123 protein-coding genes, 1 tRNA gene, 2 pseudogenes and 1 riboswitch (1 of these 127 cut by a window edge) are annotated in these 109,834 nt (G+C 60.1%); of the genes and pseudogenes, 71 read left to right on the top strand and 55 right to left on the bottom strand.

Annotated features, from left to right (window positions below; all coding sequences use genetic code 11):
- Both ALII_RS0112580 and ALII_RS0112575 read right to left on the bottom strand, forming a co-directional pair.
- Positions 1–518, bottom strand: the 5' portion of a protein-coding gene (locus tag ALII_RS0112580; protein WP_024587661.1) for a methionine ABC transporter permease. 148 nt of this gene lie to the left of the window's left edge; only the first 518 of its 666 coding nucleotides appear in the window; the start codon lies at positions 516–518; its stop codon lies beyond the left edge, outside the window.
- A complete protein-coding gene (locus tag ALII_RS0112575; protein WP_161632263.1) occupies positions 508–1,596 on the bottom strand; it encodes a methionine ABC transporter ATP-binding protein in 1,089 nt (362 codons plus the stop codon). Before ALII_RS0112575 ends, ALII_RS0112580 begins: the two co-directional genes overlap by 11 nt.
- A 469-nt stretch (positions 1,597–2,065) precedes the next feature.
- Here ALII_RS0112575 and ALII_RS0112570 point away from each other — a divergent pair, with 469 nt between their 5' ends.
- Complete coding sequence (locus tag ALII_RS0112570) at positions 2,066–2,542, top strand: copper chaperone PCu(A)C (RefSeq protein WP_029660487.1); 477 nt, start codon at positions 2,066–2,068, stop codon at positions 2,540–2,542.
- Between the two features lie 130 nt (positions 2,543–2,672).
- Positions 2,673–4,064, top strand: coding sequence for an AMP-binding protein (locus ALII_RS0112565; RefSeq protein WP_024587658.1), 1,392 nt, complete (start codon positions 2,673–2,675; stop codon positions 4,062–4,064).
- 40 nt (positions 4,065–4,104) lie between these two features.
- Here ALII_RS0112565 and ALII_RS0112560 read toward each other — a convergent pair whose 3' ends face one another.
- The 3 genes from ALII_RS0112560 to ALII_RS0112550 form a co-directional block, all read right to left on the bottom strand.
- Positions 4,105–4,614 carry a Dps family protein gene (locus tag ALII_RS0112560; protein ID WP_024587657.1) on the bottom strand — a complete coding sequence of 170 codons (510 nt, stop codon included), beginning with the start codon at positions 4,612–4,614 and terminating at the stop codon, positions 4,105–4,107.
- Positions 4,615–4,695: 81 nt separating this feature from the next.
- Positions 4,696–6,153 (bottom strand): TrkH family potassium uptake protein, encoded by a 1,458-nt coding sequence (locus tag ALII_RS0112555; protein WP_024587656.1) that lies wholly within the window; start codon positions 6,151–6,153, stop codon positions 4,696–4,698.
- Between the two features lie 83 nt (positions 6,154–6,236).
- The gene (locus ALII_RS0112550) at positions 6,237–6,929 is read right to left on the bottom strand and encodes a D-lyxose/D-mannose family sugar isomerase (RefSeq protein ID WP_024587655.1); all 693 of its coding nucleotides are present in this window, start codon (positions 6,927–6,929) and stop codon (positions 6,237–6,239) included.
- Positions 6,930–6,965: 36 nt separating this feature from the next.
- On the opposite strand from ALII_RS0112550, the gene ALII_RS0112545 reads away from it, so the two are divergent.
- Positions 6,966–7,580 (top strand): nucleoside/nucleotide kinase family protein, encoded by a 615-nt coding sequence (locus ALII_RS0112545; protein ID WP_024587654.1) that lies wholly within the window; start codon positions 6,966–6,968, stop codon positions 7,578–7,580.
- Here the strand turns inward: ALII_RS0112545 and ALII_RS0112540 are convergent.
- The 4 genes from ALII_RS0112540 to ALII_RS0112525 all read right to left on the bottom strand — a co-directional run bounded on the left by ALII_RS0112540 (position 7,577) and on the right by ALII_RS0112525 (position 11,717).
- Entirely contained in the window at positions 7,577–8,527 is a 951-nt protein-coding gene (locus tag ALII_RS0112540; protein ID WP_024587653.1) for a carbohydrate kinase, read from the bottom strand. The two genes, ALII_RS0112545 and ALII_RS0112540, sit on opposite strands and share 4 nt — an antisense overlap.
- 4 nt (positions 8,528–8,531) lie before the next feature.
- Positions 8,532–9,314: an ATP-binding cassette domain-containing protein gene (locus tag ALII_RS0112535; RefSeq protein WP_024587652.1), complete on the bottom strand. Its 783-nt coding sequence runs from the start codon at positions 9,312–9,314 to the stop codon at positions 8,532–8,534.
- A complete protein-coding gene (locus tag ALII_RS0112530; protein WP_024587651.1) occupies positions 9,311–10,393 on the bottom strand; it encodes an ABC transporter permease in 1,083 nt (360 codons plus the stop codon). The genes ALII_RS0112535 and ALII_RS0112530 overlap by 4 nt, the downstream gene beginning before the upstream one ends.
- A gap of 295 nt (positions 10,394–10,688) precedes the next feature.
- Positions 10,689–11,717, bottom strand: coding sequence for a sugar ABC transporter substrate-binding protein (locus ALII_RS0112525; RefSeq protein WP_024587650.1), 1,029 nt, complete (start codon positions 11,715–11,717; stop codon positions 10,689–10,691).
- A 190-nt stretch (positions 11,718–11,907) separates the two neighbouring features.
- On the opposite strand from ALII_RS0112525, the gene ALII_RS0112520 reads away from it, so the two are divergent.
- Positions 11,908–13,122, top strand: a complete 1,215-nt coding sequence (locus ALII_RS0112520) for an ROK family transcriptional regulator (protein WP_024587649.1) — start codon at positions 11,908–11,910, stop codon at positions 13,120–13,122.
- A gap of 39 nt (positions 13,123–13,161) precedes the next feature.
- Here ALII_RS0112520 and ALII_RS0112515 read toward each other — a convergent pair whose 3' ends face one another.
- The 3 genes from ALII_RS0112515 to ALII_RS0112505 are packed head-to-tail and all read right to left on the bottom strand — an operon-like array spanning position 13,162 to position 15,591.
- The gene (locus ALII_RS0112515; RefSeq protein WP_024587648.1) at positions 13,162–14,553 is read right to left on the bottom strand and encodes a TRAP transporter large permease subunit; all 1,392 of its coding nucleotides are present in this window, start codon (positions 14,551–14,553) and stop codon (positions 13,162–13,164) included.
- Positions 14,553–15,110, bottom strand: coding sequence for a TRAP transporter small permease subunit (locus tag ALII_RS0112510; protein ID WP_024587647.1), 558 nt, complete (start codon positions 15,108–15,110; stop codon positions 14,553–14,555). Before ALII_RS0112510 ends, ALII_RS0112515 begins: the two co-directional genes overlap by 1 nt.
- A 52-nt stretch (positions 15,111–15,162) precedes the next feature.
- Entirely contained in the window at positions 15,163–15,591 is a 429-nt protein-coding gene (locus ALII_RS0112505) for a hypothetical protein (protein ID WP_024587646.1), read from the bottom strand.
- Positions 15,592–15,787: 196 nt separating this feature from the next.
- Between ALII_RS0112505 and ALII_RS0112500 the strand changes: the two genes are divergently transcribed.
- Positions 15,788–16,774, top strand: a complete 987-nt coding sequence (locus tag ALII_RS0112500) for a calcium/sodium antiporter (RefSeq protein ID WP_024587645.1) — start codon at positions 15,788–15,790, stop codon at positions 16,772–16,774.
- Here the strand turns inward: ALII_RS0112500 and ALII_RS0112495 are convergent.
- Positions 16,771–17,070 carry a hypothetical protein gene (locus ALII_RS0112495; RefSeq protein ID WP_024587644.1) on the bottom strand — a complete coding sequence of 100 codons (300 nt, stop codon included), beginning with the start codon at positions 17,068–17,070 and terminating at the stop codon, positions 16,771–16,773. The two genes, ALII_RS0112500 and ALII_RS0112495, sit on opposite strands and share 4 nt — an antisense overlap.
- 6 nt (positions 17,071–17,076) lie before the next feature.
- Positions 17,077–17,619: a DUF2076 domain-containing protein gene (locus ALII_RS0112490; RefSeq protein WP_024587643.1), complete on the bottom strand. Its 543-nt coding sequence runs from the start codon at positions 17,617–17,619 to the stop codon at positions 17,077–17,079.
- A 146-nt stretch (positions 17,620–17,765) separates the two neighbouring features.
- On the opposite strand from ALII_RS0112490, the gene pyrC reads away from it, so the two are divergent.
- The 4 genes from pyrC to ALII_RS0112470 all read left to right on the top strand — a co-directional run bounded on the left by pyrC (position 17,766) and on the right by ALII_RS0112470 (position 21,310).
- Positions 17,766–18,803, top strand: a complete 1,038-nt coding sequence (gene pyrC, locus ALII_RS0112485; RefSeq protein ID WP_024587642.1) for a dihydroorotase — start codon at positions 17,766–17,768, stop codon at positions 18,801–18,803.
- Positions 18,800–18,994 (top strand): hypothetical protein, encoded by a 195-nt coding sequence (locus ALII_RS0112480; protein ID WP_029660484.1) that lies wholly within the window; start codon positions 18,800–18,802, stop codon positions 18,992–18,994. The genes pyrC and ALII_RS0112480 overlap by 4 nt, the downstream gene beginning before the upstream one ends.
- Positions 18,995–19,058: 64 nt before the next feature.
- Complete coding sequence (locus ALII_RS0112475) at positions 19,059–20,630, top strand: AMP-binding protein (protein ID WP_024587641.1); 1,572 nt, start codon at positions 19,059–19,061, stop codon at positions 20,628–20,630.
- Complete coding sequence (locus ALII_RS0112470) at positions 20,630–21,310, top strand: glutathione S-transferase family protein (protein WP_024587640.1); 681 nt, start codon at positions 20,630–20,632, stop codon at positions 21,308–21,310. Before ALII_RS0112475 ends, ALII_RS0112470 begins: the two co-directional genes overlap by 1 nt.
- A 6-nt stretch (positions 21,311–21,316) precedes the next feature.
- Here the strand turns inward: ALII_RS0112470 and yghU are convergent, their stop codons facing one another.
- The gene (gene yghU / locus ALII_RS0112465; protein WP_024587639.1) at positions 21,317–22,186 is read right to left on the bottom strand and encodes a glutathione-dependent disulfide-bond oxidoreductase; all 870 of its coding nucleotides are present in this window, start codon (positions 22,184–22,186) and stop codon (positions 21,317–21,319) included.
- Between the two features lie 504 nt (positions 22,187–22,690).
- Here yghU and ALII_RS0112460 point away from each other — a divergent pair.
- From ALII_RS0112460 to ALII_RS0112405, 11 genes are all read left to right on the top strand, one after another.
- Complete coding sequence (locus tag ALII_RS0112460) at positions 22,691–23,629, top strand: hypothetical protein (protein WP_024587638.1); 939 nt, start codon at positions 22,691–22,693, stop codon at positions 23,627–23,629.
- Between the two features lie 451 nt (positions 23,630–24,080).
- Complete coding sequence (locus ALII_RS0112450; protein ID WP_029660481.1) at positions 24,081–25,265, top strand: phage portal protein; 1,185 nt, start codon at positions 24,081–24,083, stop codon at positions 25,263–25,265.
- A complete protein-coding gene (locus ALII_RS0112445; protein WP_024587636.1) occupies positions 25,258–25,593 on the top strand; it encodes a gene transfer agent family protein in 336 nt (111 codons plus the stop codon). The genes ALII_RS0112450 and ALII_RS0112445 overlap by 8 nt, the downstream gene beginning before the upstream one ends.
- Complete coding sequence (locus tag ALII_RS0112440; protein ID WP_081718983.1) at positions 25,590–26,192, top strand: HK97 family phage prohead protease; 603 nt, start codon at positions 25,590–25,592, stop codon at positions 26,190–26,192. The genes ALII_RS0112445 and ALII_RS0112440 overlap by 4 nt, the downstream gene beginning before the upstream one ends.
- A 2-nt stretch (positions 26,193–26,194) precedes the next feature.
- A complete protein-coding gene (locus tag ALII_RS0112435; protein WP_024587634.1) occupies positions 26,195–27,376 on the top strand; it encodes a phage major capsid protein in 1,182 nt (393 codons plus the stop codon).
- A gap of 64 nt (positions 27,377–27,440) precedes the next feature.
- Positions 27,441–27,923: a hypothetical protein gene (locus ALII_RS0112430; RefSeq protein WP_024587633.1), complete on the top strand. Its 483-nt coding sequence runs from the start codon at positions 27,441–27,443 to the stop codon at positions 27,921–27,923.
- An 11-nt stretch (positions 27,924–27,934) separates the two neighbouring features.
- Positions 27,935–28,489, top strand: coding sequence for a hypothetical protein (locus ALII_RS0112425; protein WP_024587632.1), 555 nt, complete (start codon positions 27,935–27,937; stop codon positions 28,487–28,489).
- Positions 28,486–28,710: a helix-turn-helix transcriptional regulator gene (locus ALII_RS0112420; protein WP_024587631.1), complete on the top strand. Its 225-nt coding sequence runs from the start codon at positions 28,486–28,488 to the stop codon at positions 28,708–28,710. Before ALII_RS0112425 ends, ALII_RS0112420 begins: the two co-directional genes overlap by 4 nt.
- Positions 28,667–29,050, top strand: a complete 384-nt coding sequence (locus tag ALII_RS22020; RefSeq protein ID WP_348265983.1) for an HNH endonuclease signature motif containing protein — start codon at positions 28,667–28,669, stop codon at positions 29,048–29,050. The genes ALII_RS0112420 and ALII_RS22020 overlap by 44 nt, the downstream gene beginning before the upstream one ends.
- On the top strand, positions 29,047–29,502 hold the full coding sequence (locus ALII_RS0112410; RefSeq protein WP_024587629.1) for a hypothetical protein: 456 nt from the start codon (positions 29,047–29,049) through the stop codon (positions 29,500–29,502). The genes ALII_RS22020 and ALII_RS0112410 overlap by 4 nt, the downstream gene beginning before the upstream one ends.
- A gap of 2 nt (positions 29,503–29,504) precedes the next feature.
- A complete protein-coding gene (locus tag ALII_RS0112405) occupies positions 29,505–30,143 on the top strand; it encodes a hypothetical protein (protein WP_035449819.1) in 639 nt (212 codons plus the stop codon).
- 8 nt (positions 30,144–30,151) lie between these two features.
- Here ALII_RS0112405 and ALII_RS0112400 read toward each other — a convergent pair whose 3' ends face one another.
- Positions 30,152–30,652, bottom strand: a complete 501-nt coding sequence (locus ALII_RS0112400) for a hypothetical protein (RefSeq protein WP_024587627.1) — start codon at positions 30,650–30,652, stop codon at positions 30,152–30,154.
- A 146-nt stretch (positions 30,653–30,798) separates the two neighbouring features.
- Between ALII_RS0112400 and ALII_RS0112395 the strand changes: the two genes are divergently transcribed.
- From ALII_RS0112395 to ALII_RS0112370, 6 genes are read left to right on the top strand one after another with little or no spacing between them, the layout of a single operon-like run.
- Positions 30,799–31,089: a head-tail connector protein gene (locus ALII_RS0112395; RefSeq protein ID WP_024587626.1), complete on the top strand. Its 291-nt coding sequence runs from the start codon at positions 30,799–30,801 to the stop codon at positions 31,087–31,089.
- Positions 31,089–31,496, top strand: a complete 408-nt coding sequence (locus ALII_RS0112390; protein ID WP_024587625.1) for an HK97-gp10 family putative phage morphogenesis protein — start codon at positions 31,089–31,091, stop codon at positions 31,494–31,496. The genes ALII_RS0112395 and ALII_RS0112390 overlap by 1 nt, the downstream gene beginning before the upstream one ends.
- Positions 31,493–31,903 (top strand): DUF3168 domain-containing protein, encoded by a 411-nt coding sequence (locus tag ALII_RS0112385; RefSeq protein ID WP_024587624.1) that lies wholly within the window; start codon positions 31,493–31,495, stop codon positions 31,901–31,903. Before ALII_RS0112390 ends, ALII_RS0112385 begins: the two co-directional genes overlap by 4 nt.
- Positions 31,900–32,220 carry a phage head closure protein gene (locus ALII_RS0112380; protein WP_348265982.1) on the top strand — a complete coding sequence of 107 codons (321 nt, stop codon included), beginning with the start codon at positions 31,900–31,902 and terminating at the stop codon, positions 32,218–32,220. Before ALII_RS0112385 ends, ALII_RS0112380 begins: the two co-directional genes overlap by 4 nt.
- Positions 32,221–32,223: 3 nt before the next feature.
- Positions 32,224–33,897, top strand: coding sequence for a terminase TerL endonuclease subunit (locus tag ALII_RS0112375; protein WP_024587622.1), 1,674 nt, complete (start codon positions 32,224–32,226; stop codon positions 33,895–33,897).
- A gap of 41 nt (positions 33,898–33,938) precedes the next feature.
- Complete coding sequence (locus ALII_RS0112370; RefSeq protein WP_152529629.1) at positions 33,939–36,539, top strand: hypothetical protein; 2,601 nt, start codon at positions 33,939–33,941, stop codon at positions 36,537–36,539.
- Between the two features lie 13 nt (positions 36,540–36,552).
- On the opposite strand, the gene ALII_RS0112365 is transcribed toward ALII_RS0112370, so the two are convergent.
- The gene (locus tag ALII_RS0112365) at positions 36,553–37,158 is read right to left on the bottom strand and encodes a hypothetical protein (protein WP_152529628.1); all 606 of its coding nucleotides are present in this window, start codon (positions 37,156–37,158) and stop codon (positions 36,553–36,555) included.
- A gap of 15 nt (positions 37,159–37,173) precedes the next feature.
- Positions 37,174–37,455, bottom strand: coding sequence for an Arc family DNA-binding protein (locus ALII_RS0112360; RefSeq protein ID WP_280113766.1), 282 nt, complete (start codon positions 37,453–37,455; stop codon positions 37,174–37,176).
- Between the two features lie 85 nt (positions 37,456–37,540).
- On the opposite strand from ALII_RS0112360, the gene ALII_RS21280 reads away from it, so the two are divergent.
- The 5 genes from ALII_RS21280 to ALII_RS22440 all read left to right on the top strand — a co-directional run bounded on the left by ALII_RS21280 (position 37,541) and on the right by ALII_RS22440 (position 42,981).
- Positions 37,541–37,705: an Arc family DNA-binding protein gene (locus ALII_RS21280; RefSeq protein WP_161632261.1), complete on the top strand. Its 165-nt coding sequence runs from the start codon at positions 37,541–37,543 to the stop codon at positions 37,703–37,705.
- On the top strand, positions 37,705–37,920 hold the full coding sequence (locus tag ALII_RS22455; protein ID WP_152529627.1) for a hypothetical protein: 216 nt from the start codon (positions 37,705–37,707) through the stop codon (positions 37,918–37,920). Before ALII_RS21280 ends, ALII_RS22455 begins: the two co-directional genes overlap by 1 nt.
- Positions 37,921–37,938: 18 nt before the next feature.
- Positions 37,939–39,600, top strand: coding sequence for a recombinase family protein (locus ALII_RS0112345; protein ID WP_029660477.1), 1,662 nt, complete (start codon positions 37,939–37,941; stop codon positions 39,598–39,600).
- 1,202 nt (positions 39,601–40,802) lie between these two features.
- On the top strand, positions 40,803–41,150 hold the full coding sequence (locus ALII_RS22445; RefSeq protein ID WP_152529624.1) for a hypothetical protein: 348 nt from the start codon (positions 40,803–40,805) through the stop codon (positions 41,148–41,150).
- A gap of 181 nt (positions 41,151–41,331) precedes the next feature.
- Entirely contained in the window at positions 41,332–42,981 is a 1,650-nt protein-coding gene (locus ALII_RS22440) for a hypothetical protein (protein ID WP_152529623.1), read from the top strand.
- Between the two features lie 25 nt (positions 42,982–43,006).
- On the opposite strand, the gene ALII_RS0112315 is transcribed toward ALII_RS22440, so the two are convergent.
- From ALII_RS0112315 to ALII_RS0112300, 4 genes are all read right to left on the bottom strand, one after another.
- Positions 43,007–44,650 (bottom strand): hypothetical protein, encoded by a 1,644-nt coding sequence (locus tag ALII_RS0112315; RefSeq protein WP_024587614.1) that lies wholly within the window; start codon positions 44,648–44,650, stop codon positions 43,007–43,009.
- Between the two features lie 242 nt (positions 44,651–44,892).
- Positions 44,893–46,788 (bottom strand): hypothetical protein, encoded by a 1,896-nt coding sequence (locus tag ALII_RS0112310; protein WP_152529622.1) that lies wholly within the window; start codon positions 46,786–46,788, stop codon positions 44,893–44,895.
- Positions 46,789–46,826: 38 nt separating this feature from the next.
- Entirely contained in the window at positions 46,827–47,222 is a 396-nt protein-coding gene (locus tag ALII_RS22435; RefSeq protein ID WP_152529621.1) for a hypothetical protein, read from the bottom strand.
- Positions 47,210–47,548 (bottom strand): hypothetical protein, encoded by a 339-nt coding sequence (locus ALII_RS0112300; protein ID WP_029660476.1) that lies wholly within the window; start codon positions 47,546–47,548, stop codon positions 47,210–47,212. The genes ALII_RS22435 and ALII_RS0112300 overlap by 13 nt, the downstream gene beginning before the upstream one ends.
- A gap of 457 nt (positions 47,549–48,005) precedes the next feature.
- Between ALII_RS0112300 and ALII_RS0112295 the strand changes: the two genes are divergently transcribed.
- The gene (locus ALII_RS0112295; protein WP_024587610.1) at positions 48,006–48,575 is read left to right on the top strand and encodes a site-specific integrase; all 570 of its coding nucleotides are present in this window, start codon (positions 48,006–48,008) and stop codon (positions 48,573–48,575) included.
- A 3-nt stretch (positions 48,576–48,578) separates the two neighbouring features.
- Here the strand turns inward: ALII_RS0112295 and ALII_RS0112290 are convergent, their stop codons facing one another.
- Complete coding sequence (locus ALII_RS0112290) at positions 48,579–49,601, bottom strand: restriction endonuclease (RefSeq protein WP_024587609.1); 1,023 nt, start codon at positions 49,599–49,601, stop codon at positions 48,579–48,581.
- Positions 49,602–50,061: 460 nt separating this feature from the next.
- Between ALII_RS0112290 and ALII_RS0112280 the strand changes: the two genes are divergently transcribed.
- From ALII_RS0112280 to ALII_RS0112265, 4 genes are all read left to right on the top strand, one after another.
- Positions 50,062–50,712: a hypothetical protein gene (locus tag ALII_RS0112280; protein ID WP_024587608.1), complete on the top strand. Its 651-nt coding sequence runs from the start codon at positions 50,062–50,064 to the stop codon at positions 50,710–50,712.
- A 140-nt stretch (positions 50,713–50,852) separates the two neighbouring features.
- Positions 50,853–52,559 carry a hypothetical protein gene (locus ALII_RS0112275; RefSeq protein WP_024587607.1) on the top strand — a complete coding sequence of 569 codons (1,707 nt, stop codon included), beginning with the start codon at positions 50,853–50,855 and terminating at the stop codon, positions 52,557–52,559.
- A 69-nt stretch (positions 52,560–52,628) separates the two neighbouring features.
- Complete coding sequence (locus ALII_RS0112270; protein WP_024587606.1) at positions 52,629–53,885, top strand: hypothetical protein; 1,257 nt, start codon at positions 52,629–52,631, stop codon at positions 53,883–53,885.
- Positions 53,886–53,918: 33 nt separating this feature from the next.
- Complete coding sequence (locus tag ALII_RS0112265) at positions 53,919–54,857, top strand: hypothetical protein (protein ID WP_024587605.1); 939 nt, start codon at positions 53,919–53,921, stop codon at positions 54,855–54,857.
- On the opposite strand, the gene ALII_RS0112260 is transcribed toward ALII_RS0112265, so the two are convergent.
- A complete protein-coding gene (locus ALII_RS0112260; protein WP_152529620.1) occupies positions 54,858–55,145 on the bottom strand; it encodes a DUF6626 family protein in 288 nt (95 codons plus the stop codon).
- Positions 55,146–55,226: 81 nt separating this feature from the next.
- Between ALII_RS0112260 and ALII_RS21665 the strand changes: the two genes are divergently transcribed.
- Together ALII_RS21665 and ALII_RS0112240 are read left to right on the top strand one after the other, a co-directional pair.
- Complete coding sequence (locus ALII_RS21665; protein ID WP_152529619.1) at positions 55,227–56,483, top strand: hypothetical protein; 1,257 nt, start codon at positions 55,227–55,229, stop codon at positions 56,481–56,483.
- A gap of 66 nt (positions 56,484–56,549) precedes the next feature.
- Entirely contained in the window at positions 56,550–57,281 is a 732-nt protein-coding gene (locus tag ALII_RS0112240) for a glutathione S-transferase family protein (protein ID WP_024587600.1), read from the top strand.
- Here the strand turns inward: ALII_RS0112240 and ALII_RS0112235 are convergent.
- From ALII_RS0112235 to ALII_RS0112225, 3 genes are all read right to left on the bottom strand, one after another.
- Positions 57,259–58,197, bottom strand: coding sequence for a hypothetical protein (locus tag ALII_RS0112235; RefSeq protein ID WP_152529618.1), 939 nt, complete (start codon positions 58,195–58,197; stop codon positions 57,259–57,261). The two genes, ALII_RS0112240 and ALII_RS0112235, sit on opposite strands and share 23 nt — an antisense overlap.
- Positions 58,198–58,290: 93 nt before the next feature.
- Positions 58,291–58,575, bottom strand: coding sequence for a hypothetical protein (locus ALII_RS0112230; protein ID WP_024587598.1), 285 nt, complete (start codon positions 58,573–58,575; stop codon positions 58,291–58,293).
- The gene (locus tag ALII_RS0112225) at positions 58,572–59,021 is read right to left on the bottom strand and encodes a DUF6641 family protein (RefSeq protein WP_024587597.1); all 450 of its coding nucleotides are present in this window, start codon (positions 59,019–59,021) and stop codon (positions 58,572–58,574) included. The genes ALII_RS0112230 and ALII_RS0112225 overlap by 4 nt, the downstream gene beginning before the upstream one ends.
- Before the next feature lie 185 nt (positions 59,022–59,206).
- Here ALII_RS0112225 and ALII_RS0112220 point away from each other — a divergent pair, with 185 nt between their 5' ends.
- From ALII_RS0112220 to ALII_RS0112205, 4 genes are all read left to right on the top strand, one after another.
- A complete protein-coding gene (locus ALII_RS0112220) occupies positions 59,207–59,662 on the top strand; it encodes a hypothetical protein (protein WP_024587596.1) in 456 nt (151 codons plus the stop codon).
- A 120-nt stretch (positions 59,663–59,782) separates the two neighbouring features.
- Positions 59,783–60,721, top strand: a complete 939-nt coding sequence (locus ALII_RS0112215) for a DUF3445 domain-containing protein (protein ID WP_024587595.1) — start codon at positions 59,783–59,785, stop codon at positions 60,719–60,721.
- A gap of 243 nt (positions 60,722–60,964) precedes the next feature.
- Complete coding sequence (locus tag ALII_RS0112210) at positions 60,965–61,429, top strand: SgcJ/EcaC family oxidoreductase (RefSeq protein ID WP_024587594.1); 465 nt, start codon at positions 60,965–60,967, stop codon at positions 61,427–61,429.
- Between the two features lie 344 nt (positions 61,430–61,773).
- Positions 61,774–63,036 (top strand): NAD(P)/FAD-dependent oxidoreductase, encoded by a 1,263-nt coding sequence (locus tag ALII_RS0112205; protein ID WP_024587593.1) that lies wholly within the window; start codon positions 61,774–61,776, stop codon positions 63,034–63,036.
- Between the two features lie 458 nt (positions 63,037–63,494).
- Here the strand turns inward: ALII_RS0112205 and ALII_RS21270 are convergent, their stop codons facing one another.
- Positions 63,495–65,219, bottom strand: a complete 1,725-nt coding sequence (locus ALII_RS21270; protein WP_035449861.1) for a flagellin — start codon at positions 65,217–65,219, stop codon at positions 63,495–63,497.
- 208 nt (positions 65,220–65,427) lie between these two features.
- On the opposite strand from ALII_RS21270, the pseudogene ALII_RS0112195 reads away from it, so the two are divergent.
- Positions 65,428–65,616: pseudogene (locus tag ALII_RS0112195) on the top strand (transposase); the annotation flags it as partial.
- A 67-nt stretch (positions 65,617–65,683) separates the two neighbouring features.
- Here ALII_RS0112195 and ALII_RS0112190 read toward each other — a convergent pair.
- Both ALII_RS0112190 and ALII_RS22430 read right to left on the bottom strand, forming a co-directional pair.
- On the bottom strand, positions 65,684–66,967 hold the full coding sequence (locus tag ALII_RS0112190) for a site-specific integrase (RefSeq protein ID WP_024587590.1): 1,284 nt from the start codon (positions 66,965–66,967) through the stop codon (positions 65,684–65,686).
- A gap of 203 nt (positions 66,968–67,170) precedes the next feature.
- A tRNA-Met gene (locus ALII_RS22430) sits at positions 67,171–67,272 on the bottom strand.
- 167 nt (positions 67,273–67,439) lie between these two features.
- Between ALII_RS22430 and ALII_RS0112185 the strand changes: the two genes are divergently transcribed.
- Together ALII_RS0112185 and ALII_RS22785 are read left to right on the top strand one after the other, a co-directional pair.
- Positions 67,440–69,017, top strand: a complete 1,578-nt coding sequence (locus ALII_RS0112185) for a hypothetical protein (RefSeq protein WP_024587589.1) — start codon at positions 67,440–67,442, stop codon at positions 69,015–69,017.
- A 332-nt stretch (positions 69,018–69,349) separates the two neighbouring features.
- Positions 69,350–70,291: a hypothetical protein gene (locus tag ALII_RS22785; protein WP_152529617.1), complete on the top strand. Its 942-nt coding sequence runs from the start codon at positions 69,350–69,352 to the stop codon at positions 70,289–70,291.
- Between the two features lie 41 nt (positions 70,292–70,332).
- Here ALII_RS22785 and ALII_RS0112165 read toward each other — a convergent pair whose 3' ends face one another.
- The 6 genes from ALII_RS0112165 to ALII_RS0112135 all read right to left on the bottom strand — a co-directional run bounded on the left by ALII_RS0112165 (position 70,333) and on the right by ALII_RS0112135 (position 76,342).
- Positions 70,333–70,530: an antitoxin VbhA family protein gene (locus tag ALII_RS0112165; protein WP_024587585.1), complete on the bottom strand. Its 198-nt coding sequence runs from the start codon at positions 70,528–70,530 to the stop codon at positions 70,333–70,335.
- A gap of 12 nt (positions 70,531–70,542) precedes the next feature.
- Positions 70,543–70,947, bottom strand: a complete 405-nt coding sequence (locus ALII_RS0112160) for a hypothetical protein (RefSeq protein WP_152529616.1) — start codon at positions 70,945–70,947, stop codon at positions 70,543–70,545.
- Between the two features lie 9 nt (positions 70,948–70,956).
- Positions 70,957–71,346, bottom strand: a complete 390-nt coding sequence (locus ALII_RS0112155) for a hypothetical protein (RefSeq protein WP_024587583.1) — start codon at positions 71,344–71,346, stop codon at positions 70,957–70,959.
- 250 nt (positions 71,347–71,596) lie between these two features.
- Positions 71,597–73,681, bottom strand: a complete 2,085-nt coding sequence (locus ALII_RS21260; protein WP_024587581.1) for an AAA family ATPase — start codon at positions 73,679–73,681, stop codon at positions 71,597–71,599.
- 71 nt (positions 73,682–73,752) lie between these two features.
- Positions 73,753–74,313, bottom strand: coding sequence for a metallophosphoesterase (locus ALII_RS0112140; RefSeq protein WP_024587580.1), 561 nt, complete (start codon positions 74,311–74,313; stop codon positions 73,753–73,755).
- 187 nt (positions 74,314–74,500) lie between these two features.
- Positions 74,501–76,342, bottom strand: coding sequence for a replication initiation protein (locus ALII_RS0112135; RefSeq protein WP_024587579.1), 1,842 nt, complete (start codon positions 76,340–76,342; stop codon positions 74,501–74,503).
- Between the two features lie 646 nt (positions 76,343–76,988).
- On the opposite strand from ALII_RS0112135, the gene ALII_RS0112130 reads away from it, so the two are divergent.
- The 4 genes from ALII_RS0112130 to ALII_RS22710 all read left to right on the top strand — a co-directional run bounded on the left by ALII_RS0112130 (position 76,989) and on the right by ALII_RS22710 (position 78,678).
- Positions 76,989–77,375 carry a hypothetical protein gene (locus ALII_RS0112130; protein ID WP_024587578.1) on the top strand — a complete coding sequence of 129 codons (387 nt, stop codon included), beginning with the start codon at positions 76,989–76,991 and terminating at the stop codon, positions 77,373–77,375.
- Between the two features lie 120 nt (positions 77,376–77,495).
- Positions 77,496–77,813 carry a hypothetical protein gene (locus ALII_RS22420; RefSeq protein WP_152529615.1) on the top strand — a complete coding sequence of 106 codons (318 nt, stop codon included), beginning with the start codon at positions 77,496–77,498 and terminating at the stop codon, positions 77,811–77,813.
- A gap of 105 nt (positions 77,814–77,918) precedes the next feature.
- Positions 77,919–78,386, top strand: coding sequence for a hypothetical protein (locus tag ALII_RS0112125; RefSeq protein WP_024587577.1), 468 nt, complete (start codon positions 77,919–77,921; stop codon positions 78,384–78,386).
- A 139-nt stretch (positions 78,387–78,525) separates the two neighbouring features.
- Positions 78,526–78,678, top strand: coding sequence for a hypothetical protein (locus tag ALII_RS22710; protein WP_161632260.1), 153 nt, complete (start codon positions 78,526–78,528; stop codon positions 78,676–78,678).
- Here ALII_RS22710 and ALII_RS0112115 read toward each other — a convergent pair.
- Entirely contained in the window at positions 78,675–79,151 is a 477-nt protein-coding gene (locus ALII_RS0112115; protein WP_024587576.1) for a hypothetical protein, read from the bottom strand. The genes ALII_RS22710 and ALII_RS0112115 overlap by 4 nt on opposite strands.
- A 68-nt stretch (positions 79,152–79,219) precedes the next feature.
- Between ALII_RS0112115 and ALII_RS0112110 the strand changes: the two genes are divergently transcribed.
- Positions 79,220–79,567: a hypothetical protein gene (locus tag ALII_RS0112110; RefSeq protein WP_152529614.1), complete on the top strand. Its 348-nt coding sequence runs from the start codon at positions 79,220–79,222 to the stop codon at positions 79,565–79,567.
- Here the strand turns inward: ALII_RS0112110 and ALII_RS21255 are convergent.
- The 3 genes from ALII_RS21255 to ALII_RS0112095 all read right to left on the bottom strand — a co-directional run bounded on the left by ALII_RS21255 (position 79,564) and on the right by ALII_RS0112095 (position 81,631).
- Positions 79,564–79,998, bottom strand: coding sequence for a hypothetical protein (locus ALII_RS21255; protein WP_152529613.1), 435 nt, complete (start codon positions 79,996–79,998; stop codon positions 79,564–79,566). The genes ALII_RS0112110 and ALII_RS21255 overlap by 4 nt on opposite strands.
- A 120-nt stretch (positions 79,999–80,118) precedes the next feature.
- Positions 80,119–80,625, bottom strand: a complete 507-nt coding sequence (locus ALII_RS0112100) for a hypothetical protein (RefSeq protein WP_024587573.1) — start codon at positions 80,623–80,625, stop codon at positions 80,119–80,121.
- 1 nt (position 80,626) lies between these two features.
- A complete protein-coding gene (locus tag ALII_RS0112095; protein ID WP_024587572.1) occupies positions 80,627–81,631 on the bottom strand; it encodes a hypothetical protein in 1,005 nt (334 codons plus the stop codon).
- A 367-nt stretch (positions 81,632–81,998) separates the two neighbouring features.
- Between ALII_RS0112095 and ALII_RS0112085 the strand changes: the two genes are divergently transcribed.
- The 3 genes from ALII_RS0112085 to ALII_RS22415 all read left to right on the top strand — a co-directional run bounded on the left by ALII_RS0112085 (position 81,999) and on the right by ALII_RS22415 (position 83,295).
- The gene (locus tag ALII_RS0112085) at positions 81,999–82,430 is read left to right on the top strand and encodes a hypothetical protein (protein WP_024587571.1); all 432 of its coding nucleotides are present in this window, start codon (positions 81,999–82,001) and stop codon (positions 82,428–82,430) included.
- A gap of 3 nt (positions 82,431–82,433) precedes the next feature.
- The gene (locus ALII_RS0112080) at positions 82,434–82,940 is read left to right on the top strand and encodes a hypothetical protein (RefSeq protein WP_024587570.1); all 507 of its coding nucleotides are present in this window, start codon (positions 82,434–82,436) and stop codon (positions 82,938–82,940) included.
- 76 nt (positions 82,941–83,016) lie between these two features.
- The gene (locus tag ALII_RS22415) at positions 83,017–83,295 is read left to right on the top strand and encodes a hypothetical protein (protein WP_152529612.1); all 279 of its coding nucleotides are present in this window, start codon (positions 83,017–83,019) and stop codon (positions 83,293–83,295) included.
- A 3-nt stretch (positions 83,296–83,298) separates the two neighbouring features.
- Here the strand turns inward: ALII_RS22415 and ALII_RS0112075 are convergent, their stop codons facing one another.
- Complete coding sequence (locus ALII_RS0112075) at positions 83,299–84,015, bottom strand: SOS response-associated peptidase (protein ID WP_029660469.1); 717 nt, start codon at positions 84,013–84,015, stop codon at positions 83,299–83,301.
- Positions 84,016–84,030: 15 nt separating this feature from the next.
- Positions 84,031–84,228, bottom strand: coding sequence for a hypothetical protein (locus tag ALII_RS0112070; RefSeq protein WP_051375858.1), 198 nt, complete (start codon positions 84,226–84,228; stop codon positions 84,031–84,033).
- Between the two features lie 51 nt (positions 84,229–84,279).
- On the opposite strand from ALII_RS0112070, the gene ALII_RS0112065 reads away from it, so the two are divergent.
- From ALII_RS0112065 to ALII_RS0112055, 3 genes are all read left to right on the top strand, one after another.
- Entirely contained in the window at positions 84,280–84,729 is a 450-nt protein-coding gene (locus tag ALII_RS0112065) for a S24 family peptidase (RefSeq protein ID WP_024587568.1), read from the top strand.
- A gap of 3 nt (positions 84,730–84,732) precedes the next feature.
- Positions 84,733–86,007 (top strand): Y-family DNA polymerase, encoded by a 1,275-nt coding sequence (locus tag ALII_RS0112060; protein ID WP_024587567.1) that lies wholly within the window; start codon positions 84,733–84,735, stop codon positions 86,005–86,007.
- Positions 86,008–86,161: 154 nt separating this feature from the next.
- Positions 86,162–87,628 carry a PAS domain-containing protein gene (locus ALII_RS0112055; RefSeq protein WP_024587566.1) on the top strand — a complete coding sequence of 489 codons (1,467 nt, stop codon included), beginning with the start codon at positions 86,162–86,164 and terminating at the stop codon, positions 87,626–87,628.
- Between the two features lie 65 nt (positions 87,629–87,693).
- Here ALII_RS0112055 and ALII_RS0112050 read toward each other — a convergent pair whose 3' ends face one another.
- The gene (locus ALII_RS0112050) at positions 87,694–88,164 is read right to left on the bottom strand and encodes a fasciclin domain-containing protein (protein WP_024587565.1); all 471 of its coding nucleotides are present in this window, start codon (positions 88,162–88,164) and stop codon (positions 87,694–87,696) included.
- A gap of 339 nt (positions 88,165–88,503) precedes the next feature.
- Between ALII_RS0112050 and ALII_RS22015 the strand changes: the two genes are divergently transcribed.
- Both ALII_RS22015 and ALII_RS0112040 read left to right on the top strand, forming a co-directional pair.
- A complete protein-coding gene (locus ALII_RS22015) occupies positions 88,504–88,716 on the top strand; it encodes a DUF2945 domain-containing protein (RefSeq protein ID WP_081718980.1) in 213 nt (70 codons plus the stop codon).
- The gene (locus ALII_RS0112040; protein WP_024587564.1) at positions 88,713–89,252 is read left to right on the top strand and encodes a DUF488 domain-containing protein; all 540 of its coding nucleotides are present in this window, start codon (positions 88,713–88,715) and stop codon (positions 89,250–89,252) included. The genes ALII_RS22015 and ALII_RS0112040 overlap by 4 nt, the downstream gene beginning before the upstream one ends.
- Here ALII_RS0112040 and ALII_RS22010 read toward each other — a convergent pair.
- Genes ALII_RS22010 through ALII_RS22410 form a run of 3 tightly spaced genes read right to left on the bottom strand, consistent with a single transcriptional unit; the run spans position 89,231 to position 91,019 of the window.
- Entirely contained in the window at positions 89,231–90,019 is a 789-nt protein-coding gene (locus ALII_RS22010; protein WP_348265981.1) for a 5-formyltetrahydrofolate cyclo-ligase, read from the bottom strand. The genes ALII_RS0112040 and ALII_RS22010 overlap by 22 nt on opposite strands.
- Entirely contained in the window at positions 90,016–90,501 is a 486-nt protein-coding gene (locus ALII_RS0112030) for a DUF4149 domain-containing protein (RefSeq protein WP_024587562.1), read from the bottom strand. Before ALII_RS0112030 ends, ALII_RS22010 begins: the two co-directional genes overlap by 4 nt.
- Positions 90,498–91,019, bottom strand: coding sequence for a hypothetical protein (locus ALII_RS22410; protein WP_152529611.1), 522 nt, complete (start codon positions 91,017–91,019; stop codon positions 90,498–90,500). Before ALII_RS22410 ends, ALII_RS0112030 begins: the two co-directional genes overlap by 4 nt.
- Before the next feature lie 330 nt (positions 91,020–91,349).
- Between ALII_RS22410 and rnk the strand changes: the two genes are divergently transcribed.
- The 4 genes from rnk to ALII_RS23295 all read left to right on the top strand — a co-directional run bounded on the left by rnk (position 91,350) and on the right by ALII_RS23295 (position 93,644).
- Positions 91,350–91,799: a nucleoside diphosphate kinase regulator gene (gene rnk / locus ALII_RS0112020; protein ID WP_024587560.1), complete on the top strand. Its 450-nt coding sequence runs from the start codon at positions 91,350–91,352 to the stop codon at positions 91,797–91,799.
- A gap of 141 nt (positions 91,800–91,940) precedes the next feature.
- Entirely contained in the window at positions 91,941–92,480 is a 540-nt protein-coding gene (locus tag ALII_RS0112015) for a hypothetical protein (protein WP_029660466.1), read from the top strand.
- Positions 92,481–92,506: 26 nt separating this feature from the next.
- Positions 92,507–93,253, top strand: a complete 747-nt coding sequence (locus tag ALII_RS0112010; protein WP_024587558.1) for a sulfite exporter TauE/SafE family protein — start codon at positions 92,507–92,509, stop codon at positions 93,251–93,253.
- A gap of 106 nt (positions 93,254–93,359) precedes the next feature.
- Entirely contained in the window at positions 93,360–93,644 is a 285-nt protein-coding gene (locus ALII_RS23295) for a DUF1127 domain-containing protein (protein WP_024587557.1), read from the top strand.
- Positions 93,645–93,822: 178 nt separating this feature from the next.
- On the opposite strand, the gene ALII_RS23235 is transcribed toward ALII_RS23295, so the two are convergent.
- Positions 93,823–93,945 carry a hypothetical protein gene (locus ALII_RS23235; RefSeq protein WP_280113765.1) on the bottom strand — a complete coding sequence of 41 codons (123 nt, stop codon included), beginning with the start codon at positions 93,943–93,945 and terminating at the stop codon, positions 93,823–93,825.
- A gap of 427 nt (positions 93,946–94,372) precedes the next feature.
- On the opposite strand from ALII_RS23235, the gene ALII_RS0111995 reads away from it, so the two are divergent.
- The 5 genes from ALII_RS0111995 (at position 94,373) to ALII_RS0111975 (ending at position 99,085) form a co-directional block, all read left to right on the top strand.
- Positions 94,373–95,137 carry a hypothetical protein gene (locus ALII_RS0111995; protein ID WP_152529609.1) on the top strand — a complete coding sequence of 255 codons (765 nt, stop codon included), beginning with the start codon at positions 94,373–94,375 and terminating at the stop codon, positions 95,135–95,137.
- 181 nt (positions 95,138–95,318) lie between these two features.
- Complete coding sequence (locus ALII_RS0111990; protein ID WP_024587555.1) at positions 95,319–95,849, top strand: PTS sugar transporter subunit IIA; 531 nt, start codon at positions 95,319–95,321, stop codon at positions 95,847–95,849.
- Positions 95,846–96,706, top strand: a complete 861-nt coding sequence (locus tag ALII_RS0111985) for a hypothetical protein (protein ID WP_024587554.1) — start codon at positions 95,846–95,848, stop codon at positions 96,704–96,706. Before ALII_RS0111990 ends, ALII_RS0111985 begins: the two co-directional genes overlap by 4 nt.
- Positions 96,703–97,800, top strand: a complete 1,098-nt coding sequence (nspC, locus tag ALII_RS0111980) for a carboxynorspermidine decarboxylase (protein WP_024587553.1) — start codon at positions 96,703–96,705, stop codon at positions 97,798–97,800. Before ALII_RS0111985 ends, nspC begins: the two co-directional genes overlap by 4 nt.
- Before the next feature lie 43 nt (positions 97,801–97,843).
- Positions 97,844–99,085 carry a saccharopine dehydrogenase family protein gene (locus ALII_RS0111975; RefSeq protein ID WP_024587552.1) on the top strand — a complete coding sequence of 414 codons (1,242 nt, stop codon included), beginning with the start codon at positions 97,844–97,846 and terminating at the stop codon, positions 99,083–99,085.
- A 67-nt stretch (positions 99,086–99,152) separates the two neighbouring features.
- On the opposite strand, the gene ALII_RS21660 is transcribed toward ALII_RS0111975, so the two are convergent.
- The 5 genes from ALII_RS21660 to ALII_RS0111950 all read right to left on the bottom strand — a co-directional run bounded on the left by ALII_RS21660 (position 99,153) and on the right by ALII_RS0111950 (position 104,451).
- The gene (locus tag ALII_RS21660) at positions 99,153–99,839 is read right to left on the bottom strand and encodes a uroporphyrinogen-III synthase (protein ID WP_161632259.1); all 687 of its coding nucleotides are present in this window, start codon (positions 99,837–99,839) and stop codon (positions 99,153–99,155) included.
- Between the two features lie 73 nt (positions 99,840–99,912).
- A complete protein-coding gene (locus tag ALII_RS0111965; RefSeq protein ID WP_024587550.1) occupies positions 99,913–101,178 on the bottom strand; it encodes a Glu/Leu/Phe/Val dehydrogenase in 1,266 nt (421 codons plus the stop codon).
- Positions 101,178–102,347 carry an alanine racemase gene (gene alr, locus ALII_RS0111960; RefSeq protein WP_024587549.1) on the bottom strand — a complete coding sequence of 390 codons (1,170 nt, stop codon included), beginning with the start codon at positions 102,345–102,347 and terminating at the stop codon, positions 101,178–101,180. The genes ALII_RS0111965 and alr overlap by 1 nt, the downstream gene beginning before the upstream one ends.
- Positions 102,344–103,597, bottom strand: a complete 1,254-nt coding sequence (locus tag ALII_RS0111955; RefSeq protein ID WP_024587548.1) for a D-amino acid dehydrogenase — start codon at positions 103,595–103,597, stop codon at positions 102,344–102,346. Before ALII_RS0111955 ends, alr begins: the two co-directional genes overlap by 4 nt.
- Before the next feature lie 377 nt (positions 103,598–103,974).
- Entirely contained in the window at positions 103,975–104,451 is a 477-nt protein-coding gene (locus ALII_RS0111950) for an Rrf2 family transcriptional regulator (protein ID WP_024587547.1), read from the bottom strand.
- A gap of 91 nt (positions 104,452–104,542) precedes the next feature.
- Between ALII_RS0111950 and ALII_RS0111945 the strand changes: the two genes are divergently transcribed.
- From ALII_RS0111945 to ALII_RS0111935, 3 genes are all read left to right on the top strand, one after another.
- Positions 104,543–104,971 (top strand): group III truncated hemoglobin, encoded by a 429-nt coding sequence (locus tag ALII_RS0111945; protein WP_024587546.1) that lies wholly within the window; start codon positions 104,543–104,545, stop codon positions 104,969–104,971.
- Positions 104,972–105,042: 71 nt separating this feature from the next.
- Positions 105,043–106,482 carry a DUF305 domain-containing protein gene (locus ALII_RS0111940; RefSeq protein WP_244437430.1) on the top strand — a complete coding sequence of 480 codons (1,440 nt, stop codon included), beginning with the start codon at positions 105,043–105,045 and terminating at the stop codon, positions 106,480–106,482.
- A 141-nt stretch (positions 106,483–106,623) separates the two neighbouring features.
- Positions 106,624–107,055 (top strand): DUF983 domain-containing protein, encoded by a 432-nt coding sequence (locus ALII_RS0111935; RefSeq protein WP_244437429.1) that lies wholly within the window; start codon positions 106,624–106,626, stop codon positions 107,053–107,055.
- A 144-nt stretch (positions 107,056–107,199) separates the two neighbouring features.
- On the opposite strand, the gene ALII_RS0111930 is transcribed toward ALII_RS0111935, so the two are convergent.
- From ALII_RS0111930 to ALII_RS0111920, 3 genes are all read right to left on the bottom strand, one after another.
- Positions 107,200–107,499, bottom strand: a complete 300-nt coding sequence (locus ALII_RS0111930) for a hypothetical protein (protein ID WP_024587543.1) — start codon at positions 107,497–107,499, stop codon at positions 107,200–107,202.
- Between the two features lie 79 nt (positions 107,500–107,578).
- Entirely contained in the window at positions 107,579–108,202 is a 624-nt protein-coding gene (locus ALII_RS0111925) for a trimeric intracellular cation channel family protein (protein WP_024587542.1), read from the bottom strand.
- Positions 108,203–108,213: 11 nt separating this feature from the next.
- The gene (locus ALII_RS0111920) at positions 108,214–108,927 is read right to left on the bottom strand and encodes a L,D-transpeptidase (RefSeq protein ID WP_244437428.1); all 714 of its coding nucleotides are present in this window, start codon (positions 108,925–108,927) and stop codon (positions 108,214–108,216) included.
- Between the two features lie 308 nt (positions 108,928–109,235).
- Positions 109,236–109,323, bottom strand: a riboswitch (glycine riboswitch).
- A 326-nt stretch (positions 109,324–109,649) separates the two neighbouring features.
- Between ALII_RS0111920 and ALII_RS22005 the strand changes: the two are divergent.
- A pseudogene (locus ALII_RS22005) lies at positions 109,650–109,814 on the top strand (ACP phosphodiesterase); the annotation flags it as partial.
- Positions 109,815–109,834 lie beyond the last annotated feature (20 nt).

The following is a 109,834-nucleotide window of genomic DNA, read 5'->3' as shown; positions in this document are numbered from 1 at the left end:
CCGAGGCCCCCGCCGCCGACCGCGCCGACCATGGCCGAATAGCCGATCAGGCTGACGACGGTCAGCGTCAGCGCCAGCGTGATGCCGGGGCGGGCTTCGGCGAGCAGCACCTTCCAGACGATCTGGAAAGGTGATGCGCCCATGGCGCGTGCGGTCTCGATCAGGCCGGGATCAACCTCGCGGATCGCCGATTCCACCAACCGCGCGACGAAGGGGATCGTCGCCAGCGTCAGCGGCACGATGGCCGCCGTGGTGCCGATCGACGTGCCCGCGACGAGCCGGGTGAAGGGGATGATCGCGACGACGAGGATGATGAAGGGCGTCGAGCGCGTGGCATTGACGATCGCGCCGAGGACGCGGTTCGTCATCGGCGCGTGGAAGAGTTCGCCGCGTCCCGAGGTGGCGAGGAACACGCCGAGCGGGATGCCGATCAGCGACCCGATGAGGGCGGCGACCGAGACCATGTGCAGCGTCTGTCCGGTGGCGCGGACGATGAGCCAGGCGATATCAGGCGACATGGCCGAGCACCTCCGTGGTGAGTCCGAGCCCGGCGAGGAAGGCGCGGGTCTCGGCGATCTTGGCGTCGTCGCCCTTGAACGAGACGATCAGCGTGCCAAAGGGCCGGCCGGCGATCTCGTCGACCGCGCCGCCGAGGATGTTGACCTCGAGGCCGAGTTCCTTCGACAGGCGCGAGAGCACCGGGTCGGTGGCGTGGGTGCCGGTGAAGACGATGCGCAGCACCGCCTCGCTGCCGGGTGACGGCTCGGGCCTGATCCGTGAGGCGACAAATTCCGGCAGCGTCATGCCGGGAATGCCGGCGAGCAGCGCCTTGGTCGTCTCGTGTTCAGGGCGGGTGAAGACGTCGAAGGTCGTGCCGCTCTCGACGATCCGGCCCTGTTCGATTACCGCGACATGGTCGGCGATCGACTTCACCACTTCCATCTCGTGGGTGATGAGGATGATCGTCAGGCCGAGTTCCTGGTTGATGCGGCGCAGGAGCGCCAGCACGGAGAGCGTCGTTTCCGGATCGAGCGCCGAGGTCGCCTCGTCCGACAGCAGCAGCTTCGGCTGCATGGCGATCGCGCGGGCGATGCCGACGCGCTGCTTCTGGCCGCCGGAGAGTTCGGAGGGGTAGCGGTTGCGCTTGTCGGCAAGGCCGACGAGGTCGAGCAGCGGCGTCACGCGCGCCTCGATCTCCCTGGCGGCGACGCCGGCGATCTCCAGCGGCAGCGCGACGTTGTCGTAGACGGTGCGCGAGGAGAGGAGATTGAAGTGCTGGAAGATCATGCCGATCTGCCGGCGCGTCTCGCGTAAAGCCTTTTCGCCGAGCGGCGCGATGTCCGTCCCGTCGACGAGCACCTTGCCGGAGGAGGGCTTTTCGAGGCCGTTGACGAGGCGGATCAGCGTCGACTTGCCGGCGCCGGAACGGCCGATGATCGCGGTGATCGAACCGCGAGGGGCGGCGAGGTCGATGTCGTCGAGCGCGATGACCTCGCCCGAGGCGCGGCCGGCCGGGAAGCTCTTGGAGACGGATTCGAAGCGGACGATAGCATCCTGCGATGCGGCCTCGCCGGCCTTCAAATTGCGGGGCGCCATGTTCATGCCGGCCATCCTGCCGGTCGCGGGGAGTTCATCGTTGCTGCCTTTCCGAGCCGCCAGCTTCCTCCCAAAAGCCGCAGTCGTCGTCTCATTGCTGGTCTTCATGGCGCGGTGACTACGCCTTCATTCCGGCCGCGACAATGCGCAAATTCGGGACGCAGTGTAGAGAATTTGCATTCCAAGTTTGGCGGGTTGGCGGGAAAAGGATTTCGGGGGTTGGGCGAAGGCGACCCCCACCCCATACCCCTCCCCACAAGGAGGAGGGGACGTGAGCGCCGCGTTCCTTTTTCAACCAAGCTCCAGGCGGAAGAGAATGTGCGACGTCGGCGACCCCCTCCTCCTTGTGGGGAGGGGTAAGGGGTGGGGGTAGCCTCGCGCTGCCCTATCCACCCGCGCGTTTTGCCACACAGGAAATCCGCTTCCCCCAATGTTACAACCACCGCCAGCACATTCAGGAGAGATGCGCATGAAGTTCATCCGATACATCGCCCTTGCCGGCGCCCTCTTGGCCGCGCCTGCCTTCGCGCACGACTTCGCCGCCGGCGACCTGACAATCGACCACCCGTGGTCGCGGGCGACGCCTAAGGGCGCGCGGGTGGCGGCCGGCTACGCCTCCATCACCAACAACGGCTCCGAGGCTGACCGGCTGATCGAAGTGCGCAGCGACTTCGCCGCTTCGGCCGAAATCCACGAGATGGCCGTCGATGGCAATGGCGTGATGACGATGCGCCCGCTCGCCGACGGCATCGAGATTCCGGCCGGCGAAGAGGTGAAACTCGAGCCCGGCTCCTTCCACATCATGTTCATGGGCCCCGAAAAGCAGCTCGTCGAGGGCGAGAATTTCGCCGGCACGCTGGTCTTCGAAAAGGCAGGCGAAGTCGAGGTGGAATTCGCCGTCGAAGGCATGGGCGGGCCGGGCGGGCATGCGGGCCACAACCATTGATGGCAAGACGTCGACGCGCTCTACCCGAGTCCGTTAACCATTGCTTAAGGCTGCGATTGCGCGATGAGGCGAACAGGCACAGTGATGCGTTCGGGTGGAGAAGAATGCGTCGCACTGAAAGCCCGGAACCATGCGGATCGTCGACATCGCGCGCAGCGCCTATACGAGCACGCCCGCACCGATCAGGCGCAGGCTGGCGCCGCTCGTTGCGCTCGTCCCGCGCAGCCTGAAATACGGGCCGGCCTTCGAGCGCTGGCGGCGGGATATCAAGCGATCCGAAGTCGAGCCGGCTTTCGCGGTGGACCGGGCGCAATCGCAGTTGCAGGCGCTTCTTACCAAGGCGTCGGCAGGTAGCGCCTTCTGGCGCAATCTTCTCGGCGCCGCCGCCTTCGCGACCTTCGAGCTCGAGGCGCTGGCGAGCGTGCCGATCACGACCAAGCAGATGATGCGCGAGGCGGGCGACGCCGCGCGCGTCGATGCGTTGCCGGCGCTTATTCAGGCGACCACCAGCGGCTCCAATGCCGAGGCGCCCTTCGAGTTCCTGATCGACGCTGACCGGAGCGTGCGCGAATTTGCCTTCGTCACCACGGCGTGGGGCCGCGCGGGCTACCGGCCGGGCGATGCGCGTGCCGTCCTGCGGGGCTTTCGCCTCGACGACGCGAACGCGTCCCATCAATGGGACCCGGCGCTTGGTGAACTGCGCCTCGCCGTCTTCCCGCTCGGGCCCGCTGAAGCAGCCGCGATGGCGGACGAGATCGAGCGGCGCCGGGTGTCCTACATCCACGGCTATCCATCCGCGATCGAGCTTTTCGCACGCCATCTCAACAATGCCGGGCGTCGGCTGGCCCATCCGGTCCGCGGTATCTTCCCGATTTCGGAGCCGGTCTTCGCCCACCAGCGCGATCTCTTCGCCAAGGTCTTTCAGCAGGCGGAAGTCGTCCCCTTCTACGGGATGAGCGAGAAGGTCGCCTTTGCCGTCGAACGACGGGGCGAGCCCGGTGTCTATACGTTCGAGCCGCTCTACGGGCTCGCCGAACTGGTCGACGATGCCGGGCAACCTGTCGCGACACCGGGGGCGGAAGGACGATTGCTCGGCACAGGCTTCATCTCCACCGGCATGCCCTTCATCCGCTACGATACCGGCGACCGGGCGCGGCTGGTCGAGGCGGCGACGCGCGAAAACGGTTGGCGGCTGACGGTTCGCGACATCGCCCCGCGCCGCAAGCCGGATTTTCTGATTGCCGGCGATGGCGGCAAGATCGTCGCCACCGACCTCGTGCCGGAAGATGTGACGCTTCTGCGCGGGCTTGCCGAATGGCAGTTCGCGCAGGGCTCGCCGGGTGTTGCGACGCTCCGCTTTGTGCCGGCGGCGAATGGCGGCGCGAGCAATGCGGAACGGCTGGCGAACGCGCTCGAAAGGCGAACGGACGGACGCCTGCGCTTCAATATCGAGCAGGTCGCCTCGATCACGTCCGGCGCGCACGGCAAGCGTGCCTTCATCATCCAGAACATCGCAGGCTGAAAGCGGGCGGACGATCGCTCGCCCGCCAGCTTGACCGCTGCTACTCGGTGACGACCGCGCGCAGCATCCAGACGACCTTCTCGTGATTGGTCATGCGGCCGACGAGCATGTCGTGCGAGACGAAGTCCTCAGCCTCCTCGGCCTGTTCGGCGGCGTCGCGCATCTTGCGGATGGCGGCCTCGTGGCCGTCGATCAGGTCGGCGACCATGTCGTGGGCGGTCTTCGATTCCGCCCCGAGTTCGACGACGATGTCGGCGCCCTTATTGCCGGAGACCGGCGCGCGGTAGCCCAGTGCGCGAATGCGCTCGGCAAGCTCGTCCGTCGCCTTGAACAGGTCGTTGTACTGCTCCTCCGTCATCACGTGGATAGAATGGAAGAGGGGACCGACGACGTTCCAGTGATAGATGTGCGTCTTGACGAGCAGCGCGTAGGTGTCGGCGAGGATGGCCGACAGGCTCTCGGCCACCGCCTTGCGGCTCTTGGCGTCGATGCCGGTGTTGACCTCAACGTCACGGGGCTTGGTGTCGAGAACCTTGGCGCTTTTGGCCATGAGAATGCTCCTGTTCTGGCTGGGCGGTTGGCCGTTCGGCCGTTCGCTCCATGAACATTCTCTAATGTGAAATGTTCCCGATTACCGACGCCAGAAGGCGGGCGACATCAGGACCAGAACGGCGAGGATTTCGAGCCGGCCGAGCAGCATGGCGGCGATCAGCACCCATTTTGCCGCATCGGACAGCGGCACGAAATTGCCGGCCGGGCCGATGATGTCGCCGAGGCCGGGACCGACATTGGTCAACGCGGTCAAGGTGCCCGTCACGGCGCTGACGAGGTCGAGGCCCGTCAGGGTCAAGAGCAGCGTGCCGACGCACAGAAGGACGAGGAAGACGGCGACGAAGAGCGTCGTCGCGCGCTGCATGTCGCCGTCGATCACGCGCTTGCCGTAGCGGATCGACTGGACCGAATTCGGGTAGATCAGCTTGTTCAGGCCGCGCGCGAGAAGCTGGTAGAGGATGTAGAAGCGGTAGGCCTTGATGCCGCCCGAGGTCGAGCCCGAACAGCCGCCCATGAAGGTCGCGACGAAGGCGCAGCCGACGGCGAACGGGCCCCAGGCCGAATAGTCGCCGCTGGCAAATCCCGTCGTGGTGATGATCGAGATGAAGTTGAAGGCCGAATGGGTCAGCGCCGTGCCGAAGCCGACTTCGGAGGTCACCCGCAGATAGATCGCGACGGCGAGTATGAAGCCCGCGCAATAAGTTGCGAAGACGCGGATCTGCGGGTCGCCCAGCGGATCGACGCGGCCACGCACCGCCAGCAGGATCAGGATCGAGAAGGGCAGGGCGCCGACGAACATGAAGATCGTGCCAACCCACAGGATCGCCGGCCGGTCGGCATAGGTGCCGAAGGAGGCGTCGTGGGTCGAGAACCCGCCGGTCGACAGCGTCGCCATCGAGTGGTTGATCGCGTCGAAGGCGGTCATGCCCGCGGCCGCATAGGCGACCGCGCAGACCAGTGTCAGCGCGCCGTAGATGCCCAGAAGCGCGATCGTATAGGTCGACAGGCGCGCGAAGGGCCGGTCGCCGATATCGGAGGACTCGATCTTCAGGTATGAAACGCCGCCGATATTGAGGAATGGCAGGACGAAAAGCCCGAGCGCGATCACCCCGACGCCGCCGATCCATTGCAGGAGCGAGCGCCAGAGCAGCAGCCCCGGCGGCAGGGAATCCAGGCCCGCGATCACGGTCGAGCCGGTCGTCGTCAGCGCCGAGACGCTTTCGAAGATCGCATCGGTCACGCTGAGCCCGATCGAGGCCGCATAAAGCGGGACGGCGCCGGCAATGGCCGTCGTGACCCAGAGCACGTTGACGAGGAGGAAGCCGAAGCGGGCCGAAAGCTGGGGCGGGGTGCCGAAGGTGGCGAGCGCGATGCCGGCCGACAGGCCGCCCACGAGAAGGCCGGACAGCGTGAAGACCTGCCAGTCCGGGTTGCCGACATAAAGGTCGACCACCGCCGGGAGCGCCATGAACAAGGCGAGATAGGCCGAAAAGATCGCCGCGACGAAGGTGACGGCGCGAATATGGAGCGTGTTCAAGATGCTGTCGAACCACACAAAATGATCGGCGAGCTATACGCCCGAACAGCAACCCTGAACAGCCGCGCCGTCGCCCGCGCCGATCACGAATTGCGGACAAGCCATGCCGGATAGTCGCTGACGAGAAGGTGCAGCGGCGGCTCGTCCTCCTCGATCGTGGCGAAGCGGCCGATCGGCTCGCGGAAGATGTTGTCGGTCAAATCGTCGTTGACGGTCGAGACCTCGCCGATCAGCACGTCGCCGCCTTCGCCCCAGAAGGCGTGCCAGTCGCCGGGCATCAACGTCACGCTCGCGCCCGGCGCGAGCTTGAGCTTGCCGCCGGCCGAAAGTGTGCGCGCGATGCCGTCGCAGGCGACGGTGACGCCGCGCTTTCCGTCGAAATTGCCGTCATCGTCAGAACCGAACAACTCGACCACCAGCGTCGCGCCGCCGCGATTGATGATGTCCTCCGCCTTCAGGCGATGCGTGTGCATCGGGCTCAACTGGTCCTGCCGCGAGATCAGCAGCTTTTCGGCGTAGCACATGCCGCCCCCGCGCTTCAGGTCGGCGAGACGGCCGTTGCGCAAGGTGAACAGGAACAGCCCCATCTCGTCGAACCGCCCCGCGCCATAGTCGGTGATGTCCCAGCCGAGCCGCGCGTCAACAATCGCCTGCGCATCGCTCCGCGCTCGAAATTCGTCCGGTGTCCAGCGGGCAAAGGGCGGCAGGACGAAGCCAAAGCGACGCATCATTTCATCGGCTTCGCTCATGATGTCATTGATTTCAGAGCGTTTCATCGGCTTAGCTCAACAATCGATTCAAGAGGTTCATCCATGCAGTCCGTATCGGAGATCGCGGAAGTCATCGCCGAAAAGGCGCAAGGGTCGGCCCGCTTCATCGTAGCGCTCGCCGGGCCGCCCGGCGCCGGCAAGTCGACGCTGTCGCAGCTTCTGGCGGACGCGCTCGGCGACGCGGCGATCCTTCAGGGCGACGGATTTCACTATGACAACGCGATCCTCGATACACTCGGCCGGCGCCAGCGCAAGGGCGCGCCGGACACGTTCGACGTCGCAGGCCTGGAGAGCGTCCTGTACCGCATCCGGGGTGGCCAAGACGTCATCGTGCCCGTCTTCGACCGCCCGCTCGACCTCGCCCGGGCCGGCGCGGCGCGGATTGCGGGCGATGCGCGTTTCGTCATCGTCGAGGGCAACTATCTGACGCTCGACGCCGCGCCGTGGAGTGCGCTGCGTCCGCTCTTCGACGTGACGGTGCTCATCGACGTGCCGCGCGCCGAACTCGAAAAGCGTCTGATGCGGCGCTGGCTGGATCTGGGCTGGAGCGAGGAACAGGCGGCGCATTGGGTCGCGTCGAACGACATGCCCAATGTCGATCTCGTCCAGGCGCAGGGCGGCTCGGCCGATATTCTCTGGCGGCCGCAAGCGCTCTAGGCCCTTGCCGCGACCCGCCGCCAGGCCGGCGCGGAGATGTCCGAAGCCCAGGGAGGATTGGCGCCGGAGCGCGAGACGGCGACGGCCGCGACCTCCGCCGCACGGTCGAGGCAAAGCCGCAGATCGCCGTCGCCCATTGTGCGGACGGCAGCTTTGTCGAGACTGCCCAACCCCTCCAGCGCTTCGAGAAAGCCGGCATTGAAGGCGTCGCCGGCACCGACCGTGTCAACGATGGTCGCCGGCCGCGGCGAAACCGAAATCGTCCCGCGCGCGGTGTGCCCGGTCGCCCCGCGCGCGCCGTGGGTGACGAGCACGATCGATGGGCCGGTCGCAAGCAATTCGTCGATGAAGGCGCCGGCGTCGGGCGAGAGCCATGCAAGGTCCTCTTCCGACAACTTGACGATGTCGGCGCCGGCCATCATGCGCGTCAGCCGCGCGCGGTAGGCTCTCTCGTCGGTGATGAAATCCGGACGGATGTTCGGGTCGATCATGACGAGGCGGGCCTTCCCTTCGCGCGCCATCAAGTCCTCGAAGGCCGAGCCGCAGGGCTCGACGACGAGGCTGATCCCGCCGAAGAACAGGGCGCGCACATTATTGCCGAGCCTCGGCAAGTCCGCGGGCTCGAGCATCCGGCTCGCGGTTCCCTCGTCGTAGAAATGGTAACTTGCGTGGCCGTCCTCGAGTGTGACGAAGGCGAGCGTCGTCGGGCGAGCGCTGCGCGGCGAGAGCGCGGAATCGACGCCGGACGCGTTCAGTTCGTCGGTCAGCATCCTGCCGAAGAGGTCGGTCGACAGGCCGTTGAAGAAGCCCGTCTCGACGCCGAGCCGCCCCAGCGCGATGGCGGTGTTGAACACCGCGCCTCCCGCATGGGGCGCAAAGCCGCGCTGCCCGCCCTCAAGCTCGACGGGCAGCATGTCGATCAGTGCATCGCCGCAGCACAGGATCATCGCGTCACGCCGCCTCGGCCAGTTCCGGCGGCGCTTTCGCGCCTGTCATGAAGGCGACGGCATCCGACATGGTGTGCTCCTTGGGGTCGATGACGCAGAGGCGCCGGCCGAGGCGATGGACGTGTATGCGGTCGGCGACCTCGAAGACATGCGGCATGTTGTGCGAGATGAGCACGATCGGCATGCCGCGCTTCCTGACGTCGAGGATGAGTTCGAGCACGCGGCGCGATTCCTTGACGCCGAGCGCCGCCGTCGGCTCATCCATGATGACGACCTTGGAGCCGAACGCCGCCGCCCGCGCCACCGCCACGCCCTGCCGCTGGCCGCCCGACAGCGTCTCCACCGCCTGGCTGATGTTCTGGATCGTCATCAGGCCGAGTTCGGAGAGCTTGTCGCGGGCGATCTTCTCCATCGCGGGCCGGTCGAGAAGCCGGAAGGTCCGACCCAGAAAGCCCGGCTTTCGGATCTCGCGGCCGAGGAACATGTTGTCGGCGATCGAGAGAGCCGGCGACAGAGCGAGGTTCTGGTAGACCGTCTCGATGCCGGCGTCGCGCGCCTCCATCGGCGAGCTGAAATTCACGATCTGCCCGTCGAGGCGGATTTCGCCTTCGTCCGGCCGGATCGCGCCCGAGATCGCCTTGATCATCGAGGATTTGCCGGCACCGTTGTCGCCGATGACGGCGAGGATTTCGCCCGGATAGAGGTCGAAATCGGCACGGTCGAGGGCGGTGACGCGGCCATAGCGTTTGACGAGGCCGCGGGCGGAGAGAACGGGCTGGGTGCTCATGACGAAAGCTTCCTGATCCACTGGTCGATGGCGACGGCGACGATGGTAAGCCAGCCGATGGCGAAGACCTGCCAGAGAACGTCGACGCCGGCGAGGCGCAGACCCGAGTTGAAGACACCGACGATCAGCGCGCCGACCAGCGGCCCCATGATCGAGCCACGCCCTCCGAAGAGCGAGATGCCGCCGATCACCACGGCGGTGATCGATTGCAGGTTCGCTTCCTGGAAAGACTGCGGCGAGACCGAGCCGACGCGGCCGATTGACGCCCAGGCGGCGAGGCCGCAGACGAGGCCGGCGAGCGCATAGACCGAGAGCAGCGTGCGGTTGGTGCGGATGCCGGAAAGTTCGGCCGCCTCCTTGTCGTCGCCGATGGCATAGACGTGCCGGCCCCAGGCGGTGCGGTTCAGCATGTACCAGAGGACGGCGAAGATCAGCACCATCAGGATCGAGCCATAGGTAAATTGCGCGCCGCCGATGCGGAAGCTCTGGCCGAAGAATTTCAGGAGCGGCGCCGCCGCGTCGATGTCCTGGCTACGGATCGACTGCGCGCCGGACAGCCACAGCGTCAGCGCGAAGAAGATGTTCCAGGTGCCGAGCGTGACGATGAAGGGCGGTAGCTTGAAGCGCGTGACGAACAGCCCGTTGAGCGCGCCGGCGGCCGCGCCGCCGACCATGCCGAGCCCGATGGCGAGCGGGGCGGGCACGCCCATCGAAACCGCGAGATTGCCGGCGACGACCGACATCAGCACCATGATCGCGCCGACCGACAGATCGATGCCGGCGGTCAGGATGATGAGGCTCTGCGCTGCCGCAAGGATGCCGATGATCGAGACCTGCTGCATGATCAGCGACAGGTTGAAGGCGGAGAAGAAATTCGCGCCGGCGATGAAGCCGAAGGCGACGATGCTCAAGGCGAGCACGATGAACGGCACCATCGTCGGATTGGCATGAAGCGCATGCTGCAACCGGTCGATGACGTTCTTGTCGTGTCCCTCGAAGGCGGCGACGGAGCGGTCGCTCTTGTCCAGCGACGCCTCGAACTCCTGCCCGCGCGGGGGCAGGGCGCTTGTGTCGGTCATGGCTGCTTCCTCCCAAAGCGAAGCGAGTGTGATCCTGATTGGCATCGCGGTCAAAGCGGCGATGCTTCCCTCCCCGCACCGGGGGGAGGGGAAATGGCACATGCGACTTCCGCGTCGCCCGGCCCTTCGCTATGGCTCCGGGCGTTCGTCGCTTGAAAAGCCAAATCGTTGGCTTTTCATCCGCTGCGCGGAACGCTCCTCCGGCCGGCGATCCGCTGCCTTCGGCAGCGCCCCGGCGTTCGGAACCTTGCATCGTGCCACTGGCACGACGCATTCGCTCACGCGAACCGGTTCCTCACCCCCAGCACTTATCCAGTCCCTCGGCCGAGTCGATGGACTCGACCCCATCGGCCGGTGCGTCGGTGATCAGGGTGACGCCGGTGTCGAAGAAGTCGAGGCCTTCGGTCGGCGCGGGCTTCTCGCCGGTCTCGGCGAATTTGGCGATCGCCTCGATGCCCAGCGCGGCCATGTCGAGCGGGTATTGCTGCGAGGTCGCGCCGATGATGCCTTCGGAGACGTTCTGGACGCCCGGGCAGCCGCCATCGACGGAGACGATCAGCACGCCCTCGGTCTTGCCGAAGGATTTCAGCGTCTCGTAGGCGCCGGCGGCGGCCGGCTCGTTGATCGTGTAGACGACGTTGATGTCGGGGTCCTGCTGGAGAAGGTTCTCCATCGCGGTGCGCCCGCCTTCCTCGTTGCCGTCGGTCACGTCATGGCCGACGATGCGCGGGTCGTCCTCGTCGCCGATCCGGTTCTCGTCCTTGATGTCGATGCCGAAGCCGCTGAGGAACCCCTGGTCGCGCAGGACGTCGACCGACGGCGCGCTGGGGGCGAGGTCGAGGAGTGCGATCTTGGCGTTTTCGGCTTCTGCGCCAAGCGTCGCGGCGGCCCATTGGCCGATCAGCTCGCCGGCCTTGAAATTGTCGGTGGCGAAGGTGGCGTCGGCGGCGTCGATCGGCTCGAGCGGCGTGTCGAGCGCGATGACCAGGATGCCGGCGTCGCGCGCCTGCTGGACGACCGGCACGATGGCCTTGGTGTCGGAGGCCGTGAGCAGGATGCCCTTGGCGCCGGACGCGATGCAGCTTTCGATCGCCTGGACCTGCGTCTCGTGGTCGCCGTCGATCTTGCCGGCGAAGGTGGAGAGCTTGACGCCGAGTTCCTGCGCCTTGGCGGTCGCGCCTTCCTTCATCTTGACGAAGAAGGGGTTGATGTCGGTCTTGGTGATGAGGCAGGCCGAGACCTCCTCCTGCGCGGCGGCGGGGCCGGCCAGCATCAGGGCAAGCGGCGCGGTTGCGGCCAAAGCAAGCTTGAGCGTCGTTTTCATCGCGAAAATCCTCCGTTGAACTGACCGCCACCTCCTGGCGGAACCATTGCGCGGTCCGTCGAACGGCCATCGTAATCTGCCGTCAGGGAACCACCATCGGCTTTGAGAGTCAATTAATAAATCAATCTAATTTATAATTGACGCTCGCCGTGCCAAGCTGCATGGTCGCAACGTCGCTTGGGAGGGCGCATTGCTGGACGATCCGCACACGACATCACAGCTTGAGCCGCAGCTTCGCGGCTCCAACCAGTCGGGCATGCGCGCCTGGAACGAGCGGCTCGTGCTGTCGATCCTGCGTCGCCAGGGACCCATGTCGAAGGCCGACATCGCCCGCGTCACCGGACTTTCGACGCAGACCGCCTGGGTCATCATCCGGGCTCTCGAGAAGGACGGGTTGCTCGAAAAAGGCAAGCCGCAGCGCGGCCGTGTCGGCCAGCCTTCCGTGCCGATGTCGCTTGCGCCTGATGGCGCTCTCTTCCTCGGCCTCAAGATCGGCCGTCGCTCGAGCCAACTCGTGCTGATGGATTTCGTCGGAACGATCCGCGCGCGGCGCACGCTCATTTATCGCTGGCCGACACCGGGCAGCGTGCTCGAATTCGCCCATTGCGCGATCGATGCGGTCGTGGCCGAGGTCGCGCCGGACCTTCGCTCGCGCATTGCCGGTCTCGGCGTCGCGATGCCGTTCCAGCTCTGGCAATGGTCCGCACGCATCGGCGCGCCGCCGGCCGATCTCGCCGGCTGGGAAACGCTGGACATCCGCGCCGAGCTCGCCCGCGCCTATCCCTTTCCGGTCTTCCTGCAGAACGACGCCTCGTCGGCCTGCGGCGCCGAGCTGATATTCGGCGACGAGGTGCCGGCCGGCGATTTCCTCTATTTCTATGTCGGCTATTTCATCGGCGGCGGCATCGTCCTCGACGGGCAGCTCTATACGGGCCGCAGCGGCAATGCCGGGGCGGTCGGGTCGATGCCGGTGCGCGGCGAGGATGGCCGCACCGTCCAGCTCATCGAGCGCGCGTCGATTTCCGGGCTGGAGGAACTGCTGGAGGCGGCGGGCCGACCGGCAGAGAGCCTTTGGGAAACGCCGGCGGCATGGGACGTCGATGCCGCCATTCTCGATCGCTGGATCGAGGCGGCGGGGCAGGGCATCGCCGATGCGGCGCTCGCCGCGGTCGCGCTGGTGGATTTCGACGCCGTCATCATCGACGGGTCGATGCCGGCGGATGTGCGTAGGCGGCTCGTCGAAGTCGCCGAAGCGCGGATGCGCGGCCATAATCTGTCGGGCATTGCCGAGCCCGATTTCGGCGAAGGCTCGCTCGGGCCGCAGGCGCGCACGCTCGGCGCGGCCGCGATCCCGCTTTCCGAGCGCTTTCTCGTCGACCGGAGCGGGCTGGCGATGGCAGGGTGATGGCCCGCGGCGGATGCCGCCGCGAGCCTTTTCGTCGGATCAGGAATAGATCCAGCGCGGCAGCCAGGTGGCGAGGCCGGGGAAGATGAACATGATCGCCAGCGCCGTGATCTGCAGGCAGACGAACGGAATGACGCCCTTGTAGATCATGCCCGTCGTCACGCTCGCCGGCGCGACGCCGCGCAGGTAGAAGAGCGAGAAGCCGAAGGGTGGCGTCAGGAACGAGGTTTGCAGGTTCACGCCCACCATCACGCCCAGCCACACCGGATCGACGCCGAGGTTCAGCAGGATCGGCGCGGTGATCGGGATCACGATGAAGATGATCTCGAACGTGTCGAGGATGAAGCCGAGCAGGAACATGATCGCCATCACGACGATCACCGCGCCGATCGTCCCGCCGGGAAGGCCCGACAGGAATTCGTGCACCAGATTGTCGCCGCCCATCAGGCGGAAGACGATCGAGAACACCGACGCGCCGAAGAGGATGATGAACACCATCGAGGTGATCGTCGCCGTCGAGATGACCGCTTCCCGGACGATGCGGAAGGAGAGCCTCCACCGCAGCGCGGCCAGGATCATCGCACCGACCGCGCCGACCGAGGCCGCTTCCGTCGCGGTCGCGATGCCGCCGAGGATCGAGCCGAGCACGGCGATGATCAGGAGCAGCGGCGGAATCAGCGCGACGACGACCTCACGGCCGAGGTTCTTCTTCTCCTCAGGCGGCACCGGCGTCGCCGGGCAGGACTTCGGGTCGAAGATCGCCTTGAAGACCATCCAGCACAGGTAGAGGGCGACCAGCAGGAAGCCCGGCAGCACGGCGCCGGCGAACAGATCGCCGACCGAGACGGGTGAGGGCGCGAAGTTGCCCTTGGCCATCTGCACCTGCGCGTTGATGCCCGAGAGCATGTCGCCCATGAAGATCAGCACCGTCGAGGGCGGGATGATCTGGCCGAGCGTGCCCGAGGCGCAGATGACGCCGGACGCGAGGCGTGGGTCGTAGCCGGCACGCAGCATGGCGGGCAGCGAGATCAGGCCCATGGTGACGACGGTCGCGCCGACGACGCCCGTCGATGCCGCCAGCATCGCGCCGACGAGGATCACCGAGATGCCGAGACCGCCGCGCATTTTGCCGAACAGCTTGCCCATCGTCAGCAGCAATTGCTCGGCGATCTTGGAGCGCTCGAGCATGACGCCCATGAAGATGAAGAGCGGCACCGCGACCAGCACTTCATTGGTCATGAAGCCGATATAGCGGTTGGCCAAAGCGCCGAAATTCGACGGGTCGAAGACGCCGAAATACATGCCGACCGCGCCGAACATGAGCGAGACGCCTGCCAGCGAGAAGGCGACCGGGAAGCCAAGCATGAGAAAGCCGATGATGCCGAAGAACATCGTGCCGGCGAGGATCTCGCCAAGAAGTATCGGGTCCATCAGTGGGAGCTCCCGTCGGATTCATAGCGCAGGTCGGCGGGGAGCAGATGCTCGCTGTTCGACAATACGAGGATGGAACGCAGCGCCATGGCGAGGCCCTGAAGGGCGACCAGCACGACGAAGGCGAGGATGAACGTCTTGAGGATGAAGAGCCCCGGCATGCCGCCCGGATTGGCCGACGCCTCGTAGATGCGCCACGACCGGGCGACGAACGGATAGCCGTAGACCCAGACGATCCAGCAGAAGGGAACGAGGAAGATGAACACGCAGATCAGGTCGATCAGCGCCTTCGTCTTCACCTTGGCGGGGCGATAGAATATGTCGACGCGCACATGGTCGTTGCGCAGCAGCGCGAAGCCGGCGACGGCGGTGAACATCGCACCGTTCAGCCAGACATAGAGGTCCTGCATCCAAAGATGCGTGGTCGCGAAGAAGTAGCGCTGCACCACGACGGCGAAGCAGACGAGGACGATACCGAGCGCCAGCCATGAAAAGACATGACCGACCAACCGGTTGATGGCGCTGAGCGCGCGCACCAGGAAAGCCAGTGTAGACATGAGGGATATACCTTGCCGGGCGGAGCCGCAGCTCCGCGAAAACCGAGGATTGTCAGGCTCGGTCGGCGGCAGGCGGTGCGCGCGGAAGCGTGTCCGGCGGGCTCGTGAATGCGTGCGCGGCCTGACGGCTGGGCGGCTGCGGGCGGGTCCCGGCACCATCGATGCGCGCGATGCGCGGCGCGACGAAATCGCCGCCATCTCCGGCCGGGATGTCGAAATCGCCGTGCTTGGCCAGACAGGCGACGCAGATGCGGATCGTTTCGGCGCGCGGAAGCTGCTCGCCGATGCTGTTCATGGCGATCGGCTCGCCATTGGCGGCGGCGCGCATGCGCGGCTGGTCGAAAAGACAGAAGGCGACGATCAGGACGAGCGCCAGGAAGCGCAGCATCAGCGCGGGTCCGCGCTGCGGGCGATCTGTAGCCAGGCTCTGGATCGAGATGCTGTTCATCACTGCGAAATACGCGCCAACGGGCGACTTCATCCGGATCGTCCGGGCGAAATCTCCCGCGACCCTATTCACGGCAAACAGCCCACCGCAAGCAGGGAAACGCTGGTCCGCGCACCTTTCCGCCGAATCTCGCGCTGCGTGACCTTGAAACATCGTCAGATGGCTTATCTATAGCGCGTCCAAATCCACGCGGGCGGCCGATGATGCTGCCAGTTTCACGGAGACCTGAATGGAAACCTGGCTGCCGCTCATCGCAGGCCTCGTCATGCTCGTCATCGGCGGCGAGCTTCTGGTTCGCGGAGCCGTCAAGGTTGCCAGCAACATGGGGGTCTCACCGCTCGTCATCGGCCTGACGCTGGTCGGCTTCGGCACCTCGACGCCCGAACTGGTGACGTCGGTCCAGGCCGCGCTGAACGGTTCGCCGGGCATCGCCTTCGGCAACATCGTCGGCTCGAACATTGCCAATCTTCTCCTGATTCTGGGCATTTCCGCATTGATCACGCCGATTGCCATCGCGTCGGGCGCGTTGCGGCGCGACGGTGCGGTGATGGTTGCGGTCGCGGTCGTCTTCACGGTGCTCGCGCTGACCATGCCGCTCGGCCGCGCCGTCGGCATCGCCTTCCTCGCTGCGCTGGCGGCCTATATCTTCACGGCCTTCCGTCAGGAAAGCGGCGGTACGCCCGATCATGGCGCCGCGCATGGCAAGTCGGCCGCCGCGCAGGGCGTCGATCCGGCGCTGACGGCCGGCTCCGGCGGCTCGACCCTCATGGGCCTCGTGACCGCCGTCGTCGGGCTCGCCATCGTGGTCGGCGGCGGCTACTTCCTCGTCAATGGCGCGGTCGCCATCGCGCGCTCCTACGGCATTTCGGAAACCGTCATCGGCCTGACCATCGTCGCGATCGGCACGTCCATGCCCGAACTCGTGACCTCGCTCGTCGCCGCCTTCCGCAAGCAGGCGGACGTCGCCTTCGGCAACATCATCGGCTCGAACATCTACAACATTCTCGGCATCGGCGGCGCGACCGTTCTGATCGCGCCGAGCGAAGTGCCTGCGGAAATCGCCACTTTCGACAATTTCGTCATGGTCGCCGCATCGCTGCTGCTGGTGGTGCTGGCCTATACCGGGCGCAGGATCGCACGGTGGGAGGGGGCGCTGCTGCTCGCCGGCTACGTCGCCTACATGGCCTTCCTCTGGCCGACAGGGAGCGCAGCCTAGAGGATCGTCGCGGCGATCAGCCAAAGAAGCGCGGTGATGCGGGCAAGGTCGCGCCAGACGGGCGTCGCCTGCTCGGCTGCCTTCCAGACACCCATCGTCACCAGCACATTGTAGGGCAGCGGCGACAGGAAGACGAAGACGCCGAGCGCCGTCGGCGCGTCGCCGGCGAAGACCGCCAGCGCCACGGCGGTGCTGGCGACGGCGAGCACGGTGCCGACAAGCATCATGTCGCGCCAGAAGACGGTGCCGAGCGGCACCGTCCCGTCGATACGCTCGCGGATATAGGCGCGGATCATGAAGCGTCAGATGTCGAAGTCGCCGAAATCGCCGCCATCCATGCCGGGGTCCTCGAAATCGGCTTCCGTCTCGTCCACGCCTGCATCGGCAGCCTCGGCGTCGCCGGCCAGCATGCCGCCGAGCATGTTGGCGAGAATTACGCCGCCGGCCACGCCCATCGCGGTCTGCGCGGCTCCCGCCAGGAACCCGCCGCCCGAGCGGCCCTGCGCGGCACGCGCCGGCATGGCAGGTGCGCCCATCGGCGAGCGGCCGACGCGGGGCACGGAGCCACGCGCGTTCGGCGACGCGCCGCCGAAAAGGCCGCCGAGAAATCCGCCGGAGCCCTGCGACGCGCTCGATTCGAGTTCGGCGATGCGGGCCTGCGCAGCCTTCAGCGCCTCTTCCTGCACGACGATGGTCTGCGCCATGTAATAGGGCGCGCCCGGCTGGCGGGCGATCCGATCGCGGATGAAGTTCTCCGATTCACCGTCGCGCGGCTGCCCCTGCCGTTCCACCTCGGCAAGCTTGCCGAACAGATCCTCGATTGCCTGCTGGTCGTTGCGGTCCATAGCGCTCTCCTTCCATTTGTCCGACATCTGAATTCGCGGGCTCGTGCTTTCGATCCCGCGCCATTCTTCGAAAAGCATATAGGTGGTCTTTCGGCCCGCTGCCGAAATCGTCTAAGGAAGGCCGCAAGATGCGGCTGGAGGACGAGATGAAGCAACTGACGATCAGGCGGCCGGACGATTGGCACCTCCATCTGCGCGACGGCGCGGTGCTGGAGGCCGTGACGCCCGACACGTCCGCCCATTTCGCCCGCGCGATCGTCATGCCCAATCTCGTGCCGCCGGTGGTGACGACGACAGACGCCGAGGCGTACCGTCAGCGCATCCTCGCAGCTATCCCCGCCGGCCACGACTTCACGCCGCTGATGACGCTCTACTTGACCGAAGGCACCAGCGCCGACGATGTCGAGGCGGGCTTCCGCTCCGGTCTCGTCACCGCCGTGAAGCTTTATCCGGCCGGCGCGACGACCAATTCGCAAAGCGGCGTGCGCGACATTGGCAAGGTCATGCCGGTGCTCGAACGCATGGCGTCGATCGGCATGACGCTCTGCGTCCACGGCGAGGTCACCGATCCGTCGATCGACATCTTCGACCGCGAGGCGGTGTTCATCGAACGCGTTCTCGCCCCGCTGCGCGAGCGGCTGCCCGAACTGCGTATCGTCATGGAGCATGTGACGACGAGGAACGGCGTCGATTTCGTCAGTTCGCAGTCCGAGAACATGGGCGCGACGATCACCACGCATCATCTGATCATCAACCGCAACGCGATCCTCGCCGGCGGCATCCGCCCGCATTACTATTGCCTGCCCGTCGCCAAGCGCGAGGAACACCGGCTGGCGCTGCGCAAGGCGGCGACTTCAGGCGATGCGCGCTTTTTCCTCGGCACGGATTCGGCCCCCCATGTCGACCCGCTGAAGGAATGCGCCTGCGGCTGCGCCGGCATTTATTCCTCGCTCAACACCATGTCCTGCCTCGCCCACGTCTTCGAGGAGGACGGTGCGCTCGACCAACTCGAAGCCTTCGCATCGCTCAACGGGCCGGCCTTCTACCGCCTGCCGCCCAACGAGGCGACGATCACGCTCGAGAAGCGCGAGGCGGCGTGGGATTATCCAAGGAAGCGCAACACCGGCGCGGACGACATCACCGTCTTCGATCCGATGTTCCCGCTCCACTGGGTCGTCGCGTGAAGCTCTTCGACACCGACCATCCGTTCTTTCGCCCGCTGTGGATCAGGCTTCTCGTCTGCGCGGTCGCCGGCGGCTGGGCGATCTTCGAGTTCTCGACCGGTGCCACCGTATGGGGCCTGATCTTCGCGGCCTTCTTCGCCCTCTCGGTCTGGGGCTTTTTCGTCAATTTCAATCCCCGCGAGCCCGACTGACGCGTTGCGCCGGGCGCCCGGCCATGCTCCCTTCCGAACGTCGCGTGAATCGGGAGGTGATGCGTTGACGAATGAAGACCAGCCCGTACCGCGCGCGCCCGGTATCGATCCGCACATCGTCAGGCTCTCGTCCGGCCTCACCATGGCTGCGCTCTTCGCCAATGCCGTGCGCGGCGGGCCCGATCACGTCGCGTTGCAGGAAGGCGAGCGGCAGATCACCTATCGCGAACTCGACCGGCGCAGCAACCGCCTCGCGGGCCATCTCGCCGGCCTCGGCATCGCGCGCGGCGAGCGTGTCGCCATCGTCTCCGAAAACCGCTGCGAATATATCGAGACCTTCATCGCCTGCGCCAAGCTCGGCATCATCGCCGCCTGCCAGAACTGGCGGCTGGTCGATGCCGAACTGCGCCACTGCGTCAACCTCGTCGCACCGAAGCTGATACTCGCTTCCGCACGCTTTTCCGAACGCGCGGCAGCCCTTGCCGACATCGCACCGACGCTGGAATTCGGCGCCGCTTACGAGGCCGCACTCGCCGCTTCGAGCGAAGCGCCGGTCCCCGACTGCTGTGACGGCGAGGACGGGCTCGTCATACTCTATACGAGCGGCACGACCGGCATGCCCAAGGGGGCGCTGATCAGCCAGCGGGCCGAGATCGCGCGCGCCTATATCCAGATGACCGACATGTCCAACACGGCCGACGACGCCTTCGTCGCCTGGGCGCCGCTCTTCCACATGGTCTCGACCGACACGGTGTTCATGACGCTGATCCAGGGCGGCAAGGTGATCGTCACCGATGGGTTCGACGCCGGTCAACTCACGCGGATCGTCGCCACCGAAACGCTCGGCCGGCTGACGCTGATGCCCGGCATGATCACCGCATTCCTCGACGCCATGAAGGCGGACGGGCGGCCGGCGCGCGGCGTCAGGTGGGTGGGCGTCATGGCCGATCTCGTCCCGCGCGAGCAGCTTGCCGAGATCACGAGCGCGGTCGGCGCACCCTATCTCAACACGTTCGGCGCGACCGAGACCGGTTTTCCGCCGGCCTCGCTCTCGACCATCCCGGTCGGCGTGGTGCCGACCTCGCTCGACAAGCGCCAGAGTTCGTTCTGCCAGATCAGGCTCGTCGATCCCGACGGCCGCGAAGTGGCGGATGGCGAGCCGGGCGAACTTGCGATCCGCAGCCCCGCGCTCTTTTCCGGCTACTGGAACAATGAGTCGGCCAATGCAGAGGATTTCCGCGGCGGGTGGTTCCACATGGGCGACGTTTTCCGGCGCAACCCGGACGGCACGCTCTCCTTCGTCGACCGGCGCAAATATCTCATCAAGTCCGGCGGCGAGAACGTCTATCCGGCCGAGATCGAGCGCGTGCTCCTCGCCCAGCCGGGCGTGGCCGACGCGGTCGTCGTGCGCAAGCGTGATCCGCAATGGGGCGAGGTGCCGATCGCCTTCGTGGTGGCGAAAGCGAAGCTCGAGGCGGAGACGCTGATTGGGCGTTGTCGCGACGAAATCGCCCGTTACAAGGTGCCGAAGGAAATCCACTTCGTCGCCGATGCCGACCTGCCGCGCAGCACCACCGGCAAGATCATGCGGCACGAACTCGAAAAGCGCCTCACCGGCGGCAAGGGACAGGACTGATGATCGAACTCTACCACTGCGTGAACGCCCGTTCCTTCCGCCCGCTTTGGACGCTGGAGGAAATGGGCCTCGCCTACGCGCTCCACGTCCTGCCGTTCCCGCCACGCTACCTCGCGCCCGGCTACAAGGACATGAACCCGCTCGGCACGATCCCGCTGATGATCGACGGCGAGACACGGATGACCGAATCGAGCGCGATCTGCCATTATCTTGCGACCCGATATGGGCCGAGCCCGCTTGCCGTTTCACCCGACGAAGCGGATTACGGGGCCTATCTCAACTTCCTGCATATGGGCGAGGCGACGCTGACCTTCCCGCAGACGCTTGTCCTGCGCTACCGCCATTTCGAGGAGGAGGGGCGCCGCCTGCCGCAGGTGGCCGACGATTATGCACGCTGGTTCCTGGCACGCCTGCGCGCCGTCGACGCGCGGCTCGGCAACCGCGACTACCTCTGCGCCTGCCGCTTCACCGCCGCCGACATCTCGGTCGGTTATGCGTTGATGCTGGCGACGATGATCGGGCTCGAGACCGAATTCCCGGCGAATGTACGCGCCTATTTCGACCGCATCCGCGCACGCGACGGACATCGCCGCGCGCTGGAACGGCAGGCCGAGGGCGCGGACGCCCTTGGCCCCGTCGATGATTTCGGCCGTCCTCTCGCTTCGCTCGCGAAGGGCTGATCGGCCTTATTCGGCTGCCGTCGCGATCTTGTCCTGCGTCTTCGTGTCGAAGTCGCTCGCGTCGTGGCGTTCGTGCAATTGCGTCGCCGGATCGCCGAAGGCGCGGTTGACCATGCGGCCGCGCTTGACGGCGGGGCGGGCATAGATCTCGTCCGCCCAGCGCACGACGTTCTTGTAGTCCTGCACCTGCAGGAACTCGCCAGCCTCATAGAGCCAGCCCTTCACCAGCCCGCCATACCAGGGCCAGATCGCCATGTCGGCGATGGTATACTCCTCGCCGGCGATGAACCGACGTTCGGCAAGCTGCCGGTCGAGCACGTCGAGCTGGCGCTTCACCTCCATCGAGAAACGGTCGATCGGATATTCGAACTTCGCCGGCGCATAGGCATAGAAATGCCCGAAGCCACCGCCGAGGTAAGGTGCCGCGCCCATCTGCCAGAACAGCCAGGAGAAGCATTCGGCGCGCGCCGCCGGGTCGGTCGGCAGGAAGGCGCCGAACTTCTCTGCCAGATGCGTCAGGATCGCGCCCGATTCGAAAATGCGGATCGGCTTTTCGCCGCTGCGGTCCATCAGCGCCGGGATCTTCGAATTCGGATTGACCGCGACGAAGCCCGAGCCGAACTGGTCGCCGTCGTTGATCCTGATCAGCCAGGCGTCATACTCCGCGCCCTTGTGGCCGGCGGCAAGCAGTTCCTCCAGCATGATCGTGACCTTGACGCCGTTGGGCGTCGCCAGCGAATAGAGCTGCAGCGGATGCTTGCCGACAGGCAGTTCCTTGTCATGCGTCGCGCCTGCGATCGGCCGGTTGATGCTGGCGAAACGGCCGCCGCTTTCCTTGTCCCAGGTCCAGACCTTGGGCGGGGTATATTCGGTCATTCAAAAAACTCCGATCGATTTGCAATGCGCCGTCTCCGACGCGCATGGCGGCACGTTAACCACTCGAACCCGGCCTGTCTCTTTTGAAAAATTGAGCTGACGTCTGCGTGATCTGCCAATGACGGAGCCGCGAACGCGAACCGCACGACGGCCGCGCCGCATAGCGAACGCAGACGCGACCGACCCAAAATTCGATGGAAAACAGGTGGTAGCGGAGGACCGAAGCAGACGGTCCAGCCCCGCAGCGTGGCGCTTTTCTGCACGAGCATCCTACAAAAGCAACGCCCCCCGGAGGAACCGGGAGGCGTCATGTCAGCCAAAACACCAGAGAGCGGATTGACCGTAGCCGATCGGATCAGCCGCGCAATCGGGATTTGTCGGGGTGGGCTCACCAGAGCGCCAGCCCGCTTTCCGGAAATCGGCAATCGATGACAGAATGAGAAATGCCGACCGGCGGGAACCGATCGGCATTGAGAAAACAACGGGGCGTAGGAGGCCCGCGTCATGTTCGATAGTAGCAATTCCGCGCCGGAAGACAAGGCATCTCCCCTTCAACTGGCGTTCGCAGCGGGCAAGATCAAAGCCCATGCGCAGACCATAAAAGACCTCGCCTCTCTTCACGCGAAGGCCGCGATCCTAACTGACCCCGAAGGCTTCGCAGGGACCGAAGAGGAGCTTTCCGACCTCTCTCTTTGGGCTCGCACCGCGACAACGAAAGCCGCGACCAGCGTGTCGCCGACAGGAGCCGCCGTCCTTCCGAAGTGCGTGGTGGCGGACGCCGACCTCCCGCGTGTGGAGAACTGGCGAAAAATTCTGCGCGAGATCGGTCGGGCGCACGGCGACTGGTCCGCGCGCGGTACGCAAGGCCGCGTCGCTGACCTCCTCTATGACGTATGTTTCCTTCATCACCGATCGACAAGCGGACGGTGGAATGCCAACCTCTCTCGCTGGGAACGGTTTGGCGTCCGGTCGGTGGAGGGATGGCGTCGGGACATACCAGAACGCACGTTCCATCGGCTGAAAGATCGATTGATCGCAGACGGGTTGATCGAGGCACATTCTCATTTGTGGCGAGGCCGCACCCATCTTTGGGTCAAGCCGACCGATCAGCTATCGCGCATCCTATTCGAGGATGGCCGCTGGGACGCCGTGCGCGAGACATACGCGCCCAAAGTCCAGAAGCCGAAGCCCCCCAAGTCGCCAAACAAGCCGCGCGGCCTGTCGGCCCGTCATGCCGCGATCGAGGCCGAACTCATGGCGTTGTATCGTGCGACGGTGGCAACGTCTGGAACGGGTCTCGACACTGAACAGGCATGGGGCATATGGCACCGCTTGACCAAGCCAATCAAACTGAGTGCGAAGCACACGAAGACGGCCTTCGCACCGAAGGGGAGCCGTCGATATGCTCGGCTCTATGAGGCGCTTGGGCTAGGCTGGCAGTGAAGTTTAGAAATTTTGAGTGGCAGTTCGCTTCGTGCACCGTTTTCCCGAAAGTCAAAGCCCTGAAAGCCTTGTCGGATAAGGGTTTCGAGGCTCTTTTAGAAATCGAGTGGCAGTTCCAAAAGTAGATACATATTCAATTCTCTTATTCGGAATGAAGAATTGTAGACCAGTGCCGCTGATCGCGACACATTCGGGCTATCGCCGATTTCGGGGGATGTGCTTACGGGAAGACAATCCCTCCCGTAGGTCGGGACCATCCCCCCACCCCCCTTCCGCGACCCGGATCACGAGAGACCCACCCGCGTTGACGGGGCCGATCCAGCCGGCTATTCAGAAGATGCTTCATTGACGATCGTCAATCGAGCCGCAGGCCAGCGGCAAGCACCGTTCCAAACGAGATGCTTGCGACATGTGGCCATTCACGACGACCCCGAAGACAGACGCGCGAGCCGTGCAATCAATTGCACAGACCGATGAGGTTCGTTCGCTTGCGATCCCCGAGCCGTGGCTGGTCGAACTCTTTGGGGCCACGCCTGTCGCATCGGGCGTCACCGTGTCGCCCCGCAACGCTCTGTCCGTGCCCGCCGTACGCGCCGCTGTTGAACTGATCGCCGGGACGTGCGGCACGCTCCCGGTCAAGGTGTTCCAGCACGCCGACAACGGCGGCAAGGAAGTCGCCCGCGATCATCCCGCCCATGCCATCGCACACGATGCCGCCAACCCGTGGACCAGCGCCGGAGCGCTTCGATCCCAGATCACGGCCGACGCCATGCTGAACGGTGGCGGATACGCATACGCCAACCGCGCCTCCGATGGTCACGTTGTCGAACTGATCCGCCTCAAACCCGACGCCATGTCCGTAGAACTCGACACGGTGACCGGCGAACCCCGCTACAAGCTGAATGAAGGTCAGGGGCGACGGTTCTTCGATTTCCGCGACATCATCCATGTCGCCCCGCTGACTAGTCTCGACGGCGTGAATGGTGAAGCACCCATCCGCACCGCCCGCGAAGCCATCGGCCTCGCCATCGTCCTCGAAGCGCATGCGGCAAAGCTCTTCGCCAACGGTGGCCGACCCAGCGGCGTCCTGTCCTTCGCCAGAGCTTTGACCGCCGAGGCGAACGCAAAGGCCAAAGCCGCATGGCAGGCAATGACGCGCAGCGGTGGAACAGCGGTCCTAGACGGCGAAGCGAAATTCACGCCTTTGACCCTGACATCGGTCGATGCGCAGTTTGCCGAGATGCGTGCGTTTCAGATCGTGGAGATTGCCCGCGCGTTCAACGTCCCACCCACCTTCCTCGCTGATTTCTCCAGAGCAACGTGGTCGAACATCACAGAGGCCAACCGGCAGCTTGTGACGTTCTCGCTGATGCCATGGTTCCGGGCGTGGGAAGCCGCTTACCGTCGCGTCCTGCTCACCGACGAAGATCGCCAGTCGGGCGTCAGCATCGAATTTGTCGTGGACGGTCTGCTTCAGGGCAGTGCGTCCGAGCGCGCCGAAGCCGTCGCCAAGTGGCGAGCCGCAGGCGTCATGACCGCGAACGAAGCGCGCCGCCTCGAAAACCTCCCGGCCCAGCCGGACGGGGACAAGCTCGAAAACCCCTACACGTCGACGGGAGGTGGCACCAATGCCTGACACCCCGTCGCACGTCGCGTTCTTCGGTGATGCCGAGAAGACCTTCGCACTCCCTCCCGCGATGATCCTCGAACTCGAACGGGTCACGAATGCGGGCATCGGCGGATTGTCCCGTCGATTTTTCGCAGGCGAGTTCCGCCACCGTGAGCTTCTGGAAACCGTCCGGCTTGGTTTGATTGGTGGGGGCGAGAACCCGGAAGAAGCAGCCGCGCTGGTCGCCACCTACGCCGCGACGATGCCAGTCATGCAGCTTTACGCGCTGGCGCTGCCGATCATCGAAACAGCCATGTTCGGCGCAAACCCGACCAAGAAGAGGGGCAAGCGATGAAGACGCCCGACCTCGTGCAATCAATTGCACTGACCCCGTGCAATCAATTGCACGAAACCCGCGAAGCCATCCGCAGCGACACGCTTGATATGGTCGAGGTTCGTTTCTCGACCCCGGATGAAGACGGCACGATCGAGGGCTACGCGGTTCGGTTCAACACCGTCGACAGCTACCGCACGAGCTTTGATCGTAGCGCCTTCGCGTGGGAGGGCCGAAGCCTCCCGCTCTTGTGGTCGCACAATCCCGGCGATGTCGTCGGGTCCGTCCGCTCCATCGTCGTGGAAGACGCCGGCCTCAAAATCAGGGGCCGTCTCAACCTCGACGTACAGCGCGCCCGCGAAGTCCGTTCGATGCTTCAGGCGGGTGATATCGCAGGATTGTCGATCGGCTTCCGTCGTCTGAAGGACGAAGCCAGATCGGGGGGCGTCCGTCACATCACCAAGGCTGAACTCCGCGAAGTCTCATTCGTCGCCATGCCATCTGTCCCCGGCAGCGCCGTTACCTCCATCCGCACATCCGAAACAGGCCGCGTCACGAGCGCAGCGGCTTTCGTCAACGCATGCCGTACCGCCGCGCTCGCCTTGAAAGGAAAGAACTGACCATGACCCACCACCAGAAAATCGAAACCCGTTCGGCTCAGCCGATCGAAACCCGTTCCGAGGAGAACGACCCGCTCGCCGCCGCCACGCAGGCGGTGGAAGAGCTTCGTTCCGCTGCCGAACAGCATCGTGCCGACTTCGACACGCGCATGTCGACCGAGCTTCGCACCCGCGACGAACGCATTGCCGCGCTGGAAACTCGCCTCAATCGTCCTGGCACTCAGGAACAGCGCACGACCAACGAACCGGCACCTGAGACGCGGGCTTTCGGCGTCTACCTTCGCCGGGGTGCGGCGGCGCTGAATGGCGATGAACAGCGCGCCCTCACCGTCGCGAACGACACGAGCGCCGGCTATCTCGCTCCCGAGACCTACGGCAACGAAATCCTGAAGGCCGTCGCCGAGTATTCGCCGATCCGTCAGTTCGCCAAGGTCATCCAGATCGCCGGCCCGGAGATCAAATATCCGAAGCGCCTCACCGGCACCAATGCGCAGTGGGTCAGCGAGATCGAGGACCGGCCTGAGAGCACCCCGACATATGGTCAGTTGACCCTCGCACCGCACGAACTGGCCACGTTCGTGGAGGCCAGCAAGCAGTTGGTCGAGGATGCGGCCTATGACCTCGAAGCCAAACTTCGCGATGCCTTCGCTGAGGACTTCGGCGCGAAGGAAGGGGCCGCGTTCGTCAATGGCGACGGTAACGGCAAGCCGCGCGGCATCCTGACCGCCACCGGCATCCAGACCATCGTCACCGGCCACGCCTCCACGCTCGGCTCCGCTCCGGCTGACATGCTGATCGATGCGATGGCGAAGCTGCCGGCCATCCATGCGCAGAACGGTGCATGGCTCATGAACCGCACTGTGCTGGCAGGCGTCCGCAAGCTGAAGGACGCACAGGGCGCATATCTCTGGCAACCGTCCATTCAGCAGGGCCAGCCCTCGACCCTCTTGGGGCGTCCGGTCATCGAAGCCGTCGACATGCCGGGGGTTGCGGCGAACGCCTATCCGATCGTGTTCGGCGACTTCTCCGGCTACCGCATCGTAGACCGCGTCGGCCTGTCCGTGCTGGTCGACCCGTTCACCCGCGCGAAGAACGGCATCAACGTCTACCACGCCCGCAAGCGCGTCGGCGGCGATGTCACCCATCCCGACCGTTTCGTGAAGGTCCGCGTGGCGGCTTCCTGATCCTGACAACAGCGCGGCGGGTCAATCCCCGCCGCATCTCCCTCCATTCAGAAGGACCACCACCATGGGAATTACCGCAACCGCCAAGACCAAGGTCGGGATCGGCACCACGACGCCCTTCGCGACCGCCACCGAGTATGCAGGCGACACCTATGTGAGCATCGGCAACATTACCGATGTCGGCGAAGCCGGCTCGGAAGCCGAAGTCCTCGTCCGCAAGTACGTCGACCGCGATTTCACTCACAAGCTGAAAGGCTCCCGCGACAACGGCACCATGTCCCTCGTGGTTGACCGTGACAGCGGCGATGCCGGCTACATGGCACTGATCGCTGCCGAGAAGACGCCGCACGCCTATAACTTCTGTGTCGAACTCAACGACAAGCCGGCGACCGGCGCGTCCCCGCAGAACTCGAAGTTCTACTTCTCGGCAATCGTCGCCAGCGCCCAGAACGCTTTCGGTGGCGCGGATGATGTCGTGGCGACCACGTTCGCGCTCGCCATCTCTGGTCCGATCATTGAAGTCGCAGCTTCCGCGACTGCACCCTGATCGGATGATCCATGAAACTGGCGGATGACATCACGATCACCTTGGCCGGGGAGGAAATCATCCTCCACCCCGCTTTGCGTCATGCCATCCGCCTCGAACGTCGTCCCGGCTCATTCGCCAAGCTCATGGCAGAGATCGAGGATGACACCTTCGCCACGGCGCGGGAACTGATCGCCGATCACCACGACCATCCCGCTCTCGACTTTCAGGTGCTTGATGCGCTCCCCACGCTGAAAGAGCCGTTGCTGAGATACGTCGTCGCACTGACTGGCATCGATCCCGACGCGGGACCATCCGAGGGCAAGGCCAAGGCGAAGGCCGTCCCGTTCGCGGAACACCTCACGCAACTCTATCGGATTGGCACGGGTTGGCTTGGCTGGACCCCGGTCGACACGTTGGATGCGGCCCCTGCCGAGACCATCGAAGCGCATAAAGGCCGTGTCGAACTCCTGCGCATGATCTTCGGATCGGGAGAGAAGACCGGCCCCACAACCGACGATCGTCCCCTCAACGAGAAATTCCGCTCGATCTTCGCCTCACATGGCACGACGAAGGAGGCCGCATGACCAGCCCGACACAGTCTTGGCCGCACCTGATCCGAGAATTGATGGCCGCACAGAACATGTCAGAACGTGGTCTATCGGCTCGTGCGGGCGTGAACCGTGCGACCTTACGCCGGTTCCTGAAAGGGAGCGGGCCGCTCAACGTCATCAAACTCGAATGCGTGCTGGACGTCTTCGGGTATGAGTTGCACCTCTTCAAGCGTCCCGACAGCGAGGGCGCGTGACATGCCGATGAGCGCCCCGTCACTCAGGGCATGCGGATGCGTCGTCGCACCCGGCGACCGATGCCAGCATATGGTGCAGCGTGATCGGGAGCGGAAAGCAGCTTTCGATCAGACGCGGCCGACCGCTCGTCAGCGTGGGTATGACAGCAAGTGGGATCGGGAGCGGGTCGCATATCTGAAGGCGACCCCCCGATGCGTCATGTGCGGCGATCCCTCCCGTGTCGTGGATCACGTCCTTCCCCATCGCGGGGATAAGAAACTCTTCTGGTCCCGGTCGAACTGGCAGGCCCTATGCACGCCCTGTCACTCTAGCCGTAAGCAGCGGGAGGAAAGGCGATGAAGCGCAAACAGTACCCGTTCGAAGGCGAACGTCTCACGCTATCAGTCATTGCCAAGCGCACCGGCATGAACGCCGGTACTCTCTATAGCCGCGTGAACTATTACGGGATGTCCGTTCAGGACGCCGTCTCCCGGCCGATCACGCCGCGCCACCTTAGCAACCCCATCGGAAAGCCAGCTAGGCGTCATCTCTTCAAAGGTGAGATGCTGACGGTGGCGGAAGTCGCTGCCCGTGTCGGTGTCAAGGTTCAGACCTTGCGCTATCGCATGGCCCAGCATGGCGTCTCGCTGGATGAGGCAGTGACACAATCCAGCGCGATACATCCGACCCGATGGCTCGCACCTAGCCAGCCTAGCTCATCGCAGATGCTGATCGCCGAACGCCAACAGCGCCTGCGCAATCGTTACCTGATCCGTCGCATGGCGGGTGTCTTCGCCAAGGTGGAGGCGTGATCATGGACCAGCACGAGCGCACCTATCTCCGCTTCCAACTGTCACAACGCACAGGACGTAGACACCTGTTTCGCGGGAAATGGATGACTGTCAAGGAGATCGCAAAGATCACGGGCATGGGCGAGACCACGGTCTATGCTCGCATCAATAGCGGCAAACCTCTTGAGGGGCCGGTCAGGATTGGCGTTGCACCCCGCCGCTACGAGTTTCGGGGTCAGCAACTCACGATCAACGAGATCGCTCACCTTGCGGGAATATCGCAGACCACAGCCTACAGCCGAGTATGCGGCAACAGAGTGTTGGAAGGGGATGACCTCGCCGACCCGTTCGCCAAACCTGACCCACGTCATTGGCGGCTGACCTTTCGCGGCATCACAGACACCTTAGCTGGCTGGCAGCGGCGCACGGGCATTCCTCGCCAGACGATCGCCGAGCGCGTCGACCTATTGGGCTGGACAATCGAGCGAGCACTGACCGAGCGTCCTATGAATGGAGGACAGCGTGTCCGTCTCCACCGCAACCGTCGCATCATCGATCACATCGCAACCATCACCCGACGCGGACGCAATGCGCAGATCGTTCGTAAAATTGCTGAGAGCTTACATTTGCAACGGCGTTTTCAATTGGAGCGCTCGACATGATGCGTTTCTCAAACCCAGCCTTGGCTTCTCTTGGGCTGTGGCATCGGCGTATTCCTGAACTTGAAAAGATGATGCTTGTCTTTCTGGCAGGTCTTGTAGTCCCTTTCGCCGACGATGTAGCTGATCTGCCTGTCTGCATTCAGGCAGACGGGACAAATGAAATGGATCGGCTGTCCATTGGCTTGATCGTCCTTGAGCTTGAAGACGATATCGTTTTGGCCGGTTTGAAAGAGTTCGTATCGCGCTCTCTCGTTGTCGAACTCGTCCTGTCGCTTCAGTTCTCGGCTGAGGGCTTTGATTGCCTCGCTAAGCTGGACGTTCATCATGTTGGCGGCCGTCAACTCTGTCGCAAGGGTATTGAGCGCTGCTTGGGCTTCGCTGTTGTCAGGCTGTCTGTCCGAGGCGAGCAGCTTCTTTACAGTCTCGACAGTGGACACCGCCTTCCCCGTCGCACCCAACGCAGTGGTTGCCAGTCCAAGAACACTCTCAATGGTGGTGAAGTCCATCATCCGTTCAGGTCTCCGAGATTGGGCGGCGAAGTGTATCGACCCCTGATTGCATCCTGCAAGCAAGACGGGGGGTCATCGACAACTTTTCGCAATCCGACCGGGACCGGCGCGGGTAGTCGAGAAATTCATTCAGAAGGTGTTTCGGCATGACCATCGTCACCGTGGCGACCGCGAAGGCGCATCTCAATATCACCGACGACGCCGACGACACGCTGATCGCTGGCAAGATCGCGGCGGCGGAAGCCTATGTCGACCGATGGCTGGACGTGAAGCTCGCAGACATGAACGCGGTCCCGGCCGACTTGAGGGAAGCCATCCTTCAGCTTGTCGGCCACCTCTATGAGAACCGGGAGGCCATGCTGATCGGTATATCCGCCGAAGAGTTGCCGTTGGGATTTCGGGAGATCATCGATCAGCACCGTGCGTGGGGGTTTTGATGACATCGCCCCAACTTGCCCTACTGCAACGGAAGCTCAACGCCATCCCGATCGCCGCCAAGCAGGCCGTCGAAACGTCCATGGAGAAGTCGGCACAGGAGATTGTCGCCCTCGCACGTCGCCTCTGTCCGGTCGATCAGGGAGCCTTGCGGGACAGCATCGGCTGGACGTGGGGCGATGCACCCGAAGGAACCATGGTGCTCGCCTCGACCAAGGGCGCGGTCCTGCGCATCACGGTCTACGCCGGATCGGACGAAGCCTTCTATGCGCGGTGGGTAGAGTTCGGGACCAGCACCCATGTCCCGCAACCGTTCTTCCTGCCGGCGTATCGGTTGCTCAAGAAGCGCGCCAACAGCCGCACGAAGCGGGCCGTGGCGAAGGCCGTGAGGGAGGCATTCAAGCGATGATCGATCCCAGTCTCGCCATGCAGGTCGCACTCCGCACCCGGCTCGTCGCCTCGTCGGCCGTGACCTCGATCGTGCCGGCCACCATGATCGTGGACCGCAACGCATCTCCTGCGCTCGACAATGGCATCGTCATCGGGGAAGGTCAGACGCTGCCCGACGATGGCCTTGCCCGCAACCGTCATGAGGTATTCGCGGACCTCCATATCTGGCGCAAGGAAAGCGGTCTCGTCGGATCGAAACAGATCGCCGGAGCCATTCGCCAAGCCCTCAACGATGGCCCCCTGACAGTCGCCGGCTATCATGTGGTCGACCTACGCATCGCCTCGACCCGGTTCATGCGCGACCCGAACGGCACCCATAGCCATGGCGTCCTGTCGCTCGTCGCTCGTCTCGTGGAGGTGGCATGATGCGCGCCGGCAAGCTCGACAAGACAATCACCATCGAACGCTTCGCCTCGACCGTGGACGAGTACGGCACGGTGACCGAGGAATGGACCGCCGTCGCCACCGTGCGAGCGCAGATCATCCAGTCCACCACCGAAGAGTTCATGCGGTCCTTCGGCGTGTCAGCCGAGACGGCGATCGTCTTCCGCATCCGCAACATCGAAGGGCTGACCACCGCCGACCGCGTAACTTATCAGGGACGCCCTCACGACCTGAAGGAGATCAAGGAACTCGGCAGGCGTGCCGGCCTCGACCTCCGTTGCGTGGCACAGGGGGTCTGATCGATGCTCCTGAAGTTCAAGGCCAAGCCGAAGCCCGGTGCAGTCGCCTGCACGGGCTCCAACACTTATCCCGAAATCCCCGATCCGTTCGGCTACGGCCAACGGGCAGTCGACTATATCCGATCGCTGAAACACCCCCTGTCCACGCTTCCGGGGAACGCCTATCCCCTCGACCCGTGGGCCGAAAAGATCATCCGCCAGATATACGGCCCCCGCCACCCGGACGGCACCCGCGTCGTCAAGCAAGTCGTGATCCTCGTCCCGCGCGGCAACCGCAAGACCACGTTGACCGGCGCAATCACCTTGCTCCACGGCAAGGGACCGGAGCGCCGGCCCGGTGCGCAACTCGTGTCGGTGGCCGTCGACATGAAGCAGGCGAAGGGCGTCTTCAAGGAAGTCGCGGGGATGATCGACGGCGACTTTTCGACCGAACTCGGCAACTCGTCGCTGGCGATGGACACCGCGCGGGGAGCCAAGATCAGGGAGTACAAGTCGCGGATCAGCTTTCCGGGCGGCATCGAATATGAGGCCTTGTCATCCGACGCCGGGACCGCCCAAGGTCGAACCCCCAGCCTGATCATCGCCGATGAATGCCATGCCTGGCTGAAGCGTGACCCCCGCGCCTTGTGGGGAGCGATGCGGGCCGGTGCGGCAAAGGTCTCGAACTCTCTCACCGTCGTCACGACCACGGCCGGAGCCGGTCAGGAAAACCTCGCATGGGACATCGTGGACTATGCCCGCAAGGTCGCGAAGGGCGTCATCGATGACCCGGCCACGCTTGCCGTCTTGTTTGAGGCTCCCCGCGATGCCGACTGGCGCGATGAGGCTGTTTGGCACGCCGTCAATCCGGGCTTGAAGCACGGCTACCCCGACCTTGAGGGACTTCGCCAAATGGCGCGGGAAGCGGAACACAAGCCCGCCGAACGCGCGATCTTCCAGCGATACCACCTCAATATCTGGCAGGATCACAGCACCAGCCCGTTTGTGGAAATGTCCCTCTATGACAAGGGAGCCGAACCCGTCGACCTCGACGCCCTCGAACATGAACCGTGCTGGCTCGGCGTCGACCTTTCCTCCAATCGAGACCTAACGTGCATCGTGGCCGCGTGGCGGGACGGGGAAGACGGCTACATCGTCCACCCTTGGTTCTTCTGTCCAGCCGACAACCTCGCCCGCAAAGCAGAGCATGATGGAGTGCCGTATCCGACTTGGGCGGAAGACGGCCACATAATCCCAACACCCGGCAACGTGGTCGACTTCCGGGAAGTCGAGGACACGATCCGCGATCTTTGCGAACGGTTCGAGGTGCGCGAGATCGCATTCGATCCGCACCTTGCCCGCGTGATGATGAGCAATCTTCGCGAAGACGGCTATCCGGCGATCGAGATGCGACAGGGCTGGGTCACCATGGCCCCCGCCATCAAAGAGCTAGATCGCGCCATTGTCGCAGGCCGGTTCCAGCACGGCGGGCACCCCGTCCTCCGCTGGAACTTCGACAACGTCGCGGCGAAGGTCGACCCGGCAGGCAACGTCACCTTCGACAAGGGCAAGTCCAAGGATCGGATCGATGGCGCTGTCGCCGCCGCGATGGCCGTGGGCCGTGCCGCCGCTGGCGGTGGTGACGAGAAGAGCATTTTCGACAATCCAGAAGTCAGCGCCGCTGACCTCGTTTGGTAGGAGCTACCATGTCCACCGATCAGGAACGCCTCGTCATCGCATTGGAGGCCCGCGTCAGGGATTTCGAGCGCAATTTCCAGCGGGCCAGCAAGACCGCCAACGACAATTTCGCCGGGATCGAGCGCAGGGCCAAGCAGTCCGGCGAACGCATGGAAAGCGCCATGAGCGGGTCAGCCTCCCGCTTGTCCCGCAACATGGAAAGCATGTTCGCGCCGTTCATGCGGGGTGGCGTCGTCTTCGCGGGCGTGGCCGGCGCAACGATGGCCGTCAAGCAGATCGCCAGTTCCATCGCCGAAGTCGATCGAGAAGCCCGCAAGGCTGGCGTCACGGCCCAAGTCTGGCAACGATGGACCTATGTCGCCGCTGCGACCGGAGCGACGATCGACGGCGTGACCGACGCCCTGAAGGAACTCAACATCCGGGGCGACGAGTTCGCGAAGACCGGCAAGGGTGGCGGGGCCGAATGGTTCATGCGGCTTGGCTACACCGCCGAGGAAGTCGGCAAGAAGCTGCAAGACCCCTCCCGCTTTCTTGATGAGATCATCGGCAAGCTGCAAACCCTCGACCGTGCCAGTCAGACCCGTGCGTTGGACGAGATATTCGGCGGCACCGGGGCGGAACAGATGGCCAAGGTGCTCGGCTTGTCCGTCACCGAAATTCAGAAGCTACGGGGCGAGGCGGCGACCTTCACCGACGAACAGATCGCAGCCGCCAAGAAGATCGACGCCGAATTTCAAACGCTCTGGCGGAACGTTCAGGTCTACAGCAAACAGGCCGCGATCGATGGCGTCGGCTATGCCCGCAAGATCATCGGCGCTCTTCGCGGCGAATGGCTCCCCGGCTATGAGGCTGGCGAGGATGCCTATGCGCGTCTCATATCCCCCGAGAACCAGCTTGCCGCCGCAACGCGCAACCGGGACGCCATCCTCGACCAGATCAAGGCGCTTGAAGATGGCCCCGACTTCGCAACGCGAGGGATGGAACTGCGCATCTTGCGCGGCCACCTCCAAGCCGCCGAGGAACAGGTCACTTCGCTTGGCGAAGCCGTAACGGAACTCGCCCCGATCACCGTGGAGGCCGGGACCGCCTTCGACAGCACCTCGACCCAAGCCCTCAACTTCAGGAACGCGCTCAACGACCTGAAGAACCTCGTCCCGGAGTTGAAGGCCGAACTCGATCAGCTTGGCAAACTGGACGCGGTGGACGCTGCCTTCCGGCAGGCCGCTGGCAACGCCCGCACCATGTCCGAACTCATGGGCGCGGTGGACATCGCCGGCCGTGCCAAGTCGATCGCCACCTACGGCTCCCACAACAACATGCTCGACCTGATCGGAGCCGCCGAAGGCACCGACAAGGGACGCGGCTACAACGAAACGCTCGGATACGGCGCTTACACGGGCGGTGCTCGCAACCTCACCGGCATGACGCTCGACCAGATCGACGCCATGCAAACACAGATGCTCAGGCATCCGAAGAACAGCTTCAATTCCAGCGCGGCCGGCCGTTACCAGATCGTGCAGAAGACCTTGCGCGGTCTACGCTCCGAACTCGGCTTGTCGGGGGATCGTCTCTTCGATGAGGCCACCCAAGACGAGCTTGCCCGTGCCCTCCTGCGTCGTCGCGGCAATGATGTCGCCGGCCTGCGCAACGAGTGGGAAGGGCTTCGAAATGTCGACGCCGGCACGATCCAGCAGGCGTATGGCGGCACGCCGGTCGCAGCGCAGAAGCTCGCCCCGACCGAAGGCCAGCAGAAGGCCATCGACCTTGCCAATCAGCAGACCGAAGCTCGCAAGTCCCTAAATCAGGCGATCCAACAGGGTCTCGAACTCGCTCAGTTCGAACAGCAGATTTCCGGTCTCAGCGCCCAACAACGGCAGATCGAGCTCGCTCTTTTCCAGTACCAGCAGGACGCCAAGCGCAACGGCCTGACACTGTCCGACCAAGAGCTTGTGCAGATGCGCGAGAAGATCACGCTCACCCAACAGCTATCGAATGAGACCGTCGCCGCTGCCAACACCGCACAGGGAATGGCTCAGGCGCAGGACTATTTTGCGCAGTCTTTCACCAGTGCTCTGACCGGCCTCGCCACCGGGACGACGACGCTGGAACAGGTATTGCAGCAACTATTGAACAGCCTAATTCAGGTGACTTTGCAGGCCGCTTTGCTGGGTCAGGGACCGCTTGCGGGCGTCTTCGGCACGGCAGGCGGTGGCGGATTGCTCGGCTCGTTCTTCGGCGGATTGAAGCTCGCATCGGGCGGTCATGTCCGTGGACCCGGCACGTCGACCAGCGACAGCATTCCGGCGATGCTCAGCGATGGCGAGTATGTCGTCAACGCCAAGGCGACCAGACAGCACGGCGCATTGCTCGAAGCAATCAACAGCGGCGGCGTCCGAGGTTTCGCGGCCGGGGGGCCAGTCGGTGGCAACTCCTATATCGGGGCGCCCTCAACACGGAACACCACCTACGCCCCGAACATCACTATCAATCAGCAATCATCCGGTGATCCCCGGATGGATCGAGAACACGCTGAGGCCACCGCCAACACCATCCGGGCGATGGTCCAATCCGAGATCGCCGAGACCATGACGAACGAGATGCGACCGCAGGGCAGCATCGCGAGGAAGCGGTTCTCATCCTGACCGGCATTGCAGATCAGCCGTTGTACTTTGCCGGGGGTAGCTCCGCGCTTTCGAACAGCATGGGGTCAAACGTGAAGTCGGTTTCGTACTGCGAAAGACCCCGAAAAGAACGCCATCTACGATGCGACCAATTCAGCCACGTAGCCGGTGCCTCATAGCGAACCGTTATAGATAGGGTATCATTTTTGAACCCAGCCGGCTTGTATGATGTAGGATTTTCGGGGTCGTCCGGGGCGTACACGTTAAGGTCGCTGGGCCGCACACGTAGAAGATGAAGCATCTGGCCCGGAGCAATTTGCCGGACGTTAGTATTGAAGATACTTGGAAGCTTTTCAAACGGGGGTTCTCTAACGAAATCCCCGGAGGTCTGAAAGGTAACGTTTTCCGCTCTAATTCCACCCACGTTCACCAACGAGAAATCGATGAAAACGTCTTGGTGACGGTGCTTGTCGGTTCGCAGTATTTTGGTGTTCGTGCTGTCCAGAATGTCGATTTCGAACGGGGGGCCAAATTCATTATGGATGGTTTGATAGATTTCGAGCATCGGGCGCTTCTGATTGACAATGACCTGAACACCTACCCGAAGCGCGCCGGTTAGTGCTGATGTGGGTACGTCCATCGCGGGTATCCTAGGCTAACTTTTAGTCTCGACTTCGATGATCAGGTTCACGATAGAGCGCAATCCCCGCACGTCCTCTCGCAGTTCGTCGACCTCGCTGCGCAGAGCATTGACCTGATCGTCAGTCCCTTGGCGGCTGTCGTCCTTCGCGAACGACGCTTCAAGCCGCATGGCGATTTCCGCGTTCAGCGAATTGCCGCTTGCCCTTGCCGCTTCCTCCACGCGCCGCTTCAGATCGGGTTGCAACCGCAATCCAAACGGCGTGATGTTTGCGACCTTCTTATCGTCTGACTTCATCATGTTTGGACATGAAGCCATTTAGCGCTTGGATGCAATGACTTCATGATGTATGAAATTGAAGTCAATGCGAAAGGAGCACGACATGGAACAGCAGATGCACACCATTAAGCCCTTCGGTCTTCGGATGCCCGATGACGTGAAGGCATGGCTCACCGCCCGCGCCAAGCGGTCGAAACGATCGATGAACTCGGAATTGTTGCTCTTGTTGGAACAGGCGATGTCGGCCGATCAGCAGGAGGCCGCGTGATGGCCGTCGAACGCCGTACAGCCGTTTTCCATCACATCAATCACTTTTGGATCGCCGGCTCTCAGTCACCGGACATGCACGACGGGCCGTTCCACTCGCGGAAAGAGGCGATCGACGCCGCCCGTGCAATGCAGATAGCAGCCGAAGCCGATCCCGATCACGTCGACATCATTGACGAGAACGATCACGCCGCAATGGCGAAGTACCTTCGATAGGGAGAGGACGTGCCGACCATGAATGTGGAACCTTTGAAGGCGGCCATCTACGCCCGCTACAGCACCGACCTCCAGAACGAGCGATCGACCGAAGACCAGATCGACCTCTGTAAAGCCTTCGCCAAGCGCGAGGGCTTTACCGTCGCCGGCACCTATGCCGACAAGGCCATGTCGGGCGCATCCATGCACGGGCGTCTGGACCTCGCCCGGATGGTGCAGGACGCGAAGGACGGTCAGTTCAAGGTGATCGTCGTGGAGGCGCTTGACCGTCTGTCCCGTGACATCGCCGATATGGCGACGTTGCACAAAACCATGGATTTTATCGGCGTTCGTATCGTCTCCGTGAACGATGGCGAGGCGAACACCATCAACGTCGCCTTGCGTGGTCTCGTGGCCCAGCTATTCCGTGAGGACAACGTCCACAAGGTCAGGCGCGGCATGAGCGGCTTGATCAAGCAGGGGTTATCGGCAGGCGGCAAAGCTTACGGCTATCGCCCTGACCCGACGAACCCCGGCAAGCCGCAGATCGTGGAAGACGAAGCTGCGATCGTCCTGCGCATTTTCGAGGATTATGCGAAGGGCACCAGCCCCAAGGCCATATGTCGCCAGTTGAATGCGGAGCATGTGAAGCCGCCGCGCGGCAAGCTATGGGCTCCGTCAGCGCTGTACGGCTCCGCCTCCCGTGGCACGGGCATGTTGCGCAACCCGATCTATGTGGGCCGCATCGTCTGGAACAAGGTCCACATGATCAAAGACCCATCGACCGGCAAGCGCGTGTCCCGCCCCAATCCCGAGAATGATTGGAAGACAGCCGATGTTCCCGACTTGCGCATCATCCCTGATGAGTTGTTCGATGCCGTACAGGCTCAAATAATCGGACGCGCGCAGACGGCCAAGGGCGGGCCGATCCGGGGCAACAATCGACCCAAGCGGCTCCTGTCCGGTCTTCTCAAGTGCGGCGCTTGCGGTGCTGGCATGGCCGTGGCTGGCGTCGACAAATCCGGTCGGACGCGCCTGCGCTGTTCGGCGCACACCAACAGCGGAGCCTGCCCCGATCCGAAGACCTTCTATCTCGCCGACGTGGAGGAACTGGTCATTCACAGCCTGACGAAGGAACTCGCCAGCCCGGAACAGATCGAGGTGTACGCCCGACGCTATATCGAGGCCCGACATGCACAAGGGGCGCACGAGCATCGCCGCCGTGCTGAAATCGAGGCCCGCCTTGCTGCCATCGCCAAGGACAACGATCAGCTTCTCGGCTTGCTCATGAAGGGCATCGGCGATCAGGACGCGATTGACGCCCGGATGAAGGCACAAGGTGCGGAGCGCGACGACCTCAAACAGGAACTCGCCAGCCTGCCAAAGGGCAACAATGTCGTCCTGCACCCGACCGCCATCAAGGCGTTCGCCAATAGGCTGATGGGGAAAGCGATCGACCCTCTCCGGCCGCCAAGGGCGCGTCTCGAAATGACGCTGATCTTGCTGGACGACATGGGCGAGCTTGCACCGATCGTGCGGGAACTGATCCGGTCGATCACGCTCGATCGTGATGATGATGGACGCCTGACGATCGAGGTAGAGGCGACACTGGTCCCGTTCTTACAGGAAGACGGCCAACCCGTGGGGGCTGCACCGTTGGTAGCGGAGGAGGGATTCGAACCCCCGACACAAGGATTATGATCTGAATACACGAAACTATAAGTTCTTTATTTTACGCAGAATACATCTATCTGCGCTAAAGCTGAGCTTGCAAGAGCGAGCGCAGTGAGAGGTGTATTTTATTCTGTTACAGCCACCACACTTATTGCCTCTTTGCAGCAAGAAGTTTCTTCGTTTGTGCGCTGACGATGCGAATATTTAACGTACAGATCGCGCTGAATTTGTCTACCAGCGACTTGCGGGTTTCGTTGGCTGCGCTTAATTCGCCGTCCTCCCACCAATACACCTCGCTCGTCATAGATAGGCTTAGATTGCCATCTGCGCGGCGGAACACGGTAGCAGTTGTGGCTTCGTTAGCTGATTCGGCAAAAAAATATCCCGTTGTTCCAGGCTTCGATCGCCCGGTCGTGCATCATCGCGAGGTCATTGACGACATTCCAGACCATTGTGTCATAAAAAGATGGCCAACGCATTTCAGTCGGCGGGACGGTCAGCGGCTGCTGAAACGAAGCGTGGATCGATGCCCATCTCGACGACGTCGTGACAAGTAAGTCTCTCAGCAACTCGTTCGCTGATAAGTTGAGAGCTAATAATATCGGGCGTTCGGATGTGCTAGCGGAATGCTCTTATAAAACTGATGGACGCTGATCTCAGAAAAATGAGCAATGATCTCCATCAAATTTATACGGACACACCACATGATCCTAAGCGGGTTATAGATGGGGAATTAATATGTACGTCACTATCGTTGCTGCCGGACTGGCTTCGTTGTCGAACGCTGGATTGGCGCTACCCGTCCATCCACAAAAGCCGACAGCGTATGTTTTCGAAGGCGGCGGGTACGGAACCGATAGTGCGTTTGCACGCGCTCGTGTCAGCGAAGAGTCTGCGGCGGCATGGTGTGATAACTGGCGTCCCGACGATGACGACTGTGCTGCGGTCGTGCTCTCAAACGAGCACGGCAAAGTTTACGAAGCCAAAGCTAATTGTCAGACGGGCAGCCTGATATCGACGTCCGACGACGAATATGTCTGGGACGGTTTCTGGCGAAACTCGCACATGGGTCTTTGGGAAGGCCAATATCGCTTTAAGCGAGCGACCGATGGAACTGTCGTACAGACGTCAAATGCGGATGGGGGCATCACGCTCGCTGCACAGTGGCGGCTGCTCTGTCCGCTTGGCACTCCTTACGATATTCAGCCGGGATCGTCCCGGAAGTCGAAATGTCATCCAGCCGTGAACTTGCCGGCCACAACGGTTCGGGGATGATGATCGATCATGGCCGCGGCGAAATCGTATATCTGAGCCCTCGGGAGGGACTGGCTGGCCTCATTGAGTATGGACAGGTGCTGTTTCGCGGAAATATCACGCAAGACTTCTTTGACGGCGTCGCATATGTCTTCAAAAAGGGATGCCATCCGGCTCCATATCGCGTCTTTGGGAATTGGCCGCATGACAGCGACAAGCTGATCCTTGAAGGCGCGTCGCCGGTTCGGGATGGATGTGAAGTCATTGAGCATACGCGGGACGCATCCAGCGCACGGCTGGTAATAGATCTACCTCATCACTGACGGTCCAGTATCCTCGAGACTGAATGGCGCGAAATTCGGATCCCGCGCTTGCAACCCCATGCTCATAACTCTGGATTGGCCGGCTGGCGCGGGCCAGCGACGTTTTCGCGCGAAACAATATCCAGAAAACAAAAGCGCCGCGGGATGCGAAAGTAAACTCTCGCGCACATACGGAAAAAAGATGGATCAGGAACAAAGCGCGGACGCCGAAGAAGAAGCGCGCGATAACCGAATACAGGAACGTCTCGGCGATACGATTGAAGCCGCAGCTAAGACGGCGCGCTCAGTATATTACCCCTCAGACGAGGCAAAGACGCATCTCGAAACCCTCGACCTCGAGAGCTGGAAACGAGAACGTCTGAAATCTTCGTTCGAAGCTGTCTTCAGCGTGACCACGCAGGTGTATTCGAAGGAAAGTCCCGGCCGCCATGCCCACGGCGTCCCTGTGTTGGATCGACAAAGCGCCGCTAACCTGATGACCTCGACGGAGCGAGCCATGGTCGGCGAGCTGCGCTCGGTCAACGAAGTTCGCAAGCGAATCAAGCTGGGAAACTATAGTTGCCAGGAACAGATGCATCCCGTCGTCGCAACTGAACATGGTTGCAGCGCCTGCCACGAAACCGGAGCCAACACGTGCCACCATTGCTCTGGGCATGGCAAAACGAATTGCAACTGGTGTTTCATGGGAAAGAAAGCCTGCCCGGCGTGCACCGGATCGGGCACCCAGCAGGATTCGTACGGAAGAAACATCCAGTGCTATCGCTGTCACTACGGCAAGGTCGACTGCGATGCCTGCTACGGAACAACAAAAGTCTCATGCACAAATTGCGGAGGGCACGGCGAGATCAGGTGCGGCCCTTGCAATGGTTACGGCATGTTTACGCGCCTTTTGAGTTTGGGCGTGAAAACTGACGGATCGCTCTCCTCTACGGCCGCACTGCCGCCGAAGGAAGAAAGCCTGATGATGGATTGGGCAAGCGGCGGCTTTCAAGGCGACATCAAGGCCAACGACCAATGGCTGCCGTGGACTGACGCCACTTCGGCGTCTGTCGAACTGTCATCTGAAAACGACGTCCACAAAGCCTCGGTGAAAATTCGCGCCAACGCTACGCTGGCTTCGGGCACTTGCTCCATTGTCGGAAACACTTTTGACTTCAAGCACCTTTACGCCGCGAAAGAAACGACCTGGTTCACGCCGTTTCTCGACGGTCAAGCCCAGGCGGCAACGACAGCCGCAGTCGAAGCCAGCACCGCCAGACCGTCGGAATTTCTTGAAAGAATGGCACGCTTTCCGGGCCTGCTAAGTGCTCTGAGAAGCGGATACGACGATGGAAATGGCAAGCAGGATTGCACGCGCGCAGTAGAGAAAAATACTCTCGGCGCCGTTTCGATCAAATATGTAATTTCTGTTTGCGAATACTACGAAAAATGCATCGAACAGTTCAAACTGAATGCGGTGAGAAATGCCGTATGGCGCCCCCTGCTCGTTGTGGGCGGCGCATGGGCCATCTCCCAGTCACTGGGATTGCCTGAACTGGCAGCCAAGGCTAATTTTCCTTTTGCCGTCGGAGCATTTGCCGCCTCGGCCTATCTCCTTGCTGCCGCAACTATTCGAAACTCGGCAAAACGAGCCCTACGGCGCGAAACAGGAGCTAAAACACAAGTATCGCTCGGACGCGACGGCCGCGTCATACCCATAGCAGTCGCTATTCTGTGCGGCGCGACGGTATATTTTGGCGTCGACATCTGGCCATGGAGCAAGCCGGACCTGTCTGCGCAAGGAATAGATTGGCTCTTGAAAAATATTGAAAACAAACTCGCGAATTACTAATCGAAATCAAGATAGCTCATAACAATCACATTGATGGCCGCGACGTTGGCAATGGAACTCCCGTGTCCGGCAAATTCCTGTAATTCGCGTCACTGACGACGCCGACAATATCGATGGCGTTTTGCCGGCTGTTTTCATCCGCCGACGCAGGCAAATGCGCGACCATCAATTGCCACGCACCGAAACTGAGCGCATTGCCCAAAAACGTGAATTTGGGTTGTATTGAAATAGCTCCCTCGAGAACGGAGCTGTAAAATCCCCTTGCGCGCAGCTCGGCAAAGGCTGAGGTACCCGTGATGGCGTTTCCAGCCAGGAACATGTAGCCAAAAGCGCATGTCGTAAGGGCGAGTGAAGATCCATACCGCAAAGACAGCATTTTTTTGTGAGCAAGGCTTCGGCTTAAGCCATACATCCAGGAAAGATAGCTGACGAACTTGAAGATATGCAGCGCTGCGCCTGCAATCGACAGCAGTATCGCCATCGCCGGTAGCCGGGTCGCCTTCATCGCAGCAACCCCGAAGACCTCGTATCTGCCGTAGTTGGAGAATTCGCCACTGGAGCTATTGAAGGCATCCGCCAACTCCTTGGAAAGCGAAGCGGCCCGCGGTTCGTAAACGATGCTGACAAAATCACCATCAGAAATTTCGGGTAATATGGGCGAGCCGGACACGGGCAATCCAATGTCCTCGCGAATCCTTTTCTGAATGACCGAATGCTTGAGAAAAGATTCGAAACGTAAGCCAGGCTCGATGTAGCCGCCGGCCGAATTATTTACGCCATTACGATAGCGCTCTTCCACCTGACGCCGCAATTCCTCCGAGGCGGCTCTCTTGAAGCCGCGCTCGTCATTTGGGTGCCAGTTGTCTCGAACCGGAACACCACTGGCTTGTACCTGTCGCCGCACCCGTGCGGCCCCTGCACCACTCCAACTCGTAACATGAGCGAGGTTCTGTCTGCGCAGGCGATCTCGATATGTATTCCAATGTCGATCGGCCTCCTGACCGGCTCCAGAAAGGCGGCTCGAACGTGCCATCGACGCTTCTTCGTAGCTGTCAAACGCCGTTCGGACGCCCCCGAAGATCGGCTCGAACACGCGCGCCCTGAAGTGCTGAGGCGTCCCCAGAAAACGTGCCGCCTCCAGCGAGGCCTTATCCTCCACATTGGCGCCTGCGACCGACACAAAGCTGCCTGGCGACGAGAGGACAGCTGCAACCGATATGAAGGCATTCCAATCATTCTCGTTTGAGGGGACCAGATCACCTTTACCATGCGCGGCAAAGTACCCCTTTGCGAGGTTCGCCTTGAACGCTTCATGTCTTACTTCGGCGGTGGAATGATCCGCGATATACTCGGCAAATACATCAAGCGACCGATAGGTAGAGTACGTGACTATAGTGGCTATTGCTGCCGCAAATATCGCGCTTGTCAAAAGCGGCTGGCCTCTTTTGTAGGCCACTGGAAATATCCAGATTCCCATGATCCAGATCGAAACGGCCAGACCTGTCAGCACGCGGCCACAGCGCTCAATATGATCGATCTCGTCCTGTGTCGGATTATTGCCCAGAACTTGCACAAGATGGACTGAAAAAGGAACCTCAAGGGTCAGATACACGAATGTTATCAGCGCCATAAGCGGGACAAAGGGCGGGATACGCTTGAGATCGAACATCGATATGCAACTCAACGTCTGCCAACCGCTGCGCCTTTGAGGGCTTGGCACTCACCGACGCGTCTCGCCAGCAACGTGCTCTATTTGCGGGGGTGATCAGTTTATTAGATTTCTACCCTACCTCGGCATAACCCATTCGGGCGGCGAGGGGGGAAAGGCTTCGACCGGAAGAAATCCGGGCGAAGCCGGTTGCCTGAATGCAGCGGCTTCGCCCAGTCATGATCGGACAATTCTTCCAGAGGCTAGCACCTGCCCAGAAGGCATGCGGTCACGGATTCCACGTCGATGCCTTCACGCGCGAGTTCATCGTGTGTCGCTGAATCTTCCACGTCAATCGTCCAGTCCGCGTCTGTCTCGGATGGGTTGAGCACGAGGCGTAGAACGTTGACCTTTTCCGCCGGTCCGGGGAAATCGAGAAGCATCTCTTGTTTTTTCCACATGAGATATCCGCTCGAGCTGAACGACACTTGCACGTCGCGTTCAATGCCATGGCAAATGAGTTCCTTGAGCTCCACATTCCTGCTGCCGATAGCTGAGCGGACAGAAACGGTGTTCGTCAGGAACTCGGGCGACGCGCCGGACTTGGCTACAGCTATGTCGCATCTCAATGCCCGCTCCTTTGCCTGCAATTGGCCTCCGGCTTCCTGACACGTTCGATAAACCTCGTCGCGAGCGTCGAACGATAGCGTGCGGGGTAGGTTCTCGCAAAGCGCCAACGCCTCTTTCGCTGCGTCGGTTCCAGGTTCTGCGTCGGCGAAAGCGGCGGCGATCTGAGCCGTTGCTTCTGTCCTCTGCCGGTCAGAGATGCTTTTCGTTGCGGTCGTGCAGGCCTGCTGGATCACGTCCCGACGATCACGCGACACGCTCGACCTCAGGGCATCGCATGCGTCCGACACCGACTGGGCTATTTCGGGTTCGTCTAGCATGTAGCTTTCCGACTGCTTTGCGATCGATGCCAGGCTCGCTTGAATGAGTTCTTCACGTCTTCGCTCGAGTGGTTGACCGAAAAACCGATGATACATCTGTGAGGAAGTGGAGACGTTTGAGACAACTGCGGCGTCGGGTTGCAGATTCTTGGTATCGATCAGTGTCGACATCTCGACTGGTAGGCCGAGAAGGCGGGACTGCTCCCGGCGAAGAGCCTGCGCAATCTCGCTCGTCCTCTGCATTTCAGGCCACTGGCGCGCAAGTTCATTTGCATAGCCTTGCGAGGAGCGATGGCATTCGCGCATCGTCTCGAGCAGATCCTCCGCAATATCGCGGCTCCAATAATCGGATGGAAGGCCCGTCGCGAACTCCAGCTTATCAAAATCGTAGCCCGGTGCGGCATCCTGAATCGCTGAAAAGCGCTGGCAGACGATCTGCCCGCCTGGATACATATCCGCGGCCGCAGAAGACCCGGCGACTTCATAGCGGTCGACCGCCTGCTGAAAGGCAGCAAAGGCATCGCGGAAATTGTTTCGGCCCTCGATCAGCTCCATAGGGCCGGAAAGCGCTCCGGCGAGAAGTTGCACAAACGCGTTGCGGTCGCTATCGGTTTCCAACGGCACCTGGGCGAAGTCCGAAACCAGCCCGTCGCGGTAGCGAGTCCAGAATGCGCTTCTCATCTCGCTTAACCGGCGAAGATAAAGCTGCTGGTCGAGTTCGGGCAAGGCATAGATTATCGGCGTGGATGCGAGCATTCCCGCCGCTGCATTCGCCGCCGCAGCGTCGGGCCGGGACGTCTCAAGGAATGTGAAAAGCTCGTCGAAACGCTCTTTCGGGCTTTTCGATTGGCTGACGGCGAACGGTTCGCACCCTTGATCCGGCGCCCCTCTCAGCCAGTCGGCGAGGATGGTGCCGTTATCTCGCGCAATTCTCAAACGCGGATTTCCATTGGCGTCGATGAGGGCGTCGGAACCAGCCTGCTCGACCAGATCGAGCCACTCGACGCGGTCGACAGCCGAGCGCTGAAAATATACCGTGGCGGTCGAGGCGTTTGTGCCCAGTTGCCGTCCGAATGTCCAGTCGGTCGTATAGTCCCTTCCCGAGCACGAGAAGCTGCCTGAATAATACGTCACGCTGTCGTCGTTAGCGTTGGCAGCACTTGCACCAGCAAGGAGGGCTACGGTTCCTATAGTAGCGATAATGTTTCTCATGGATACTCTGCTTGCGTATATTTGGATGCGGACCGCAACTAGAATGAGCTGACGGTCCATCCGCTGCTTGCTCGCAGCAATTCGACCGCCCCTGAACGGGTCTGCCGGGTTGAACCGAGAATTCCTCCGGACACTTCGAAGTTAACGTTGCAGCGATAGGCGGTTTTGCCGTTTTCGGTGCAGCCGATTTTTTCGAGGTTCGAAATCTTGAAATTCATCAGGCCGCCCATCGGATTCGTCCCGTAGCTGCCCATCAGTCCAGACGAGACCCTTCGCATTTGTTCCAGCTCGGAACTCATTTCGCGTTCGAGAGCCGAAACGATGTCTGCAGCGGAAGGCTCTCTATTCGAACAAGCGCCCAACAGGACTGCGGCCCCAAGGACTACCACCGCCGAAACGCGGGTGATGTTGGCGCGCACGCTCAGATCAACCACGAGTGGGGCTTCGCGATCGGCTGGTCACGGTGGAGATAAACGAGGCTTTTGATGCAGCGGATCAAATACCAGATGCCCGTCGCGATCCACAGGAGGCCCCCAATGAGAACCAGGGTCAAAACACTGCTGACAACGCCGAAAAGAAGCCCTTTCCAGAATGTCCCGATGAGATACGAGTAGTGGGATGCTAGCAACGTGGATGCCTTGCTCCGGTCGATATAGGCCAGAATCACTCCAGCAGGAGCGAAGAAAATCATTAGAAGGCCTGCAACATAACCGAGGGCCTTATTATGGATTGCAGTTGAATTAGGAGAAATGTCGGTCATGGTTCCATTGCCTCAAACATAGAATTTGATAATACTGATTGTCTTGAGGATGTTATATCGGTATCTTAAGCCCCACGCCCAGATTAGACCGAAAATCTATCCCGGGTCATAATCTTATCTCACATATTAAACGGCGGTTAAATTCCGTGATTTAATGCATGTTTGGACCGCCGATCGAGCGTTCGCGGCGCATGTGTTTAATAAAACGTATGTTCTAACGTAAAGATTGGTGCTGCGTGGACATGCTCCTAGACGACACGCCTTCCAATGGCTTCAGCCAAGCATCCGACTAGGCCACCGCATGTCACGTAACGCACATTCCATGATGTTTTCGCCGAAACGCGTCGCAAAGCCTTGATCCCGTTGAGCATCATCCGCGCTGCTCGTCGCGCTCGCCCTTCGACCAAATTGGAAACATAACGAAAGTCGCAGAAACGCTATCGTTTGTGAGGTTTCCATGAAGCAGGCACGGGTTCTGACCGACGTCGAACTGAAGCGGCTCCTGGCAGTGATCGCGCTGAGCAAACACGCCGCGCGCAACCGGCTCGCCATCATGCTTTCGCATCTCGCTGGGTTGCGGGTAGGGGAGATTGCATCGCTACGGGTCGGCGATGTTATCGACAGCGATGGGCAGGTACGTGACCAGATCAGGTTGAGCGCGGCGGTCACGAAGGGCGGCCATGCGCGGGTTGTGTTCATCGGGGAGAAGCTGCGCCGAGAGATCGATCGCTTCCGAGCGGAATGGGAGAGGTCACCTATGATCAATACGCCTCTGCTCGTTACGCAGAAACAGACGGCTTTTTCCGCAAATACTCTTTGCCAGCTCATGTCCAAGTTGTACCGAGAGGCTGGCTTGAATGGCGCAAGCTCCCATAGCGGTCGTCGTTGGTTCATCACGAAGCTGGCACACGCTGGGGTCAGCCTGAAGGTGATCATGACTTTGGCGGGTCATAGAAATATGAGCACGACGCAACGATACGTGGAAGTTACGGACCGACACACGCGCGCGGCTGTGGAGCTGCTTTAAAGCCTAGCCCTGAACCAGCGTCCAAACCCGCTTCAGAGGAAGGTCCTTCTGGATGTCTTCGGGTAGGCGATCGTAAACGGAAACGAGCTGCGTGATCAGCTTGTCCGGATCCCATAGCCTGATCTTGAAGAAGTTCCGACGAGCTTCCTGATCCGCGCTGCTGGTAAAGCCACCCCATGCCACAATCAGCCCTAGATCCGCGCCGAACGTGCTAAGCACGCCTTGAAGCTCACGCACGACCTTCACGTCCAGCGCCTTATCCTGCGATTTAACTTGAACACACATACGAGGGGGTTCCAGTCCGAGCGAACCCCGTCCACATAGGATGTCGACGCCACCGTCAGCTCCTTCGTTGGTGCGGTCTGTGACAAACCCCTGCGCGATCAGTACGGCTTCTACAAGACGCTCCAGCTCATGGCCCCGGAATTTGCGGCTGATGTGATCTGTGATCTGATCAAGAGCCAGTCGTTCAAGATCGGGGTGGGTAACCTCTTCAGTCTCTGCATCCAACTCTTCGGCCGCTTTGGTGTCGAAGCCCAAGGCAAGGGTACGTCCGTCAAGAAATGCGCGGAATCGATCTTCGGCACGGTTTCGTCGAACCTGAAACACGGTCATGGCGCCACCAATAGAGTATCGCAGATCACTTTCGATGGACTGACGTGGAATATCCTTCTTGACCCATTCCACTGGGATCTGGTGGCGGCAGCCTGAAGGGGCGTCTTCAACGAAGCGGTAAGCGCCCAATGCGCGGCCAATGGCAACGGTTGAGGTGCGTTTACGGGGCAAGATGACGAGATCGCCAGGTTCTACCCGGTGGGAGAACGCCCAAAGCTGCGTCTCCCAGTTCTTGAGAGTGTTCTCAGCTTCATCTGGATAAACTTCAACAAGAAGGGGAAGTAGAGATTTTCGCTCCAACAGATTAGCCAGGTCGCCCACCTCATCCCATCCCACTACCGCCATGTCATTGGCTATGGCGTAAGGTTCTTGCTCACCATGGCCGCCCGCCCTTATCACCCATACCGCCATCAAAATCTCTCATTTTTACTATCAAATTGATGGATGACTGCTTATCGGCCATCTTTGCGTAATGCTATGTTGGTACTACAGCCGTTGGTCAATCTTTTTAAAAGATTTGCTGCGCAAATATTTTGCCGATGTCCCCGTTTCGTTGTCCTGCAGGTTTCTTTCCGCCATGTCTCACACTCGGACCGCGTCTCCCCACGCGCTTCTCAACTCAGTCTTTGAAGGGACGCGTGCTCGGCAGGTGCTGAGATCTCGCAGCGTCCTTCGTGGCATGGAGAGGCGTTCTCAGGAGAGCAGCGCCACAATACTTCTGGATCACCTTTATGCCCTCCATCAGGTGGCTCGACGCGATCATATTAATCGACGAGTGGAGGATAGAAACGCGAAGCCTACGAGAGCGTACAATGGCAAGCGGGGCCAAAAGCCTCAGACGGCTCCAGAATATGTCAAAACCATTTCGGCTATGAGCGATGAAGATCTATTTGTCGCGAAGCTCAGTACTTTTTGGGACGATGAAGCAGTCGTTGCATTAAGCCCTGTAGCGACCCTTTGGGGCAAGATCCGCCTGCAGGATCAGCTGGATCAACTTCTCCACGACGGAATGCTGCCTCACGAACGCAGAGTGACGCACTTGTTGGAGCAGCATCTCGGGGAACCTCTGCCCGCGCTGGTCGCCCATGAAACACTCAATGTGTACCGTGCCCTATCGCAGTGGGAGCAATTTGACGTTTTGCACGGCTTCCACGAAAAGCTTCGGATAGTTCCGGCCGAGACCCGAAGCAAGAAATTCATCGAGGCGCATGAGCGATGGACGGAGCGATGTTTGGATCAGGCGACCGCAGCCTGGGCAGCCCTTGTCCACGAGATGAAAGGGTTTTCTCCTGCCGATCTGCGATTGGCCGAGCGCCACTACCTTGTGCACAAGCTGCCGCCTCTTCCAAACAAGCCGTACGTTCAAACGAGAGCCGCACGTATCGTGATCGCGATGGTCGCATGTAGCTCAGTTCAAGGGACCCGCCGCAACCTCCATCTCAACAACGAATTGGCCGGGAAGGTGGCAGCACGTCTGGATCGTCATCTCCGGCCGAAACTCGTAAAGAAGCAAACGAAATAGAATCCTGTTCAATGCACTAAACGATTGATTTGAAACAGGAAAGAGGCCTGTATCTTTTTTCAGGATTGGTAAGGTAGCTGCGGCTGAACGCGGGACTATCGGGACGTCGATAACGACACGACGACCCGATAGGAGCCACTATGTCGACCGAAAATACCGAACTCGCCACCACAACCGAAACTTCACCCGACGCGAAACTTGCACAGCAAGCAACATCTATTGAGATCCCCCAGGAGGAGGCTAGCCACACGGATGTTATTGAACCCATCTCGGGGGTAATTCCTGAGGATTTGGATTGGGCGGAGTGGGCCCACGAACGACGCGATCTCGGGCAGGAAAGCCAAGATGACTACGTCAGCTCCGACGAGAAGCTGCGTCTGGCGGTAAGCTACCTCGCTCTTGAGATCGCCTATCGGCCTGATCACGACTGGAAGGCCGAAGCGATGGATGCGGGCGTCACCATTCCGAAGAGCAAGCATCCTTGCATGCCTGCAACGGCCGCCACTTTCGGAGCCAACACCATCGGCCAAACGGGGCGGCACGATCTGGCGACCTTCCTCGACCGGACTGCGCTTGCAGTCGAGAATTTGACGGCAGCGATCCAGTCGGATCCGGTCAGCTATCCGGTCTCGTCGGTCGGAGTGATGGCCCTGGAGGGCGTCATCAAGCAGCGAGGCGGTCTCACGAAAATGGCAGCTGAGCAGCGCAAGAACAATAAGGCAAAGAGGAAGCCGCGACCGCAGCGCGAGGCGCAGATTGCGCTGGATCCGGAATTGAGCCGTGAGGTTCATCTGGAAAAGGCGCGGGCGGTTGTCTTTGGCGATGGATCCGCTGACGACGTTCAGGTCGCATTTGTTGCTCATGATGGCGCTGCGCCGACCCTGCGCGCAACTGTTCCTGCAACGCAGACGCAGATTGATACTCTGCTGCTGTCCGTCGATGTCGTCGATCCTGTCATTGCGCAGGTCGGCGAGTTGCTCGAAGCCAGCGAGATGGTGGCCGAAGAGGACACGGAACTTCTGAAGGACGGACTGGACGATCCCGAGGACCCAGAGAAGGGGGTTCGGGTCGCCCATAGGCAGATTGTGTTCGAAGACGGCGAGCCTGTGACGATTTCCCCCATTCTCGTGCATTCGTCGGTGGTCGTTCTTGCTGACCCTGTGGACGAAATCTTTCCGCATCCTCTTGGCAGGCGCTGTCATCTGCGCACCCGGGAGCGGCGGATCATGGATGCCAACATTGCAGACCCGCAGCGGCGTCACGTGTTCCAGGGGGAGTGGCAGGAGGCTGGCGTCACCAATGGCGTGGTCCGTCTCGTCGTCACGACCCGTGCCGCAGCCGATCCAGCTGACCGAGATAGGAACGTCGGATGTTTGGTTGAACCTTTGCAGTCTGCCCAGGGCAACCTTCCGCTGACCGTCCATCCGGATCGGTTCAACGCGCAGTGCGAAGGTGAGATGTCTTTACGCACGTGGCGGTCTCGTCACAACGAGTTCATTGCCAAGGTCGCCAAGGGTAAGGCGAAGCAGGCAAAGGCTAAGCAGGACCACCATTTTTCGGGCGACCGCTGGAATATCTCGGCAGGTAAGAAGGACGACGAACGAGATGCAAGCGGAAAGGGGACTGCTGTCTCCGTGTCCCTGATGGAAGGGGATTTTGCGCGCGTCAGTTCGGTGATCGCCGCGCTTCCCGTGATCTCCGCGATCCGGTACGCGGCGGATCGAAATGCTGGTCTGAGGCTCGCCTTCAGCACCTCGCGGTTCAATTACGAGGTGTATGTGCCGTCCCGTACGACCGCCGCCGACAGGAACGCGTCATTGTTCAGCGTTTTTGAGAACGCCGAATAGACCTTCGGCCTCGGGGCGCGTACCGCGCGCGCCCCAGCTACTTCCTTTCTAGCACCATGGATGAATTAGATGACCATCGATCTCACGATCGGCATGGAGGACCATGCCGTTTTCACGCCTGCCCTGAATTCGAATTTCGCTCGGTTCGCGGCAGGAAACTCAACCAACCAACACCGCGCGCTTCCCAATGGCGGCAGTGCCGCGCAACTGAACTATCTCGACCGCACAAGCCCGTTCTTTCACTATCATGCTGGCCTCTATAGCGCAGCCTTCGGCGTCTATGACAATGCCCCGACTGTCGTGTCTCGGCGGGACCGTCGTCGCACCATCATGATCGGGGACAGCGGCGGTTATTCGGCAATCAGCGGAGCACTTTCCGAACCGTTCTCAGCTTTTCGCAGAAAGTCACTGAACTGGCTTGAAGCGCAATGTGACGTCGGCCTGATCTTGGATGATCCCACGCGCTCGCTGGACGTGGCTGGCGGGACATCCAAGAGATTTCAAGATTGTCTCGATACCACGATTGAAAGCATCAAGTTCGCAATCGACCATCGGTCGTCAGATGACCTCCGCCTGCTGACCGTGATGCAGGGTCGCAATGCGAAGGAGGCTCAGATTTGGGCCGCAGCCGTGGAGCCGTATCAGCGTCATTTCGAGGGCGTTGCCCTTGCAGGCGACACCAAGCTTGATCTGGCGTTGTGGTGCAAGCAGCTCATCGGGATGCGCGATGCGGGCGTGTTGGACCGTCTTGGGTGGATCCATGTTCTAGGCACAACCCGGCCCGGTTTCGGTGTCATGCTGACGGGTCTCCAAAGAGCGCTGCGCAAGCACATGAACGCGTCGATCACGATCAGCTACGACAGTTCTCTGGCGTTCCGTATCGTGCAGGCGAACAAGCAGATTACCACGGGCATCGCCTACGACCGCGAGCAGATGAACTTCCTCCGCTATCAGTTTCCAGATCACTGGTCTGGCTTAGATCGGAATGCCCGATTTCCGTTTTCGAGCCCACTTGGCGACATCTGCCGTATCGGTGATTTCAATCCGGCGAACCATAACAGCGTGACGGGATGGGACACGCTGGGCCTGCAGATGCTCACCAATCACGAGGTCTTCAAGGAGCTAACAGCCCTTCGCGAGGCAAATCTCCTCGCACTGGCCGAAGCCACTGACCGTGGGCAGACACCTTGGCACATTCGCAAGGCATGGGAGGGCTTTGACAAGATATTCGGCAGCACGACGCCCATGGCCGAGATCACCAAGTACAAGCGCTTCCTCGCGCACTATGCGGGTGGAAGTGCGGTCATGGACGACGACGCGCGCTGATAGCGCTCGTCGATCCAAAAATTGGAGCTTCCCATGCCGATCATTGACCACAACTATGGCCGCATTCCCGTGGCCTTTCCCGACGCGCCCTATGCCAGCAACGGCATGTTCGTTGCTTATATTGTCAGCTATCTTCCTGATAGCCCTGAGCATCGCGCTGTCCGAAGGATCAACCTGCGCAAGCAATTGCGTTGGTGGCGATTAATGACGGACGTTGCCGTCACGGTGTTGGCTTCCGGTTGGACGGCGCAAGAAGTTGCCGCTGAGGGAGAATTGAAGCTTCTCTTGGCGAGAGGAGGGCGGGTTATCTCGATCCCCGGCCAGTCTCTAATCGAGAACCGCATCGTCTGCCTGAGCCTGTTCTATGACAGTGATGTGCCTTGGGGCATCATGATGGACGACGATGCCATTCTCTATCATAGCCCCCGCCATAACAGCGGAGGCGCATTCTTCAGCGAAATGGCCGCGAATGGTGCCGCCGCCTATGGCGACGTTGATGTGTTTTACCCCATAAACCCTGCGAAGCTGCCGGGACAGAACCAGATTTGGGCTGAAGCGCCTGCGTTCTATCAGACGCGTCATGTCTTCGAAGCCAACTACGATCTAAAGGGAAGCCTGTTCGTGGTCAGGAATTTTCGGTTGGACGGGCGTAAGGCGGTGCTGCCGCCGCCCGATCACACCCTTCACGGCGAAGATACGCTTTTCGCGATCGAGGCAGTTGCCAATGGTTGTACAGTCTATCGCTGCGAGAACATGGTGCTGAAGGAGTTTTCTGGACCCAGCCATTTCAAGCACGCGCCGGAAGTCATGAAGGTGGGCAATGAAGCCATCGCGGCCCGATATGCCGCGCAAGGCCTACGCATGCATGGCGAAGGGAAGCGTTCCCACCTCCTGGATCGGACGAAGTTCGTGGAACTGCATCTGCGCGGGCGGCCACGACGGGTCGTGGTTACGAAGCCGGACCAGGCGTGATTAGTTCAAGTGGCAGCGTTTGCCGTGGGTAGGCTGGTCCGTGATGGAACGGCTGGAGATGTGGTTGCGGAGGTCTTCCAGTAATCCGCAGATCCTTGGCTGGCCGTCCAGAAGCGTCATGAGCCGCCATTCAAGAGCTACCAAAGTTCCCAAACCCGGCTCTCGGCCAGCCGCAATGAGATGCGAATAGTATCTGGCACTTCTCCCCAGCCAGAAACGCGAAAACTCCACTTGCGAGTTGGCATAGCCGAGCTTGTTGAGGGTCTCGTAGATTGTGCGAATGTCCATGGCCACCTCCATATGCGTGAACGCTAATATTTATGCCGGCCTGCTTTATAAATAGCAGGGCAAAATATGGAGGTATTGGCGATGAAAACATTAGATGAATTGCGCGCGGAGCTGGTCCGCACCGGACAACTCGATCCACGGGACTTGCGACGGATCCGGTGGCTGTCGCCGGGACGGCACGAGCACAATGAGAGGATCATGGATGCTCTCGGTTGGGGTCATGACCTGTCTTCTCGGATGCGAGAGTGCGGAGAGGTCGATGCGCACAACAACATGCGCTACTGCCGCATCCCGCATTGCTCGCGCTGCTCGATGGTGCGCCGGGGCAAGGAAACAAAAAAGGCGATCCGCGAGAGCTTCCTGGGTGTGCCGAATGAGCGATTGGCATTCGTCACGATCCTGCTGCCAGTGACGTCGCAACTTGGCTTGGTCGCCGACCTCATGAAGCGCGAGAAGCGGCGCCTGATCAATCTTCTAAAAAGAAAGCGCCGCCAGGACAGCCGCTGGAATGGCGTCCACATGACGGGGTTCTGGGAGATAGACCGCATTGACGCGTTGGACCTTCCCAAGCTCAGCCAGCAGAAGCAGCGGGCTCTCGGGGAGTTGGGAGCGCCAGTGCTGGCAATGGCGGGTGGAACGATCTGGATTCCGCATGTGCATGTGATCGTGGACCTTGGCGGGGTGTCGTTGGATGAGCTTCGCAAAGCTCTTCGCGGAGACGGCCGGCGAACCGCGTATCAGCTGCACGTGCAGGGGTTTCGGGCAAACCTTCCCGTCAACGAGAACTTGAAGAAGGCGATCCGCTACTGCCTCAAGTTCCGGCTCGAACAAGACTATAAGGACGGCTATGGGTTGGACGTGACGCAGCTGGACGAAGACGACCAGCCCAGGCAACGCCAGTGGTGGCCGGACAAAGACATCGCCGCATACGTGGGTTGGGCCAAGCAGACGAAAGGCGGGTTCAGATGTCTTAGGTTTGAGATTGGTCGTGCAGGAGATGCACGCGGTGCGCATGATGCGAAGGTGAGAGCCTTTGAAGAGGACCGCATCAGCATGAGAGCGCGTCGCAAGGCACCCAAGCCGCTGAACGCTGAAGAGACTGACGAGGACTTTGAGCTTTGGCTTTCTTCGGAAGAAATAGATGTGTCTGTTTCTTTTAAAAAGACAGATGCATGTGGGGGTGTTGCTGCTGGTGCGGGCTGTATGGGTCTTGGTGATGTTGGTCCTGATGAGGGTAGGTATAAAGAACCGTTACTAGATACGAACTGGCTGCCGGATAGCTGCCTTGAGCTGCTCCCAGTGTACATATGTGATCCAGAACGAAAGAACGTCATCTGAAAATGGCTCTTTTCGTAGGCGAGCTTTCGGGTAATTATCTCTTGCGGCGTCAAGCAGGAGGTAACCATGTCTTTGCAGGTTTACACCTTCCGCCCGAACTGGGGATTGCCAGCGGGCGGGCCGTTCGACTTGAAGCTTCTGTCGTGGCTCAATCTGGCCGGCATACCATACGAGCAGAAATTCGAGGACGACACGCGTAAGGCACCCAAGAAGAAGAACCCATGGGTGTTGCTGGACGGTGAGCCAATGGGGGATACCGAGCTCATCATTGATCTGCTTTCCCGCCGACACGGAATTGATCTCGACGCTGGCTTATCGCCGGCTCAAAAAGCTGTGGGCCATGCGTGGCGGCGTGCGTTCGAAGAGCATTTCCATCAGGTCTTGGAATGGGAACTGCTCGTTCACCAGGCAGGCGCTCAATTCATGAAGGCGGACATGCGCGCAACCATGCCGCCAGTGATTGGACCCGTCGTCTTCACGATGATGCAGTCACATATGCGCAAGCAACTCTACGCTCGCGGTATTGGACGGCACTCGCCGGACGTGATCGCGGCAAAGGGAAAAGCCGACATCGACGCGTTTGCCGCCTATCTCGGCGACCGGCCGTTTATGTTCGGCGATCAACCAAGATCGTATGACGCCGCGGTCTTTGGGCTTCTCGCGCCAACTGTCTATTGGCCCATGCAAACCCCGGTTGCGCAACACGCGCGAAGCGTCGGCGCTATCAAAGCCTATTGCGACCGGATGAAAGAGCGGTGCTTTGAGGATGTCGCAGCTACGAGGTTGAAGACAGGCTGAGAACGGCGCAATTTTCCAACGTCCCGAATGACCGATCCATTGTGACCAGTTCAGCCGTGCCGCCAGGCACGATCGCTTGATCTGCCCGTGGATCGTTTGACCATCTGCCCACCGTCTGCAAGGTTCGATTGAGGCCGTTCTCGTCTCGGCACTGAAGCAGCAGATTGCTGATTGTCTGGTCGCTGCGGTTAGTGATCGTGAAGATGTGCCGGTAGTGGTTGCGATCATAGCTGATGGCAATCTCCACGGGCAGGGCAGGGCGCTCCATAAACTGCGCATATTTGAGCCTGCATCGGGTCAGTTCGGGATGAGCGCGACGCAGGCGCACTTCCTGCGACGAGATTACGGGTTTGGTCGTGCTTTCGCCTTCGCCGAGATAGCCGTTGGCGACCCCGTAGCTGTAGGCGCGCTCGATCGGATCGCCGTTGTCAAAGCGAAGCTGGCACTGCACCACAGCATTGCGTAGCCAATCTCGGCTGCGGTTGGTCACGGTGGCCCATATCTCGGAACGGCCGCGCACCTGCGTGGTGATGCTGACGGCCGTGGGGTCGGTCAGCGTGTAGTGGCGTCCCTGGGGCAGAATGACCGATCGGAAGCTCAACGCCTCATTGGCGATGACGACGGCAACGAAGATGGCAAACCAGCTCGTCATCCAGCCGACCGCTCCGCCGAACACGACCCTGGCGAGGAAAATGGCGACGGCGACTGCACCGAACAGGACGATGAGTATGACAGCTTCAGCGAGCCAGGGGGTGGTCAGCGCGGTGCCCTGATGTTTGGCGGCGAGCGCCAAGCCCGCGATCGCCACAAGCAGCTCGAGCCGGATCAGCTGGGCGAGGGGCATGGCGAGGATGTTCGCAACTGAAGTCGGACAATGCTTCTGCGGCACCAATCCAGCGTCAAAGAGCGCCGCCAAGCGCCATCCTGCATGCGGGGTGCATCATGGCTGGGAAGGCGCTTGTTGACGCTCTTTGAAGCTGATGCTGCGCATGACAAGCGCTGTCGGTCGTCAATGCGGTTGGTGGCCATCATCGCGCATATCCGCGTCGTAGCGATCGCAAAGGTCAACGTTCGCACGCATGATCATGTGCGAAGCACGGTTGAGCGCGTTTATGGCGACGGCAACATTGCCAGAAATGAGCACTTTGTGGTCAGGCGCAATGCGGGCATCGATGAGGCTCTGGGCAATCGTTTTTTGGACGTCACCCAGCATGGTAATGCCCGAGAGCATGCGCGCGAACAAAACGGTCTGGTCGACCAGCATCTGGTCGACCTCGTTGCGGCTATCGCTCATGCCTTGGCCTTGCGCAGCTGTTCGCCACGCGCATTGGCGGCAGCTGCCAGCTGTGCATCGAGTTCGCCATCCTGTACAGCCGCGATCAACTGGTCGATCAGAGCCGGGAGGGTTTTGAAATCGGCGACCTCGACGGCGTTCTTATCCTTGGCGAGTTCGATCGGCCGGCCCGCGTAGCGCAGCGAGAAATAGGATTTGCCAGCTGCATCCTGAAACCAGCCCGGCCGCAGCCGCTTGGGCTTTTCCACCTGGACGCGTTCGCCCGCTTCGTTCTTGCGCCACACCATCTGCGTGGGTGCATAATGGTTGCCGGCGATCTTGGCCTCTGCCGCTGCCTTCTGTTCCGTGAGAGCCGCCACGACCTTGTCACGCGTACGCTGAACGGGATCGGCGTTCGCACGAGCCGGCTGAGCGGCTGCCAGCTTGAGCGCTTTGAGATGAGACATGCTGAAGTCCTCCTAAACATCGTTTCCGATGTCCGGACTACAGCCGGGATGCCAAAGGGCAACCTCTCGTCTGCCAAGTGGAAACGCGCACTCGGCAAAATAGACCTAACCAATCAGTCTAGTTGTAGCGGCGCCGAATTTCAGCAATCCTGGAACGTCGCTTGTTCTGGTGAGCGAGGTGTGTGATGCGGGGAAATCAACTGCCAGCGCTGCTGTATGGTCTCGTTGTTCTGCTTTTGGCGCTGTTCGGCGCGCGCTATCTTCTCGCAATGGATTTGGCTTCTCACCACGCTGCTGCGCTGTCTATATCTCAGCCGCTTGCCCCAGGTGACTGGGCCGTGTTCCGTGCGCTCTACGCGATGATGGGCGTGGCGATGTTGGGTTTGGCCGCATTGCTGGCCGTCATCGTCATTGTTCCCTTCAGGCGCGGAGAAAGGTGGGCTCGAAACACTTTGACGACAGTTTCGGTTGGATTCAGTGTCGCCGCATTCGCCATTTTGTTGAACTACTATTTGGCGACGGCGCAGGCCAACGTCAGCGCAATGGTTGCCTGTTTGGTGGCAATTGCACTTGCCGTCGCGGCCCATCTCCTCTCGCAGAATGCCACTACGCCGGCTGCGCCGCCAGTGGGAGCAGCATGAGCTGTCAGGACGCACGGTCAACGAGCTCAAGACAGCATCGAACCTGAAAGCGATGGCAATTGCGGATGAGGCAGCCAGGGCCGTGTTCCAAGTGCGCAAGCTGGCAAGGAGGTTCGAAGGTTGCGGCACACGCCTTTTGACGGATCGGCGAAACCGTTCGCGATTGGACTTCGCCCGCTCGATCCGACCCTTCTCATCGAGGTAGATGAGGGGCTGGACGAGTATCTTGACGAGAAAGACCAGCTTCTCGCCAACAAATCAGAAGCCGTTTTCGTGGCGCGCGACGATACGAGGAATGCCCAGCGGGAAGCCTTGGACCTTATCGTCGGCAACCTTACAACCTACCATGGCAATACTCATCACTTCACGACCGGAAGCGCGAAAGTCGGAGGCCGTACCGTAAAATTAGAGGCTGACGATGATGCGCCTCTGAAAACTGCGGCTCGACTCGTACAGGAAGACTTGGTGCTTATGCGCCACTGCGGCGATGGTTGGCGGCTAGTTGCTGCCTGTCTGTGTTTCCCATCATCATGGTCGCTGAGCGAGAAGTTCGATCGCCCGCTCCCCGATATCCACGAACCGGTGCCACAATTCGGGCGAGGCACGCGCATGGCACAACTCATCGCGCGCATCTTTGACCAGATGCAAGTCTGCCAGCCGGTAGAACGCTTCAACTGGTCGCTACAGTACAATCCAGCCCGCTACCACCCGGCCATGCACGCCAAGAAGGTGGAGCGCGAGGACGGATCGGCTGGAGATCTGACGCCAAGTGAGGTCGCTCAGCGTGTCTTTATGCGTATCGAGCGTCAGACGCTGTGTAAACTCAAGGAGAGCGGCGACATTCTCTTCACGATCCGAATTTATCTTGATCCGTTAGCTTGCCTTGCAAGCCACCCCAAGCGCGCTGCGATAGCAGCCGGGTTCGTCAATCAAATTGAAGCACTGGATGAGCCGCAGCTCTACTACAAGGGCTTGTTGGCCGATCGCGATTTGATGATCCGTACCCTGCGTGAACTGGCCGTCACAGCGCCCGCTGCGCGAGAAGAATTAGAAACGTAGAAATAGCGAGTAATGAGCATACTTTTCGACCCGAACAGGAAAATAAACTAGCTAGACAAAAGAATTAATTATGAACCAGCATATCGATCTAGACCAAAATAATGTGGGAAGCGATTGCGTTGATGGTGCGCGGCCGTCTTCAACAATATCTTTTGTGCTTGATGGAATATGTCCATAGGCACATCCTATCTGAGCTCTAGCAAGGGCGTATTTCCTCATGGCAATGCGAAATGGGAGGTGAATATGAAGAAGTTCAAATCGACTGCACTATCATTCGTCATGCTCGCTGCTGTACCCCTTTCTGCCCATGCACAGGACCCAGAGGCGACGGCGAACGAAATCTCCGAAGCTTACAAGCAGGCTTTCAATGAGCAGTCTGCGGAAGGTATCGCCGAGCTCTACGCGGACGACGCGGTCGTTCTCCCGCCCAATGCGGACCGCGTTCAAGGCAAGGATGGAGTTGCTGAATGGCAAACAATGCAGTTCGAACAAATGGGCGCGAAAGACCTCGATCTGACCGTCGATGAGACGCGACAACTGGCTGACGCAATTTATCAGTCCGGAACTTACTCCATGACCGTGAATGGTCCGAATGGGGAGATGCCCGTAGCTGGCGATTGGCTTACTCTTGCCGAGCCTGGGCCGGACGGCAAATTCCTGATTACGCGTCACATTTACAACGTCGATATGCCGCAAGCGGCGCAGTAAATCCAATTAACGATCTGGGCGGCCGATCCGCTTGCGCGGGGTCGCCCAGCTCCCAGTCAGGTTCGATAGGCAGTTTCAGATCGCAAACGCTGTTCTGGGGGATGACTGCTTGGACGACGCAAGCCGCTCCAGCATGACCGACGTTCTGAAAGCTCTGAAGATTAGAGATCTTGAAGATCGGATGCCTCACTCGACCTGCCCTCGCACCGAAGATGGGGAAGGTATCCGAGATCGTAGCCAACATCGACGGCCCTGCCGAGGCTCCGGAACGGCGGAAATGCAGTGGAGGACGAAGCCTGTCATGCGCTATCTGCTAGGTCAACTCGCTCGATAGGAGGAGCCGAATGCCATCCGTGGTGATCATAGGAGCCGGCGTTGCTGGAAGCGCGCTCGCATTTGCACTCGCATCGCGCGGGATCGAAACAACGATGCTGGAGAAGAGCCGCTTTCACGTTGATCGCGTTCGAGGTGAATGGATAGCGCCCTGGGGCGTTCTGGAGGCGCGGCAACTCCGGTTGTACGACCGTCTTCTCCGGGCGGGAGCGCACCACGTCACCTGTCACCTCAGCTTTCCGGAGACCGGTTTGGGGGAACCTCTGCATTCGGACCTGTCGACGGTAGTCGAAGGAGTTCGGGGTCCTCTGACGATGCAGCACGTTCAGATCTGCAACGCCCTCAACGCAGCCGCGGTCGAGGCAGGCGCCCGTCTCCTCCGCGGCGTCGACAGATTGCAGTTCATCGGGAGCAAGCCCTCAAGGATCACCTTCACGCGGGACGGAGTGCGCCACGAAATGACCTGCGATCTCCTTGTGGGGGCGGATGGCCGCGGTTCTTCAGTCTGCCGTCAGTTGGGTATCCGGCGACTGTCCGATCCGCCCCGCTACTTGATAACCGGCCTACTGGTGGAGGAGGTCCAGGGCTGGCCGGACACTGCCCAAACGATAGGTACGGAAGGAGATGTCGTTTATTTTGTGTTCCCGCAGGGCGGCGGCAGATCGCGCCTCTATCTCGTATGCGCCAAAGCCCAGAAAGGCCGTTTCGCCGGAGCCGAAGGTGCGCGGAAGTTCCTTGAGGCGTTCCGGTTTGGAACCGTGGAAGGCAGTGAGGCGCTGGCCGCGGCTCGGCCTGACGGACCCTGCCGCGGCTACCCGAACGAAGACGTCTGGTCAACTGATCCTGCTGCCGAAGGAGCGGTCCTCATTGGCGACGCCGCCGGTCACAACGACCCGATCGCAGGGCAGGGCCTATCGATAGCGTTCAGGGACGCGCGCCTTGTCTCGGAAATACTCTCGTCGAGTTCCAGATGGGGACGCGCCGAATTTCAACCATACGTCCGGGAACGGCGGGAGCGGATGAGGCGCATGCGCTTCATGGGGAGGCTCATAGCAGAATGGCGTGCTGGATTCGACGAAGAAGGGACGCGTCGGCGGCACGCCGCCTTACTTAATCACCAGCGCGATCCAGAGGCAGTACTTCCTGCAGTCGCATCGCTTCTCGGCGTGCATACTCTCCCCGCCGAACTCTTTACGGCAGAAGCCCGCGACCGTTTTTTCGGGAGCAGAATGCAACCGTGGACGGACGAACTGGCTCCGCTGCAGGCTTGCTAGGCTATCCCGTTCGAGGAAAGGTCCAACCTGCTTCCCTCTGCTGCCATCGCTTCTGGAACAAGCGAAGCAGGATAACCAATTAGCTCAACAGCCATGGAGCGGCTTCGCGCAGGCTCACTTTCAGCATTTTTACTCGCCTTGTTCCTGCTGTGCGAACTAGTTAGCCGCTGCCGGACTTGCGTCGATATCTTCTATTGATTCGAGTCCGAGGGACGCCACGTGACTGAGGGGCAGCCGACCACCCCAAGGGTGGCCGGCAGTCCGTCTATGCCCGGCGGATCGTTCCAAGATTCGTTTGACGAAAATTGGACGACCGGCGCGTTGCTTCTAGCGGGGGCATCGAGTTTCGCGCCGGTCGCTGCAAGCGGCTTGAACAGCTTGCTCGATGATTATGCGCTGAAAACCGACAAGGAAATAGCCGCGCAGGCTTTGGATCGACCCACCGCGCTCGCGGCCTTCTATGCGTATAGCTGCAACAAAGCTTCAGGTGCGTCATTTGCCACGTTTAGCGCCTGCAGCGCCAATTGCTGCTGGACCTCAAGAGCGCGAAGTCTCACGGATGCTTCTTCCATATCCGCATCGACCAATTGACCAATTCCTCGATGGATGGCGTCAATGCGATAGGAGTTATTAGATGCCTGACCCTCAATCCGATTTTTCAGCGCGCCCAGAGTTGATCCAGCAGTAATCACACGCTTAAGCATCGCGTCGACGGCAGCAAGATAGGATGGCAAAAGATCGGGATTGCCGACGATATCGATATCCAAAACGCCGAAATTGGGGATCGGTTCAATATTGACGCCGATGCTAGTAAACCCGATTTGGCTCTTGCTCCCAGCTAGGCGGTCATTTCTGTCTGTATTGATAGAGATGGTGGTGGCCGTGGTCGCCGAAATCTCAAGGCCTGGCCGGCCGACAAGGTGTTCAATCAAAAGCGCCATATCCGTAGACGTTTCCACACGCCCATCGTCGCGGCCAAGGATCGAATTGATCGTCTCTTGGTCGAGAAAGTGGTCGGTTCGCTCGTCGTTGACCACAAACTGAAATTGTACCGCGACGTCGCGGTAGACTTTGAAGGGCTGAAAGCTCAGATTGATTGAATTGCCGCGCGATCCCCAATGCGTCGCGTCAACGAGACCTCCGCTCCCTGCGCTAGAATCGAAGTTCGATATTGAAACCTGCGAACCATCCAGACCGGAGCTTGGGTACACTCCGATACTGATGCGATTTTGAACGATGCCACCGTGACCATCGGATACAAAGTTCGCATAGCCACCAGTGCCGATCATGGCGGCGTTTAGGACAGAGCGAAATTGCTGAAAATTGGTGACGATACCTCCTGATCCGGGCAGGACGTCCTCGACCAACGATTGATCAATTGCGATGATGTTGGTGAGACCCGGATGATAAGGTGAATCTATGGGATGTGCTGGATTGTCGGCATCGACGGTCAGATCGAATTCCATGGTATTGCCGCCCGTGAAATCCAACGGGCCGACGAAATTGAAGCTGATCCGCGCACTAAACCCGATCCGATCATTAGAAGGCGAATAGCCTGTGGCCGTTGATGAAGACGTCAGCCGCATACCGCCGAGGGTCAGGGGACTGCGCGGATCGCGTTCCAAAATCCCCCCGCCATTGGCGTTGAAAAGCGACGTGGCTTGGAGATCGTGGATGATATGGCTGAGAGCCGGTCCCGAAGCCTCGCTCCTATAGGATGATAGAAAGGACTGAGACCTGTTCTCAATTCGGCCCTCCCAGATGTCTTCGACGTCAGTAAGTAGGAGGTTTACGCCGCCGACGGTTGCCGAAGACGCGACCGCTTGGGTCTGGGCGGCAAGTTGCGAAATCTCGCCCTGAATTGCCACATGATGATCGCTACTGGATGACGCTAAAACAAGTCGGTCACGGACGGCCGAAATGAGGTCTTTGGTCTGTCCAATCCCCGAATACGCGATGTCTACGATCGCTGCACCAAGTCCGAGGGCATCGTTCACGGCGGACAGTGCACCAACGGTCGATCGCATACTCACTGAAATGGACCAGTACGCGGCGTTGTCGGATGCTTGAGCCACGCGGAGCCCGGTCGCAATCGCGGATTGCTCCCGTGCCATGGCGCTGCTGAGGCTGCGGAGCGTTTGCAGGGCAGTCATGGCGGAAGAGTTGGTGAGTATGCTTGCCATGATCTTCTCCATGCACTGCAACCGGCAACTCGGTCTCAATACAACTCATGGTATGTCATGGTTAACGAGTGATGAATGAAAACTTCAACGGAGGTGACCCTGGGTCACGTCTCGTCGGCGGACGGCATGGAACACCCGCTCGATGATGGATGTTTGGGGCAGCCGGCGAACTGGCGATTGGAAGCGCGAACTTTCGTTGTCGAAGTACATACCGCCGAAGGCAAACAGGAAGTGGAAGAACTACTTCTCGCCCTATCTCTACCGCGACCGCAACGCCATCGAGCGCATGTTCTGCCGCCTCAAGGACTTTCTTCGCATCGCTACCCGCTATGACAGGCTTGCGACCAACTTCCTGGCCGCCATCTGCATCGCGGCAACCGTCAGCTACTGGTTATGAGTCTGGACCCTAGTATATCGAAGGGGACTGGCGAATAGATCTATTGATCTATTAAAGGAACTGAATCTCAATTCCGCCAATCTGGCCGCAGGCTATCTTTCATTCGCTCGACCTGCACCTGAGCGTAGTGCTTGTCCATCATTTGGATCGACGTGCGAGTATTGCGTGCGAGGTCATGAATGGGAACGCCGTGTGCGAGCTGCTGCGACACGTAGAAGTGGCGAAGTGAATAGGGGGTTCGGCGCACACCCCGATGGTCGTATTCGAGGTCCGCGGCCTTCAATAGCTGCCGAAAGCCGTTCGCAAATGACAAGACCCGCTGGCCCTTCGGATCCGCAAACACGGGTTCGTCATCCCGTGGCTCACGTCCCACCTCCTTGACGAACATCTGCCACAGCATGTCGAGAGCCGGGATCGCCGCGAGTTGCGGGATCAGCGTCCCGCTTTTGCCTTTGCCCCGGACGCGAATGCGCACATCACGTTCGCCGATCGGTTTATTGATGATGTCACGGTAGCCAAGGATGTCACCCCAGTTGAGGTTCTTCGTTTCAGTCGGACGCATGCCGGTGTTCGCGGCAAGCTCAACGTAACAGTGCAGGGCGATACGGTCGCGACGTGTGTGGTCGTCAATCTTGACCTGTTTCCACGCACGGCCATCCGAACTGGTCACCTCTTTGGGACCTCCTGCCAGCATGATCGGATCCACGAGGCGATCCAGACTTGTCTGGATCAGCTTGGCATATTCGTGCGGTTCGAAGCTGGGTCTGCGATTATCAATGCGGCGGTTGGCCCGAATGCTGATCCCCGATATCGGCGTCACGTGGCCCCATCGAGCCAGTTGATCAAACAGCGCGCGAACCGCCACGAGTTCACCGCGCTGTCGGCTGATGGACGGCACATCACGTTTCGGCTGTCGACGCAGCTTCTTGCCGTCGCGTTCGTACTCGATGTAGGGGATGTCTTTGCCCGGACCTGTCGACCAATAGTGCTTGCGCCATTCCAGGTAACGCTCAAGATCGGCGTCACGGATGCCATCGACAGAGCGATCACCGAAGAACCCGATCAGGTAGCGTCGGATAATCGGTGGCCAGTCATTCTTGTGATATGGGCTGCGCTCGCCGCGTTCGGCTTCCGCCTGCATCTTCTCGATGAACTTTTCGGCGACCACCGAAAACGCGGTCGCTTCCAGCTGAAGGCCGTGCTTGCTCCGATAGTGCGCTTCACCCCACGCCTGATAAGCGAGCTGCTCGGCTTCCTGCTCGTCGTCCGTGCCAAGCGATTTCCGGACCTGCTTGCCTCCCAGCGAGGTGCGCTGGAAGAGAGTGAAGGGGCGTTTGCTGGTCTTGCTCATGCGATGTCCAATGGCGTTACGTTGGTGCCGAGCGCTGTGCTAGGACCGTGCTAACGCGTTTTGGAGACACCCTCTAACGCACTGATTAAAAAGGGCTCAAAATCGGGCTGTGCTAGTCCTGTGCTAGCGCATATGCCACGTTAAAGCCGGGATGGGCTAAACCCAAGAACGCCGGTTTTCGTATTAAAAACAAGCACTTATAATGGTAGCGGAGGAGGGATTCGAACCCCCGACACAAGGATTATGATTCCTACGGTCGAATATTATTACCTAAAACCAATTTGTTGACCAGCTCCCACTACACCTACGATATTTGCGCTTAAAGCCTTGCATTGCAAGGGATTTTATCGATAATTGAAGCTGGTGTTACACCAGTCGGTCTGAAAACGAAGAGCCCATCTACCCTTGTCCACAAACTTGAGACTGGTGTAGGGCTGGTGTGAGATTTGCGACACCAGTTTTGGATGAAGGCATGGCGGCGACGAAAGAGTTTATAAAAGCGGTCCATGTGGACCGGGCCGCAAGATCGGCTGAGGCTGTGGCTAGGGCAAAAGCCGAAGGAGAGACGACCGTCGGCAACGCCATGACCGTCATATCTGACATGGCTCTGCCAGGTCTACGGCTCATTAACGCCAACGGCGTCGCGACGTGGGCCGTCAAGACCGAGAGGTTCACCAAAACTCTTGGCTACATCTACCCAAAGCACAACCGACCTCTGACGGCCCCGGAGAAAGCCCGAGAGTTGGGAGGCAGGATCAAGGCGCTTCTAAAAACCGATCCCGATATCATCGACGAGTATCTCGCCTTGTACCATTCGGGTTACGGCCACGATGACGCCCTCGCGAAGATCCGTGACACGTCGATGGACGGCCGCCTCTTCAAAGACTGCATTGATCAGATGATCCTCGATCGGACTGCGGAGGGGGCAGAAAAGCCACTTCGGCCATCCTCCGAGAAAGACATCCGCACGACGTTCAAGAAGCCTGAGTTCGCCGAAATCATGGAGACACCGATATCGGCCCTGACTCGCAGCGATATCGAAAAAGCTCGAAATGATATTCGCAAACGGTCAGGGATCTCACCTGCCAAGAAAGCAATCGCGTGGACGCGAAGCGTTTTTGCGTGGACGCTAAAGTACCATTCCGATGCTGGTCTCGACATCCGGGACACTTGGTGGGAGATGCTGCACGCCCCGTACAAGGTTACTGCGAAGACCCGGAAGCCCGAGATTGCGGACATCGTCAAGTCTCTGATCATAGCGGAGGAATATCTTGAAAAGCCGCTACCTGGCCGATCCATTGACAAAGCCGGGGTTGGGGCTGGTGTGCTTTCGGGTTTGTGGTGGATCGTCATGACGGTGCAGCGCGGCGATGCTGCTCTGTCGCTGAAGACCTACAACCTCCTTCCAGATGAAAACCGCGGGAACGGCTGGCGGATCGCCGCGTGGGAGGACTCCCTGATGAAAGGAGGCAAAGCGCAGATGCTGCCGATCCCTCCTCGCGCAGCCGCACATATCGAGAACATCAGGACAAAGGCCAAGCACCACGGCTCGAAACAATGGGCATTTCCATCCGACCGCGATGCCGACAAACACGCGACTGTTTCCGGCGTCTACCGTGTTCTTTACCGTCTAGCGGGCCGTGACACAGTCGAGCAGAAAAAGCCCGAAGGATGGGAGCCTCGACTGAAGAAGGATGGCACGCCGAAGAAGCTCCCGGTCCGCACGGACAGCCGCGATCTCTTCGAGGAGAACGGCATCGCATGGTGGTCCGGTCATGATGTCCGACGCCGCCTGCAGACTGTGTTGGACGATGCTGGAATTCCGGGAGGAGCGTCGGTGATCTTGGCTCACGAGGTGAAATCCAACGTCGATTTGGATGTCAGTATGACGCAGCAGCAGCGCGAGGATTTCATGCGTCAGCGTCAGGCCAGGATCACGGGCCAGGCATACGGCGGCGCGCAATTCCTCAAACTGAAATCGGAGGGCATGGAGGTTTGGACGAACGCATTGCTCGACGAGTACGAGCGTCAGAAATCTGCAACCGCTTAACGCAACAAACCTATGGATTCCTAGTTTCTTGCTGCTGTATATCCGTCATTAGACACGAGGACGGTGACGACATTGTATATCGAAGCTACTGGCGTTGCCCGCATATCCCACGCCGAAACTGGTGAAGTTTACGAGATCGATTCTGATGAAATCGAATGGGATCCGATCTCTTCAGAAGAGCGCCCGATGGGGCTGGAAAACATTTATGGATTCGAGATTATCCATGAAGAGCTAGGCCCTCTTCGCTGGGAACTTTCGGAGTATCCCGTGGGTGTTACCAACGGCATTTCCCATGAGATCGGCAGCCACCACTCGTCGACGATTTCGAGTTCGTGGCCGTTCCAGAAGCCAGTGACTATGACGAGCCGTTTGAACTGCAGGCTGCGGAAGAGCCAGCGCCGCGTGACGCAGGTCCACATCGCTATCTGTCTGACGACGATGAGGTCGGTGTTACTGCTGACGAGTTGAGCCGTCTATCAACCGACGAACAGGTGCCGTACCTCGTTTACTGGTTCCTCCAATATCACGAAGATCCTGCTCACGAGACACCCTACAATGGGCGTGAAGGTGGCTACCTCTACATCCATGGTGGGCCGTACAACGCTCAAGATGCCCTTTTTGGTGAGTTTGGCGAGAGCATATCGGAGGACGCGCTCGAAGCCGCAGTCGATGAAATCCAAGTCGATGGTACCTACGACTGGGCTCCCACCTCGGCGCATCCTGACCGCATTGATGAAGGTCGAGATGAGGATGAACCAGACCCGATTTCCGATCTAGAGAGCGAGCTTGCAGCCGCTAGGTTCGCAGTAGCGAATGGGGAGGCACCTCAGTTCGGCACAGATCCGGAGTTGGCAAACAGACGGAGGATGCTGTCGTCGTTTGATCAACTCGCAATGATGCTTCCACCTGCTCCGAAGGATCGAGTGCGTGGTGGTATCGGGGACAACAACCCCCCGGCTGATGAAAGATTTACGGACGAGGAGCTGGCTGAAGTTAGGCTGGCTGCTGATGAAATTCGTGGACAGCTGCGCGAAGACGTACCTGACGTCGAACATGTCACTAAGTCGACCAGCGTCATCACTCGAGTTCTTCGTACCGTAGTCCGAAGGTGTGGAGTGGCTCTAGAAGACATAGTGTCTGGCTTCTCCAAGGAGTTCGGAGGCACGCTTGGAAAAGCTGTTGGCTATGGCGTCGTGGGGCATTTCACTGGTATTCTGGAAGCTGTGATATCAGCGCTCAGCAACGTGGGGCCTTGGCTGGCGACGCTGTTCTAGGTCACACGACGACGACAAGAACTTTTCCAATCCGCGCGATATCAGCGCTTGTGCTGCTGAATATCCTCAGCAGCCCGTGCCTGTCCCCACGCGGCGACCTCGTCGGCTGACATCTCGCCACCCGCGATCTTGCGAACAACTTCCAGCGTCTCCGCATCGAGTTCATGACCCTCGATGCGGGCATTCGCCGCGACCTGCTCGACGATCTCCTCGACCGTTAAGCCGCCCTTCGTTTTCAATGACCGCCTAGCCTAGCCACAGAACTGCGGATTGGTATCCACTAGGAAGTCAGCACCTTCGACCGAAGATTCGTAGCCTTCTTGGATCGACAGCGGCGCTCTGATCTCGGAGGCTGCCTCGGCAATAAATGCGAAGCGATCGCCTGACGGCATCAATGCCAACATCCAGACTTTGCTGCCATCGGCGCGAGCGCCGCCCCCATATGTCAAACTGACTTCGAAATCGAACTGGAATTCCTGGCCAGCATGCGAGGTTGTCATGCCCTCACGGGTGACAGTCAGCGCTGGAGCGCCTGGATCATTGCAGTCTACCGACCACCTGCCGAAAACATGCTCGGGCAGGTTTTCGACATTTGCATGAGCAGCGGACGACAGCACGAGCGAGATGACGGCGGCCGAAATGAATGAACTTCCCATCATGGTCTCCTACATATCCCCGAATGCGAACCAGTGTTCCTGCACCTCGTATCGACTACAGGCTTTCCAGCCAGTGGTTTGCACTCTCATATCGCCTGCGCTCCATGTCAGCTGCACGTCGCCGGCATCAGTCGAACCGGAGATGTTATAATCGTGCTCCGACGAGGGGTTCCTCAAGACACCTGAAACCTCACATTTGCGGTCTTGCGCATTCATCCTGTCTGCGAAAACGAGAGTGAAGCTGTGTCCCTCGGCAGCCTGCTCGATCTCGATCCAGCATTGAATGCCTTCAGCACACAACTCCGCTGCCGCCCATTCGCCCACGAAAACGCTTCGGTCTGCCATGGCCGTCGTGGTGACCAGGACTGATGCCAGTCCTGCCAAGAAAGTTGCCTTCATCGTCTATCCTTTTTGTTGCCCGTCATGGTTGTGGTCCACCGCGTCTTTCGGCGGCGTTAAGGCGAATGGTTACCGAACAAGCGCCACTGTCCCCCAACGACAAATAACGCCACCAGACCCCACATCACTGCCGCCGCGAGGATCGTCCAAATCGACATCTGTTCCGGAGAACCGGGATCCTGTTCGGTCAATGGCAGGTCCCATTCTTCCCGGTCGTCTCCGTTGCGATCCTGTCGCCTCAACCAGCCCATCAGTGAAAGTTCCCCAACTGTCGGGCTTCCTCCGGAGAGATCGTCGATACCTTCTTCTGGGACAGGAGGGCACGGATCTCATCACCGGACATCTTGTCGGCTTTGAGCAGGGCGTCTGCCAACTTCAGGATTTCGGCCCTTTGCTCGAGTGCGATCCGCTTGGCTTCATGAACGCATTCGTTGACGATCTCCTCAACGCGCATCCGGAGATCGGCGTTGATCCGCAGCAGCATCGAGACGTTGGCCGGGTCGTTATCCGTGTAGTGCACCATGCTCTCCCCGAAGCCCATGCTGCACTCCATCAGAACGGCAAGCCGGGTGACCTGCGCGAGATCACTGTCATCCGATCCGCCCGCGCCGTCTGTGTGCTCACCGAAAACGACTTGCTCGGCTGCCAGGCCTCCAAGAAGCCGGATCATGCGGCGTACGTAGTCGTCACGGCGAGCGAGAGGCTCCGACTGCCGGAAAGCGACGTGGGCACCTGTGCCGTCCGCGATCTCTTCCCATGTCCGCGAGATAGTTGCGGACTGAATCTCATGCAGGTCGCCGCCCACGACGATGTGCCCGGCTTCATGGACCGCAAGGAGGTATCTGGTTTTGGCCGAGACCAGAGTTTCTTTCGGCAGCTGCGAGACGAGATCGTCAACTGTGATGCCCCGCTTTGCGTATCGGGCAACCCGCTTTGCGAGGCGCACAACTTGCTCGAGATCGGCACCCGACCGGCCGTCGGTCCGTGAGACTACGGGCGTCAGGTCAGCACCGTTCAGATCGCCCTTTAGATGAAAACGCAGGATGCGATCGCGGGCACTAGCATCCGGCAGAGGGATTTCGATGTGACGATCCAGCCGCCCTGGGCGCAGGACGCCAGCATCAATGTCGTCCGGACGGTTGGTTGTGCCAATGACGATTACGCCTTCGCGGTCTTCAGCGCCGTCGAGACATTCGAGGAGTCCATTGATGCATTCGCGGATGTACGCAGCATGATCTCCATTCTGCGCATCACGACTGCCGATGCTGTCCAGCTCATCGATCAACAGGATACACGGAGCACGGCTCTTCGCTTCCTTGAACGCGGCCCGCATCGCCTTCAGGAAGTCGCCCATGTGTCCTGCGGACTGCCATTTCGCGACGGAGCCGTAGACGATGTCGACGTCGCAGGTGCGGGCGAGAGCAGATGCGAAAGTCGTTTTGCCCGTGCCTGGTGCGCCGGACAGGAGGATGCCGCGGTCGACTTCATCCCAGCTGATGAGACCCCGTTGCCAATCCCGGAGGTCGTGAGCCAGGGCAAAGCCCCATTTTTTCGCTTCGCCGTAGCCTGCGAGATCACCAAGCCGCACCTCCGATTTCGGGACTACGACAGCCTTAGGCTTTTCCGGCGACGGCGTGCGTTCTGCTCGGCACTTTTCCATTGCCAGTCCGAAATGCCTGTTCGGTCGGAAAACCAGTCCGATGTCCGTCATGGGCATCTGCGACATGAACACGGCATCGTCATCGGAGATCGGCCCGTCGAGGACATCTGCGTAGAAAATCGCGCACGCAGCTTTGACTTCGTCAGGCGTCGGCTCACCGATTTCGATCTTGCCGTCCGCGATCATCGCGAAATCCGGCGGGAAGCCCTGCCGGTTGGGCGAGACGACGAAAACCCTGTCGATGCGAGACTCGAGGACGACTGCAGCAATCTTCGTCTTGAACAGCGCCGGGTAAGGCGTGTCAGAAAAATAGACGACATCACCGACGATAGTTGGACGCGGAGTGGCATCGACGGGATCTTCGGCAGGAGGGCCGTAACAAAACATCTTTTTGAGAACCTTTGCGACTTGCTCGTCGAGATCTTCGGCATCGCCGACTTGAACGCCGAGCATGACAGGAACTCTGTGGTCATAAATTTCGGGGAGGTCCGCGAGTGCGGTCCTGATTTGCTGATAGATGATGTTTTCCGGGAGCGTGTTGAACGGCGGCTCTTCACCTGCAGCATAATCAGTCCATACCCGCTTGCCCTGAGCGATTCTCATGTTCAACAAAGCTTTGGCGGCAGGCGACGAGGGGTCGATGATAGTTGGTGTATTACCCTTTTTCTTAGTCATGGAAATTCCGGGGGTTCGCGCTGTCCGGCGGATCAGCAGCAGTAGTCCGAGGCGGGGGATTGGACCCCGCCTTACGCAGCCGTAACTGCGGACGTCAGGCCGGGAAGCGCTGCCGTCAGTTCGTGAAAAGTACGGGGCGTGAAAGCTACGTCCGCACAGTCGACACCCACGTCACGCGACAGCCCAAGGTGCGGGATCGAAGCATGAGAATGGCCGTAGAAATGATAGGAACCACGGTTCTGACCGGGCCACGTACGGTGGCCGTAGTGGCTCAAGAACAGCCGATTTCCGCCGTCTGACGTCGATGCCGTGAGTACGGGAGGCCGCTCCCATTCCATGCGCAGGATGTGTGGCAACACGCTGTCGCCGCGGCGGAGATCATGATTGCCGAGAATCAGGTATTTCCGACCCTTCAGTCGCCGATGGATCGCTACGGCACGTTCGGGGCAGCCAAAAGAAAAGTCCCCCAGGTGATAGACGATGTCGGTATCGCGGACGACGGAGTTCCAACGGTCGACCATAAACTCGTCCATTTCCTTGACGGACGAAAAGGGCCGGTTGCAGAAGCCCAAGATGGCTTCGTGCCCGAAATGAGTGTCAGAAACATAGAATTTGCGAGTGAACGCGGACATAAGAATGGCTCCAGACAGATAGCAAAATGGGTTCGCCCGAGATGGGCGGTGACTTCATTTCGCTATGCGTATCGAGAGCCTCGTCATTTGCTGATGTCCTTCGTTGCGATCTTACGTACCGGGATCCTCCGACCCCGGCAAGCCGGCTTAGGCCGATTTCTGAAAAGAAGTTTGACGCGTCAAACGATCAGTCTGCGAAGATGCTTTCGCTCTCATAGGCCCCCTCGAATCCGGATGCCAACGACGAGTAGGCTGGATCCGCGAAATCGTACTCAGCCGAGGTCTCCGTGACCTGCCGGGTTGCGTTCTGGCTCTTTGTCGAGGACGGCTGGCGCTGGAGTGGTGCTGCGCGGACTGCCGACATCGGGTTGGTCAACTTGATAGCCTTGCAGATCCTCAAGAATTTTGGGATGTCCCAGTCGCGCACCGCGATGCAGATGTTCACCATTGTTTTCTTGAACTGCGCGTCCTCCATCTTCTGGATAGCAGCTACGGCGGGGACGACCAGATCTTTGAAGGTCTTCTCGTTGATATGGCGGCTTAGTGAGTCAAACGGCGGGGCTTCGAAATCTGCATATGACTGCATGATCTGCAGTGCCGCATTCGGCCAACACTCGAACTCTCTGCCTGGATAATACCCGTCTGCGTAATCGAGGACGTTCTGAGCGAATTTTTGACCTAGCCGTTTGGATTCCTCCAGCTTTTCAGCTTCGGTTTTTCGGCGGATCACTGGGGGTTCAATTGCTGCGGCAGGCTCCTCAACAGTGACGGGAACTGCGGGGGCCTTAGTGACGGGGACAGGAGTTGGAGTCTTCACCATGAAGGCGGGCGGCGGCGGTGTCTTTCTCGGCTGTGGCTTCACCGCCGTCGTCGGAGCAGGCGGCTGCTTGGGCGGGACCGACGACAGGTATTTCTGATCGACCCAATCCATGAACGCGTGCCCGACGCCCGTCGAGCGTAGTTTCGCAATGACGTTGCAGTTTTGGATGTTGCCATCGACTGACCCGAACGGGTCTTCCTTGGCGGCCGCAATGAAAGCTCGCCATTCATTCGAAAGCGTGACAGCACCAACTCCAGTCGCGGTCACGGCCCTGCCTACGACGAGCGTGCTCGGCAGATCACCGGGATCGAGAGTAGGCTCGTCAGACCTGACCACCCGCATCTCGACGCTCGAAAGGTGAGCCGCCTGCATTTGCGAAATGGGCTTCTGCACACCTGAAATGCGGAAGACGAGTTTATCAATCGGGCGTCCGCGACTAGCACCGCGGATGACATCCATCTCAAAAGAAAACCGCTCAACGTGCTGCTGGACATCGGCAACGGCTGGCTCGACACAGCGGCGCATGAAGCTGCCAAGATGCAGTCCGCCGTCATCCGATGTCGGATATCCGAGTTGCTCCGCAAGTTCCTTGGGCTCGATCTCCCAGACCTTGCCATGCTCGCCGTCCATGCCCGCCCGGAGCGCCAACCTTTGATAGAGGCGTCCGGCGTAACGGGAAGAGAACCGGGCGAACGCCGCGATCTCGAGCATCGTATACTGACGAGCGGCGAAAAAAATTTCCCGTACAGAACGGGGGATTTCATATGACAGGATCGACGTCCCGGTTTTCAGGTCGTCAACGAATTCCGCGGAGATCATCGAGATCGGTGCACGACGTCGGGTTTCGGATGTCGCGATGTCATAGCGAACGACCGTCCTCGTCAGGCGCTCAAGAGAGTCGAGAACGCGGTCGGTGTGACGGACACGAAGGAACGAAAGGACGTCTGGCATCTGCAGGGTGTGCTTGTCGAGGTCGATGCCTTTGTTGCGCGCGTTCGCGAGCATCAGTTCGTAGAGGGCTGCGTCCTGTGCCGTGAGGATGTCCTCACCGACGATACGGAGCGTTTCAATTAGGACACGAGGCTTGTCAGATGTCGGGGCTGGCTCTTGTGAGTAAGCATCGGTCAGCTGCCGGATGAGATCGGACGCCTGCACGCCCTTGCGGTCTGCCCCGGTGATTTTCGTTTTCGATTTTCTGACTTCGGACATCGACCGTGCCCCCAATTCGTGTTCCCTGATTCAAGGATTGGTCGGCCGGCGGAATGAAGCAAGCGGTTTAAGTGACAAGGTTCGGACTTTGTCACACAGACGCCAAAAGTGTTTAAGTGACGGAGTCCGGGATGTGTCACAGAGACATGCTGTTGAAGGCGTTGACGACGTCTAAGTGACAAGATGTCACGAAAAGCAGGGATTTTGCGTCTAAGTGACAAGGTCAGAAACGTGTCACAAAGACACAACTCTGTACAATCTGTCACAGAAAGAATCGGGGTTTTCGAAGACAGGGTTTACGTTCGTCAACGAAATCGTGGGGGGATACTAGGAAAGATTCTTAAGTAAGGATTTCCAGGGGATTTTCGGTTGTCCGGAAGCCGACGCGTAGGTCGGCAGTGCGGGGGTCGATTTTTTTCTTAAGTAAAGGCCGTGGACAGGCTTCGCCCTCATCAGTCGGTCAGGTCGGATGGGTGGGGAGGTAGAGGTTAATCTCGAAAGACCGTGCAAAGGGGAATTAGCGGAACGGTCAAAGAGGCTCCACATTTCGTTTTCAGTTTGACATGTCAAACATTGTCCTTGAATTTGTCCGCCGGTCGACCGATGCTGTGTCTGTGGCACGGGAACGCCGTGCAGGAGATGCAGCATGACGAAGACCGCGAAAACGAATACTCAGGCCGAGCAGGACGAGGCCCTGCTTGCACTGTACAACAAGCTCGTCGAGCGTGAGCCCACCGTGCGGGAACTGTCCGTCGAAGATCGACGTGACTATATGCGTCGGAAGAAGCGGGAGAGCCGTGAAGCGGGTCGTCGGAAAATTAGTCAGGGAAAACTCCCCGGCACATCGCAGTTTATGCGTCTCGCACTTGCCGACGCGGCTATTGCGATACTGCAAGAAGATGGTCCCGGGGCGGATCGTATTCGCGAAGTGATCCGGTCGATCTTCTCCGAGACTCCCGGGACGGCGCTGCGTATCGAGCAAAGCGTCAGAAACGGGTCATTCAAGCGCAAACTCCAGTGCGACGTGGTCTGACCCCGCCCAAGCCAAACCACGTCTCAAACGGCCCTTTCGGGGCCGTTTCTTATTCCGGTTGTCGCTTGCAAGCCGCGTCCGCATCGTAGTGACGACACGTAGTGACGACGGGAGACGGAAATGCCGCGATACGCAACTCTAACAAACACAGCACACCAGGCGCGCCAGCGCCGTTATCGTAAGCGCCTGCAGGATCTGGGTCGTCCGGAAGCGTCAGCCGTTGACGTTGCCGTGGCCGAGGCAGTGGCACGTCTGGTCGAGGGTGCGTCGCGTGACGCGTCTGCGGACAAATCCGTTTTCCGGCGTCTCCTGTCAGATTCACTCGACCTGCTCGTCTCCCGGGGCTATTCGCCAGCAGCAGCCAAAACCTCGCTTATTCGCCGCCTGGGCCGTTTCGATCCGTCGGCTGCCAATGCGGCTCGGGAGCAGTCGTCATGACCGTCTCAGCATCACATCGAGACGCCACAGGCAAAGGCAGTTCCCCCCGTTACTCGACGGTTTTGAATCGTCAGATGAGAAATTCACGTAGAGACGGAGGACGACATGTCTGAAATCTCGCTCTGGGACGATCCTGAAGACTTCGTTCGCGAGCACAACGCAGACCCGTGGTTCCGGGAGCGCGACCACCGCACGGCTACCCGTAGACGGGGTGGCCTGAGGCATCTGGCTGCTAAAGCGGCACAGACCCGTTTCGGGATGTCTCTGACCGATCTCGACCGGGAAGCCCGCCAAGCTTCTCCAGGACGTGCTCACATCAAAGCAGCTCACGATGCTCTCCGGATTGTCGCTGGTTGCGACCCCGATCACGTGAAAGATGCAAACGGTTTGGGGTTCGCGAGGTCCGACGTTGCCCTCGGTCATGCTCTCGCATCCGCATCGATCGATGCGATTCAGAGCAGCCCCGCGTACGCCGCGCTCGTTCACGAACTGGCAGCGCGTTACCGTCGCCAAGTCCCGGCATCTCTGAATCTCGAGATGGGCTTCACAGAACAAACCGACCTGTTCGACTGAATCCCGCCGGCGAACTGGAATCTTGCAGGACCGCGTCCAATCCTTGTCTGAACGAGGAGACTGCGGATGTTCGTGACAACGGTACGGTTTACGACCAGGCAGGTCTCGGGAGGGACATGCACTGGTCGATCTGGGGCTGATGCGCGACATCCAAGCGTGGTATCGTGGCGTCATGTACGAAATGGTCGACCTTGCGGAGCAGGGCGAGCTGAACGAAGTCGCAGACCGCTGGGAAAGCACAAATGTGGTCAGGCTGAATGACTACCGGATGCGGCCACGGATGTCGGCCTAGCCGCTTTTGCGCTTTCTGAAGAGAGTTCCCGTCTTAGCGACGCAGCCGGTCTTCAGCTTCGTCTGTCCTTGTTTCTCGTATCCGCGCGAGTACATGACCTGGCCTACGAGATACCCAGCGGTGACCGTGCCGCCATTATGCGCACCGTAGTCAGATTTCAGTTCGGCGGCGATGAGGGGATCGACGGCTTCGACCGGCGGACGACCCTTTGCAGCCGAATCAAGCATCAGCTCGATGTTTTCGGTCTTGCCGATGACGAGTTCGATAGCTCGATAGATCGGGTGCCCGTCGTAAATTTCCTGCTGCTTCGTGTACGGTAATCCCGTCGTCTGGAGCATGCCGATAACTTCGTCGGCGGCTGGGCCACCTTGACGCAAGCAGTTGTCATATATGGCTGCACGTTCCTCGAGCGTTCGACGACGAAGGGAGTCAACGGTGTGCAGCTTCTGTAATGGCACCGTCGTGTCGTTCATCGATGACCCTCGAGATTTTGAGCGTTCCGCCGGTCGGCATATGATCTGTTCTACAACCGGAGATCAGCATGCCACGTACGAATAAGACAGCCCATACAACCGAAACCCCCAAGGAAGAAACGGCCCCCGCACTATCTGCAGAGGCCGCTTTTATCACGGATCATATGTCGCCGAGGTCAGGGACGACGATGCCCGACGTCTATCGGAAGGATGCCCTGAAGACCGCCTTGAAGAAAGCCGATGAGAAGGTCAAAGCTTTCATCGACGAGCGGCTAGCAGAGGGCTTCTCCTATCGAGAGATTTCCGAGCTGTACGTCCTCGAGACCTCGCTCGTCCCGGTCCTCACCGAAAGAGATCGCGGCAGCCGGGTCGAGTGCTGGTACGAGGTCGAAATCGTCGAAAGGGAAGCTGCTTAGTCGTCGGCGTACTGCTCGACCAAGGCCTTGGCTTCAGCCCGCCTGTTGCTCCGACCCATAACATCGCTGATAGCACTGCGGGCCGCATCTGCCTTGCCCTTGTAGAGCATGATACACCGGAACTGGAAATCGGATGGAGCTTTTTCGTTCGAGTTCTCAACCTCTTGGATCGCATTTCGGAGATCATTGTACGCGCTCTCAAAAAAACCCCAGAGCACGGGCGTGCTCGGGTTGCCCTCCAAGCTCTTCTCTGCGCGATCGAGATTTTTCAGGAAGTCCTTATTGACGACAATTGCGGGATGGCTGTGGGGATGGCCCTTCATGTCGTCGCTTTTGCAACGCGCAATCTCATTTTCAGCGCGCAAACGCAAAAGATCGAGTTCTTCCTTGATGAATGGCTTGAAGGGTTCGGGGATTTTTTTGTCAGTCAACGTTCTCTCCTTTGGGCGGTCGTAATCGCCGCCACAGGAGATTGGGTCAACCCGAAGTTGCTGATTTGCGTGGATCAGGCACACTTAATATCCGACGAGGTTAATTGCTGTAATTTGCAGCTATTTACTCCTGTCGGAATCTAAATCGTTACGCTCCTCCCTACGCAGAAGCGAGAGGTATTCCAGCTCCCACTCCCGGCGGAATTCCTCATCGGCCTGCGCTTCAGCTCGGCCACCGTCAGGAAGAAATTCTTTGGCGTTAGCCTTCCATTTTCGGCTGTAAACGATCCACGCTGCAATAATCATTGCCGCGCCGACGATGTACCGTGAACGGTCGGTTGACGCTTCGATGCCGAAGTAATTCAGGGCCATGATGCACAGGATGGCCAGCATGAACAGAATGGGACCAGCCGCGGTTTGGCTCTGCTTGGCGTCGTAGGCCTCCAGCTCTAGCCTGCCGATGTAGTTTTTGACTTCATCAGGTAAATTTGCGAGCTTAGCTGCCGGGTGGACGTCGCGGTCGCGGATCGCGTCTAGCTTCCGTTTCTGGGCCTCGGTCAAATTGCCCGTGTAGTCAGGCCGCCGATACCATGGCAGGTCGGGGTCGATCTCTTTCCGCCACCACAAATTAGTCCCTCCGATTATCTTTTTTCCCATCTGCCTGACAGTATTGCAACAACCGCGACGGCCGACGATGTCGCTTCAAGGCAGAGGCAGCCAACTGCCTCGTTGCAGTCCTCCGGTGCTGCAGATTATTGGCCAAATCTAGCGATGCCCGGATGTGTGAGCGAATTTCCTTGTTGCTGCCGCCCTCGTACTCGTGGCGCAACCATGCTTCGAGCAGACGTTTGGCATCAGTATCGCTGATTATCTTTCCCGTTTCGTCTGTCGTGGGATGCCGGTCCGAGTCATGCACCTCTTGGGCAAGCGAGATCAGGACTTCCCGACATAGTAGGCCGACACCCTGCCAAGCTTCTTCGACCGAAGCCACATCAAGATCGGCACGAGCCTTTACCAAGCCCCGATCGACCCGTTCCCAGCCGGTCGGCTCGCGTTCGTGAACCGCCGCGAACGCCCTGCCTGCAGCCGCACGGATTGAAGGTTTAAACAGCTCTCTGATGTAGTGCCGTCGCTCCCGATAGCTGTCGTAACCTTCAGACTTCCAATAATGAAACCATGCCCACAAATCTTCGTGCGGGTTGGTGTATGGAACGTTGCTCGCAGGGCAAAGGCTCGTAAGGCGAACTTGCCGGGCAAGGTAGTAGTCGTTGACGTCCTGTATCTGTGTCCCTCTAGTCGCGACATCGATCATCATCTCCTGATGGATCAGGAGTTCCGGCAGAATAGACTGGGCACCTTCAATGGCCGAGCCGGAAGCTGCTAGTGATGTGAAGCCAGACGGCGCGGTGAGTCCCGGGTCATCGCTGACGATAGCCTCGGCGATGCGCTTCTTGTCGAAACCCTGCAGTCCTTCCAGCGCTTCCGAGAATGGTCTCGGGGAGGTGATCGTGATGACGGTGTCAAACCATTCACCCATGTCGACCTCGACTTCAGAGAAGGCCAGAAGCTTGGACAAGTCGTGACGTTGCAGGCTTTCGAGGAATTTACGAGCATTCGCAATAGAATCGGTCATGCCGAGATAAAATGACGGGATCGCCTGGACAGCAAGATGAAGACTCTGGTTTCCCGTCTATCCACAGTAACCCACAATTCTTGATGCGGAGGACTTGATTAGGAAATTTCCGCCGGCGGACCAACAATGATGTCAGAAGCCCGATGAGGCGAGGGAGGCATCGAAGACCAGAAGCGGGCTTCCGCGTATGGTCTCGCATACACGCTGTATCCGCCGATCGATCTCGAATTGGATCAGGCAGCAGCCGAAAAGATGGAGCAAAGGCGCGCGGCTCGGCGGGCTGCCGCAAGGGCAATCGAAACATGAATTAGTGGGGTTGCCCGTCAATAGAATTGCGGTCAGCATTTTCTAAGAATAGGAGAAAATATTGACCCACACCGCCCCAACGATCCAGAAGGCCGACCTCCGCGACACGCTTGTCAACAAGCGCGATAAAGGCGCGACGACATTCGTTTTCGATATTGATGCGCCAACCGCCGCTGCTCTTAATCTGAAGCCGGAAGGGCTCCGACTGACGATCCCGGCAGCATCCGGAGATGCCACTATCACCGCGGACTATGCCGACGGGTATGAGCATTCTTACACTCACGAGCTGTATCTCGACAAAGACCAGGCTACCGCCGCGCGGGCTAATCCAGCCGGTTTCTTGCAGACGATTACTGGATACCGTTTCGAGCTGGAGCGCATCGACGAGCCGCAGACTGCGGAAGACGATGACCGTTTCCTTCAGGAGATAGTCGCACTGAAGAAGAGGTGGGGACTTCTCGATCCGTCGGTCAACGTACGCCTGGTGAGCTGAGCTATGACGATGACCACGGTACTGAAATCCGCTGAAATCTTGGCCGTAGAAGCCGATGAGTACGACACGTGCATCTCGATGAACATCGTCAGCGAGCTGACGATGAAATTGGGTATCACCAGTTTCATCAGGCTTCAGGTTCCTGGCCGGGGTCATAGCCTCACTGTCATCGTAGAAAGAGCCGACGGGACATATTTCCATCGTCTCTACGACGACAACACGCTCCTTTCGTTTCCTCCGGATAACGAGCGCGAATGCGACGACGACGAGTATGTGACCGGATACGGCATCCCGATTCTCGACGAGGACCACCGGCTCGCGCTGAGTGATCCGGCTGCCATCATCGATCGATGGCTGTCATACGCAGACGAGATCCGTTCGGAGCCGAAACTGGATCGGGATAATGGCGCGGACTACGAGGAGCACGAGGCACTCCGGTTGTCGATTCAGCGGAAGTACGGTTTTCGGCCGACACCGACGGACTGTCCCTACATAAAGAAGGCCTCCTAACCGGGGCCATTTTTTTGCCGACCGCGTCTCGTATCTTGCACGAGACCCCCCGCACCATCCGCTGAAGACAACGTTCTTGAGCGGATTTTTCATGGCCGGAAAGGCATCTCGTACTGACGTCACGATGAGCACGCGAGCAATCGCCGGTGCTCCGACGTTTGTAGATGCCGAGAGCTGTTCATTCGATATCATCATCGCGACAGAAACTCCTGTCCACACTTGGATCTGTGATCCTGCCGACGCTGAAAAAGTCATCGAGGTAGACGAGATCCTCGTTGCAGCAGGTCTCGACATGTCGCGATCTGCCCGTATGCCTTGTTGGCACACACGATGTCTGTTCCGCTGGGCGGCTTGATCTTCATGCCGCGACCTCAACGACCTGATCGTCCGGCAGGGGCCGTTGCAGCGCCTTCGCTTCGTCCCATGGCGCGCGCAGCCAGACGTCGATTTCTTCGGTGGTCGTCAGGATTACTGGCATCGCCTTTGGATGGATCGGCGCGACCACGGCGTTGGGCTCAGTCGTGAGAAACGCAAAGATGTCGGCCGTCACCATGCCTTCTTTTGCCTTGCGCACGCCGGTCCATGTCGTCCACATGCCCGCGAAGACGAACAGCGGCTTCATCTCGTCGATAGCGAACCAGTGCAGCGGCAGTTTGCCGTCCGGTCCGCGCACCGTGGCGTATTCGGAGAATGAGGTCGCAGGCACGACACAGCGGCTCTCGACGCCTTGCCATGGCCGCCAGTGGGGCGAGGTCAGGTTGCGGACGTTGGTCGTGCCGCTATCCGGCTCCAAGGCGAGCAAGCGCCGGAACTCATCGTCATCAATGTCCTTGCCCTTCGCCCGCATCTTCTCGACGCGCTTCACGGTCGCCTCGAAGATCGCCTTTTTCGAAGACGGCATTCCCCAGCGCGCGCGAACCAGCTCGCGCTCGCCATCCATACCTTGCCGCACGATGGGAGCGGGATAGTCGGGGTAGACATCCTGCGGCTCGAGATTGCCGACCCGGTTCGTCATCGCGCGCGTCAGTTCAAGGATCGCCTGCGGGCCGATGGTGATGTTGTAGAGATTGCACAAGGCGCGTCCCTCCCGTCAGCCGCTGGCCAGTTGCATCGGGACGCTCTCGCCGAACGCGCGATGCTCGCCGCAATACCAGCGCGGCTCCGCGCGCCCGGTCGCAAATCCAAAGCTCCCCCAGCGTGCGAAGCCGGGATGCGTGCACCCGTGCTCGAAGATGCCCGCTGGCGTCTGGGGCAGGTATGGAACGACCTGTGGTTCATCCGCAATCATCGAGATAGCTTCCTTCGCTTCGACGCAAGGTAAGACACAGGATGGCTAGTCGTGCAAGTTTGTTCGCGTTATGTTCGTATTCATGCTCAGCCCCGTCCGCATTCCGAACATCATCGACCGCCGCTCCGCATCAATGTCGCGGCCGGGTTTCCATCGCCTGCTGCCGATGATCAGGAGGACACGGTCGATCCCTTCGCATGGGTCGTTCGGCATGAGAGCGCAACGTTCTGGTGGCGGGTGTCGGGCGACAGCCTTGTCGATGAAGGCATCATCGACGGCGACCTGATTGCCGTGGACAAGGCAGGCAAGGCACGGCCGGGCCGCATCGTTCTGGCGGTCGTCGAAGGCGGCGTTACCGTCAAGGTGATCGAACGGCGCGATGGCGAGCTTTGGCTGATGCCGCGTTCGCGCAAGCAGAACTATCCGCCCATTCGTATGAATGAAGACTGCGAGATCTGGGGCATCGTTGCCGGGGTCGTGCGCCGCTATCCGGTCGAATGAGCCATGGCCGATCCGCTGGCCCTGATCGACTGCAACAACTTCTACGTCTCGTGCGAGCGCGTCTTCGACCAGAGGCTGGTTGGCGTGCCGGTGGTGGTGCTGTCGAACAATGACGGCTGTGCCGTCGCCCGATCCGACGAGGCCAAAGCCCTCGGCATCAAGATGGGCGAGCCGCTGCACCTGTTCCGCGACAAGGTCGAGCGCAACGGCATCAAGGTGCTGTCCTCGAACTACACGCTGTATGGAGACATGAGCCGCCGGGTGGTCGGCGCGCTTCATGCCTTCTCGCCATCGCTCGAGGTCTATTCGATTGACGAGACGTTCGTCGATCTCTCCGGCTTCGGTGGTCGCATGGTGGGACAGGCGCGCGACATGCGTCAGGCGGTGCGCCAGCTGACAGGCATTCCGACCTGCGTCGGCATCGGCCCCACCAAGACACTGGCCAAGCTCGCCAACCATGTCGCGAAGAAGAACCCTGTCTTCGGCGGCGTCTGCGATATGATGGACGCAACGATCCGAGCCATGTGCCTGCCTCACATCGCGGTCGGTGAGGTGTGGGGTGTCGGCGGCCGCACTGAGGCCAAGCTGCTGGCGCAGGGCGTCAAGACCGTCGCAGAATTGCGCGACATGCCGATGGCTCTGGCGCGCAAGGTCGGCACCGTTGTCCTGGAGCGAACGGTCGCCGAACTGAATGGCGTGCGATGTCTTGACGTTGAAGAGGTCGAACCGCAGCGTAAAGGAATGGCGGTGACCCGGTCACCCGGCACGCCAATCACGGACATCGACACGATGGGCCGGGCGATCACTGCTCACGCCACGCGCGCAGCAGAGAAGCTGCGCCGTCATGGTCTTGTCGCCGGGACCCTCACGGTCTTCTACCACACCAATCCGCATCGACCGGACCGGCCGCAGCGCCATGCCAGCAAGTCGATGGCGCTCAAGCCAATGTCGGCGGAAACGTTCGATCTTGTCGAGACAGCAATGCGATGCCTGCGGGCGTCATGGCGGACTGACAGGCCTTACGGCTTCACCAAGGCAGGCGTCATCCTCGACGATCTGCTGCGACCTGACCAAGCTCCGCAGACGCTGTTCGCGCCTATTCGGCCACGCGACGGCCGCCTGATGGATGCGCTCGACCAGGTCAATGACCGCTTCGGTAAGAAGTCGCTTGTGCTGGCTAGCGAAGGGTTCCGTGAGAAGAGCTGGCACCTCAAAGCTGAGATGCGAACGCCGCGATATACGACGCGGTTGGCGGACTTGCCTGTCGTGGAGGCATGACAACGAGCCTTAAAGACCCGCTCAACATTGCCCGACATTTTCACCTGAGTTTGATCGCGAACATCCGGATCGATGTCTTTTTACGTAGCGAATTAGCCAGCCGAGCAATAAATCTCCACCGTCACACAAGCATTCGCAAAATTAGGGCGCGTTAATGAGCAAAAAGGAAGAGCAGCGAATAGATCAAGAGATTCATCGGGTTGCTCGCTCGCACGACCCCTTCGCCGCAGCTGTCAGAACCACGCGGATGCCGATGTTGATTACCGATCCATCGCAGCCGGACAATCCCATCGTCTTTGCAAACGACGCGTTCTCTCGTCTCACAGGCTATGCACGCGAAGAAATCATGGGCCAAAATTGTCGCTTCCTGCAGGGCACAGGGACGAGCGTCGATGACATCACCAAGGTCCGCAACGCCATCGCCCGTCGAGAAGCCATCGAGATCGATCTTCTCAACTATCGCAAAGACGGCACAACGTTCTGGAACCGCGTCCTGATTTCACCCGTCTTCGATGATGACGGCAAACTGACATACTTCTTCGCCAGCCAGTTCGACGTGACGCCTGAGAGACGGCGATTAGCGGAACTCCACGATTCACACTCGGAACTTGAAGGGCAAGTCGAGAAGCGGGTTCTCGATTTGACCGCGTCAGAGAACCGTCTTCGCTTCATCCTGAATGCTGCAAGCATGGGAACGTGGACACTGGAACTGGATAACGAGCGCCTGATCTGTTCCGCCCGCTGCAAAGAAAACTTTGGGCGAGAGCCCAACGAGTCGTTTTCCTATGCTGATCTTAAAGCAGCTATCGAGCCCGAGGATTTTGAGAGGTGGCAATCGGCCGTGACCGAGGCGATTGCCAACCACGGCGAATTTCAGGTCGAATATCGGATCAGAACCCCAAAGGGCGAGAGACGCTGGATCGAAGTGCGTGGTCAGCATCTTTCATCGGATGGGTCGCAAGTCCGGATCATGACCGGCATTACTCAGGACATCACCGAACGCAAGGAAGCGGAGGAACATCGCAAGCTTTTGGCGAGAGAGCTCAACCACCGCGTCAAAAACTCCCTTGCCACAGTGCAATCGATCGTTTCCCGCTCGCTGAGCACTGCGAACTCATTGGAAGAGGCCAAGGCAATCGTCTTCGGGCGTATTGGAGCAATGGCTGCCGCTCAGGATGTGCTGACGTTGGAAGGGTGGCGTTCTGCGGACCTCAAAGCCTTAGTCTACGAGGCGCTCAAACCTTTTCAGGGAGCGGACATTCGCATCGGTGGCCCACGTGTGGTCTTAAATGAGCAGGCCGTTTCAGCCCTGTCGCTCGCAATCTACGAACTGGCGACCAATGCCTCGAAGTATGGCGCACTATCGTCAGAAGCCGGATCTGTGACGATTCACTGGGATGTTCTACCCGGCAACCCGCAGAAATTGAAGTTCCATTGGAGTGAGATGGGCGGGCCTTCGGTTGTGCCGCCTAGCCGAAAGGGCTTTGGAACACGTCTAGTGGAAGGCGTTGTGTCGGCTGCTTTGGGCGGGACCGCGAAAATCAACTATAGGCCAGCTGGCGTCCTCTACGAGATCGAAGCTGCGCTGCCGGACGAACAGCTCGGGTCAACCGAGAATTAGCCTTTTCCGGGACGAAACGGGGCGACAGATGCCGCCCCGAAGTCGGTTCTTAGGCGTAATTGATGTCACATGGGCGGCATGATGACCGCGTCGATCACATGGATGACGCCGTTATCGGCGGCCACGTCGGGCTGCGTGATATTGGCGTCATTCACCTTTGGCCCGCCTTCGAGCGTGAAGGTCACTTCGTTTCCTTCGACGGTGGCCGCGGTCATGCCCTCGGTCAGGTCGCTAGAAGCAACATTGCCCGGCACGACATGGTAGGTGAGAATGGAGACCAACTGATCCCGGTTCTCCTCGAGCAGCAGGTCGTCGAGTGTGCCTTCGGGAAGCGCGGCGAACGCTTCATCGGTCGGGGCAAAAACCGTGAATGGACCTTCACCCTTGAGGGTTTCCACCAAACCAGCCGCCTCGACGGCCGCGATCAGAGTTGTGAAGCTCCCTGCCTCACTGGCGGTGTCGACGATATCTGCGGCATAGGACGAAGTCCCCATTGCAACCACAGCTGCACCTGCGAGCAAGAATTTCTTGATCATCATCGTTTCCTCATAGCAAGACATGAGCGACCCGTATGGCCGTCTCTGACACCCCGATACGGAGCTTGAAAGCATGCGGTTCGCTTGCTGGCGACTTTAGAGGATCACATGAGTGTCAGAGCTTCGTGAACACAACTCGCACATAGCTACCGGGGCCCATCCAAACGACAGAATTCTATGGACTTGCGCCGATGACAATTGAGCTCCCGGCAAGCCTCACTTAGCCAATCTCTTGTTCCGGCCTTTCTCAAGTCGAAACCGCGCGACTGATAGCGAAGTCTGAGGTTCCAACCGAAACAAAGCGGCCACCAAGGCATTTGGAATCTAAAGGAGGCCGATATGAGCAAGTTTTCTGTTGGCGATCACGTAGCCTGGAATTCAGAAGCGGGCCGCGTATCCGGTAAGGTCATCAAAGTTCATCATGCCGACTTCGAGTATAAGGGACATACTCATCGAGCGTCGAGGCAGGACCCGCAGTACGAAATCAAAAGCGACCAGTCCGATCACGTAGCTGCGCATAAAGAGAAGGCGCTGACGAAGATCCAGCGATGACTGCTCAGTTCGCGACGGTTGGGCATTCCAATCGTCAAGTCATCGAATTTCTAGACATGTTGAGGGATGCGCAGGTAGCACTGCTGGTCGACGTTCGGTCATTTCCACGATCGCGCACCAACCCCGGTTTCAACATCGAAAGCTTGCCGCACGATCTCGCAAAGGTGCAGATCGGGTACCGCCATCTGCCGGCGTTGGGTGGGAGACGACCCAGGCAGCCCGATGTGGATGACAAAATGAATGCGATGTGGCGTGTCCAAAGCTTTCACAACTACGCTGATTATGCACTGAGCGACGAATTCGCGGACGGCTTTGACAAATTGCTTCGTCTTGGTGGCGAGCGCCGTGTTGCACTAATGTGTTCAGAAGCGGTCTGGTGGCGCTGTCATCGCCGGATCATCACGGATTATTTGCTGATGAACGGCCACGCCGTTGACCATCTCATGTCGCCTGGTCGCACGGAAACAGCGAAGATTACGCGTGGAGCCCAGAAAACAGCGGATGGAAAAGTCGTCTATCCGCTCCCTACCACCTGATCCGGAGCCATTGACGCAGCAGGATAAATTGCCTCGATGACCATCTTATCGAGGGGTATGTCGTGCCACTGCGGATAGATGGTCGAGAGCGCTGCGAGTGAGTAACCCACACCTATGGTGACCGGCTTCGCCGCCATACCGGCCAGTGTGCGGTCGTAAAAACCGCCACCATAGCCGAGGCGGTACCCGGCTCCGTCGAAGCCAACCACCGGGGCCACGACGACGTCTGGAGTCACTGTTTTGCCATTAGTTGGCACTGGTATGTTCCAGACGCCCTTTTCCAGTTGTTCACCCGGTGACCAAGATCTGAATTCAAGTGGCTTACCCTTCGCTATCACCACGGGAAGAGCCAGTCGCGCTCCGCAGGAACAAACACTGCCCGACCATTCGCGGAGATCAGGTTCGCCTCGAAACGGCCAGTAGACGCCAACTGTCAGTCCGTTTGCGATTCCAATCTCGTGATCCAGCCGTTTGGCAATTCGCCGAGAAGCATCCATGCGAGCATCTACCGGGATAGCGAGCCTTTGCGTGATCAACTGCGATCGCTTTGCCCTCCGCCATCGCGCGACGTCGATCGCGGCTTGTTCGTCCGGGGCGAGGCCTGAGTATTCTGGATCGAGCTCATGCATGAAGCACGGCGGCGAAGCATAAGCGGCGTTTTCGTCCCCATTTGTCATTAACGCGTTCCCTTCCATTGTTGAACCTACGCCGCTGCTGGCACGATCCGTGATCCGCACATGAGGATTTGGGCTAATGGCGCTCGTCATTGGTTGTCGCCATCAATCGCTGGTTTGTCGCGCCATCCCAATCTGAACAGGGCAACAAGCGCGACGGCTGCCAGCGTCAACACCTTTCCGGCTTCCAGCACGGCGTAAAGCATGTGATGGGGTGAGGAAGGCATAGGCCGTCCGCTGATCAGCGCTTCGACACGCAAGTCAAGGACCGGAAGCAGCCACAATGCCTGCACCGCTACGATTGCGACGGTGATGGCTGTGAAAACGATCTCTGCACGTGGCGCTCTTGGAAAGAAAACAGCAATGCCGAGGAGCGTCGCCAGGCCCCACTCCACTTTCGTGAACACCGCGAAGGTGCGTCGGCCGACTTCTACCGCAACAGCGGGGTCGAGGGATGCGGCTTGAAACTTCGCGAGTGTCGCCAAAAAAGAAACGCCAACTATCATTCCCAACCAAACACTGGCCACGAACCCGGCGACCGCATCGGGGAAGGGATCAGTCGAGCGAGGTTTCATATCGCCGTCTCCCCGCCGTTCAGATCAGTGGCTCTTACTGGGGCACAGATAGCGAATTGCAGGCTTCTGGCGAGCGCAGTTGACTCCACGATGAACGCAGCCGTTAGTTCAGCATCGAGCAGGTTTGAAGCGTTCCGCAAAAAGATGCTGAGCCAATAATAGAGATTCCATCCGCGAAACTGCTCAAGCTGGGAATGGGTTACGATCGGGTGCACGTTGCACGGCGCGCTCTTGAGCATCATCACACTTCCGATCTCGGTGATGTTCTCAAGCTGCCATACAAATTCGCGGCCCAGCGCTTCTTTCAACACCGGTCGCAGGCGGGCACAGCCGCGAACTCGTCGAGAGACTTCGCCAGTCACAGCGGACCGATGAACGAAGCAGGATAAGGACGTTGGAAGCCTGGCGACCATCTTCATCAAGAAAATTCCAGACAGCAATGCAGCGAAGATCGTAGTGTTTACCAAATAATCGCGACAATCTTTGTTGACCGGACCGTGCGCAGCGTAGGTCGCCATTCTGGAGGGATCTGGCCTGAAAGCGACACGTCGTAGGCGTTTTCCAGCCAGCGGCGACGAGGCTGCTCCGGGCGGCTTGACTTTCTTCGCCCGAAAGCCCACGTCTTGGCCATGCGCAAGTTCACACGCCACCTTTCGGTTTCTTTCAGGGTATGCCCCATCGCGGGCATCTGACCCCCGGCCAGGTCGCGTCGCGCCCCGGCCGCGGGGCATAGGCTGATTATCGCAATCGCGGTTTGGTCCCAACAAGCGGCATCACTTCTCAATTTCACTAGATTCCGTCCGCTCCTTAACTGGCTGCGGCGGTCTACAACTATGAGGGCCGAAGGCATGGCTCCAACGAAGAATAAGAACCGCAAGCCGGCGATAACGCTGGCTCGCACCGATAGTGACCGGCTCTGGAGGCTTGCCGAATCGTTTTCGGACAGGAGTCCGGAGGTGGCCGAGACGTTGTTCGCTGAACTCGAGCGGGCTCGCGTGGTCGACGACGGCCGTATCCCCGACGGAGTCGTGCGTATGGGGTCGTCGGTGCGTTTCACGAGCGATCTGGGCGAGGATCGTCGTGTCACGCTGGTGTTTCCAGGCGAGGCTGACATCGCGCAAGGCAAGGTCTCTGTGATCACTCCTATCGGCGTCGCACTGATCGGCCTTTCGGCCGGCCAGTCCATCGACTGGACCGCGCGCGATGGCCGTACCCACCGTCTCACCGTGCAGGCAGTCGACGCGCCCTCTGTCACGGTCGAAGCGTCGGCATTGCCGGAAGCGCAGACCGCGTCATGACCGACGTCATGCCGCAGTGCCGTCTTGCCTTGTTCGGAGGGTGTCTGCTCGCAGGATCCTAGCCCCTGCGCCGCATTTCGCGGCCAGGGGTCTCCAACGCGTAATCAACGTATGCGCTCCGCGGAGCGATGGAGAACTGCGATGAATCCCGATGCTTGCATCCTCACCACCAAGGACTTCACCATTCTCGAGGTCATGCGCGACCGCTGCCTCGGTACCGACGATCCGCTCAAGCCTATTCTCGACAGGAAGCTAGGCTCGGCGACGGTCATGTTCCGCGAGGACGTGCCTGTGAACGTCGCCACGCTCAGCAGCCGCGTGACATTCAGCGTCAACGGGCGCGATTCCGACAGCCGGATCATTTCCCACGATCGGATGCACTCTTCGGTCGGCCTGTTCCTGCCGATCACCACGGCGCGCGGTCTGGCCTTGATGGGCCTCAGCGAAGGACAGGAGTTCTCGCTGACGAACAGCGATGGCGAGACAGAACGCGTCTTGCTTGAAAGGGTGCTGTACCAGCCCGAGGCTGCGAAGCGTGAGAAGGAGGCGATCGTCGGCATGCCCGCGGGAATGCCACGAAAGCCGAATTTGAGGGTCATCCGCGGCTCGCTCCAGGACAGCCCACGTCTTGTCCCGACAGGCCATGACGGATTCGATGACCCTGGCCCTTCAGCCGCCTGAATGCCGCTGCGGCAAGGAAAACGAAAATGACAGAGTATCTCATCCTTGCCGCGGCCGCTTTCCTAGCCGGCATGCTGAACACGGTTGCCGGCGGCGGCACGTTTCTGACGTTCCCGGCACTCGTCTACACCGGGGTGCCGCCCGTGGCAGCGAACGCGACGAGTGCCGTCGCCGTATTCCCCGGCTATCTCGGCGGCGCGCTCGGCTTCAGGCAGGAGATTGCTGCTTTCGACCGAAAGCGACTGCTGAAGATCGTTGGCGTGACGGCCATCGGCGGCCTTATCGGCTCGGTCCTTTTGCTCGTGTCATCGAACGAGGCTTTCTCCGTTGTTGTGCCGTTCCTGCTGGCGCTCGCCACGATCGTCTTCGCCTTGGGCTCGCGCATCCAGACCTGGGCCGCCCGCCACAGCCTTGGCAATAGTGACGGGCCTTGGAGCACGCTCATCGTCTCGATCTATGGCGGCTACTTCAACGGAGGATTGGGGATCGTCCTTCTGGCGCTGTTCTCGTTGTGGGGCATGCGCGACATCAACCTGATGAACGGGCTGAAAACCGGACTGTCGTTCGTGCTTTCGGCGATCTCGGTCGCAACTTTCGCCGTCGCGGGCATCGTGGAGTGGCGTCAGGCGATCGTGATGATGATCGCCGCGACGGTCGGCGGATATGCGGGCGCGCCGGTCGCAAGAGCGCTACCCGCAAAGGTGGTCAAATTCATCGTCGTCCTGGTCGGCGCGACGATGAGCATCGCGTTCTTCTGGCGAGCATTCGCATGATTGTGGGTTCGTTGATCCGATCAGGCCCGCTGCTGACCCGGGTTCCGCCCCGGCGGCGGGCCTAGCAGCCAGTCCGCCGGGGTGACGACCTTCGCATCCCGACGCCATGTCGGCGACGGCGTCGCACGGCCGTTGCCGGGCTGTCCGGATAACCGTTCAAAGTGCCCGCGACTACGTCGCGGCAGCGTGCGCCTTCATCACGGAGAACCGCATGTCGGATTACAGATCCAGATCGCCAATTCGCAGCCTAATCGCCCTCGGCGTTCATCGATGGCGGCACAGGAAAGCCATCAAGGAACTTGAGGCGCTCAGTGACCGGGAACTTTGGGATATCGGGCTCATCAGAAACGACATTGCAAGGACGGTCAAACGAGGCTCCCTCGAAAAGTAGCAGTCGTCCAAGGCCCAGTGGCCGTTTCGCAATTAGATAGAGATGAATACTCCATGGACACGGTCACAACCGTTATCATCGCGACAGGCATCTTCGGACTGATGCTGCTCGCGTTTGCCGTCTATTGACGCAAACAGGTATCCTGCACGCGGCATCCATAGCCGCGTGCAGGCTGAACTCACTTGCGCCTCGGCGTCACGGACAACCCTGCCGCCAGTTCCGAAACGGAACTGGACTTTTGCTCCTTCTTCTTGTCCTGCTTGGGCTTACGCGCTTCCCTGTTGCCATTTCTCTTGGTCATAAACAGATCCTTTCCGGCGATGCGCGACGTGCGGATGCCCTGCACCCGCCGCGCTGCTTGAACAAACTTTTCGTTGTTCCCTGGCCTGTCGCGCTCAGCGCAGACGAGCCAGGGCTAGTGGCCGATTTGGGGCCGCTTGCGGAAGCGAAGCCGGATGATCTGTGACAACTTGGTCATACCCCCACTGAAAGGAGGTCCGCACCAAAGTCAAACCTTCATCGATCCCGACCAGAGCTTCGCGAGCGACATAACGTCACCTGCAAAGTGACAATCCGAACGGCTATGTAAGCGCCATGTGCATGAGGACGTTCATCAAGGTGTCGAGGCTTGCCGGTAAGGGACGCGTTCCCTCCCGGAGCAGGCTTCCTCAACCAGAATTCCGCACCTGAGCCTCTCCGGGAACTCTCGCCCACATCGCGGTCTACACATGCGGCCAGCGCGCCGCATCGATGGAGCGTATTATGAGATTTCCTCGCGTCCGCCTGCTATGTCTTCCCTGCAATCGTTCGGTCCCGAAGTCGGCAAGCAGATGTCCGTGGTGCTTGTCGCCGAGGTTGGAGCCTGCTCACTACCCATTCGCATTCGACACCGCGCCTGCGCGGTCGGCGACCGGACGGTCGGTGTGGCCATGATGAACGTCGGACCGAGCAGGATCACCGAAGCCGCGTCGATTTCGACCGAGATCGCGGCTCTGCCCTGGCGCATCGGATGCGAGGGAACGCTGGAGATCCTGGTGATGCGCAAAGAGTGGGAGGACAGCTGGGCTATTCCGGCTGAGGTCCGTTCGGACTGGGCGGCGGAAGTTCAGGCGGCCGATCGCGCGGCGTTCCGCGATGCAGGCGTCACCGGCCGGTTCGGACCGGAGCCCCTCGGCAGGTATTTCCACAACAGGCGTCGGACATGTGGCGACGAACAAGGCGTCAATGTCGTTGTGTATGGGCTATCCGTTCTGCGCGTACACACCAGTTGGCCCGCCGAGATGAAGGTGGTCAGGCACTGGGCGACTGCGGCCGAGGCTGCCGCTCTTGTCGCCGAACTAGGTCTGACGGCCGTGATCGCTGCAATGTCGTCAAGGTCGCCGACGGCGCACGGGAATCGCGCATCCAACATCGGTTTGTGCAAGGCAAGTCTTCCCAAATTGTCGGCGGGGGTTGCTTCGCAGGCCGGAATGGATAGGTTCGGCGCATGTTGACCACGCCTGCATTCCTGCCCCCGAAGGGCACGCGCCTGCGCAAAGCAGGACCCTGACCCGGACGCCACCTGACCCCTGGCTCAGCGTCCGGGCCTGCCAGGATTGCATTACCCGATACCGACTCTTGCGCCCATAGCGGCGCGGTCGTCTGGTCCGACAAGGGCCGGCGTGGAGACAAATCATGGATATCCTTGGCCTCCTGCATCCGCAGGACATCTTCGTGCGCGCCACTGCAGAAGCGCGACGTCCATTGCTCAGGGCGATCGCCGCCACTCTTGCGAACCAGTCAGGCCTATCGGATGACACAGTGCTGACGGCACTCCTCAACCGGGAAAGCCTGGGTTCGACGGGAATCGAGAAGGGCATAGCCGTTCCCCATGCCCTTCTAAGAGGCCTCTCCAAACCATTCGCGACGCTCGTCATCCTGGAACGTCCCATTTGGTTCCGGGCTCCGGACGATCAGCCCGTCGATGTGGTGTTGGGGATTATTTCGCCATTGGAACTGTCCACCGAATTCACGCGAGCGCTCGCGCGCGTCTGCCGTGTATTGTCGGATCCCGACATCCTTGAAGGCATGCGCCTGGCTTCATCTCCAAACGAGATCATCGCCCGCATCGAAACCGCCTCTGACCATTCCACGAACCAGCTTGCGGGCGGGCTGCCACCGACAGCGCCTGCCGCTCGGACTGCAAAAATGGAGGGCCGGCCATGAACGCCGCCAAGACCGCCGGTCGCTCAAATCTTTGGCGCGACGGGGCGGTGACCGACGAGCACATCGCCGAATCGTTGGATTGCGAAGTCGACACCATCCACGACATCGTGGAAGCGTGGACCAGCCGTTCATTGACGACGACGTCTGCGGATCCGTCGGCTCGAAGACACGGGCCTCACGGCTGCGTCAAGCTGGCGATCGCCCACGCCCTCGTAACGGTGTGCGGACTGGCCGTGCAAGACGCGGCAGCGGTGACCGCGGGTTGTTGGCAGGTAACGGCATCCTTGCTGAAGGTGCTGGATTTTGCGCCGAAGCCCGAACGACCGGGCTTGGCCACCGTTAAGGCTGCAGGCGACGATATTGCCGTCGATCCCTTTATGTTGTTCGTTCCGCACGCGCCAGAGGCGATACCCGTAGCCGCGATAGATGAATACCTCGACATCGCCGACGGCAGACGGGTCTATTGGCGACGGGCGCGGCGGGATCCCTATCTCTTCGCCAGCGAGCTTCATCGGCTCTACATGCTGAACCGGCGTCAATCGACGCCCGAGGTTCAAGCTGAATATCTCGAGCTTCTAGGCCGCCTTCGTGAACCGGCCGACCACATCTGCGAATGGATGGGCTCCATTTCCTTCGGTCGTTTCCGCACGGCTCCCGACAGGTTCGCTGAACGCACACCCGCGATGCTGCAAAGCCCTGTATGGGGTAGCTCAGAGCCCAATTACGCCGCCTCCTACGCCATGAAGGCCTCCGTCAACGTGTCGCTGGCGGCGCGGTCCATGAAGCGAAGAATCCTGGGCCTTGGAGTGACAGACCCCTTTTCGAGAGGCGTAGCGAGAGAAAGAAGCAAATCATGATGAACACGCCCTATTACCTTGTCGACAAGGCGAAGCTGCTCCGCAACTTGGAGCGGATCGCGTACCTGCGAGAGAAGTCCGGCGCGAAGGCACTGCTCGCCCTGAAGTGCTTCGCGACGTGGTCCGTCTTCGATTTTATGCGGCCGTATATGGACGGCACCACCTCGTCGTCGCTGAACGAAGTCAGGCTCGGGCGGACGCGGTTCGGCGGCGAGACCCATGCATACAGCGTCGCCTGGGCTGATCACGAGATCGATGAAGCCGTAGGACACGCGGACAAGATAATCTTCAACTCCGTCGCGCAGCTGGATCGCTTCAGCCCTCGCGCGGGAGGGATCGCCTGCGGGCTGCGTATCAACCCGGGCATATCCTCGTCTTCATTTGACCTTGCAGATCCGGCTCGGCCGTTCAGCCGCCTCGGCGAAAGCGACCCTGGCAGGATCGAAACCGTCCTGGACCGGATCGACGGGGTCATGATCCACAATAACTGCGAGAACGACGACTTCGAACTGTTTTCTCGGATGCTCGACGGGATCGAGGAACGCTTCGGAGAGCTCCTGCGGTACCTGGACTGGGTTAGCCTTGGCGGCGGTATCCATTTCACCGCGGACGGCTACCCCCTGGACGCGCTCTGTGATCGTCTGCGTGCATTTTCCGAGCGCTACGGCGTGCAGGTCTACCTGGAGCCCGGCGAAGCGGCCGTCACCGACTGCACGACCCTGGAAGTTTCCGTGCTCGACACCCTTGTCAACGGCCGGCACCTGGCCGTCGTCGATTCTTCCATCGAGGCCCATATGCTGGACCTGCTCATCTACCGCGAGGAGACTCAAGTTGTCCCGAACACCGGACCGCACGAATACATGGTCTGTGGGAAGTCCTGCCTTGCGGGAGACGTTTTCGGTACGTTCCGGTTCGAAGCTCCGCTGAAGGTCGGCGACCGGATCTCGTTCCAGGACGCGGCCGGCTACACCATGGTGAAGAAAAACTGGTTCAACGGCGTTGCCATGCCATCCATCGCCGTACGCGAGCTCGACGGTTCGATCCGGAACATCCGCCAGTTCGGCTACGCCGATTACGAAGCGAGCCTTTCGTAAGCCTTCCTCCGACCCCAACGAAACAAGGAATACCCCCCTCGAAATGAAGCGACATATTCTCATCATCGGCGCTGGTGGCGTCGCACAGGTCGTCGCGCACAAGTGCGCGCAGAACAACGACGTTCTCGGCGACATACACATCGCGTCGCGGACGCTCGGGAAGTGTGAGGCCATTGTCGCCTCTCTGCGGCACAGGACGGCGCTTAAGGTCGATGGTCTGCTGGAGGCGCACCAACTTGACGCCATGGACGTCGCCGCGACAACCGAATTGATCCGCAGAACCGGCGCTGGGATCGTCATCAACGTCGGCTCGGCCTTCCTCAACATGTCGGTGCTGTCGGCATGCGTAGCCACGGGCGCGGCATACATCGACACGGCTATCCACGAAGATCAGCTGAAAGTCTGCGAGACGCCGCCGTGGTACGCGAACTACGAATGGAAACGGCGTGACGAGTGCGCTAGCGCCGGCGTCACCGCGATCCTGGGTGCAGGCTTCGATCCCGGTGTCGTCAACGCCTACGCGCGCTTCGCCCATGACGAGTATTTCGATCGCATCGATTCCGTCGACATCATCGACATCAACGCGGGCAGTCACGGCAGGTACTTTGCCACGAACTTCGACCCAGAAATCAATTTCCGGGAGTTCACTGGGCAGGTTTGGTCCTGGCAAAACGGCGCGTGGAAGTCGAATCGGATGTTCGAAGTCGGCAAGGACTGGGATCTTCCCGTCGTCGGCCGCCAAACGGCATATCTGACTGGGCATGACGAAGTGCATTCGCTGTCCCAAGTCCTCGGCATACCGAACGTCAGGTTCTGGATGGGATTTGGCGACCACTACATCAACGTGTTCAACGTTTTGAAGAACCTCGGACTCCTTTCGGAGAAACCCGTCACGACCGCCGAGGGCCTAGAAGTCGTTCCGCTCAAGGTAGTGAAGGCAGTCCTGCCCGACCCGTCGTCCTTGGCGGATGGCTATTCGGGCAAGACTTGCATCGGGGACCTGGTCAAGGGCGTCAAGGACGGCCGGGAACGGGAGGTCTTCATCTACAATGTCGCCGACCATGAGCAAGCCTTCGCAGAACTGGGAAGCCAAGGCATTTCATACACGGCCGGCGTTCCCGCCGTCGCTGCGGCGATCCTGGTAGCTACCGGGCGATGGGACGTTCGTAAAATGGCGAACGTGGAAGAACTTCCGCCGCGCCCCTTTCTCGGATTGCTGGGTCAGCTCGGCCTGTCGAGTCATATCAGCGAGAACGGGGACGACCGCGAACTCTTGTTCCCGTGATGGTGCTGGAGGCGGCGGCCGATGCGCCAATTGGCGTCGGCCGCAGCCAATCGAACTGACGACGCTCTCAAAAGACGCGAGTTCGGTGGCGTCGATCGAGCGCGGCGACGGCCTCAAGCAGTCCGGCCCTGGTCGGCGACCCGGCAATCTGGGAATCTTTCCATGGCAAATGTCGGAGCTGAGCATCGATCTTTCCTGACAGCGACACAGAGGCCGTCGATCGACAACTGCCGGACAGCCCCGTGTCGGCGACGATTTCGCAGAAGGATTCGGCCGTCCGCACCGACATGAACAGCACGGCATCCAACTCGCCTCCCAGCAACCGGAGGCGAGCCGACTTTGGGAGCGATCCGGCTTTAGTCGTGCGGTAGACCTCGACTTGTTTGCAACGGTACCCTCGCTCGGTCAAACGGGATGCGACGTTGACGGAGACGTGGTGGCCGCTCGCATAGGCAAGAAGCCCGTCGCTTGGTCTCAAACTCGCGTGCACCAGGTCTAGAAGGCTCTCGGCTGTACCAAGCGCGGCTTCCACGCGACGGAAGCCTGCCTCTCTCACCGCGGCGGCGGTTTCGGGGCCGACGGCAAAAATCGGCACGTCCAGATCGAGACCGACAAGGGCAGGCACGGCGTTCGCGGACGTGAGGATCACCGCTGCCGCCTGTTCGAGAGCGCCCCGATCGTGACGCGAGCGTCCGACCTTCAACAGCGGCGCGATATGGACGACATGCCCCTCAGCTTGCAGTGCTGCAGCCAAGGCAAACGCTTGCTCTCGCGGCCGGGTGAGCAACAGCCTCAATTTGCACCTCCATGCGCCTGCAATCAGCGGTTCAGCTGGTGAAGAAGCTCTGCGTTCCGTGCGCTTCTATGGCTTCGGCAAGCCGTCCTAGAGCATGAACGTAGGCGGCGGTGCGCAGAGTGACACCCTTTTCTCGGCCGACCTCCCAAACCGCCCTGCCTTCGCTCTCCATCATCGTCTGCAGGCGTTGATGGATATCCTCGACTGGCCAGTAGAACCCTTGCCGGTTCTGAACCCACTCCAGATAGGACACCGTAACGCCTCCGGCATTCGCCAAAATGTCGGGGAGCACGACCGTTCCGTTCGCTTCGAGTATCTCGTCCGCCGGAGGGGTAATCGGACCGTTGGCCAGTTCCAACACCAGACTTGCCTTGACCATGGCGGCGTTGTTTTCGTGGATCATGTTTTCGAGTGCCGCGGGGACCAGCAAGTCGCATTCGATCCCCACAAGCTCGTCGGCCTCTAGCCGCTCGTGGCCTCCGTTGCCTGCAGTGCTGGCAACCGGCATTCCGATTGACTTGGCGTGCGTCAACAGGTCGATGTGCAGACCGGCCGCGGAAAAGACCGCTCCCTGCGAATCCGAGACGGCCACGATCTTGTGCCCGTCAGCTGCGAGCAGCCGCGCGATATGCTGCCCTGCATTGCCAAACCCTTGGATCGCCACGCGCATCGTCTCGCCTAGCTTGAGATCGCCGGCCAAGTGCTTCACGAGGTAATATCCGCCTCGCGCGGTCGCGTCGCCGCGTCCGAGCGATCCGCCAAGCGCGATCGGCTTGCCCGTGATCATGGCGGGTTCGTGCTGCCCCACGATCTGGGCGTACTCGTCGGCCATCCAGCCCATGATCATGGAGTTCGTATAGACGTCCGGGGCAGGAATATCCCGGTCCGGCCCGATGATCCGCGCAAACGCTTGGATATAGGCACGCGACAGCCGTTCGAGTTCGGCTTTGGACAAGGTTCGCGGATCGACTTGGACAGCTCCTTTGCCGCCGCCATACGGCAGGTTCATCACCGCGCACTTGAACGTCATCCAGAACGCCAGCGTTTCTACCTCGTCGGCAGTCGATTCGGGATGGAAGCGTATTCCGCCTTTTGTCGGCCCGCGCGTGTCATCGTACCGGCACCGCCAGGCAAGAAACGATTTCCGTGATCCGTCATCCATGCGGATCATCAAGCGGACTTTGGTCGTCTCACGCGCATATTTGAGCTTCTCGATGACGTCGGGGTCGATATTGAGGTGGGCGGCGGCCTCGTCGAGGCGGACCAAGGCTTCGTCGAGCAGGGAGTGTTCGGGCATCATGTCTCTACTTTTCGGTTCAATGACAGCTCATGCTCGCCCGACTTGCCGGGCCTTTCATCGAGCATGGCTAGGCTTCGGTATTCGCGCCTGAAACGGCGACCGAGGCGGACGAGAATCTCGTAGCCGATCGTGCCGGACGCCGAGGCGACATCGTCGACCGTCTGTTCGGAACAGACGATATCGACGAAGGCCCCTTCTCGAAGGGTGCCGGCGCTGTCGGTCGCGTCGACGACGATGCTGTCCATAGACACGCGTCCTATGAACGGCATTGCTGTATCGTCGAAAAAGGCCGACGTGCACGCGGAACGTGGCCATCCGTCGGCGTATCCAAGCGAAATCGTAGCAAGCTTCGAGGGGCGTGCCGTCCGCTTCGTATGCCCGTAACCGACGAAGGTTCCCGTCGGCACATCACGCAGCTGGATGACGCGTGCCGACAGTCCGACGACCTCCTTCATCGGGTTTGGCCTTCCGGGGGTCGGATTGAGCCCGTACAATGCGGCTCCCGGGCGCACGAGATCGAAATGGAAACCGCGTCCGATGAATACTCCCGCCGAGTTTGCGAGAGAGGAACCGGCTTTCTTAGGGAGTACAGATCTGAGCTTGGCGAATTCGCGCCGTTGCCGATCGTTGGCGGAATGCGCGAACTGATCGGCACAAGCGAGATGGCTCATGATCAGTTCGACGGACAGGCCTTTGAGGAGCGCCGGATCGGCTGCCAGCATGGCGATGTCGCCAGGCGCTAGACCCAGACGGGTCATTCCAGTGTCGAGCTGCAATGCGATGGGCATGCTGCGGCCAGCCGCTCCGGCGCAATGCTGCCAAGCCGCGAGCTCTCCTACCGTGTTGACCACCGGTATCAAGACCGACTTCAAGAAATCGTATTCAGTCCCTCGCGGCGTGCCGTTAAGAACGAAGATACGCGAGCTGAAGCCGATTGCCTTTCGCAGTTCGAGACCCTCGTCGAGATGGGCGACGAAAAAGGTTTGGCAGCCGGCCGCCTGCAGCGAGAGTGCGATTTCAGCCGCTCCCAGTCCGTAGGCATCTGCCTTGACCACCGCCGCGCATTCGGCAGGCTTCGATGCTGCGGATAACAGTTTCCAATTTGACACGACCGCATCGAGGTCGACGGTTAGGATCGCCCCCTCCCGCAAGACGTCGCCTATCATCGTTGATACCTCGCGGGGCCGAGGTCCGAGACATCGATGTCCGGAGGCCTGCCGGACAACACGTCCGAAAGCACCCGACCCGAGCCGCATGCCATCGTCCAACCCAGCGTGCCGTGGCCGGTGTTGACGAAAAGACCGGAAATTTCAGTAGCTCCGACGATCGGCGGTCCGTCCGGCGTCATCGGGCGCAGGCCACACCAGAACGTGGCATTTTCCACGTGACCTGCGCCGGGGAATAGGTCCGTCACCGAGTGCTCGAGCGGCGCTCGACGCGAACGCGGCAGCGAAAGATCAAAACCGGATATCTCAGCTGTTCCGCCGACGCGTACGCGATCGCCAAGACGCGTGATGGCGATCTTGTAGGTCTCGTCCATGACCGTCGATACGGGAGCTGCGTCCGCGTCGACCAACCGCATCGTCAGTGAATAGCCCTTGACCGGATAGACTGGGAGACGAATGCCTAGAGGAGCGAGCAGGCGAGGGGAGTAGCTTCCTGCGGCGACTACCACGGCATTAGCCAGCCATAGGCCTTGCTCAGTCCTGACCCCGGCAACAGTCCCTCCATTGGTTACAATTCCATCTACGGAAACGCCGTACTGGAAATTGACCGCGGCAGAGGCGAGAGCCGCGAGCTTCTCGGTGAAGATGCGACAGTCCCCCGTCTCATCTCCGGGAAGCCGGAGGCCGCCAACAAACTTTTCCTCCACCCGAGAAAGTGCCGGTTCCGCCGCGATGCATCCGGAACGGTCAAGCATTTCGAAATCGACGCCGAATTGCCGCAGGACGTCTGCGTCTCCATCGATGCCGTCAAGCTGCTCTTGGGTTCGAAACAGCTGCAGAGTGCCCATGGACCGCTCGTCGTAGGCAATTCCGGTGGTGGCGCGAAGATCTTGGAGGCAGTCGCGGCTGTATTCTGCGATCGGCACCATGCGCGCCTTGTTCACCGCGTATCGTGCCGACGTGCAGTGCCCCAACATTCTCACCAGCCAAGACCACATGGCCGGATCAAGCCTTGGACGAATCGCGAGCGGACCGTGCTTCATCATGAGCCACTTGACCGCCTTCAGTGGCATTCCTGGTCCGGCCCACGGCGACGAGTACCCAGGAGAAACTTCCCCGGCATTGGCATGGCTGGTTTCGAGCGCGGGGCCAGGCTGACGGTCGAAAACGGTCACTTCGTGTCCCGATTGTGCGAGATACCAAGCGGTGGTGACGCCGATAACGCCGCTGCCGACGACTAGAACCCTCATGTCCGCCGCCAGCGGACGTTGGTAAGCAATGCCGCGGACGGGCGGCGTAAATGTGTGTTTGTCATAGTGCATCTCCGCCAGGCCAGCCGTGGCGGGCCCGGAAATCAGAACCGAACTTTAGGCTTGATTGGATTTCCGGCCCCCGGTCGACAGCCTCGCGGCTGCGCCAGGGCTAGATGCACGCGATGAGAGATCCCGCATGGTTCATGAACCGAATGCGAACTCTCGATAGCTTTCTGTCCGTCAATCGCGGGAGAGGCACGTCAGCTGCTCATCGGCAAGATGTAAACACGTGCAGCATAACGTCACGAACGCTTTGATCAATGGCTTCAATGCATATTCCAGTTGCTCCAGACCAGACAGAGCACAGCTCCAACTCACTGCTGGCCACGGTCCAGCGTCCTTTCTCGCACAGCCTCGAACCCTAGCCGCTCCTGCAGGGGTGCTTGACGTGCAGCAACATCGGCAAGTGTTAGACGGTCCAACTCTGCGAAAAATGCTGCCAATGCTCCACGTAGCGCACCGGTCAGGCCACAGATGCCTGTAAACACGCAACTTGCTGCAGTATCGTCCCCAAGACAGGCCACCAGCTGGGTGTCGGTTTCGAGCGCGCGAACGACTTGACCCATCCGAACCTCCTCTGCAGGGACAGCAAGCGACAGCCCGCCGATCCGTCCGCGCGCGGCCTTTACCAGACCCATTCGCACCAGCCGCTGGACGACCTTCATCAGATGGTTTGAGGAGACGTGATGTCGTCGAGCCAGATCATGAACGGTTACCCGCTGTCCGTTCGGCAGAGCCGCCAGCGCGATGAGCACGCGAAGGGCGTAGTCGGTATGTGTGGTGAGACGCATTGCAGGCCTGCTACAAAATGATGCATCTACAATACCTCTTTTTTCGGCTAGATGAAGAGGCGGAACGATCAAGACCTCGCGAGCGCCAGAAATGCTCACCGACGAACGACCCACTAACCTGACTGAAGAACTGATCGAGTGCGTCGTGCATACCTTTTACGATCGCGTCCGACAGGATTCGATGCTCGGGCCAATCTTCGAGGCCAGACTCGGCGGTCGGTGGGATGCACATCTCGCCAACATGGTTGCCTTCTGGTCGACCGTTGCGATGCGAAGCGGGCGGTACACTGGTAGGCCTCATGCCGCTCATCAGGGGCTTGCTCTCGAGCACACCCATTTCGCTCGATGGCTCCAGCTGTTCGAGACGACCGTATCCGAGCTATGCACGGCCGACGCCGCAGCGTTTCTCATCGATCGAGCACAGCGCATCGCTGAGAGCCTGCAGATCGGCCTGAACATCGGACTGAAAGCGCTTGACCTCCCACCGCGCCGCGCCGCGAAGACCTTTTACAAAGTTTGAGACAGAAAGCAGGTAGGACCATGTCTCGCCAAATTGGAATGCATTCCCTGGCAGTTGCTGCGGGAGTCCCTTTGTTTGCGCTCCTCGCAGCCTCTCCCGCCCAGGCACATGTCAAGTGGTTCGCACCCTACATCGTGGGTGCTTCTCCGGCTCCGATCGGCAATACGCTGACCAACCTCTGGTTCTGGGCGGCGATCGGCCTTGTTCTCATCTTCTTCATCGTGACGAGGGCAATTGAAAGAGGTCCTGTCGGACAAAGTATCCTCGTGGGGATGGACCGGGTTAGCGACCCGCTCTGGAACAGGCTCGACGACTTCATCCGAGTTGTAATCGGTGCCTTCTTCGTCGCTGTTTTTGCAGTCGGCGGGGTATATCTTACGCCCGACCTGCAGACCCCGGCCGAGTGGGTTTCGTGGTTGCAGCTGCTGATCGCCTTCGGGGTATTCTCCCGAAAGACAATGCCACTGTCGGCCGCCGGCATCATCTTGCTATGGGCGCTAGCGCTCCGCGACTACGACTTCTTCCATCTTCTTGATTACCTGGCGCTGGGCGTGGCCGTCGCCGCTTATCTCGTTCTGGCCGCGTCCCGCAATGAAGATTGGCGCAAGCATCGCTTTGAAGTTCTACGCTGGGGCGTGGCCATTGCCCTGATGTGGTCCAGCCTCGAGAAGTTTGCATATCCAGACTGGTTCTACCCCCTTGTCCAAGAAAAGCCCTTTCTCACCTTTGGCATGCCGCGTGACGTGTTCATTCCGATGGCAGGGGTGGCCGAGTTCACGATGGGCTTTGGTCTGTTGTGGACACCTCTGGTGAGACGGCTGTCGGCCGTCGCGCTGTTCATCATCTTCAACGCGGCGGTTTATCCTTTCGGCCGCATCGACCTCGTGGGCCACGCGCTGATCATGGCGATCATCGTCGCTATCGCTGCCGACCACACGCGCGAGCTGCACTTTGTCCCGAAGCTCAAGCAGTCACTACACAGCGTTCCTGCGGGGCTTGCGATCGCATTGGTGTTGTTCGTCGGCAGCTACTGGGGCCTGCATCGCGCATTCTACGGGCCGGACGGCGCGCCACAGGAAGTGGCAGAACGGGCGACGCATTCCTACAATCCGGAAAGTCCGCATGGACCGATGGGGTCTGGTGAAATCGGTGATCGACCGGCGTCGGACATACACGTCGCAAAAGACGGCGGGGCAGATACAACAGATCTGTCGCAGGGGCCCGCCGCTGCTGCATATGAGGCGACGATGACTACGATGCACGGACCCATGATTGAAGGCATGCGCCACCCTGATCCAGACGTAGCCTTCATGTTGGGCATGATCCCACATCACCAAGGCGCGATCGATATGGCCCGGGTGCAACTGCAGTTCGGCGCGGACGCGGAGACCAGGTCCTTTGCCAAACATGTCATCGCGGAACAGGAAACCGAGATTCGGCAGATGGAAGCGTGGTTGGCGCGTCGGGGTGTCCGCCGCGCTAGTTTTGGCAGTCCGCAAGAGCCCGATTGATCAAGACAGACAACACCTGTGGCGACCAGCGCACGTGACAAAATTGCAATGAGACACCCGGCGGTAGCGCTTCACCCTCGCTCATCGGCTGGCAGCCAATCATGATCATGGAACATCGACCAATCGCGAGTGATTGGACGAATGATGGAGTTCGAAATGGCCGAATCCTACACTCCTACCGACAACCCCATGGTGACGGGCATTAAGGGTTTGTGTCCTCGCTGCCAGCGGGGCCATCTTTTCAAGGGGTTCCTGGCGATGGCGCAGCAGTGCGAAGTCTGCGGCTTGGACTATTCGTTTGCCGACCCTGCAGATGGGCCTGCCTTTTTTGCGATCACGATTGCGACGATTCCCGCTTTGGCCTTCGCCGTTTGGCTACAAGCCTCCTTCAACCCTCCACTATGGGCGCACGTCATCACTACGCTGCCTCTCATCGTGGGTTCCTGCGTCCTGCTGCTTAGGCCGCTGAAAGGCTGGTTGGTCTGCTCGCAGTTCTTTCACAAAGCGGAAGAGGGCTCCATCGATCGGGAATGGCACGCGGAGCGATCGCGCCAGCGTCGAACGGAAAAGTAGAGGCTCGGCCGGGAGACTACGTCTCTTTTGAGTTGTATGTGCACGCGATACAAGTCACGTCGAAAACTATCAATCGATCGGGAAGTAGCCCAAGTCGTGTTGCACATTCTCACTTGGACCAGAGCGGGCAGCTTTTGTAGCAAATCAAGGCACCCTGTCATTGGCAACTATTCCTCCTTCGTCCTCCAAACGGGCGATACGCTTCGCTTCAGATTCCGTGAACTTCAACCGCACGCCGATGCCGCCACCGTTCTCTTCGATGAAAACGGCGCCGAGATCTTCCAGCTCAGCCTGCAGCGCTGCGATGGTGCTGTCGTCAGGTACGTCGAGCTTGCGCTCGAAGTCTTGGATGACGACTTCATCGATGCCAGAGCGGATGCTGAGCTTGCCGCGAGTGATCTCGACCAGGGCCCTTGCCGCCCTGCACTGCGACCCGATTATCATACTGCCCTCCTTCGGTAACTGATGGCGAGCCAATCTTGTCCTGCCTCTGTCGGGTTTCATGGTGGCGCAATGTCCTCAATCACAGATCGCTGGATTGGCCGTATCGTGGCAACGACCAGCTCCAACGCAGCGCGCCGAAACGGATCGCAAGGGTCAGGACGAAGCCAGCGACGATCGCGGTCTCTCTAGGCACAACCGTACCGTTGAGCAGGACAAACGCCATAGCTCCGGCAAGCGCTGCGGTTGCATAGATCTCGCGACTGAGTATGGCAGGAATTTCGCCGCTCAACACGTCCCGTACAATCCCACCAAACGTCGCCGTCACCAGTCCCATCGCGACGGCAGGGATTGGCCCGGCTCCGATCGCGAGTGCCTTGTCCGCGCCCAGCACCGTGAAAAGCGCTAGGCCGACCGCGTCGAAGCGGAGCAGCAAGGCTTCCCTGGACTGCGGCACATGGGCTAGGAAGAACACGGCAACCGACATCACCACACAGGCGAGCAGGTAGCCGGGGCTGTTCACCCAGAAGACGGGTGTGGCCCCGAGAACTGCGTCGCGGATCGTCCCGCCGCCGATACCGGTCGCCGTGCCGAGCAGTACGAAGCCAACGATATCCATCCGCTTCCTGGAGGCCGCAAGCGATCCCGTCACGGCGAACACGGCGACCCCGAACCAGTCGAGGAGGACAACGGCAGCGTCGATCATCGTTCTTCCCTTCAGACGAGACCGGACGTTGCTGTATCCGTCAGCACGACGATCGATGAGCCGGATCGGACATTGTCGTGTAGGTGGATCACGTCCTGATGCAGTAGCCGTACGCATCCCGACGAGACCGCCTTCCCGATAGTCCATGCTTCTGCAGTGCCGTGGATGCGGTAGAGCGTGTCGACGTTGCCCTTATGAATGTACAGCGCTCTTGCGCCGAGCGGATTGTCGATGCCTGGAGGCTGGCCATGCCGCCACTTTTCCAGCTGAGGCTGGCGCTTGATCATGTCCGACGGAGGCGTCCAGACAGGCCACTCGCGCTTGTAGGCGATATGCGCGCGGCCCGACCACTCGAAGCCGGAGCGACCTATCCCAACACCGTAGCGGGTCGCCATTCCGCCAGGTTGGATATGGTACAGGTAGCGGTTGGCCGTATCGACGACGACCGTGCCTGGCTCTTCGTGGGACGGGTATTCGACCACTTCCCGGATATAGCGTGGATCGAGGCGCGAGAGGTCCGCGGCCGGGATTGGGAATGCTTCTTCCGGCATCGCCCGGTACATCAGGAGCGCGTGGTCAGGATGTTTCGATGCTGGAGGAGGAACCGGCACTTCGGGTGGCGTCGGAGCAGTGGTCGCGCAGCCCGCGAGCGTCAGCGCGAGAACGCTGCCCATGGAGGCGAGCACGGTTCGCCTGTTCATCTGGGATCGTGGAGTGATGGTCATTCGGGTCATCTTAAGGAAAACGCGCACAGCCGCAGACACCCACGAAGAGCGCTAGCTCAAGGGCAGGTGGAGGACTGGGCGGACAGAGAAGGTCCGGACCGAATGTATCGGATAACGTTCGAGAACCGGACGACGATGGGGTCGAGCCCGACGCTCAGGGTAAGATGTTCATCAAAAGCCCCCGGCAGCGATGCGTGCACAGCATGCATGCCCCCTCTGTCATTGGCCTGAGAGTTTGGCCGACCACGCTTCAGGCGACGGCGGCTTACACCTTCGGCGGGAGCTGCTGCTCCGCTTTCCAGAGTGTTGATCGGCGGGCGGTCCGGGTGCCTGAGAGTTTCCGGGGCGGTTGCTCCTTCGGCGGTCGGCGTACCGACTCTCTCCCGCTCGCTGATTATCCTGTCTACTAGGACCTCGTTTGAGGCCAATTTGTGATCAGATGCGTCCAGGTCTTTCAGTAACGCTTCGTCGCTGGCGCACCACGTTTTTTAGGCTCGAAGTTTCCTGCATAAGGCACTGCCGTGTCCGTCCTCTTGGATGCAACGTCATGCAGTTTTCGACGACGCGATAGCACACCGTGAGGTGCCGCCGTTGTCAGTGATGACGCCACCTCCGCGTCCCACGGTCAATAGGTGGCGACGGTCAGCCGTGCTATCATGATGATAGCAGCCAACCGTCGCCCAGCATGGCCCCAGTTTGAGAGTGTGATCAGGAAGGATCAGATGGCAGATTTCAAGGTCGGATACTTTGTCGGCAGCCTGGCTAAGGGCTCGATTAACCGAAAGCTCGCTCAAGCGCTTGTTCGCCCCGCTCCGCCGGAACTGCAAATGCAGGAAATCCGCTTCGGTGATTTGCCGATCTACAGCTACGACTATGATGCCGACTGGTTTGGTGGAAGGCATGGGCA

The organism is Aliihoeflea sp. 2WW (assembly GCF_000497755.1).
Taxonomy (GTDB): Bacteria; Pseudomonadota; Alphaproteobacteria; order Rhizobiales; family Rhizobiaceae; genus Aliihoeflea.
This window is presented reverse-complemented; position numbering and strand designations above follow the sequence as displayed.

Excerpts from the sequence above, each read along its gene's own strand:
- ALII_RS0112575 (WP_161632263.1), bottom strand. The coding sequence starts at position 1,596 with ATGGCGCCCCGCAATTTGAAGGCCGGCGAGGCCGCATCGCAGGATGCT.
- ALII_RS0112570 (WP_029660487.1), top strand. The coding sequence starts at position 2,066 with ATGAAGTTCATCCGATACATCGCCCTTGCCGGCGCCCTCTTGGCCGCG.
- ALII_RS0112565 (WP_024587658.1), top strand. The coding sequence starts at position 2,673 with ATGCGGATCGTCGACATCGCGCGCAGCGCCTATACGAGCACGCCCGCA.
- ALII_RS0112560 (WP_024587657.1), bottom strand. The coding sequence starts at position 4,614 with ATGGCCAAAAGCGCCAAGGTTCTCGACACCAAGCCCCGTGACGTTGAG.
- ALII_RS0112550 (WP_024587655.1), bottom strand. The coding sequence starts at position 6,929 with ATGAAACGCTCTGAAATCAATGACATCATGAGCGAAGCCGATGAAATG.
- ALII_RS0112545 (WP_024587654.1), top strand. The coding sequence starts at position 6,966 with ATGCAGTCCGTATCGGAGATCGCGGAAGTCATCGCCGAAAAGGCGCAA.
- ALII_RS0112540 (WP_024587653.1), bottom strand. The coding sequence starts at position 8,527 with ATGATCCTGTGCTGCGGCGATGCACTGATCGACATGCTGCCCGTCGAG.
- ALII_RS0112535 (WP_024587652.1), bottom strand. The coding sequence starts at position 9,314 with ATGAGCACCCAGCCCGTTCTCTCCGCCCGCGGCCTCGTCAAACGCTAT.
- ALII_RS0112530 (WP_024587651.1), bottom strand. The coding sequence starts at position 10,393 with ATGACCGACACAAGCGCCCTGCCCCCGCGCGGGCAGGAGTTCGAGGCG.
- ALII_RS0112525 (WP_024587650.1), bottom strand. The coding sequence starts at position 11,717 with ATGAAAACGACGCTCAAGCTTGCTTTGGCCGCAACCGCGCCGCTTGCC.
- ALII_RS0112515 (WP_024587648.1), bottom strand. The coding sequence starts at position 14,553 with ATGGACCCGATACTTCTTGGCGAGATCCTCGCCGGCACGATGTTCTTC.
- ALII_RS0112510 (WP_024587647.1), bottom strand. The coding sequence starts at position 15,110 with ATGTCTACACTGGCTTTCCTGGTGCGCGCGCTCAGCGCCATCAACCGG.
- ALII_RS0112505 (WP_024587646.1), bottom strand. The coding sequence starts at position 15,591 with ATGAAGTCGCCCGTTGGCGCGTATTTCGCAGTGATGAACAGCATCTCG.
- ALII_RS0112500 (WP_024587645.1), top strand. The coding sequence starts at position 15,788 with ATGGAAACCTGGCTGCCGCTCATCGCAGGCCTCGTCATGCTCGTCATC.
- ALII_RS0112495 (WP_024587644.1), bottom strand. The coding sequence starts at position 17,070 with ATGATCCGCGCCTATATCCGCGAGCGTATCGACGGGACGGTGCCGCTC.
- ALII_RS0112490 (WP_024587643.1), bottom strand. The coding sequence starts at position 17,619 with ATGGACCGCAACGACCAGCAGGCAATCGAGGATCTGTTCGGCAAGCTT.
- pyrC (WP_024587642.1), top strand. The coding sequence starts at position 17,766 with ATGAAGCAACTGACGATCAGGCGGCCGGACGATTGGCACCTCCATCTG.
- ALII_RS0112470 (WP_024587640.1), top strand. The coding sequence starts at position 20,630 with ATGATCGAACTCTACCACTGCGTGAACGCCCGTTCCTTCCGCCCGCTT.
- yghU (WP_024587639.1), bottom strand. The coding sequence starts at position 22,186 with ATGACCGAATATACCCCGCCCAAGGTCTGGACCTGGGACAAGGAAAGC.
- ALII_RS0112460 (WP_024587638.1), top strand. The coding sequence starts at position 22,691 with ATGTTCGATAGTAGCAATTCCGCGCCGGAAGACAAGGCATCTCCCCTT.
- ALII_RS0112445 (WP_024587636.1), top strand. The coding sequence starts at position 25,258 with ATGCCTGACACCCCGTCGCACGTCGCGTTCTTCGGTGATGCCGAGAAG.
- ALII_RS0112440 (WP_081718983.1), top strand. The coding sequence starts at position 25,590 with ATGAAGACGCCCGACCTCGTGCAATCAATTGCACTGACCCCGTGCAAT.
- ALII_RS0112435 (WP_024587634.1), top strand. The coding sequence starts at position 26,195 with ATGACCCACCACCAGAAAATCGAAACCCGTTCGGCTCAGCCGATCGAA.
- ALII_RS0112430 (WP_024587633.1), top strand. The coding sequence starts at position 27,441 with ATGGGAATTACCGCAACCGCCAAGACCAAGGTCGGGATCGGCACCACG.
- ALII_RS0112425 (WP_024587632.1), top strand. The coding sequence starts at position 27,935 with ATGAAACTGGCGGATGACATCACGATCACCTTGGCCGGGGAGGAAATC.
- ALII_RS0112420 (WP_024587631.1), top strand. The coding sequence starts at position 28,486 with ATGACCAGCCCGACACAGTCTTGGCCGCACCTGATCCGAGAATTGATG.
- ALII_RS22020 (WP_348265983.1), top strand. The coding sequence starts at position 28,667 with ATGAGTTGCACCTCTTCAAGCGTCCCGACAGCGAGGGCGCGTGACATG.
- ALII_RS0112410 (WP_024587629.1), top strand. The coding sequence starts at position 29,047 with ATGAAGCGCAAACAGTACCCGTTCGAAGGCGAACGTCTCACGCTATCA.
- ALII_RS0112405 (WP_035449819.1), top strand. The coding sequence starts at position 29,505 with ATGGACCAGCACGAGCGCACCTATCTCCGCTTCCAACTGTCACAACGC.
- ALII_RS0112400 (WP_024587627.1), bottom strand. The coding sequence starts at position 30,652 with ATGATGGACTTCACCACCATTGAGAGTGTTCTTGGACTGGCAACCACT.
- ALII_RS0112395 (WP_024587626.1), top strand. The coding sequence starts at position 30,799 with ATGACCATCGTCACCGTGGCGACCGCGAAGGCGCATCTCAATATCACC.
- ALII_RS0112390 (WP_024587625.1), top strand. The coding sequence starts at position 31,089 with ATGACATCGCCCCAACTTGCCCTACTGCAACGGAAGCTCAACGCCATC.
- ALII_RS0112385 (WP_024587624.1), top strand. The coding sequence starts at position 31,493 with ATGATCGATCCCAGTCTCGCCATGCAGGTCGCACTCCGCACCCGGCTC.
- ALII_RS0112380 (WP_348265982.1), top strand. The coding sequence starts at position 31,900 with ATGATGCGCGCCGGCAAGCTCGACAAGACAATCACCATCGAACGCTTC.
- ALII_RS0112375 (WP_024587622.1), top strand. The coding sequence starts at position 32,224 with ATGCTCCTGAAGTTCAAGGCCAAGCCGAAGCCCGGTGCAGTCGCCTGC.
- ALII_RS0112365 (WP_152529628.1), bottom strand. The coding sequence starts at position 37,158 with ATGGACGTACCCACATCAGCACTAACCGGCGCGCTTCGGGTAGGTGTT.
- ALII_RS0112360 (WP_280113766.1), bottom strand. The coding sequence starts at position 37,455 with ATGAAGTCAGACGATAAGAAGGTCGCAAACATCACGCCGTTTGGATTG.
- ALII_RS21280 (WP_161632261.1), top strand. The coding sequence starts at position 37,541 with ATGGAACAGCAGATGCACACCATTAAGCCCTTCGGTCTTCGGATGCCC.
- ALII_RS22455 (WP_152529627.1), top strand. The coding sequence starts at position 37,705 with ATGGCCGTCGAACGCCGTACAGCCGTTTTCCATCACATCAATCACTTT.
- ALII_RS0112345 (WP_029660477.1), top strand. The coding sequence starts at position 37,939 with ATGAATGTGGAACCTTTGAAGGCGGCCATCTACGCCCGCTACAGCACC.
- ALII_RS22445 (WP_152529624.1), top strand. The coding sequence starts at position 40,803 with ATGTCATCCAGCCGTGAACTTGCCGGCCACAACGGTTCGGGGATGATG.
- ALII_RS22440 (WP_152529623.1), top strand. The coding sequence starts at position 41,332 with ATGGATCAGGAACAAAGCGCGGACGCCGAAGAAGAAGCGCGCGATAAC.
- ALII_RS0112315 (WP_024587614.1), bottom strand. The coding sequence starts at position 44,650 with ATGTTCGATCTCAAGCGTATCCCGCCCTTTGTCCCGCTTATGGCGCTG.
- ALII_RS0112310 (WP_152529622.1), bottom strand. The coding sequence starts at position 46,788 with ATGAGAAACATTATCGCTACTATAGGAACCGTAGCCCTCCTTGCTGGT.
- ALII_RS0112300 (WP_029660476.1), bottom strand. The coding sequence starts at position 47,548 with ATGACCGACATTTCTCCTAATTCAACTGCAATCCATAATAAGGCCCTC.
- ALII_RS0112295 (WP_024587610.1), top strand. The coding sequence starts at position 48,006 with ATGAAGCAGGCACGGGTTCTGACCGACGTCGAACTGAAGCGGCTCCTG.
- ALII_RS0112290 (WP_024587609.1), bottom strand. The coding sequence starts at position 49,601 with ATGGCGGTATGGGTGATAAGGGCGGGCGGCCATGGTGAGCAAGAACCT.
- ALII_RS0112280 (WP_024587608.1), top strand. The coding sequence starts at position 50,062 with ATGAGCGATGAAGATCTATTTGTCGCGAAGCTCAGTACTTTTTGGGAC.
- ALII_RS0112275 (WP_024587607.1), top strand. The coding sequence starts at position 50,853 with ATGTCGACCGAAAATACCGAACTCGCCACCACAACCGAAACTTCACCC.
- ALII_RS0112270 (WP_024587606.1), top strand. The coding sequence starts at position 52,629 with ATGACCATCGATCTCACGATCGGCATGGAGGACCATGCCGTTTTCACG.
- ALII_RS0112265 (WP_024587605.1), top strand. The coding sequence starts at position 53,919 with ATGCCGATCATTGACCACAACTATGGCCGCATTCCCGTGGCCTTTCCC.
- ALII_RS0112260 (WP_152529620.1), bottom strand. The coding sequence starts at position 55,145 with ATGGACATTCGCACAATCTACGAGACCCTCAACAAGCTCGGCTATGCC.
- ALII_RS21665 (WP_152529619.1), top strand. The coding sequence starts at position 55,227 with ATGAAAACATTAGATGAATTGCGCGCGGAGCTGGTCCGCACCGGACAA.
- ALII_RS0112240 (WP_024587600.1), top strand. The coding sequence starts at position 56,550 with ATGTCTTTGCAGGTTTACACCTTCCGCCCGAACTGGGGATTGCCAGCG.
- ALII_RS0112230 (WP_024587598.1), bottom strand. The coding sequence starts at position 58,575 with ATGAGCGATAGCCGCAACGAGGTCGACCAGATGCTGGTCGACCAGACC.
- ALII_RS0112225 (WP_024587597.1), bottom strand. The coding sequence starts at position 59,021 with ATGTCTCATCTCAAAGCGCTCAAGCTGGCAGCCGCTCAGCCGGCTCGT.
- ALII_RS0112220 (WP_024587596.1), top strand. The coding sequence starts at position 59,207 with ATGCGGGGAAATCAACTGCCAGCGCTGCTGTATGGTCTCGTTGTTCTG.
- ALII_RS0112210 (WP_024587594.1), top strand. The coding sequence starts at position 60,965 with ATGAAGAAGTTCAAATCGACTGCACTATCATTCGTCATGCTCGCTGCT.
- ALII_RS0112205 (WP_024587593.1), top strand. The coding sequence starts at position 61,774 with ATGCCATCCGTGGTGATCATAGGAGCCGGCGTTGCTGGAAGCGCGCTC.
- ALII_RS21270 (WP_035449861.1), bottom strand. The coding sequence starts at position 65,219 with ATGGCAAGCATACTCACCAACTCTTCCGCCATGACTGCCCTGCAAACG.
- ALII_RS0112190 (WP_024587590.1), bottom strand. The coding sequence starts at position 66,967 with ATGAGCAAGACCAGCAAACGCCCCTTCACTCTCTTCCAGCGCACCTCG.
- ALII_RS0112185 (WP_024587589.1), top strand. The coding sequence starts at position 67,440 with ATGGCGGCGACGAAAGAGTTTATAAAAGCGGTCCATGTGGACCGGGCC.
- ALII_RS0112160 (WP_152529616.1), bottom strand. The coding sequence starts at position 70,947 with ATGGGAAGTTCATTCATTTCGGCCGCCGTCATCTCGCTCGTGCTGTCG.
- ALII_RS0112155 (WP_024587583.1), bottom strand. The coding sequence starts at position 71,346 with ATGAAGGCAACTTTCTTGGCAGGACTGGCATCAGTCCTGGTCACCACG.
- ALII_RS21260 (WP_024587581.1), bottom strand. The coding sequence starts at position 73,681 with ATGACTAAGAAAAAGGGTAATACACCAACTATCATCGACCCCTCGTCG.
- ALII_RS0112140 (WP_024587580.1), bottom strand. The coding sequence starts at position 74,313 with ATGTCCGCGTTCACTCGCAAATTCTATGTTTCTGACACTCATTTCGGG.
- ALII_RS0112135 (WP_024587579.1), bottom strand. The coding sequence starts at position 76,342 with ATGTCCGAAGTCAGAAAATCGAAAACGAAAATCACCGGGGCAGACCGC.
- ALII_RS0112130 (WP_024587578.1), top strand. The coding sequence starts at position 76,989 with ATGACGAAGACCGCGAAAACGAATACTCAGGCCGAGCAGGACGAGGCC.
- ALII_RS22420 (WP_152529615.1), top strand. The coding sequence starts at position 77,496 with ATGCCGCGATACGCAACTCTAACAAACACAGCACACCAGGCGCGCCAG.
- ALII_RS0112125 (WP_024587577.1), top strand. The coding sequence starts at position 77,919 with ATGTCTGAAATCTCGCTCTGGGACGATCCTGAAGACTTCGTTCGCGAG.
- ALII_RS22710 (WP_161632260.1), top strand. The coding sequence starts at position 78,526 with ATGCGCGACATCCAAGCGTGGTATCGTGGCGTCATGTACGAAATGGTC.
- ALII_RS0112115 (WP_024587576.1), bottom strand. The coding sequence starts at position 79,151 with ATGAACGACACGACGGTGCCATTACAGAAGCTGCACACCGTTGACTCC.
- ALII_RS0112110 (WP_152529614.1), top strand. The coding sequence starts at position 79,220 with ATGCCACGTACGAATAAGACAGCCCATACAACCGAAACCCCCAAGGAA.
- ALII_RS0112095 (WP_024587572.1), bottom strand. The coding sequence starts at position 81,631 with ATGACCGATTCTATTGCGAATGCTCGTAAATTCCTCGAAAGCCTGCAA.
- ALII_RS0112080 (WP_024587570.1), top strand. The coding sequence starts at position 82,434 with ATGACGATGACCACGGTACTGAAATCCGCTGAAATCTTGGCCGTAGAA.
- ALII_RS0112070 (WP_051375858.1), bottom strand. The coding sequence starts at position 84,228 with ATGATTGCGGATGAACCACAGGTCGTTCCATACCTGCCCCAGACGCCA.
- ALII_RS0112060 (WP_024587567.1), top strand. The coding sequence starts at position 84,733 with ATGGCCGATCCGCTGGCCCTGATCGACTGCAACAACTTCTACGTCTCG.
- ALII_RS0112055 (WP_024587566.1), top strand. The coding sequence starts at position 86,162 with ATGAGCAAAAAGGAAGAGCAGCGAATAGATCAAGAGATTCATCGGGTT.
- ALII_RS0112050 (WP_024587565.1), bottom strand. The coding sequence starts at position 88,164 with ATGATCAAGAAATTCTTGCTCGCAGGTGCAGCTGTGGTTGCAATGGGG.
- ALII_RS22015 (WP_081718980.1), top strand. The coding sequence starts at position 88,504 with ATGAGCAAGTTTTCTGTTGGCGATCACGTAGCCTGGAATTCAGAAGCG.
- ALII_RS0112040 (WP_024587564.1), top strand. The coding sequence starts at position 88,713 with ATGACTGCTCAGTTCGCGACGGTTGGGCATTCCAATCGTCAAGTCATC.
- ALII_RS22010 (WP_348265981.1), bottom strand. The coding sequence starts at position 90,019 with ATGACGAGCGCCATTAGCCCAAATCCTCATGTGCGGATCACGGATCGT.
- ALII_RS0112030 (WP_024587562.1), bottom strand. The coding sequence starts at position 90,501 with ATGAAACCTCGCTCGACTGATCCCTTCCCCGATGCGGTCGCCGGGTTC.
- ALII_RS22410 (WP_152529611.1), bottom strand. The coding sequence starts at position 91,019 with ATGGCGACCTACGCTGCGCACGGTCCGGTCAACAAAGATTGTCGCGAT.
- rnk (WP_024587560.1), top strand. The coding sequence starts at position 91,350 with ATGGCTCCAACGAAGAATAAGAACCGCAAGCCGGCGATAACGCTGGCT.
- ALII_RS0112015 (WP_029660466.1), top strand. The coding sequence starts at position 91,941 with ATGAATCCCGATGCTTGCATCCTCACCACCAAGGACTTCACCATTCTC.
- ALII_RS0112010 (WP_024587558.1), top strand. The coding sequence starts at position 92,507 with ATGACAGAGTATCTCATCCTTGCCGCGGCCGCTTTCCTAGCCGGCATG.
- ALII_RS23295 (WP_024587557.1), top strand. The coding sequence starts at position 93,360 with ATGTCGGCGACGGCGTCGCACGGCCGTTGCCGGGCTGTCCGGATAACC.
- ALII_RS23235 (WP_280113765.1), bottom strand. The coding sequence starts at position 93,945 with ATGACCAAGAGAAATGGCAACAGGGAAGCGCGTAAGCCCAAGCAGGAC.
- ALII_RS0111995 (WP_152529609.1), top strand. The coding sequence starts at position 94,373 with ATGCGGCCAGCGCGCCGCATCGATGGAGCGTATTATGAGATTTCCTCG.
- ALII_RS0111990 (WP_024587555.1), top strand. The coding sequence starts at position 95,319 with ATGGATATCCTTGGCCTCCTGCATCCGCAGGACATCTTCGTGCGCGCC.
- ALII_RS0111985 (WP_024587554.1), top strand. The coding sequence starts at position 95,846 with ATGAACGCCGCCAAGACCGCCGGTCGCTCAAATCTTTGGCGCGACGGG.
- nspC (WP_024587553.1), top strand. The coding sequence starts at position 96,703 with ATGATGAACACGCCCTATTACCTTGTCGACAAGGCGAAGCTGCTCCGC.
- ALII_RS0111975 (WP_024587552.1), top strand. The coding sequence starts at position 97,844 with ATGAAGCGACATATTCTCATCATCGGCGCTGGTGGCGTCGCACAGGTC.
- ALII_RS0111965 (WP_024587550.1), bottom strand. The coding sequence starts at position 101,178 with ATGCCCGAACACTCCCTGCTCGACGAAGCCTTGGTCCGCCTCGACGAG.
- alr (WP_024587549.1), bottom strand. The coding sequence starts at position 102,347 with ATGATAGGCGACGTCTTGCGGGAGGGGGCGATCCTAACCGTCGACCTC.
- ALII_RS0111955 (WP_024587548.1), bottom strand. The coding sequence starts at position 103,597 with ATGAGGGTTCTAGTCGTCGGCAGCGGCGTTATCGGCGTCACCACCGCT.
- ALII_RS0111950 (WP_024587547.1), bottom strand. The coding sequence starts at position 104,451 with ATGCGTCTCACCACACATACCGACTACGCCCTTCGCGTGCTCATCGCG.
- ALII_RS0111945 (WP_024587546.1), top strand. The coding sequence starts at position 104,543 with ATGCTCACCGACGAACGACCCACTAACCTGACTGAAGAACTGATCGAG.
- ALII_RS0111935 (WP_244437429.1), top strand. The coding sequence starts at position 106,624 with ATGATGGAGTTCGAAATGGCCGAATCCTACACTCCTACCGACAACCCC.
- ALII_RS0111930 (WP_024587543.1), bottom strand. The coding sequence starts at position 107,499 with ATGATAATCGGGTCGCAGTGCAGGGCGGCAAGGGCCCTGGTCGAGATC.
- ALII_RS0111925 (WP_024587542.1), bottom strand. The coding sequence starts at position 108,202 with ATGATCGACGCTGCCGTTGTCCTCCTCGACTGGTTCGGGGTCGCCGTG.
- ALII_RS0111920 (WP_244437428.1), bottom strand. The coding sequence starts at position 108,927 with ATGACCATCACTCCACGATCCCAGATGAACAGGCGAACCGTGCTCGCC.